General features: G+C 66.4%; 113 protein-coding genes, 1 tRNA gene and 1 pseudogene (2 of these 115 cut by a window edge). 48 read left to right on the top strand and 67 right to left on the bottom strand.

Annotated elements, in window-relative coordinates; genetic code table 11:
- The 3 genes from SBP01_RS02130 to SBP01_RS02120 form a co-directional block, all read left to right on the top strand.
- Window positions 1-321, top strand: the final stretch of a protein-coding gene (locus SBP01_RS02130) for a tripartite tricarboxylate transporter permease (RefSeq protein WP_320537332.1). It extends 1,278 nt beyond the left edge of the window; 321 of the gene's 1,599 nt are visible here — the last part of the coding sequence; its start codon lies off the left edge, out of view; its stop codon occupies window positions 319-321.
- Complete coding sequence (locus SBP01_RS02125; RefSeq protein ID WP_275214000.1) at window positions 318-719, top strand: universal stress protein; 402 nt, start codon at window positions 318-320, stop codon at window positions 717-719. The genes SBP01_RS02130 and SBP01_RS02125 overlap by 4 nt, the downstream gene beginning before the upstream one ends.
- 162 nt (window positions 720-881) lie before the next feature.
- Window positions 882-1,139, top strand: coding sequence for a hypothetical protein (locus tag SBP01_RS02120; RefSeq protein WP_275213999.1), 258 nt, complete (start codon window positions 882-884; stop codon window positions 1,137-1,139).
- Window positions 1,140-1,211: 72 nt separating this feature from the next.
- Here SBP01_RS02120 and SBP01_RS02115 read toward each other — a convergent pair whose 3' ends face one another.
- From SBP01_RS02115 to SBP01_RS02100, 4 genes are all read right to left on the bottom strand, one after another.
- Complete coding sequence (locus SBP01_RS02115; protein ID WP_275213998.1) at window positions 1,212-1,448, bottom strand: hypothetical protein; 237 nt, start codon at window positions 1,446-1,448, stop codon at window positions 1,212-1,214.
- A 160-nt stretch (window positions 1,449-1,608) separates the two neighbouring features.
- The gene (gene hutH, locus SBP01_RS02110; RefSeq protein ID WP_320537331.1) at window positions 1,609-3,201 is read right to left on the bottom strand and encodes a histidine ammonia-lyase; all 1,593 of its coding nucleotides are present in this window, start codon (window positions 3,199-3,201) and stop codon (window positions 1,609-1,611) included.
- 5 nt (window positions 3,202-3,206) lie between these two features.
- Window positions 3,207-4,907 carry a urocanate hydratase gene (locus SBP01_RS02105; protein WP_320537330.1) on the bottom strand — a complete coding sequence of 567 codons (1,701 nt, stop codon included), beginning with the start codon at window positions 4,905-4,907 and terminating at the stop codon, window positions 3,207-3,209.
- Window positions 4,908-5,074: 167 nt separating this feature from the next.
- The gene (locus SBP01_RS02100) at window positions 5,075-5,872 is read right to left on the bottom strand and encodes an IclR family transcriptional regulator (RefSeq protein ID WP_320537329.1); all 798 of its coding nucleotides are present in this window, start codon (window positions 5,870-5,872) and stop codon (window positions 5,075-5,077) included.
- Between the two features lie 203 nt (window positions 5,873-6,075).
- On the opposite strand from SBP01_RS02100, the gene SBP01_RS02095 reads away from it, so the two are divergent.
- Window positions 6,076-6,648, top strand: coding sequence for a DinB family protein (locus SBP01_RS02095; RefSeq protein ID WP_320537328.1), 573 nt, complete (start codon window positions 6,076-6,078; stop codon window positions 6,646-6,648).
- A 49-nt stretch (window positions 6,649-6,697) separates the two neighbouring features.
- Here the strand turns inward: SBP01_RS02095 and SBP01_RS02090 are convergent, their stop codons facing one another.
- The 4 genes from SBP01_RS02090 to SBP01_RS02075 form a co-directional block, all read right to left on the bottom strand.
- Complete coding sequence (locus SBP01_RS02090; RefSeq protein ID WP_320537327.1) at window positions 6,698-7,102, bottom strand: hypothetical protein; 405 nt, start codon at window positions 7,100-7,102, stop codon at window positions 6,698-6,700.
- Between the two features lie 89 nt (window positions 7,103-7,191).
- Window positions 7,192-8,163, bottom strand: coding sequence for an NAD(P)-dependent alcohol dehydrogenase (locus SBP01_RS02085; protein WP_320537326.1), 972 nt, complete (start codon window positions 8,161-8,163; stop codon window positions 7,192-7,194).
- Window positions 8,160-8,393: a helix-turn-helix transcriptional regulator gene (locus tag SBP01_RS02080; RefSeq protein WP_320537325.1), complete on the bottom strand. Its 234-nt coding sequence runs from the start codon at window positions 8,391-8,393 to the stop codon at window positions 8,160-8,162. Before SBP01_RS02080 ends, SBP01_RS02085 begins: the two co-directional genes overlap by 4 nt.
- Window positions 8,387-8,815 carry a hypothetical protein gene (locus tag SBP01_RS02075; RefSeq protein ID WP_320537324.1) on the bottom strand — a complete coding sequence of 143 codons (429 nt, stop codon included), beginning with the start codon at window positions 8,813-8,815 and terminating at the stop codon, window positions 8,387-8,389. Before SBP01_RS02075 ends, SBP01_RS02080 begins: the two co-directional genes overlap by 7 nt.
- Before the next feature lie 239 nt (window positions 8,816-9,054).
- Here SBP01_RS02075 and SBP01_RS02070 point away from each other — a divergent pair, with 239 nt between their 5' ends.
- Window positions 9,055-10,575 (top strand): amino acid permease, encoded by a 1,521-nt coding sequence (locus tag SBP01_RS02070; RefSeq protein WP_320537323.1) that lies wholly within the window; start codon window positions 9,055-9,057, stop codon window positions 10,573-10,575.
- 151 nt (window positions 10,576-10,726) lie between these two features.
- On the opposite strand, the gene SBP01_RS02065 is transcribed toward SBP01_RS02070, so the two are convergent.
- On the bottom strand, window positions 10,727-11,590 hold the full coding sequence (locus SBP01_RS02065; protein WP_320537322.1) for an SDR family oxidoreductase: 864 nt from the start codon (window positions 11,588-11,590) through the stop codon (window positions 10,727-10,729).
- Between the two features lie 122 nt (window positions 11,591-11,712).
- On the opposite strand from SBP01_RS02065, the gene SBP01_RS02060 reads away from it, so the two are divergent.
- Window positions 11,713-12,084 carry a helix-turn-helix domain-containing protein gene (locus SBP01_RS02060; protein WP_320537321.1) on the top strand — a complete coding sequence of 124 codons (372 nt, stop codon included), beginning with the start codon at window positions 11,713-11,715 and terminating at the stop codon, window positions 12,082-12,084.
- Window positions 12,085-12,254: 170 nt separating this feature from the next.
- Complete coding sequence (locus tag SBP01_RS02055; protein WP_320537319.1) at window positions 12,255-12,518, top strand: hypothetical protein; 264 nt, start codon at window positions 12,255-12,257, stop codon at window positions 12,516-12,518.
- A 39-nt stretch (window positions 12,519-12,557) separates the two neighbouring features.
- Here SBP01_RS02055 and SBP01_RS02050 read toward each other — a convergent pair whose 3' ends face one another.
- Both SBP01_RS02050 and SBP01_RS02045 read right to left on the bottom strand, forming a co-directional pair.
- Window positions 12,558-13,307, bottom strand: coding sequence for a 3-hydroxybutyrate dehydrogenase (locus SBP01_RS02050; protein ID WP_275213985.1), 750 nt, complete (start codon window positions 13,305-13,307; stop codon window positions 12,558-12,560).
- Between the two features lie 64 nt (window positions 13,308-13,371).
- Window positions 13,372-14,754, bottom strand: coding sequence for an MFS transporter (locus SBP01_RS02045; RefSeq protein WP_320537318.1), 1,383 nt, complete (start codon window positions 14,752-14,754; stop codon window positions 13,372-13,374).
- A 129-nt stretch (window positions 14,755-14,883) separates the two neighbouring features.
- On the opposite strand from SBP01_RS02045, the gene SBP01_RS02040 reads away from it, so the two are divergent.
- Window positions 14,884-15,786 carry a LysR family transcriptional regulator gene (locus SBP01_RS02040; protein ID WP_320537316.1) on the top strand — a complete coding sequence of 301 codons (903 nt, stop codon included), beginning with the start codon at window positions 14,884-14,886 and terminating at the stop codon, window positions 15,784-15,786.
- Here the strand turns inward: SBP01_RS02040 and SBP01_RS02035 are convergent.
- The 3 genes from SBP01_RS02035 to SBP01_RS02025 are packed head-to-tail and all read right to left on the bottom strand — an operon-like array spanning window position 15,783 to window position 19,823.
- Window positions 15,783-16,682 (bottom strand): fused MFS/spermidine synthase, encoded by a 900-nt coding sequence (locus tag SBP01_RS02035; RefSeq protein WP_320537314.1) that lies wholly within the window; start codon window positions 16,680-16,682, stop codon window positions 15,783-15,785. The genes SBP01_RS02040 and SBP01_RS02035 overlap by 4 nt on opposite strands.
- 40 nt (window positions 16,683-16,722) lie before the next feature.
- Window positions 16,723-18,330: a D-glycero-beta-D-manno-heptose 1-phosphate adenylyltransferase gene (rfaE2, locus tag SBP01_RS02030; protein ID WP_320537313.1), complete on the bottom strand. Its 1,608-nt coding sequence runs from the start codon at window positions 18,328-18,330 to the stop codon at window positions 16,723-16,725.
- Entirely contained in the window at window positions 18,327-19,823 is a 1,497-nt protein-coding gene (locus SBP01_RS02025; protein WP_320537312.1) for an aldehyde dehydrogenase family protein, read from the bottom strand. The genes rfaE2 (SBP01_RS02030) and SBP01_RS02025 overlap by 4 nt, the downstream gene beginning before the upstream one ends.
- 201 nt (window positions 19,824-20,024) lie before the next feature.
- On the opposite strand from SBP01_RS02025, the gene SBP01_RS02020 reads away from it, so the two are divergent.
- Window positions 20,025-21,176, top strand: a complete 1,152-nt coding sequence (locus SBP01_RS02020; protein WP_320537311.1) for a glycosyltransferase family 9 protein — start codon at window positions 20,025-20,027, stop codon at window positions 21,174-21,176.
- A gap of 30 nt (window positions 21,177-21,206) precedes the next feature.
- On the opposite strand, the gene SBP01_RS02015 is transcribed toward SBP01_RS02020, so the two are convergent.
- The 7 genes from SBP01_RS02015 to SBP01_RS01985 all read right to left on the bottom strand — a co-directional run bounded on the left by SBP01_RS02015 (window position 21,207) and on the right by SBP01_RS01985 (window position 27,973).
- Window positions 21,207-21,908, bottom strand: a complete 702-nt coding sequence (locus SBP01_RS02015) for an SDR family oxidoreductase (RefSeq protein WP_275213978.1) — start codon at window positions 21,906-21,908, stop codon at window positions 21,207-21,209.
- Between the two features lie 61 nt (window positions 21,909-21,969).
- Complete coding sequence (gene rfaE2 / locus SBP01_RS02010; RefSeq protein WP_275213977.1) at window positions 21,970-23,352, bottom strand: D-glycero-beta-D-manno-heptose 1-phosphate adenylyltransferase; 1,383 nt, start codon at window positions 23,350-23,352, stop codon at window positions 21,970-21,972.
- On the bottom strand, window positions 23,349-24,038 hold the full coding sequence (locus tag SBP01_RS02005) for an SIS domain-containing protein (RefSeq protein WP_275213976.1): 690 nt from the start codon (window positions 24,036-24,038) through the stop codon (window positions 23,349-23,351). Before SBP01_RS02005 ends, rfaE2 (SBP01_RS02010) begins: the two co-directional genes overlap by 4 nt.
- Window positions 24,035-25,285 (bottom strand): glycosyltransferase, encoded by a 1,251-nt coding sequence (locus SBP01_RS02000; protein ID WP_320537310.1) that lies wholly within the window; start codon window positions 25,283-25,285, stop codon window positions 24,035-24,037. The genes SBP01_RS02005 and SBP01_RS02000 overlap by 4 nt, the downstream gene beginning before the upstream one ends.
- Entirely contained in the window at window positions 25,282-26,340 is a 1,059-nt protein-coding gene (locus SBP01_RS01995; RefSeq protein ID WP_320537309.1) for a glycosyltransferase, read from the bottom strand. The genes SBP01_RS02000 and SBP01_RS01995 overlap by 4 nt, the downstream gene beginning before the upstream one ends.
- Window positions 26,337-27,437, bottom strand: coding sequence for a glycosyltransferase family 9 protein (locus SBP01_RS01990; RefSeq protein WP_320537308.1), 1,101 nt, complete (start codon window positions 27,435-27,437; stop codon window positions 26,337-26,339). The genes SBP01_RS01995 and SBP01_RS01990 overlap by 4 nt, the downstream gene beginning before the upstream one ends.
- Window positions 27,437-27,973: an HAD family hydrolase gene (locus SBP01_RS01985; RefSeq protein WP_320537307.1), complete on the bottom strand. Its 537-nt coding sequence runs from the start codon at window positions 27,971-27,973 to the stop codon at window positions 27,437-27,439. The genes SBP01_RS01990 and SBP01_RS01985 overlap by 1 nt, the downstream gene beginning before the upstream one ends.
- Window positions 27,974-28,094: 121 nt before the next feature.
- Here SBP01_RS01985 and SBP01_RS01980 point away from each other — a divergent pair, with 121 nt between their 5' ends.
- Window positions 28,095-29,066 (top strand): glycosyltransferase family 9 protein, encoded by a 972-nt coding sequence (locus SBP01_RS01980; protein WP_414004316.1) that lies wholly within the window; start codon window positions 28,095-28,097, stop codon window positions 29,064-29,066.
- 89 nt (window positions 29,067-29,155) lie between these two features.
- Here the strand turns inward: SBP01_RS01980 and SBP01_RS01975 are convergent.
- Window positions 29,156-29,977 (bottom strand): annotated as a pseudogene (locus SBP01_RS01975) (sigma-70 family RNA polymerase sigma factor); the annotation flags it as partial.
- A gap of 160 nt (window positions 29,978-30,137) precedes the next feature.
- Window positions 30,138-30,893: a hypothetical protein gene (locus SBP01_RS01970; protein WP_320537305.1), complete on the bottom strand. Its 756-nt coding sequence runs from the start codon at window positions 30,891-30,893 to the stop codon at window positions 30,138-30,140.
- 199 nt (window positions 30,894-31,092) lie between these two features.
- Here SBP01_RS01970 and SBP01_RS01965 point away from each other — a divergent pair, with 199 nt between their 5' ends.
- The 4 genes from SBP01_RS01965 (at window position 31,093) to SBP01_RS01950 (ending at window position 34,412) form a co-directional block, all read left to right on the top strand.
- Window positions 31,093-32,130, top strand: a complete 1,038-nt coding sequence (locus SBP01_RS01965; protein WP_320537304.1) for a hypothetical protein — start codon at window positions 31,093-31,095, stop codon at window positions 32,128-32,130.
- Complete coding sequence (locus SBP01_RS01960; protein WP_320537303.1) at window positions 32,130-32,561, top strand: phage holin family protein; 432 nt, start codon at window positions 32,130-32,132, stop codon at window positions 32,559-32,561. The genes SBP01_RS01965 and SBP01_RS01960 overlap by 1 nt, the downstream gene beginning before the upstream one ends.
- Entirely contained in the window at window positions 32,558-33,214 is a 657-nt protein-coding gene (locus SBP01_RS01955) for a DUF3618 domain-containing protein (protein ID WP_320537302.1), read from the top strand. The genes SBP01_RS01960 and SBP01_RS01955 overlap by 4 nt, the downstream gene beginning before the upstream one ends.
- Window positions 33,215-33,308: 94 nt before the next feature.
- Entirely contained in the window at window positions 33,309-34,412 is a 1,104-nt protein-coding gene (locus SBP01_RS01950) for a YihY/virulence factor BrkB family protein (RefSeq protein WP_275213960.1), read from the top strand.
- A 217-nt stretch (window positions 34,413-34,629) separates the two neighbouring features.
- Here SBP01_RS01950 and SBP01_RS01945 read toward each other — a convergent pair whose 3' ends face one another.
- From SBP01_RS01945 to SBP01_RS01920, 6 genes are all read right to left on the bottom strand, one after another.
- Window positions 34,630-35,385: a glycosyltransferase gene (locus SBP01_RS01945; RefSeq protein WP_320537301.1), complete on the bottom strand. Its 756-nt coding sequence runs from the start codon at window positions 35,383-35,385 to the stop codon at window positions 34,630-34,632.
- Complete coding sequence (locus SBP01_RS01940; protein WP_320537300.1) at window positions 35,378-36,808, bottom strand: PIG-L family deacetylase; 1,431 nt, start codon at window positions 36,806-36,808, stop codon at window positions 35,378-35,380. The genes SBP01_RS01945 and SBP01_RS01940 overlap by 8 nt, the downstream gene beginning before the upstream one ends.
- The gene (locus SBP01_RS01935) at window positions 36,802-37,839 is read right to left on the bottom strand and encodes a hypothetical protein (protein ID WP_414004315.1); all 1,038 of its coding nucleotides are present in this window, start codon (window positions 37,837-37,839) and stop codon (window positions 36,802-36,804) included. Before SBP01_RS01935 ends, SBP01_RS01940 begins: the two co-directional genes overlap by 7 nt.
- Before the next feature lie 59 nt (window positions 37,840-37,898).
- The gene (locus SBP01_RS01930) at window positions 37,899-38,378 is read right to left on the bottom strand and encodes a DNA starvation/stationary phase protection protein (RefSeq protein ID WP_320537299.1); all 480 of its coding nucleotides are present in this window, start codon (window positions 38,376-38,378) and stop codon (window positions 37,899-37,901) included.
- A gap of 80 nt (window positions 38,379-38,458) precedes the next feature.
- Window positions 38,459-39,136 carry an O-methyltransferase gene (locus SBP01_RS01925; protein ID WP_320537298.1) on the bottom strand — a complete coding sequence of 226 codons (678 nt, stop codon included), beginning with the start codon at window positions 39,134-39,136 and terminating at the stop codon, window positions 38,459-38,461.
- 32 nt (window positions 39,137-39,168) lie between these two features.
- The gene (locus SBP01_RS01920) at window positions 39,169-39,492 is read right to left on the bottom strand and encodes an MTH1187 family thiamine-binding protein (protein WP_275213955.1); all 324 of its coding nucleotides are present in this window, start codon (window positions 39,490-39,492) and stop codon (window positions 39,169-39,171) included.
- A 120-nt stretch (window positions 39,493-39,612) separates the two neighbouring features.
- On the opposite strand from SBP01_RS01920, the gene SBP01_RS01915 reads away from it, so the two are divergent.
- Window positions 39,613-40,248, top strand: coding sequence for a TetR/AcrR family transcriptional regulator (locus SBP01_RS01915; RefSeq protein WP_275213954.1), 636 nt, complete (start codon window positions 39,613-39,615; stop codon window positions 40,246-40,248).
- 169 nt (window positions 40,249-40,417) lie between these two features.
- A complete protein-coding gene (locus SBP01_RS01910) occupies window positions 40,418-40,636 on the top strand; it encodes a hypothetical protein (protein WP_320537297.1) in 219 nt (72 codons plus the stop codon).
- A gap of 379 nt (window positions 40,637-41,015) precedes the next feature.
- On the opposite strand, the gene SBP01_RS01905 is transcribed toward SBP01_RS01910, so the two are convergent.
- The 5 genes from SBP01_RS01905 to SBP01_RS01885 all read right to left on the bottom strand — a co-directional run bounded on the left by SBP01_RS01905 (window position 41,016) and on the right by SBP01_RS01885 (window position 43,970).
- Window positions 41,016-41,279 carry a hypothetical protein gene (locus SBP01_RS01905; RefSeq protein WP_320537296.1) on the bottom strand — a complete coding sequence of 88 codons (264 nt, stop codon included), beginning with the start codon at window positions 41,277-41,279 and terminating at the stop codon, window positions 41,016-41,018.
- Between the two features lie 110 nt (window positions 41,280-41,389).
- On the bottom strand, window positions 41,390-41,701 hold the full coding sequence (locus SBP01_RS01900; RefSeq protein WP_275213951.1) for an AzlD domain-containing protein: 312 nt from the start codon (window positions 41,699-41,701) through the stop codon (window positions 41,390-41,392).
- Window positions 41,698-42,477 carry an AzlC family ABC transporter permease gene (locus SBP01_RS01895; RefSeq protein ID WP_275213950.1) on the bottom strand — a complete coding sequence of 260 codons (780 nt, stop codon included), beginning with the start codon at window positions 42,475-42,477 and terminating at the stop codon, window positions 41,698-41,700. Before SBP01_RS01895 ends, SBP01_RS01900 begins: the two co-directional genes overlap by 4 nt.
- Entirely contained in the window at window positions 42,438-42,992 is a 555-nt protein-coding gene (locus SBP01_RS01890; protein ID WP_320537295.1) for a hypothetical protein, read from the bottom strand. Before SBP01_RS01890 ends, SBP01_RS01895 begins: the two co-directional genes overlap by 40 nt.
- A gap of 69 nt (window positions 42,993-43,061) precedes the next feature.
- Window positions 43,062-43,970 carry a glycerophosphodiester phosphodiesterase gene (locus SBP01_RS01885; RefSeq protein ID WP_275213948.1) on the bottom strand — a complete coding sequence of 303 codons (909 nt, stop codon included), beginning with the start codon at window positions 43,968-43,970 and terminating at the stop codon, window positions 43,062-43,064.
- A gap of 50 nt (window positions 43,971-44,020) precedes the next feature.
- Between SBP01_RS01885 and SBP01_RS01880 the strand changes: the two genes are divergently transcribed.
- A complete protein-coding gene (locus tag SBP01_RS01880) occupies window positions 44,021-45,370 on the top strand; it encodes a DUF445 domain-containing protein (protein ID WP_320537294.1) in 1,350 nt (449 codons plus the stop codon).
- On the opposite strand, the gene SBP01_RS01875 is transcribed toward SBP01_RS01880, so the two are convergent.
- The 5 genes from SBP01_RS01875 to SBP01_RS01855 all read right to left on the bottom strand — a co-directional run bounded on the left by SBP01_RS01875 (window position 45,367) and on the right by SBP01_RS01855 (window position 51,157).
- Window positions 45,367-46,116 (bottom strand): LamB/YcsF family protein, encoded by a 750-nt coding sequence (locus SBP01_RS01875; RefSeq protein WP_275213946.1) that lies wholly within the window; start codon window positions 46,114-46,116, stop codon window positions 45,367-45,369. The two genes, SBP01_RS01880 and SBP01_RS01875, sit on opposite strands and share 4 nt — an antisense overlap.
- Window positions 46,106-46,918, bottom strand: coding sequence for a hypothetical protein (locus tag SBP01_RS01870; protein WP_275213945.1), 813 nt, complete (start codon window positions 46,916-46,918; stop codon window positions 46,106-46,108). The genes SBP01_RS01875 and SBP01_RS01870 overlap by 11 nt, the downstream gene beginning before the upstream one ends.
- 145 nt (window positions 46,919-47,063) lie before the next feature.
- Window positions 47,064-49,406, bottom strand: a complete 2,343-nt coding sequence (locus SBP01_RS01865) for a glycoside hydrolase family 65 protein (protein ID WP_320537293.1) — start codon at window positions 49,404-49,406, stop codon at window positions 47,064-47,066.
- Between the two features lie 74 nt (window positions 49,407-49,480).
- Window positions 49,481-50,224 carry an HAD family hydrolase gene (locus SBP01_RS01860; protein WP_275213943.1) on the bottom strand — a complete coding sequence of 248 codons (744 nt, stop codon included), beginning with the start codon at window positions 50,222-50,224 and terminating at the stop codon, window positions 49,481-49,483.
- Window positions 50,225-50,539: 315 nt separating this feature from the next.
- Window positions 50,540-51,157, bottom strand: a complete 618-nt coding sequence (locus tag SBP01_RS01855) for an alpha/beta hydrolase (RefSeq protein ID WP_275213942.1) — start codon at window positions 51,155-51,157, stop codon at window positions 50,540-50,542.
- A 208-nt stretch (window positions 51,158-51,365) separates the two neighbouring features.
- On the opposite strand from SBP01_RS01855, the gene SBP01_RS01850 reads away from it, so the two are divergent.
- The 5 genes from SBP01_RS01850 to SBP01_RS01830 all read left to right on the top strand — a co-directional run bounded on the left by SBP01_RS01850 (window position 51,366) and on the right by SBP01_RS01830 (window position 56,144).
- Window positions 51,366-51,623, top strand: a complete 258-nt coding sequence (locus SBP01_RS01850) for a DUF6458 family protein (protein ID WP_275213941.1) — start codon at window positions 51,366-51,368, stop codon at window positions 51,621-51,623.
- 234 nt (window positions 51,624-51,857) lie between these two features.
- Entirely contained in the window at window positions 51,858-52,700 is an 843-nt protein-coding gene (locus tag SBP01_RS01845) for a DeoR/GlpR family DNA-binding transcription regulator (protein WP_320537292.1), read from the top strand.
- Window positions 52,697-53,716: a hexose kinase gene (locus SBP01_RS01840; protein ID WP_320537291.1), complete on the top strand. Its 1,020-nt coding sequence runs from the start codon at window positions 52,697-52,699 to the stop codon at window positions 53,714-53,716. Before SBP01_RS01845 ends, SBP01_RS01840 begins: the two co-directional genes overlap by 4 nt.
- A gap of 2 nt (window positions 53,717-53,718) precedes the next feature.
- On the top strand, window positions 53,719-55,797 hold the full coding sequence (locus SBP01_RS01835; RefSeq protein ID WP_275213938.1) for a fructose-specific PTS transporter subunit EIIC: 2,079 nt from the start codon (window positions 53,719-53,721) through the stop codon (window positions 55,795-55,797).
- A 68-nt stretch (window positions 55,798-55,865) separates the two neighbouring features.
- Entirely contained in the window at window positions 55,866-56,144 is a 279-nt protein-coding gene (locus tag SBP01_RS01830; protein WP_320537290.1) for an HPr family phosphocarrier protein, read from the top strand.
- A 167-nt stretch (window positions 56,145-56,311) separates the two neighbouring features.
- Here SBP01_RS01830 and SBP01_RS01825 read toward each other — a convergent pair whose 3' ends face one another.
- The 3 genes from SBP01_RS01825 to SBP01_RS01815 all read right to left on the bottom strand — a co-directional run bounded on the left by SBP01_RS01825 (window position 56,312) and on the right by SBP01_RS01815 (window position 59,104).
- A complete protein-coding gene (locus SBP01_RS01825) occupies window positions 56,312-56,740 on the bottom strand; it encodes an SRPBCC domain-containing protein (protein ID WP_275213936.1) in 429 nt (142 codons plus the stop codon).
- Window positions 56,737-57,585, bottom strand: coding sequence for a class I SAM-dependent methyltransferase (locus tag SBP01_RS01820; RefSeq protein ID WP_275213935.1), 849 nt, complete (start codon window positions 57,583-57,585; stop codon window positions 56,737-56,739). The genes SBP01_RS01825 and SBP01_RS01820 overlap by 4 nt, the downstream gene beginning before the upstream one ends.
- Window positions 57,586-58,021: 436 nt before the next feature.
- Window positions 58,022-59,104 (bottom strand): Ku protein, encoded by a 1,083-nt coding sequence (locus SBP01_RS01815; RefSeq protein ID WP_320537289.1) that lies wholly within the window; start codon window positions 59,102-59,104, stop codon window positions 58,022-58,024.
- A gap of 40 nt (window positions 59,105-59,144) precedes the next feature.
- Here SBP01_RS01815 and SBP01_RS01810 point away from each other — a divergent pair, with 40 nt between their 5' ends.
- Window positions 59,145-61,682, top strand: coding sequence for an ATP-dependent DNA ligase (locus SBP01_RS01810; RefSeq protein ID WP_320537288.1), 2,538 nt, complete (start codon window positions 59,145-59,147; stop codon window positions 61,680-61,682).
- Between the two features lie 123 nt (window positions 61,683-61,805).
- On the opposite strand, the gene SBP01_RS01805 is transcribed toward SBP01_RS01810, so the two are convergent.
- Window positions 61,806-62,066, bottom strand: coding sequence for a hypothetical protein (locus SBP01_RS01805; RefSeq protein WP_275213932.1), 261 nt, complete (start codon window positions 62,064-62,066; stop codon window positions 61,806-61,808).
- 66 nt (window positions 62,067-62,132) lie between these two features.
- On the bottom strand, window positions 62,133-62,345 hold the full coding sequence (locus tag SBP01_RS01800; RefSeq protein ID WP_275213931.1) for a hypothetical protein: 213 nt from the start codon (window positions 62,343-62,345) through the stop codon (window positions 62,133-62,135).
- A 501-nt stretch (window positions 62,346-62,846) separates the two neighbouring features.
- On the opposite strand from SBP01_RS01800, the gene SBP01_RS01795 reads away from it, so the two are divergent.
- A complete protein-coding gene (locus SBP01_RS01795; protein WP_275213930.1) occupies window positions 62,847-64,451 on the top strand; it encodes an MFS transporter in 1,605 nt (534 codons plus the stop codon).
- Window positions 64,452-64,590: 139 nt separating this feature from the next.
- Here the strand turns inward: SBP01_RS01795 and SBP01_RS01790 are convergent, their stop codons facing one another.
- Window positions 64,591-65,133, bottom strand: a complete 543-nt coding sequence (locus tag SBP01_RS01790; protein ID WP_275213929.1) for a GNAT family N-acetyltransferase — start codon at window positions 65,131-65,133, stop codon at window positions 64,591-64,593.
- 122 nt (window positions 65,134-65,255) lie between these two features.
- Between SBP01_RS01790 and SBP01_RS01785 the strand changes: the two genes are divergently transcribed.
- Complete coding sequence (locus SBP01_RS01785; RefSeq protein WP_275213928.1) at window positions 65,256-66,368, top strand: FUSC family protein; 1,113 nt, start codon at window positions 65,256-65,258, stop codon at window positions 66,366-66,368.
- Here the strand turns inward: SBP01_RS01785 and SBP01_RS01780 are convergent.
- The 8 genes from SBP01_RS01780 to SBP01_RS01745 form a co-directional block, all read right to left on the bottom strand.
- On the bottom strand, window positions 66,336-67,094 hold the full coding sequence (locus SBP01_RS01780) for an SDR family oxidoreductase (RefSeq protein ID WP_320537287.1): 759 nt from the start codon (window positions 67,092-67,094) through the stop codon (window positions 66,336-66,338). The two genes, SBP01_RS01785 and SBP01_RS01780, sit on opposite strands and share 33 nt — an antisense overlap.
- A 41-nt stretch (window positions 67,095-67,135) precedes the next feature.
- Window positions 67,136-67,465: a GNAT family N-acetyltransferase gene (locus tag SBP01_RS01775; protein ID WP_275213926.1), complete on the bottom strand. Its 330-nt coding sequence runs from the start codon at window positions 67,463-67,465 to the stop codon at window positions 67,136-67,138.
- A 44-nt stretch (window positions 67,466-67,509) separates the two neighbouring features.
- The gene (locus SBP01_RS01770) at window positions 67,510-68,829 is read right to left on the bottom strand and encodes an acyltransferase (RefSeq protein WP_320537286.1); all 1,320 of its coding nucleotides are present in this window, start codon (window positions 68,827-68,829) and stop codon (window positions 67,510-67,512) included.
- Window positions 68,830-68,976: 147 nt separating this feature from the next.
- The gene (locus SBP01_RS01765) at window positions 68,977-69,384 is read right to left on the bottom strand and encodes a DUF1304 domain-containing protein (RefSeq protein ID WP_320537285.1); all 408 of its coding nucleotides are present in this window, start codon (window positions 69,382-69,384) and stop codon (window positions 68,977-68,979) included.
- A gap of 36 nt (window positions 69,385-69,420) precedes the next feature.
- On the bottom strand, window positions 69,421-70,272 hold the full coding sequence (locus SBP01_RS01760; RefSeq protein WP_320537284.1) for a class II fructose-bisphosphate aldolase: 852 nt from the start codon (window positions 70,270-70,272) through the stop codon (window positions 69,421-69,423).
- Window positions 70,272-71,738 (bottom strand): GntP family transporter, encoded by a 1,467-nt coding sequence (locus tag SBP01_RS01755; protein WP_320537283.1) that lies wholly within the window; start codon window positions 71,736-71,738, stop codon window positions 70,272-70,274. The genes SBP01_RS01760 and SBP01_RS01755 overlap by 1 nt, the downstream gene beginning before the upstream one ends.
- Window positions 71,739-71,887: 149 nt before the next feature.
- Window positions 71,888-72,787 (bottom strand): NAD(P)-dependent oxidoreductase, encoded by a 900-nt coding sequence (locus tag SBP01_RS01750; RefSeq protein ID WP_320537282.1) that lies wholly within the window; start codon window positions 72,785-72,787, stop codon window positions 71,888-71,890.
- 82 nt (window positions 72,788-72,869) lie between these two features.
- Window positions 72,870-74,390 carry a four-carbon acid sugar kinase family protein gene (locus tag SBP01_RS01745; protein WP_320537281.1) on the bottom strand — a complete coding sequence of 507 codons (1,521 nt, stop codon included), beginning with the start codon at window positions 74,388-74,390 and terminating at the stop codon, window positions 72,870-72,872.
- Between the two features lie 141 nt (window positions 74,391-74,531).
- On the opposite strand from SBP01_RS01745, the gene SBP01_RS01740 reads away from it, so the two are divergent.
- The 10 genes from SBP01_RS01740 (at window position 74,532) to SBP01_RS01695 (ending at window position 83,443) form a co-directional block, all read left to right on the top strand.
- Window positions 74,532-75,236 carry a FadR/GntR family transcriptional regulator gene (locus SBP01_RS01740; RefSeq protein WP_320537280.1) on the top strand — a complete coding sequence of 235 codons (705 nt, stop codon included), beginning with the start codon at window positions 74,532-74,534 and terminating at the stop codon, window positions 75,234-75,236.
- A gap of 115 nt (window positions 75,237-75,351) precedes the next feature.
- Complete coding sequence (locus tag SBP01_RS01735; RefSeq protein ID WP_275213918.1) at window positions 75,352-75,561, top strand: dodecin; 210 nt, start codon at window positions 75,352-75,354, stop codon at window positions 75,559-75,561.
- Window positions 75,562-75,830: 269 nt separating this feature from the next.
- Window positions 75,831-76,652 (top strand): aldo/keto reductase, encoded by an 822-nt coding sequence (locus tag SBP01_RS01730; protein ID WP_275213917.1) that lies wholly within the window; start codon window positions 75,831-75,833, stop codon window positions 76,650-76,652.
- Between the two features lie 84 nt (window positions 76,653-76,736).
- Window positions 76,737-77,708 (top strand): aldo/keto reductase, encoded by a 972-nt coding sequence (locus SBP01_RS01725; RefSeq protein WP_320537279.1) that lies wholly within the window; start codon window positions 76,737-76,739, stop codon window positions 77,706-77,708.
- Window positions 77,702-78,742, top strand: coding sequence for an SDR family oxidoreductase (locus tag SBP01_RS01720; RefSeq protein WP_320537278.1), 1,041 nt, complete (start codon window positions 77,702-77,704; stop codon window positions 78,740-78,742). Before SBP01_RS01725 ends, SBP01_RS01720 begins: the two co-directional genes overlap by 7 nt.
- Window positions 78,743-78,812: 70 nt before the next feature.
- A complete protein-coding gene (locus SBP01_RS01715; protein WP_275213915.1) occupies window positions 78,813-79,646 on the top strand; it encodes an aldo/keto reductase in 834 nt (277 codons plus the stop codon).
- A gap of 134 nt (window positions 79,647-79,780) precedes the next feature.
- Entirely contained in the window at window positions 79,781-80,047 is a 267-nt protein-coding gene (locus SBP01_RS01710; protein ID WP_275213914.1) for a GlsB/YeaQ/YmgE family stress response membrane protein, read from the top strand.
- A gap of 110 nt (window positions 80,048-80,157) precedes the next feature.
- Complete coding sequence (locus SBP01_RS01705) at window positions 80,158-80,658, top strand: hypothetical protein (protein WP_320537277.1); 501 nt, start codon at window positions 80,158-80,160, stop codon at window positions 80,656-80,658.
- Window positions 80,659-80,847: 189 nt separating this feature from the next.
- Window positions 80,848-81,546 carry a DUF2510 domain-containing protein gene (locus SBP01_RS01700; protein ID WP_320537276.1) on the top strand — a complete coding sequence of 233 codons (699 nt, stop codon included), beginning with the start codon at window positions 80,848-80,850 and terminating at the stop codon, window positions 81,544-81,546.
- Between the two features lie 148 nt (window positions 81,547-81,694).
- On the top strand, window positions 81,695-83,443 hold the full coding sequence (locus tag SBP01_RS01695) for an HNH endonuclease signature motif containing protein (protein WP_320537275.1): 1,749 nt from the start codon (window positions 81,695-81,697) through the stop codon (window positions 83,441-83,443).
- A gap of 119 nt (window positions 83,444-83,562) precedes the next feature.
- Here the strand turns inward: SBP01_RS01695 and SBP01_RS01690 are convergent, their stop codons facing one another.
- The 5 genes from SBP01_RS01690 to SBP01_RS01670 form a co-directional block, all read right to left on the bottom strand.
- Entirely contained in the window at window positions 83,563-84,426 is an 864-nt protein-coding gene (locus SBP01_RS01690) for a putative protein N(5)-glutamine methyltransferase (protein WP_320537274.1), read from the bottom strand.
- 16 nt (window positions 84,427-84,442) lie between these two features.
- A complete protein-coding gene (locus tag SBP01_RS01685; RefSeq protein WP_320537273.1) occupies window positions 84,443-85,351 on the bottom strand; it encodes an SDR family oxidoreductase in 909 nt (302 codons plus the stop codon).
- 98 nt (window positions 85,352-85,449) lie between these two features.
- Window positions 85,450-87,675 (bottom strand): 4-alpha-glucanotransferase, encoded by a 2,226-nt coding sequence (malQ, locus tag SBP01_RS01680; RefSeq protein WP_320537272.1) that lies wholly within the window; start codon window positions 87,673-87,675, stop codon window positions 85,450-85,452.
- A gap of 204 nt (window positions 87,676-87,879) precedes the next feature.
- Complete coding sequence (locus tag SBP01_RS01675; protein ID WP_320537271.1) at window positions 87,880-88,944, bottom strand: FAD-dependent oxidoreductase; 1,065 nt, start codon at window positions 88,942-88,944, stop codon at window positions 87,880-87,882.
- Window positions 88,945-89,025: 81 nt separating this feature from the next.
- Window positions 89,026-89,601: an HhH-GPD-type base excision DNA repair protein gene (locus SBP01_RS01670; RefSeq protein WP_320537270.1), complete on the bottom strand. Its 576-nt coding sequence runs from the start codon at window positions 89,599-89,601 to the stop codon at window positions 89,026-89,028.
- Between the two features lie 452 nt (window positions 89,602-90,053).
- On the opposite strand from SBP01_RS01670, the gene SBP01_RS01665 reads away from it, so the two are divergent.
- Both SBP01_RS01665 and SBP01_RS01660 read left to right on the top strand, forming a co-directional pair.
- Complete coding sequence (locus tag SBP01_RS01665; RefSeq protein WP_320537269.1) at window positions 90,054-90,932, top strand: GAF and ANTAR domain-containing protein; 879 nt, start codon at window positions 90,054-90,056, stop codon at window positions 90,930-90,932.
- Between the two features lie 29 nt (window positions 90,933-90,961).
- Window positions 90,962-91,192: a hypothetical protein gene (locus tag SBP01_RS01660; RefSeq protein ID WP_275213904.1), complete on the top strand. Its 231-nt coding sequence runs from the start codon at window positions 90,962-90,964 to the stop codon at window positions 91,190-91,192.
- 71 nt (window positions 91,193-91,263) lie between these two features.
- Here the strand turns inward: SBP01_RS01660 and SBP01_RS01655 are convergent.
- Window positions 91,264-91,336 (bottom strand) — tRNA-Lys (locus SBP01_RS01655).
- A 201-nt stretch (window positions 91,337-91,537) separates the two neighbouring features.
- Here SBP01_RS01655 and SBP01_RS01650 point away from each other — a divergent pair.
- The 3 genes from SBP01_RS01650 (at window position 91,538) to SBP01_RS01640 (ending at window position 94,100) form a co-directional block, all read left to right on the top strand.
- Window positions 91,538-92,197 (top strand): hypothetical protein, encoded by a 660-nt coding sequence (locus tag SBP01_RS01650; protein WP_275213903.1) that lies wholly within the window; start codon window positions 91,538-91,540, stop codon window positions 92,195-92,197.
- Window positions 92,198-92,464: 267 nt separating this feature from the next.
- The gene (locus SBP01_RS01645; RefSeq protein ID WP_275213902.1) at window positions 92,465-93,082 is read left to right on the top strand and encodes a DUF47 domain-containing protein; all 618 of its coding nucleotides are present in this window, start codon (window positions 92,465-92,467) and stop codon (window positions 93,080-93,082) included.
- Between the two features lies 1 nt (window position 93,083).
- Window positions 93,084-94,100 carry an inorganic phosphate transporter gene (locus SBP01_RS01640; RefSeq protein WP_320537268.1) on the top strand — a complete coding sequence of 339 codons (1,017 nt, stop codon included), beginning with the start codon at window positions 93,084-93,086 and terminating at the stop codon, window positions 94,098-94,100.
- Window positions 94,101-94,255: 155 nt separating this feature from the next.
- On the opposite strand, the gene pstB is transcribed toward SBP01_RS01640, so the two are convergent.
- The 4 genes from pstB to pstS form a co-directional block, all read right to left on the bottom strand.
- Window positions 94,256-95,035: a phosphate ABC transporter ATP-binding protein PstB gene (gene pstB, locus SBP01_RS01635; protein WP_275213900.1), complete on the bottom strand. Its 780-nt coding sequence runs from the start codon at window positions 95,033-95,035 to the stop codon at window positions 94,256-94,258.
- An 80-nt stretch (window positions 95,036-95,115) separates the two neighbouring features.
- The gene (gene pstA / locus SBP01_RS01630) at window positions 95,116-96,228 is read right to left on the bottom strand and encodes a phosphate ABC transporter permease PstA (protein WP_275213899.1); all 1,113 of its coding nucleotides are present in this window, start codon (window positions 96,226-96,228) and stop codon (window positions 95,116-95,118) included.
- Window positions 96,229-97,161 (bottom strand): phosphate ABC transporter permease subunit PstC, encoded by a 933-nt coding sequence (pstC, locus tag SBP01_RS01625; RefSeq protein WP_275213898.1) that lies wholly within the window; start codon window positions 97,159-97,161, stop codon window positions 96,229-96,231.
- 103 nt (window positions 97,162-97,264) lie between these two features.
- Window positions 97,265-98,386, bottom strand: a complete 1,122-nt coding sequence (gene pstS, locus SBP01_RS01620; RefSeq protein ID WP_275213897.1) for a phosphate ABC transporter substrate-binding protein PstS — start codon at window positions 98,384-98,386, stop codon at window positions 97,265-97,267.
- A gap of 235 nt (window positions 98,387-98,621) precedes the next feature.
- Between pstS and SBP01_RS01615 the strand changes: the two genes are divergently transcribed.
- Both SBP01_RS01615 and radA read left to right on the top strand, forming a co-directional pair.
- Window positions 98,622-99,749 carry an FUSC family protein gene (locus SBP01_RS01615; RefSeq protein ID WP_275213896.1) on the top strand — a complete coding sequence of 376 codons (1,128 nt, stop codon included), beginning with the start codon at window positions 98,622-98,624 and terminating at the stop codon, window positions 99,747-99,749.
- Between the two features lie 57 nt (window positions 99,750-99,806).
- Window positions 99,807-101,180 carry a DNA repair protein RadA gene (radA, locus tag SBP01_RS01610; RefSeq protein ID WP_320537267.1) on the top strand — a complete coding sequence of 458 codons (1,374 nt, stop codon included), beginning with the start codon at window positions 99,807-99,809 and terminating at the stop codon, window positions 101,178-101,180.
- A gap of 16 nt (window positions 101,181-101,196) precedes the next feature.
- Here the strand turns inward: radA and SBP01_RS01605 are convergent, their stop codons facing one another.
- Together SBP01_RS01605 and SBP01_RS01600 are read right to left on the bottom strand one after the other, a co-directional pair.
- Window positions 101,197-102,432, bottom strand: coding sequence for a beta-ketoacyl-[acyl-carrier-protein] synthase family protein (locus SBP01_RS01605; protein ID WP_320537266.1), 1,236 nt, complete (start codon window positions 102,430-102,432; stop codon window positions 101,197-101,199).
- 6 nt (window positions 102,433-102,438) lie between these two features.
- A complete protein-coding gene (locus SBP01_RS01600; RefSeq protein WP_275213892.1) occupies window positions 102,439-104,052 on the bottom strand; it encodes a peptide chain release factor 3 in 1,614 nt (537 codons plus the stop codon).
- 430 nt (window positions 104,053-104,482) lie between these two features.
- Here SBP01_RS01600 and disA point away from each other — a divergent pair, with 430 nt between their 5' ends.
- On the top strand, window positions 104,483-105,559 hold the full coding sequence (disA, locus tag SBP01_RS01595; protein ID WP_190990159.1) for a DNA integrity scanning diadenylate cyclase DisA: 1,077 nt from the start codon (window positions 104,483-104,485) through the stop codon (window positions 105,557-105,559).
- Window positions 105,560-105,584: 25 nt separating this feature from the next.
- On the opposite strand, the gene SBP01_RS01590 is transcribed toward disA, so the two are convergent.
- The gene (locus SBP01_RS01590; RefSeq protein WP_320537265.1) at window positions 105,585-106,307 is read right to left on the bottom strand and encodes a hypothetical protein; all 723 of its coding nucleotides are present in this window, start codon (window positions 106,305-106,307) and stop codon (window positions 105,585-105,587) included.
- A 323-nt stretch (window positions 106,308-106,630) separates the two neighbouring features.
- Here SBP01_RS01590 and SBP01_RS01585 point away from each other — a divergent pair, with 323 nt between their 5' ends.
- From SBP01_RS01585 to SBP01_RS19720, 5 genes are all read left to right on the top strand, one after another.
- The gene (locus SBP01_RS01585) at window positions 106,631-107,449 is read left to right on the top strand and encodes an A/G-specific adenine glycosylase (RefSeq protein WP_414004314.1); all 819 of its coding nucleotides are present in this window, start codon (window positions 106,631-106,633) and stop codon (window positions 107,447-107,449) included.
- A 63-nt stretch (window positions 107,450-107,512) separates the two neighbouring features.
- Complete coding sequence (locus tag SBP01_RS01580; RefSeq protein WP_275213890.1) at window positions 107,513-107,944, top strand: DUF3592 domain-containing protein; 432 nt, start codon at window positions 107,513-107,515, stop codon at window positions 107,942-107,944.
- A 3-nt stretch (window positions 107,945-107,947) separates the two neighbouring features.
- Window positions 107,948-108,379, top strand: coding sequence for a DUF3592 domain-containing protein (locus SBP01_RS01575; protein ID WP_275213889.1), 432 nt, complete (start codon window positions 107,948-107,950; stop codon window positions 108,377-108,379).
- A 36-nt stretch (window positions 108,380-108,415) separates the two neighbouring features.
- Window positions 108,416-108,910, top strand: a complete 495-nt coding sequence (locus tag SBP01_RS01570; RefSeq protein WP_320537264.1) for a hypothetical protein — start codon at window positions 108,416-108,418, stop codon at window positions 108,908-108,910.
- Between the two features lie 138 nt (window positions 108,911-109,048).
- On the top strand, window positions 109,049-109,360 hold the full coding sequence (locus SBP01_RS19720; RefSeq protein ID WP_414004253.1) for a DUF3040 domain-containing protein: 312 nt from the start codon (window positions 109,049-109,051) through the stop codon (window positions 109,358-109,360).
- Between the two features lie 95 nt (window positions 109,361-109,455).
- Here the strand turns inward: SBP01_RS19720 and dhaM are convergent, their stop codons facing one another.
- On the bottom strand, window positions 109,456-109,533 hold the final stretch of the coding sequence (gene dhaM / locus SBP01_RS01565; RefSeq protein WP_275213886.1) for a dihydroxyacetone kinase phosphoryl donor subunit DhaM. 615 nt of this gene lie beyond the right edge of the window; only the last 78 of its 693 coding nucleotides appear in the window; the start codon falls outside the window, past its right edge — the gene reads right to left on this strand; it ends in the stop codon at window positions 109,456-109,458.

Below are 109,533 nucleotides of genomic sequence, written 5' to 3'. Positions count from 1 at the left end.
CGTCGCTACGGGCTCCCGGTTCTGCCGCTCATCCTGGGCGTCATCCTGGGCCCGCGGCTCGAAAAGCAGCTGCGGCAGACCTTGCAGCTCAGCGCCGGCGACCCCGCCGGGCTCTTCGGTGAGCCGATCGCAGTCGGGATCTACGTCATTGTGGCGGTCATCCTGCTGTGGCCGCTGCTGTTCAAGCTGATCCGGCGGAACCGCCCGGCAGTCCTGCCTGCGGTGCCTCCGGCAACCCCGGACACCGCCGGACAACCCGAGGCCGGGCACCTCTCCCACTTCGGCACCAGAGACCACACAGAGAACAAGGAGCAATCATGACAATCGTGGTGGGATATGTCCCTACCCCCGAAGGCGAAGCGGCGCTGACCCAGGCCATCGAAGAGGCCAGGAAGTTAAACGCCACCCTGCTGGTCATCAACTCCTCCAAAGGCGAGGCCCTGGTGGATAACCGGTATGCGCAGGAAAACCAAATGCAGGGCATCGAGGAACGCCTGGCGGCGCACGGAATCGACCATGTCATTAAGCAGCCCGTCCGCGGTCACGACGCCGCAACGGAGGTGCTTGATGCCGCGGAGGAGCACAACGCGGACCTGATCGTGATCGGCCTGCGCCGGCGCACCCCGGTGGGCAAGCTGATCATGGGAAGCACCTCACAGCGGATCCTGCTTGAGGCCGATTGCCCCGTCCTGGCGGTGAAGGCGAAGGCCGCCGGCTAGGACTCGGGCCAGCGACTCCGGCTGGCCGTTCCGGCCGAAGCTTGTTCGCGAATCCCGGCCTTTGGGGCGGGGTGCGGCGAACAAGCTTCGGTCTTTTGCGGCCTCACTGCCCCAAAGGGCAGTCATCTGACATCTTAGGCATGGGAAGGTATAGTTGAAGGTATGACTACAGCTACATTGGAACGCCCCCTGACCGCCGTTGCGGCCAACGAGGCCTCAAGCGCCCGGTCCCTCGACCTGCAGTTTGCCACTGCCGAGGAGATGCACGAAGGACTGGACAACGCTGTTGCCACCCTGATCGAAACTGCCAAGGACGCGGCCTGCGGCATCCTTGTGACCCGGCTGCACCCCGGACGCTTTACTGTTGCCCTGGACGAATCAGTCCCCTTCGGCGAGACCTACGAAGCCATCGCCGCCTAACCCCTCTGACGCTTACAAAAAAGTCCCCGCCTCCCGGTTGATCCGGGCGGCAGGGACTTTTTTGCGTTCAGGTCAGCTTCGCCGCACCTGCACGCCATCGGACTTCAGGAACAGGTGCTCCTCGGACGGCCCGGCGGGTGCGAGCCACAAGACATTCCCGCTCTGTGATACTTCCTCAACCTCGCCCGCCGCAATGACGTGGGCGTGTTTGATGATTTCAACCCGCTCCCCGGCCTTGAGCGTGCCCCACTCGGAGATGATGTTGGAATGTGCGTTGCGTCTCGAAAGGACAGCCCCACGTGCTTTCATTTGAACTTCTACCCCTTTGTATACGTCCCGCCACAGCCTCGTTGATGTGACTTCTACTACATCTTCAGTTCTACTACAGTTCGCGGACCGGAAATGTGCGTGTTGCACCATATTTCAGTATTTGACCCAATGGTCCGCTGAGACCGAAGAATATTCCCGCCTAGGCAAGAATCCCGACGGCGGATTCGGCCGCAGCGACAACGTCCCCGGATGCCACCAAACCGTCTACAACTTCGAGTTCCGGGGAGAGGAACCGGTCCGCGCCCGGCCCGTCAACGTGTTCGCGCAGCACACCGATGACGGCCTTACCCGCCGGGCCCGGCAGCAGCTCCCCGCCGGACAACCGGGTGCGGAAATCGATGGCGCGTGCGCTGGTGACCAGTTCGATCGCCAGGACGCGGCGCAGGTTCTCCACGGCCTTGCGCAGCTTGCGTGCGGCGTGCCAGCCCATGGAAACATGGTCCTCCTGCATCGCTGAACTCGGAATTGAGTCCACTGACGCCGGGACGGCCAGCCGTTTGTTGTCCGAGACCAGTCCCGCCTGGGTGTACTGGGCGATCATCAGGCCCGAATCAACGCCCGGATCCTCCGCCAGGAAGGCCGGGAGCCCGTGGGACCGGGCCGGGTCCAGCATCCGGTCCGTCCGGCGCTCGGCGATGGAGCTCAGGTCCGCCACGGCAATGGCGAGGAAGTCGAGGACGTAGGCCACCGGGGCGCCGTGGAAGTTGCCGTTGGAACTGACCCGCCCGTCCGGCAGGACCACCGGGTTATCAATGGCGGCAGCCAGCTCGCGGGAGGCCACCAGCGCGGCGTGGTCCACCGTGTCCCGGACGGCGCCGGCCACCTGGGGTGCGCAGCGCAGCGAGTAGGCGTCCTGGACTTTCGAATCCCCAATCCGGTGCGAGGCCACGATCGGAGAATCGGACAGCACCCGCAGCATGTTGTCCGCACTGGCGGCCTGACCCGGGTGCGGGCGCAGGGCTGCGTGCAGCTCCGGCAGGAACACCTGATCCGTGCCCAGCAGCGCCTCGACGCTCATCGCTGCGGTGATATCCGCCGTCGTCAGCAGTTTACGGATGTCCGCGATGGCCATCAGCAACATGCCCAGCATGCCTTCGGTGCCGTTGACCAGCGCCAGGCCTTCCTTTTCGGCGAGCGTGACCGGCTCGATGCCGTGCTCGGCGAGCAGCACGGCGACCGGCTGCTCGCCGCGCCCGCCGTAGGTCACGCCGTCGGGTCCTGTTGCTTCCCCTTCACCCATCAGCACCAGGGCGCAGTGGGACAGCGGGGCGAGGTCGCCGGAGCAGCCCAGCGAACCGAACTCGCGGACCACCGGTGTGATGCCGGCGTTGAGGACGTCCACCATGGTCTGCAGGACCACGGGGCGGACGCCGGTGCGGCCGGAGGCGAGGGTTTTGGCGCGCAGGAACATGATGGCGCGCACCACCTCGCGCTCCACGGCGGGGCCCATGCCGGCGGCGTGGCTGCGGATCAGGGACTTCTGCAGCTGGGTGCGGAGCTCACCGGGGATGTGCCGGTTGGCCAGCGCACCGAAGCCGGTGGAGATGCCGTAGGCGGGAGTCTCGCTGTTGGCCAGGCCGTCGATGTGGGCGCGGACCTTGGCGACGTTGTCGAGGGCGTCCCGGGCGATGGTCACCGTGGCGTTGTGGCGGGCGACGGCGACGACGTCCTCGGGCGTGACGCCGCTGGAGCCGAGGGTGACGGTGAGCGGTTCGTGGGTAATGGCGGTCATGATTCCTACTTCGTGTTTTCGTTCATGGGGATGCGGACGCCGCGTTCGTTGGCGACCTCGACGGCGCGGTCGTAGCCGGCATCGGCGTGGCGGATGATGCCCATTCCGGGGTCGTTGGTGAGCAGGCGCTCGAGCTTCTGCGCTGCGAGGTCGGAGCCGTCCGCGACCGAGACCTGGCCGGCGTGGATGGAGCGGCCGATGCCCACGCCGCCGCCATGGTGGATGGACACCCAGGTGGCGCCGGAGGCGGTGTTGAGCAGCGCGTTGAGCAGGGGCCAGTCGGCGATCGCATCGGAGCCGTCCGCCATCGATTCCGTTTCCCGGTACGGGGAGGCGACGGAGCCGGAGTCCAGGTGGTCGCGGCCGATCACGATGGGCGCCTTGACCTTGCCTTCCTTGACCAGGCGGTTGAACAGCAGCCCGGCCTTGGCGCGGTCGCCGTAGCCCAGCCAGCAGATCCTTGCCGGGAGGCCTTCGAACTCCACGCGTTCCTGGGCGGCGTCAATCCAGCGGTGCAGGTGCTTGTTCCCGGGGAAGAGCTCCTTGATGGCTTCGTCCGTAACGCGGATGTCTTCCGGGTCCCCGGAGAGTGCGACCCAGCGGAAGGGGCCCAGGCCCTCGCAGAACAGCGGCCGGATGTAGGCCGGGACGAAGCCGGGGAATTCGAAAGCACGGGCGTAGCCGCCCTTGCGGGCCTCGTCGCGGATGGAGTTGCCGTAGTCGAACACCTCGGCGCCGGCGTCCTGGAATTCCACCATGGCCTGGACGTGCCTGGCCATCGAAGCCTGGGCCTTCTTGGTGAAGCCCTCGGGATCGGCTTCGGCTTCGCGGTGCCATTCGGCCACCGGGATGCCCTCGGGAAGGTAGCTCAGCGGATCGTGCGCGGAGGTCTGGTCCGTGACGATGTCCACGGTGAGTTCGCCGGCGTTGTGGCGGCGCAGGACCTCGGGGAAGATTTCGGCGGCGTTGCCGACGTAACCCACGGACCAGCCGCGGCGCTCCTGCTTGGCCTTGAGCACCTTGCCGATGGCGGCGTCGAGATCGGTTTCGACCTCGTCGAGGTAACGCTTTCCGGCACGGCGGCGCAGGCGCGTTTCGTCGACGTCGACAATCAGGCAGGCGCCTTCGTTCAGGGTGACGGCGAGCGGCTGGGCGCCGCCCATGCCGCCGCAGCCGCCGGTCAGGGTGAGGGTGCCGGCGAGTGTGCCGTTTTCGTCCCCGGTGAGCTTGCGGGCGATCGCGGCGAAAGTCTCGAAGGTGCCCTGCAGGATGCCCTGGGTGCCGATGTAGATCCAGGACCCTGCCGTCATTTGGCCGTACATCATCAGGCCCTCGGCTTCGAGGCGGCGGAACTCGGGCCAGTTCGCCCAGTCGCCCACCAGGTTGGAATTGGCCAGCAGCACGCGGGGCGCCCATTCGTTGGTGCGGAAGACGCCCACCGGCTTGCCGGACTGGACCAGGAGGGTCTCGTCCTTTTCCATGGTTTCCAGGGTGCGGGTGATCGCGTCGAATGCGGCCCAGGACCGAACGGCGCGGCCGGTGCCACCATAGACCACCAGGTCGTCCGGGCGTTCGGCGACCTCGGGGTCCAGGTTGTTCATCAGCATCCGGAGGGGGGCTTCGGTCTGCCAGCTTTTGGCGGTGAGCTCGGTGCCGCGGGCTGCTTTGACCGGGCGGGCACCGGTGGTGAAATCGGCGGGTGCCATGAGGGCTCCTTCTCGTGTTGGTGCTTTGGGTAAGAGGTTCTGTATCCACTAAAGCCCGTTGGTGGCGGTGCTAACAGGGCTTTGCAGGGGGTGGTGTCCGGGATTCCAGACGAACCGGATGCGTCCAGGCTGGGCCCCTCGTGCCCGGTTCGGCCGGGCCGGCTGGTTTATTTGCCGGGCCGTCCGTGAATTCGGGCCGAGAGCTCGTCCGCCACCTTTTGTACCCGGGCGGCGAGCGCGGGCCACTGGTCCGCCGGCAGCTTGTCCTCCAGAAAAGTGACGGCCACCGCTGCCGTAGGCCACCCCACGTGGTCGGTGACGGCGGCCGCTATGGAGCCAAATCCGGGCGTAACTTCACCATGTTCTGTGGCGTAGCCGCGCTGCCGGACCTGATCCAAGTGCGACGACAGGGCTGAGTACTTCATAATGGCGCCCTCCACTTCATGCCGGGCGGTAAAGGCCGCGGCGTTCGGGTACAGCGCCCGGACCTGCGACTTTGGCAGAGCCGCGAGGATGGCACGCCCGCTGGCAGTGAGGTGGCTGGGAAGGCGGACACCGACGTCGGTCACCAGCGACGGGCGGTTCTTGGCCCGCTCCTCCACGATGTACAGAACGTCCCGGCCGTGGAGCACCGCCAGGTGGGCACTCTCCCCGATCACGTCCACCAGCGAAGCCAGCAGCGGCCGGCCCAGGCGGGACAGCGGCTCCTGCCGCGAATACGCCGAGCTCAGTTCGAATGCGCTGATGCCGAGCCCGTATCGCTGCTCCTCATGCAGGTGGAGCACAAATCCGTTCGCCTCCATCACGCCCAGGAGGTGGTACACGCTGGAACGGGGCAGGTCGAGCGCCGTGGCAATGCTCGACGCCGCCATTGGCCCTCGCTTCGAGGCCAACAGTTTGAGGATACGAAGGGTGTTCTCGGCGGCGGGGACTTTGGACGTCGCCTTCGCTGTTGTGACTGCCATTGTGTTCTCCGATGTGTCGCCGTCGTCTTCGCCGGTGTCCGGGATACCGTATTTAAGCTTGCGTGCCGCGCCAACGGTCCCAGAACCATCCTCTTGCTTCTTTGTCTGGGATACCAGACGGATGGGTGTGGGATTGATCTGGGCGGCGCAGCCTTGGGGACGAGGGGCTGGCACACTCGAAACATTTGGGTAGAGTGCCCGCTATGGACGAGAAAGAGACGCTGCATCATTACCTGCGCGTCCGGCGGGACAACCTCCTCGGCAAGTTGGACGGGCTGAGTGAGTACGATGTCCGCCGGCCGCTCACTCCCACCGGCACCAACCTGCTGGGTCTCGTCAAGCATGCGGCGAGCACCGAGCTTGGCTATTTCGGCGAGGTCTTCGGCCGTCCCAGCGGGCGACACCTCCCGTGGCTGGACGAGGATGCCAGCCCGGATGCGGATCTGTGGGTACCCGCCGACGAAAGCCGGGACAACATTGTGGAGCTTCACCATTTCGCCGCAGCCCACAGCGACACCACGGTCAAGGCACTCCCATTGGATTCGCCCGGCTTGGTGCCATGGTGGCCTGAGGAGCGTCGACAGGTCACGCTGCACCAGATCCTGGTCCACATGGTTGCTGAGCGGGCCCACCATCTGGGTCATGCGGACATCCTTCGTGAACTCATCGACGGCAGCGCTGGACAGCGGCCAGGGGACCCCAACCTGACACCGCGCAGCCCTGAAGAGTGGTCCGCGCATCGTGCCGCCATCGAAGCTGCGGCGAGGCAGGCATGACTGAAGTGGCTTTGCCGGGCCGTAGGGAATTACTTGCCATGCACGGCGTTCAGCCGTAGTGCACGGTCTCGGCCGGATCGACTGCCGTCCCACGCAGCACATCGGCCAGCTCCAGGGTGGCGGCTGCCATGCTCTCCAGAATCTCCGCAGCTGCCTTGTTGTCCATATTCGTCAGCTTGCGAGGCGCTGAGAATAACCTGGCAGCGGATGATGATTCTGGATATCCGGCGGCAATTTTGGCCGCCAAGGCGGCGGACTTAGCCCTCACCTGCGCGATGTCGGCGAGAACGTCCAGGAATAAGCCCTTCCGGGCCACTGCATCTATGTATGGCCCATAGGGCGACGGCTGGTCGGGCGCGGCCGCAAGTATTCTCCGTGCGATTGTGTAGGCCCTCTGCCGAACCGTCTCCAAAGCTTTTCTATTTTCGGCGTCCCAGGCTGCTCGGCTTTCCATACCTCCAGCTTCCCGCGGGGGTCCGGCTAAAGCACCGCCCTTTCTCGCCTATGTGGATAACTTCGCCCAGCCCACAGTCGGGCAACCACTCAGACCCGGACCACGACCTTGCCTCGCACGCGTCCTTCGTGCAGATGGGCGATGGCAGCCGGGGCTTCCGCGAGAGGGTAGACCTTCTCCACGGCAGGCTTCACGCGGCCCGCCTCGAACAGTGCCGTCAGCGCTTCGAGATCCTGATGGTTTTCCTTGGCGACGAGGCCCTTGAATTTCTGGCCGGAGAATAGGGATGCCAGCGGCGCAGCCATGGATCGCTCAAAGCCGCCCGTCACTTTCCCGCCGCCTTCGCCGCCGACGATCACCAGCGTTCCCTGCGGGGCGAGCGCGCGCTTCAGGACGGACAGCGGCCGGTTGCCTGCGGTATCGATGATGACGTCGTAGAGGGCACCGGCGCGGGCAAAGTCGTCACGCGTGTAGTCCACCACGTGATCAGCACCGAGCGTCCGGACCAGATCCACTTTGCCTGTGCTGCAAACACCCGTGACCTCTGCGCCGAGGTCCTTGGCGATCTGCACGGCGAACGATCCAACTCCCCCGCCCGCGCCAATGACAAGGACCTTCTGACCGGCGGTGACCTGCCCGGCGTCGCGCACGGCCTGAAGGGCCGTGACAGCAGAAATGGGGGCAGCCGCCGTTTCCTCGAACGCCAGGTTTGCGGGCTTACGGGCCAGCAGCGTCTCCTTCGCGCAAACGTACTCGGCGAACGACCCTTCGCACGTGCCAAACACTTCATCACCGGGCTGAAAGCGGGTCACTCCGGCGCCAACGGACTCGACGACGCCGGCCACTTCCCGCCCGCGGACCGGCACCTTGGGCTTCATCAGCCCGAATCCGAAGAGCCGGACCAGGTATGGCCGCCCGGTCATCAGGTGCCACACGCCCTGGTCCACGCCGGCCGCACGGACTTTCACGAGCACCTCACCATTGCCCGGCACGGGCTTGGGAATGTCCCGCAGCCCCAGCACGTCGGAATCTCCATAAACGTCCTGAACGATAGCCTTCACGATGCTTCTCCTTCGTGCTGCGGGTGGTGGAACGCGTCCTCGAGCCGAACGCCGAGGACATGGGCGATCTGGAAGGCCATCTCCAGGGAGGGCGAATACCGGCCCTGCTCGATGGCAATAATGGTCTGGCGGGTGACACCCACGCGCTCGGCGAGCTCCGCCTGCGTCATTTCGCCTCGTTCGAAGCGGAGGCGGCGGATGGAGTTGGTGACGCGGGTTGGCTTCACCATGGCTGGAATCCCCGGCGGTAGGCGACGATCTTGGCCACGGAGCCCAGGATCGCGGACAGCACAAACGTCAGGTAGATGACATTGGCAATCCAAAAGTGGTCCCATTCGGCCATGGCCATCAGCAGGGCGGCCACTCCGCCGATAACCACGAAGGACTGCCCGATATACTCGCCAAAGCGGTAGATTTCCCTGTCCCGCTGGTCCTTCTTCCCGGCGTCGCGGGGCCGGAAGATACCGATCACCGCGTGCGCCGCGATGGACGCCGCAATGGAAGCCCCAATGGTCCACAGCAGGGTTGCCACATAGGACACCTGGGCGAGGGGCATGGTGCCGGCGGCACCAAGTATGAGCGCCACATAGACGCCATAGGAAACCACAGCCACTGCTCCCATGATCCAGGCGCTCTTCTCTTCGAAGGACATTTCCGCTCCTGCCACGATGGACCGGACCCGAGGGGCCGATGTAAAGCAAAGCTGACATGATCAATGTAAAGAAAGCATTACATGATGTCAATGGTTTTGTACCTGACGTCGGGCAATGCCCGGGCGGCCCCGTCGAGTCTGAGATTGAAGACACCAGCCCGCCGTGAGGCTCATCACGTCCGGCGCGAAAATGGTCTGCTGGTTAGCGATCCCCCTCCCAATGACGAGAAGGTATTCGTATGCAGCAAGCAGCCGCCACGCAAGACACAGCCAGCCACGACGCAAGCCCAGCCGAACACGCCACGGAGGGCACCGCCGTCGGGCGCGTCCTGCAGGGCACCCTGAACCGCGGACTTAACGTCCGGCATATCCGCTTCATGGCACTCGGCTCGGCCATTGGTACGGGGCTGTTCTACGGCTCCGCCTCAGCGATCCAAAAGGCGGGGCCGGCCGTTTTGCTCGCCTACATTATTGGCGGCGCGGCCGTTTTTATGGTGATGCGGGCCCTCGGCGAGATGGCCGTGCGGCATCCTGTTTCCGGCTCGTTCGGCCAGTACGCCAGCCGATATCTCGGGCCGCTGGCGGGATTCGTGACCGGCTGGACGTACGTCTTTGAGATGGCCATCGTGGCGATCGCCGACGTGACAGCGTTCAGTATCTACATGGGGTTCTGGTTCCCCGAGGTGGACCGCTGGATCTGGATCCTGGCCATCATCTTCTTCCTGGCGGCCCTGAACCTGCTCAGCGTGAAAGTCTTCGGCGAACTGGAGTTCTGGTTCTCGCTGATCAAGGTGGCAGCCATCGTCGCGATGATCGCGGGCGGCGCGGCCATCATCACCTTCGGCTTCCAGGCCGGCGGTTCCACGGTGGCACCGGGGCTGGGAAACCTCGTGGAACACGGCGGAATCTTCCCCAACGGCTTCGAAGGCCTCCTGGCCTCGTTCGCCGTGGTGATGTTCGCGTTCGGCGGCATCGAAACCCTCGGCATCACCGCCGGCGAGGCCGCGGACCCCAAGAAGGTCATCCCCAAGGCCGTGAACACGGTGCCGGTCCGGGTCCTGCTGTTCTACGTCCTCACCCTTGGCGTCCTGATGAGCCTCTTCCCATGGAACGAGATCGGCACCAACGGCAGCCCCTTTGTGCAGATCTTCAGCGGCCTGGGCATCCCGGCGGCACCGCACATCCTCAACGCGGTGGTGATCACCGCCGCCCTGTCCGCCATCAACAGTGACATCTTCGGCGCCGGCCGCATCCTGTTCGGACTCTCCGGCCAGGGCCACGCGCCGGCGGTGTTCGGCAAGGTGTCCCGCCACGGCGTTCCGTGGATGACGGTGGTGATGATGGCCGGCATCCTGCTGGTGGGCGTTGTGCTGAACGCCGTCATTCCCGAGGGCGTGTTCATCCTGATCGCGTCGATCGCCACGTTCGCCACCGTCTGGGTGTGGGTCATGATCCTCGCGTCCCACGTGGCCATGAAACGGGAGATCGCGCGGAAGGGCCTGCCGGCGTCGGAATTCCCGTCCCCATGGTGGCCGGCAGCTTCCGTCGTCACCATCGCGTTTATGGCGCTGGTCATCGGCGTCCTGGGCGCCTTCGAGGACACCCGCGTGGCGCTGTACGTCGGCGCGGTCTGGCTGGGTCTGCTGTTGCTCGCGTACCGGCTTTGGGTCAAGGGGAACGGACGACGGCGGGCCGAGCTGGTGGACGAAACCTCACCGCTGCCGGTGGTCACCTCACGAGCCCAACGCTCTCTCACTTAATGCGGGTTAAAGCCGAACCCTCTATCACTCTCTTCAAGAAAGTGATAGAGGGTTCCCGGATATGCCCCATTAAGTGAGAGAGCGTCGGCCCAAAAGGCGCATTAGGTGAGAGAGCGTCCGGGGTGGGGTGGGCGGGGCGGCGGCGTTGCGGTTAGACGGCGGCGAGCGCGGAACGCACGGCAGCTGGCATCGGCGTCGTGGGCCGGCCGATCAGTTCGCGAAGGTCCGAACCGCTCACCAGAAGGTCGCCGCGGGCAATGCCGAGGTCCGAATCGGCGAGGATATCGGCGAAGGCCTGCGGCACGCCGAAGCCGGCAAGGAGGCCGGCGTAGTCGCTCGCCGGAAGGTCCTGGTAAGCCACCGGCTGGTTGGCGGCGGTGCTGATTTCCTGAGCCAGTTCCGCGAGCGTGAAGGCGTGGTCACCGCCGAGCTCGTAAACCTTGCCGGCCTGGTCCCCGGCGACGAGGACGGCGGCGGCAGCCTCGGCGTAGTCCAGCCGGGAGGCGGCACTGACCCTGCCTTCGCCTGCACTGCCGGCAAGCGCGCCCTGGGCCAGGGCTCCCTGCAGCTGCTCCGTGTAATTTTCGAGATACCAGCCGTTGCGCAGGAGGACGAACGGAACGCCGGAATCCTTGAGGATGCCCTCGGTGACCTGGTGCTCCGCGGCCAGCTTCATCCCGGTGGTATCAGCATTGGCGATGCTCGTATAGGCAATGAGCTCCACCCCCGCAGCCTTGGCGGCCTCGATGACAGTGCGGTGCTGCTCAACCCGCTGGCCCACCTCGCTGCCTGAGATCAGCAGGACTTTGGTGGCACCTTCGAGGGCCGACGCCACGGAGGCGGGGTCCGTGTAGTCCATCGCCCTGACCTGCACGCCCCGCGCTTCAAGGTCGGCCAGCTTTCCAACAGAACGGCCCGCGGCCACGATCTGCGCGGCGGGAACGTCATGCCGCAGAAGGGCTTCGACAACGTGGCGGCCAAGCTGGCCGGTTGCTCCGGTAATAACGATGCTCATGGGTGGTTCCTTTCACCATCTGCAAGGGGGTCACCCTGCACAACCAGCACTTTCCCCGAATGCTTCCCGGGGGAGGGTACGCACTTTGAAGTAAGGTACTCACCTCTTGGTAAGTTGGGTGCATGGAAGCACAGACATTTCCGGCCCGCCTGCCCGCGGGCTTTGCCGACGGCGTGTTCCCCGCAGGGTGCCCCAGCCGGACGGTGCTGGACCACATCACCAGCAAGTGGGGTGTGCTGCTTCTGGTGGCACTCTCCGAAGGTGAACAGCGCTGGAGCGAACTCCGGCGCCGCGCCGAAGGCGTCAGCGAGAAGATGCTGGCACAGACCCTGAAGACGCTGGAGAACGACGGCCTGGTGCTGCGCCGCGCCCAGCCGGTCATTCCACCCCGCGTCGACTACAGCCTCACGGAGCGCGGCTACGAACTGACGGCCCTGCTGGTTCCCCTCGTGGCCTGGGCCTACAACAACGCCGAGCAAATCCTGAAGGCCTAGGTACCGGCCCCGCCAAAAATCGAGTACATGTTACTGGTGTGACTGGTGTGAATAGCGCTTAGCGTTTTCCTAAGGTGTCAGCCCGGACTAGGAGGACCATCCTCTGCTGGGAGCTGTCCGGCTACCGCACCGCAGCAGGCGGCTCCGCGCCGCTTCAAGGAGTGGTTCGCATGGTGAAAACACATGTCCAGGACTTGGCGAATATGGGCAGGCCCGTCAGACTTTCCTCACTTGTTGCCCGTCTCTGGCGCCGCACACGTGCGGCGACACGCCCCAAATCCCCCTACCGGGTGGGCGATGCCGTGGTGGGCGATGACCCGTTCAACGGGCGGCAGGAAGGGATCGTGATGTCCCACTGCGGAACGTCGGTGGAACTGAGCACCGCGGCGGGGGTGTTCTACTACGACCACCGCCACCTGAGGCCGCAGGATTAGCTGCCTCAGGTGGCGGTGGTGTGCTGCAGGGACCGGGAACTAGCGCGCGGACCAGCCGCCGTCCATGGTGTAGCTGGCCCCGGTGACCATGCCGGCGTGATCGGATGCCAGCCAGGCCACCAGGGAAGCCACCTCGGCCGGTTCCACCAGCCGCTTGATGGCGGACTCGGTGAGCATGACCTTGGCCAGTACCTCTGACTCGGGTATTCCGTGCACTTTGGCCTGGTCAGTGATTTGTTTCTCTACCAGCGCTGTCCGGACATAGCCCGGGTTCACGCAGTTGGAGGTGACGCCGTGCTCCCCGCCTTCAAGCGCCGTCACCTTGCTCAGCCCTTCCAGGCCGTGCTTGGCGGATACGTACGCGCTCTTGAACGGGGAGGCACGGATCCCGTGCACCGAGGACAGGTTGATGATGCGACCGAACCCGTTGGTGTACATGTGCGGCAGGGCGGCCCGGATCAGCAGGAACGGCGCCTCCAGCATGAGGGCGATGATCCGGCGGAATTCGGCCGGATCAAACTCCTCGATGGGGCTGATCCGCTGGATCCCGGCGTTGTTCACCAGGATGTCGCAGTCCAGGCTCAGGGTGCCGAGCCTGTCCACGTCCAGCAGGTCAACAGCCCAGGAGGTGCCGCCCACTTCGTCGGCGAGTGCGGCGGCGCCGGCGGCGTCGACGTCGGCTACCACCACCTTCGCCCCGCGGGCAGCGAGCTCCCGGACACACGCGGCGCCGATTCCGCTGGCGCCGCCGGTGACAAGTGCCTTGCGGCCGTTCAGTGTGTTTTCCATTGCAGGTCCGGTTCCCATCGTGTGCAGTTCCTTCAGGCGTCGCGGTTAGGGCTGTTCAGGCGGCTCAGCGTGAGCTTGCCGGAAGCAATCCTTCGCGTGCGGCGTCAGCCTTGTCCACATCCTCCAGGGCGATGCCCTTGGTTTCCTCGAGGCTCAGTACGGCGACAACGGTGATGGCGCAGGCAATCACCAGGTAAATGGCCGTCGGCACCCATGAGCCGGTGTCTTTCAGCCACTGGGTTGCCAGCAGCGGCGCAAGTGAGCCGGCGAAGATGGAGGTGACCTGCGAGCCCAGCGAAACACCCGAGTAGCGCATCCGGGTGGGGAACAGTTCAGCCATGATGGCGGGCTGGCCGGCGTACATAAACGCATGCAGGCACAGGCCGATGGTCACGGCGAGGACGATCATCACGGCGTTGCGGGTATCGAACATGGGGAAGGCGAAGAACGGCCAGGCCGCACCGGTGATGGCACCGATGAGGTAGACGGGCTTGCGTCCTATGTTGTCCGCCAGCCGGCCAATCTGCGGGATGATCAGGAAATGGATCACGTGCGCGATCAGCAGTGCGAGCAGGAGCGAGGAGGTGTCGTACTTGTGCACGCTCTTGAGGTAGACGATGGCGAAGCTGACCACCAGGTAGTACATGATGTTCTCCGCGAACCGGAGCCCCATGGCCTGCAGGATGCCCTTGGGGTACTTGCGCACCACTTCGAAGACGCCATAGCTGACAGCCTGCTCCTTCTCCACGAGGGCCTTGGCTTCGAGGAAAATGGGGGCTTCGGTGACGTGGGTGCGGATGTAGTAGCCAACAAACACGATCACGGCGGAGAGCCAGAAGGCCACACGCCAGCCCCAGCCGAGGAACGCTTCCGGGCTCAGCGTGGTTGACATGATGAAGAGCACGAGCGTGGCGAGCAGGTTACCCACGGGGACGGCGGCCTGGGGCCAGCTGGACCAGAAGGCGCGCTTGCTGTTGGGGCTGTGTTCGGCAACCAGCAGCACGGCGCCGCCCCATTCGCCGCCCAGTGCAAAGCCCTGGATGAAGCGCAGGGCAACCAGCAGGGCGGGGGCCGCGTAGCCGATGTCGGCGAAGCCCGGGAGGCAACCCATCAGGAACGTGGCGACGCCGACGATCACGATGGTCAGCTGCAGGGTGGGTTTGCGGCCGAGCTTGTCGCCGATCTGCCCGAAGACGATGCCACCGAGCGGGCGGGCCACAAAGCCCACCGCGTAGGTGATGAAGGCCTGGATGATGCCGTCGAGTTCGTTGCCCGTGGCGGGGAAGAAGTACTTCCCGAACACGAGGGTTGCAGCGGTGGCGTAGAGGAAGAATTCGTACCATTCCACCACCGTGCCCACCATTGAGGCGGCGACGATTTTTTTGAGGCCGGATCCCTTGGATGCGGATCCGGGGGCATTGTCTGCCGAGCGCTGCTCTACGCTCATGAGTTTCTCCTTAGTGTCCACTTTGACACGCGCTGTGATCCACAGCACTAATGGCTTCATCGAGTATTGCTGCACAAACTTGCGCATTCAATGGCCAATCCGGCACCAACCATGTGCACAATTGCAGATATGAATGCCAACCCCGATGATCTGCTGGTCCTCCTCGAAGTGTCCCGTTCGGGGAAATTTACGACGGCGGCGCAGGCTTTGGGCCTGAACCACACCACCGTTTCACGCCGGATCTCCGCGCTGGAAAAAGCATTGGGTGGCCGGGTGCTGGCCCGCGCCGCGGGCGGCTGGGAACTGACGGAGCTGGGCACCGAGGCGGTGCGAGTGGCCGAACGGGTGGAGGAGGCGGTGAGTGCGCTGGGGCCGGCCGGAACGGCACCCGACCCGGTTGCCGGCGTCGTACGCATGACGGCGACGGACGGCTTCAGCGCGTATATCGCGGCACCGGCCGTGGCCCGGCTGCGCCGCGCCCATCCGGGCCTCGCCGTGGAAGTGGTGACCATGACCCGGCGGGCGCTGCAGCAGCGCTCCGGCCTGGACATTGAAGTGGTGGTGGGCGAACCCCAGGTCCACCGGGCCGAGGCCGTCCGGCTGGGCGAATACATGCTGGGCATGTACGCCTCGCGCGCATACCTGGCCGAAAACGGAACCCCGGCCAGCGTGGCGGAACTGACCGAGCACCCGCTGGTCTACTTTGTGGATTCGATGCTGCAGGTGGACGATCTTGACGCTCCGCGCCGGCTGGTCCCGGCCATGCGGGACGGCCTGACGTCAACGAACGTTTTTGTCCATGTGGAGGCCACCCGCGCCGGGGCCGGCATCGGCTTCCTGCCGTGCTTTATGGGGGACCTGCATGCCGACCTGGTCCGGCTGCTCCCCGACGACTTTGCCGAGCTCCTCCCCTACTGGATGGTCCTGCGGCCGGATTCGATGCGCCGCCCGGCCGTGGCCGCCGTCGTCCAGGCCCTTCGGGAGCAGACGGCTGTGCACCGGGAGTTTCTGCTGGGGAGGGGAAGGGCCTAATCACTTCCCGGGTCGTGGCGGACAGGTGAGTTGGCGGCGAAGGCCCGCACCTGCGTGTCGTTCCAGATATGGGCAGGGACCGCGCCGCCCAGGAGCCTGCGGGCCAGCTGCGGATCCCCGTCCAGCGGCGTGTCGCTGCCGGCCATCACCATGTTGCCGTAGCGGCGGCCCTTGAGCATGGCGGGATCGGCGATGATGAGGGTGTGTTCGAAGGCGGCCGCGATGGTGGCGGCGTCCTCGCGGGCATTCTTGAGGTCCGGGGCGTCGCCCGAGTTGACCACGTAGATGCCGCCGGGCGCGAGCACCCGTTTGATGTGCTCCGTGAATTCGGCCGTGGTGAGCGGCCGCGGTGTCAGGGAGCCGGCGAAGACGTCCCGGATGATGAAATCGCGGGTGTCCGCCGTCAGCGTTTCGGTGACCTCCCGCGCCTCCCCTACCCGCAGCCGGAGCAGCGGCGCCTTGGGAAGGTCGAACCAGCCGCGGACGTACTCGGCCAGCTTGCCGTCCACCTCCACCACCACCTGGCGGGCGTCCGGGTAGGCCGTGTGGAAGTAGCGGGCCAGGGAACAGGCGCCGCCGCCCAGGTGCAGGCCGCGCAGCTTTTCGCCGGCCTTCGGTGGCCAGCGGGATTCGATGAGCGCGGCCATCCAGCGCATGTACTCGAAGTCCAGGAACAGGGGATCTGCGAGATCGATGTGGGAGCTCATCACCCCGTTGATCTTCAGCAGCCAGCCGTTCGAGTTGTCCTGGTCCGCGATCAGCTCACAGTCGCCGGTATCAATGTAGTAGACGCCCTCCATGGGACCGTCCGGGCGGGTCCCCTTGGGCACGTCGACGACGCCCGCCGTCGAACGCTGTCCGCTGGTCCTGCCGCCTGACTTGCCGCGCTTCGCCATTATCCGTGTGCCGCCTCAGTCATGCTTCAACCCTAGTTGCTCACCCTGGATCCGCGGCTTCGGAGACCTCTCCCCCCACGCCGGCGCGGATCCGGTGGACGACGGCGGTGGTGGAGCGGTCCGCCACATAGTCCAGGATGGCCACGCGTCCGCCGTAGTCCTCCACGGCGCCGGTCTCCGCCAGCATTTCCGGCGTGTAGTCACCGCCTTTGGCGTAGATGTCCGGTTTGATCTGCGTGATCAGCGGGCTGGCCGTGGGGGTGTCGAAAATGGTCACGTAGTCCACGCAGCTGAGGGCGGCGATCACCGCTGCCCTGTCAGCCCCGGGGTTGATGGGCCGTCCCGGGCCCTTGAGCCTGCGGACTGAGGCGTCGCTGTTCAGCGCGACCACCAGCACGTCGCCCAGCTGTTTGGCCTGGTTCAGGTAACGGGTATGGCCGCTGTGCAGCACGTCGAAGCACCCGTTGGTCAGCACGATCCGCTGGCCCCGGGCCCGGTGCGCGGCCAGCTGCAGCGCAAGTTCGTCCGCGCCGAGGACGGTGTCGGCGAAGCTCTCCAGGTGCCGGCCAAGCTGGGCCGTACTGCAGACGGAGGTTCCGGGCTGGTGCACCACCACGTCCGCAGCCGCCTGGGCAAGATCAAGGCTGGTGGTCAGCGGGAGGCCCACCGACCTGGCCAGGGTCAGGGCGGCCACAAACGTGTCACCCGCGCCGGACGCCTGCTTCTCCGCTGCCGGCCGCGCCCACGTGCGGTGAGTCCCGCCGTCGGCCGTGAACAGCGCAGTCCCGTCCTTGTCCAGCGTCACCACCACCGCCTCCGCCCCCGTTGCCGTCAACAGGGCCTCCCGGTGCCCGGCCAGGGCATCCACCCGGCCGGGGCCCTCCGGCAGGCGCAGACCCAGCAACCGGGCAGCCTCCAGGGCGTTGGGTGTGGCCAGGTCCGGCTGCAGCCCGGCCCAGGGATGGGGATCGTGCGCATCCACCACTGTCAGGGGGCGGCCGACGGCGGCACCCCCGGCTGTGTACGCCCCGTCCCCCGCCAGCGCCTCCTCAAGGGCAATCCGGACGGGATCGGCCAGGACGCCGGTACCGTAGTCGCACACCACGACGGCGTCCTGGTCGCCGACGGCGGAGCGCACCGAGGCCGCCAGCCCGGCCAGCGCGTCGGCCGGGACAGCCCTGGCGGAGTCGTCGATCCGCAGCATCACCTGACCGCCGCTGCTGATCCTGATCTTGGTGGTGGTGACCATGTCCGGATGGGAGTGCAGGTGCGTCACGTCGATGCCGGCTGATTCGAGTTGCCGGCGTAGGGTGGCCCCGGCGTCGTCTGCCCCGATGATGCCGGCCACCGATACCCGGGCTCCGAGGGCGGCCAGGTTCATCGCCGTGTTTGCGGCACCGCCCGGGGCGAATGCGCGCGTGGCAATGTCCACCACCGGAGCGGGTGCCTCGCGGCAGAGCCGTTCGATGGTGCCGCTCCACCAGCCGTCCAACATCACATCCCCCACCACCAGGATGGCGGGCCGTTCGGCCGCAAGCCGGCGCGGCAGGCCGCCGGAGAGGGCGCGCTCGTCGGAGAGGGCGCGCTCGCCGGAGAGGCCGCGCTCGCTGAAAAGATCGCCGGCCCCGGTTGCGTGCGCCCGGGTCATTGCGGGCTCCCGTTCGGGTCCTGCACCTGTTCCGCCATCTGTTCGGCCGGCACCGGTTCCGGCGCCGGCTCGTCCGGCAGGTGCAGGGCAAAAGACGGCGGCGCGGCCACATGCACCACCTTCACCCGGGTGAATTCATCCAGCAGTTCCGGGCCGTAGCCGAACCCCTCGCCGCTGGCTCCCCGGGGCTGAGCCGATCCGCCCGGCGCACCGCCAAACACCTCGTTGATTTTCACAGTGCCCACCGGGAGGGCCGCAATGGCTTTCTGAACGTGGGCGATACTGCCTGTCAGGACGGTGGCGGCCAGGCCGTAGCGCCCACTGCCCGCCAGCCGCAGCGCGTCCTCGAACGTGGGAACAACCCGCACCGCAGCCACCGGACCGAAGGTCTCTTCCGTCATGACCTGCATGGCGTCGGTGCACTCGAGCAGGACCGTGGCCGGGTAGAAGGCGCCCGGCCCCTCGGGAACAACACCGCCCTCCACCGCCCGCGCACCCTGTTCGAGGGCCTCCGACACCTGGGCATGGACACTGTTCCGGAGCCTGGTGTCCACCAGCGGGGCCACGCTGCCGTTGTGGTTGCGGAGCGCCGCTTCGGCCTCCAAGGCTGAACAGAAACGGGCCGCGATGGCTTCGTGGACGTAGATCCGCTCCACCGCGGTGCAGATCTGCCCGCTGTTGCTGAAGGCACCGATGGCAGCCTGCTCGGCCGCCCAGACCGGGTCCACATCCCGGTCGACCACCAAGGGATCGTTCCCGCCGTTTTCGCGGATCACGTGGGCCCCCGTTTGAGCCCCGGCGCCGGCGATCAGGGTGCCCGAGGCGCTGGATCCCACGTGCGCAATAACGTCGACGCCGGCCCGGGTCAGGAGGGTGCCCACACCGGCCCCGCCGGACACAGTCTGCAGGACCCCGGGCGGAAATGCCGTCGTCAGCACCGCCCCCAGGACCTCACCGAGCCGGGGGCAGCGTTCACTCGGTTTGTGCAGCACGGTGTTGCCGGTGACCGCGGCCGCGCCGATGAGGCCGCAGGCCACGGCAACAGGATCGTTCCAGGGAGTGAGGAGCACCGCCGCACCCCGGGGTTCGGCAACGGTGTAGTCAGAGGCGGACCTGCTGCCGAGCAGGCTGTGTCCCCGGTGCAACGGGCCGATCTCGGCGTACTGCTCCAGCGTGGACACCCCGGCAGCGATTCCGGCGAGCGCCTCCTGAAACGGGCGTCCGGTTTCGCGGCTGTTGAGGCCCGCCAGTTCCTCCGCCGCTGCGTCAAGGGCCCGTGCCGCCTTCCGGAGCGCGGCACCCCGCTCCGCCGGCGCCACCGCGGCCCAGCCGGCGGCCGCGCTCCGGGCAATCCGGATGGCGTCATTCGCCTCGTCCGGTCCGGCCTCGGGGATGGACCACAGATACTCCCCGGTGCGGGGATCGGTGATGGTCAGTCCGGGGCCGTCAACCTGCCGGGCGGCGGGCGGCGTGGGTGTGGCGGTGGTATGCATGGATCTCCTCCGTACGTACTTCTCCTTGCGGTCCCGTACCCCGGGAGAGGATGTTTACACGCCGGATTCGGGCACAGAATCCATGTGTAGCCAGCGGTGCCCGGCATCCGTAGGGTGGCACCACAGGCTGGAGAACAAGCGTGGGCGCATGGCCAGGCGCAGGCGTGAGCCAGGTGGCCGGCAGCACGGGAGGGGCAGCGCATGGAACGAACCGTTGGCGGCGTGGGACCGGTGCTGGAGAGGTTTGCCGGGGTTTCGCGGATCGCGCTGCTGCGCGGCGGCGGACTCGGCGACCTGATGTTTGCCCTTCCTGCCGTGTCCGCCTTGAAGGCGGCCTATCCCGGCAGTGCAGTGACCCTGCTGGGCACGCCCGCCCATGAAGCCCTCCTGGCCGCCACCCACACGCCCCTGGACGATGTGATGGTGCTGCCCGCTGCCGAAGGGGTCCGGCCCGGCCCCGAGGATCCGGCCGCCCTGGCCACCTTCTTCGGCGCGGCCCGGGCACGGCAGTTCGACCTCGCCGTGCAGCTTCACGGCGGCGGACGGTTCTCCAACCCGTTCCTGCTGCAGGTCCGGGCGCGGCACACGGTGGGCTCCGCGACCCCGGACGCCGAGCCCCTGGAACGCACCCTGCCGTACACGTATTACCAGCACGAACCCACCCGTGCCCTGGAAGTTGCCGGGCTGGCCGGGGCCCCGCCGGTCCTGCTGGAGGCGCGGTTGAACCCGCGGGCGGAGTTCGTGGCCGGGCTCCCGGCCGTGCTGGGCGCCGCGCTGCCGCGGACGGACCGGCCGCTCCTGGTGCTTCATCCCGGCGCCACGGACCCCCGCCGGCACTGGCCGGCGGAGAGTTTCGGGGCAGTCGCCAAGGCAGCAGCCGACGACGGCGCCACGGTGGTGGTGATCGGTGACCACACCGAAACGGAACTGGCGGCCGCCGTGGTGAGTGCCGCCGTCGGGCGTTCCACGGGAGGTCCTTCCACGGGCGGCCGTTCCGCCGGCGGAAGCCGGGTGTCCTCCGTGGCCGGCAGGCTGGGGCTCGGCGAACTGGCCGCACTGCTGGCGCGCGCGGATGCGGTGCTGGCCAATGACAGCGGTCCCCGTCACCTGGCGCAGGCACTCGGTGCCCCTACCGTAGGCATCTATTGGGCCGGAAACGCCCTGACCTCCGGGCCCCTGGGGCGCGGGCGGCACCGGGTCCACCTTTCCTGGGTGACACATTGCCCCGTGTGCGGCGCGGACGTCACACAGGTTGGCTGGACGGCTCCGCGCTGCCCCCACAACGATTCGCTGGTGGCCGGAATCCGGTGGGAGGACGTGTACGTGGACGTCCGCAGCCTGTTGGGGCTGTGAACCGCACAGCGGGCCGTGAAGACGGGCGCGTTACGGCCAGGATCCTTCCTCCGCGTGGCAGATCAGCATCTCCCGGACCTCGCAGCCCTGCGGCTGGGCCAGCACAAACAAAATGGCCTGGGCCACGTTGCCGGGGCTGTTCAGGCGGGAATCGTCCTGTGGCCGGTACTGCTCGGTCCGGTCATCGAAGAAGTGGGTCTTCATGCCGCCCGGGATCATGGCCGTCACACCGATCTCCCCGGCCGTCTCCGCCGCCAGGGCATGGGTGAAGCCGAGTACGCCGAACTTGGACGCACAGTAGGCCGTGGCATCAGCCACCGCCCGCTTAGCCAGCGTGGATGCCACCGTCACCACCCGGCCGTGCGAGCTCTTGAGATAAGGCAGCGCCGCCCGGACCACCGAGACGGTGCCCAGCAGGTTGACGCCGACCACCTTCTCCCATTCCTCCGCCGCGACATCGGCCAGTTTGCCGCAGCGGTCGATGCCCGCCGCCGTGACCACGGCATCCAGCCCGCCCAGGGACTCCGCCGCTTCCCGGACGGTCTGCTCCACCGCGGCCCGGTCCGCAACGTCCACCTCAAAGGCCTTGACGCCGGACACCGTGCTGATATCGCGGTCAAGGACCACCGGTGTCCCGCCGGCTTTGAGCACGGCATCAACGACGGCGGCGCCAAGCCCGGAGCCGCCTCCCGTGACCAGGACCCGGCCGGGCCAGGATGAGTCAGTGTTCATGGTGTTCCTTCCAATGGGGTTGGCTCCGGGGGTGGAGCTGTTGAGGAATCGGCGTGAGAGGTCAGCTGACTTTCGCGAGGGCCTCTGCAAGGAGGGTTGAGGAGCGGGCCGGATAGTAGGGGACGGTGACGCAGCGCCCGCCCCAGCTCTCCACCAGCTCCGCTTCGGGCAGATGTTCACCGTTGTAGTCGCCGCCCTTGACCCAGATGTCGGGGCGCAGCCTCTGCAGGGCGGCTTCCGGGGTGTCCTCGTCGAAGATCATGACCGCATCCACGCATTCCAGGGCCAGCAGCAGCTCCGCCCGGTCCTGCTCGGCCATGATGGGACGCTGCTCGCCCTTCAGCCTGCGTACGGATGCGTCCGAGTTCAGGCACACCACCAGGCAGTCACCCAGTTCCCGGGCAGCGGCCAGGGACCTGACGTGGCCGGCGTGGAGCAGGTCGAAGCAGCCGCCCGTGGCCACCACTTTGCCGCCGTTGTCCCGGACCCGGCGAACCAGCAGCAGCGGCTCCGCGGGCCGCCGCCGGAACTTTCCGTTGCCGTGCCGGTCCGGCAGCGAGGCCACTCCGCCGGCGGCCAGGAATTCGGCTGCCTCGTGGACGGCCAGCACGGCAGCGTCCTCAAGGTCCCGCCCCTGCAGCAGGTGGGCGGCGATGCTCGCGGCCAGCCTGTCCCCGGCTCCGCAGGGATCGGCGGCCACTACCCGCGGCGCCAGGATGGGGCGGGGTGTGCGGTCCCGTTCGAGCAGCAGCGTGGCGCCCTTCTCTCCGGTGGTGACCAGGACCGCGCGGCTGTGCCAATCGTCCAGCAGGATGGCGGCGACACCGCCGGCGCCGTCCGCACGCGGCGGTCCGAAGGGGCCACCGGTCCGGGTGCCCGCGGCCTGATGAGCTTCCGCGAGGTTGGGCGTCACCACTGCCACGCCGGGGACGGGGCGGGCGCCGGAGGGGTGCGGGTCCCAGACGATGGGCACGTCGTCGGCCATCCGCTCCAGCAGTTCCCGGAGTTGCGGGTTGCCCGCCAGGCCGCGACCGTAATCGGCCACAATGATGGCACCGGCCTTGGCCACAGCCCGGAGCATGGCAGGGGTGGTTTCCGGCGCCTCCGGCGGTCCGCAGCCCTCATCAAAACGGACCACTGCCTGGTGCCCTGCCCGCACGCGGGTCTTGACAGGCGTCGGGGTGGCGCTTGGACCTGCCACCACCTTCACCCCGGCGAGCGCGGATTCCACATGCCGCCCGGCGTCGTCGTCCGCCAGCACGGTGACCAAGGTGACCGGCCAGCCGTCCTCTGCCAGCATCCGGGCGACAAGTCCGGCGCCCCCGGCGCGCCGCCTGACGGTGGAGACATCCACCACGGGGACGGGCGCGTCGGGGCTGAGCCGGGTGGCTTCACCGCAGAGGTCTACGTCCAGGATCGCGTCACCCACCACAACGATCCTCATGGCAGCCCCATCCCCGAGGCCCGGCGACGGACCTCCAAGTCAAAGGCCCGGCAGAGTGCATGCAACGCGATCAGATGGCCTTCCTGGGCGTTGGCGTTGACCGCATCGATCAGGACCGCCTCGTCGCAGGCAGCGGCGAGCGGATTGGGCCCGGAACCGGTGAGCGCCCAGGTGGTGATGCCCACGCGTCCGGCCGCTTCCACCGCGCGGAGCAGGTTGGGGCTGTTGCCGCTGGTGGACAGCAGGACCAGCACGTCGCCGATGCGGCCGTGGGCCTGGACCTGCCGGGCGAACACCTCCTCGTAGCCGTAGTCGTTGGAGATGGCGGTCACGGCGGAACTTTCCGCGTGCAGCGCGATGGCGGAAAACGGGAGGCGTTCACCATCGAACCGGCCCACGAGTTCCGCGGTGAAATGTTGTGCCTCAGCGGCGGATCCGCCGTTCCCTGCGGCCAGGAGCCGCTGACCGCTGAGCAGCCGGTTCGCCAGTTCCACGCCCCAGGCGGCGAGCCGGCCGGCCTGGCTGCGGAGCGAATCCAGCGCGGGAAGGACGTTGTCCAGGTGGACGTGGACGGCGTCCATTGCCGCGGCGTTGTCCGCCGCCAGTCCGGGCAGTGTGGCAGGAAACGCCGGGTCCGCGGTCAGCGTCTGCAGGTCCTGCTCCCGGATGGACCATTCGGCAGTCACAGCGCAACTCCTTCCATCCGGACCTGCCCGGCGGGCATTGCCGCCACCGCCAGTTCGTATGCCTTTTCGGTTTCGGCGGCCACCCGCTGCCATGAATAGCGTGAGCGGGCGCGCCGCTGCCCGGCCGCGCCCAGTTCTGCGCGCAGTGCGGGCTCGCCGAGCAGGCGTGTCAGCGCGGAGGCGATGGCCTGCGGATCCCGCGGCGGGACGTGGATCCCCGTGCCGCCGTCCACAACGGTGTCGCGGAGGCCACCGACGGCGGCAGCCACCACGGGGACCCCGCACGCCATTGCTTCCAACGGGACAATCCCGAAAGGCTCGTACCAGGGGGCACACACCACGGCGTCAGCGCTGCGGAAAATCGCCGGCATCTCAGCCCGGGGCACGTGGCCCAGCAGGGTCACTTTGTCCCTGACACCGAGTTCCGCGGCCAACGCCAGGAGGCGGCGCACCTCCGGATCGGACTCCAGCAGCCCCGCCTCGGCACCGCCGCCCACGATCAGGAGTTCGACGTCGTCATAGCCCGCCGCGGCGAGCTGCGGAAGCGCACGGATCACCAGGTCAACGCCCTTGCGGGGCACCAGGCGCCCCACCGAGAGGATGCGGTGGCTGCGCGGCCGCGGGGCGACCGGCCCGTCGGCCGTGAAAAGTCCAAGGTCCACGCCGCACGGCGCAACGGATACCTTGGCCGTGTCGATGCCCATGGCCCGGAGTTCGAAAACTTCATCCGGGCAGGTGGCGATGATCCGGTCAGCGGAACGTCCCACGCCCGGTTCCAGCCAGCGGCGCTCCCGCGGGCTGGTGTCATCGGCGCCCTGGTGCCGGCGTTTGACGGTGCCCAGCGCATGGAACGTCTGGACCACCGGGACCCGGAAGCCCGCATACCGGCCGGCAGCGTCCAGCGCCGCGAGACCCGACATCCAGAAATGGCCGTGGACCACGTCCGGCGGCTGCTGGCCCCAGTCCGTGGCGATGCCGTCCGCGAGAGCCCCCATAAACGGGAGCAGCTCATCCTTGGGGATGTGGCGGGCAGGCCCGGCGTCCACGTTGACCACCTCGAGCCGTGGGCCCACCGGCACCCGCCGGGGCAGTTGCGGTGCGTCGCGCCGGGTGTAGACGGTGACGCTGTGGCCCCGGGCGGCGAGGGCCTCCGACAATGCTGCAACGTGGACGTTTTGGCCACCGGCGTCCACTCCGCCCAGCGCGGCCAGCGGGCTGGCATGTTCTGAAACCATGGAGATTCTCATGGGGACTTCCTCTCTCGCGCCGGAACAAGGATCTGCTCTTCCTGACGTTCACTGGACGGTTCGCCGTCACCCGGGCTTCTGCTGGCCAGACGCCGGGGCCGCAGCTCCGCAAGGACCGCGTCCCAGTCAGCCAGGAACCTGCCCAGGCTGTAGCGTGCGAGGGCCGCTTCACGCGCCGCAGTACCCCGCCGCCGGGCCTCCTCCGGATTGGCGAGGAGGCGCCGGGCGGTGTGGAGGAGCTCCCCGACGTCGGCGGATACCGTGCCTGCCTCCGCCGGGACCGCCCGGGGTGCTTCCGTGGTGGCGAGGGCCAGGACCGGCATGCCCAGGTGCATGGCTTCCAGGAGGGACAGCCCCAGCGACGTCCAGCGCATGGGGTGGACATAGACCCGGCAGCGGGCCAGTTCGCGGTGGAGCTCGCGGGGTTTGAGGTCACCGCGGAGACGGAGCCGGGAGGTTTCGAACCCGGCCGCGGCGGCCAGGCCTTCGGTCTTCATCCCGAACACATGGACCGGGGCCACGGCAGCGAACGCCGGCAGCAGGTCCGTTCCGGTCACCCGACCCCGGCGCACGGGCTCGTTCACCACCACGCCCAGCTCCGGCAGTTCGCCCGTGTACAGGTGGCCCGGGTCCGGGATGCCGTGTTCCACCACCAGCGACGGGGCCCGCCCGGTGTCCCAGGCGAGCTTGTTGAAGTGCGTCACGTGCACCACCGGAATGCTGTCCTGGTCAGCCAGCGGGTGCCGGCTGAACGGGAAATTCACCTTTGGCGTGTTGTGTTCCACGAACACCGCAGGAAGGTCACCGCCGGGACGGCGGCCGAGCCGTTCTGCCACCTCCCCGATTTCCTCCGGCCGCTGAAGCACGACGGCGTCTATCGTGTCCGCGTCGAGGTGCGCCAGCGCCACCTCCCGGACGGAGTCCGGCCAGTCCCTGTCCGCCCGGCCCAAGCCCCAGGGGCCGCCCCCGGGGAGCACCGGGAGGAGGTACTCATGGCTGCCGCGGACAAACGCGTCGGTCCATGATCCGTGGACGTGCCACAACAGGATCCTCATGGGCTGCGGTCCTTTCTGCGCGTGCCGAGCCGGGTGCTCGCGTGCGTGCTGAGGGAAGCCACGCCGCCGATCAGGCGTTCCACCGCCTGCATCACGTCTTCCGGAGACACCGAATCCAGGCACGGGTGCCCGGGGACCGGGCAGATCCTCGCCCGGGTCAGGCGGCAGGCAGCATTCTGGTCTCCCAGCAGCTCCAGCGGGACGCCGTACGGGGCCCAGCGGACGGCGGGGACCACGGGGGAAAACAGGCACACCACCGGTGTTCCCACAGCTGCGGCCAGGTGGGCCGGCCCGGTGTTTCCCGTCACCACCGCGTCAGCGCCGGCCAGGACGCCGGCAAGGGTGCGCAGGTCCGTGCGGCCGCCAAGGTCTTGTGCCGACGGTCCTGCCACGGTGGCGGTCAGGGACATCTCGGCCGGCCCGCCGGTCACCACCACGCGATGTCCTGCTCCGGCCAGGAGTTCCACGGCGGCGGCGTGATGCAGCGGCGGCCAGGCCCTGGCGGGAACAGCTGCGCCGGGATGAACCACCACGTAAGGTCCCTCCCCCACCAGGTCCATGACGTCCGGAACGGAATGCACCCGGAGTTTCCCGTCGTCCCCGCGGGGCAGCTGGAAGCCGGCTGCCCGCGCGATCCCCAGGGCCCGCTCAGCTTCGGGCTGGTCCTCCGGAATGTCCTCGCCGGGCCTGAGCCTGACGTCCAGCAGGGAGCCCGCATAGTCGGTGGAGGCGCCGCTGATCCGCTCCACGCCCGCCAGCCGCAGCAGCAGTGCCAGCGGCAGCGGCGACTGATGGAAGGAGGTCAGGATGACGGCCTCGGTGATCCGGGAGTTGCGCACATAATCGATCAGCCGGTCGGCATGGGAGCCGGTCATCTGCGGCGCGGGGTTCATGATCCAGGGGCTGTCCCAGCTGTAGACCTCCCCCACGCCGGGCAGCATCGCCGCCGCCGCTTCGCCCTGCCGGCCGCAAAGCATTGCCACATAATTGGACTGGCTCCCGTCGGGCTGCCGACCGTTGGCCACGGCGCGCACGGCCGGGCCCGCCAGCAGTACATCGCCCAGGCTGTCCAGCCGGGCCACCAGAACCCGGCCCATCAGGCACCCCCCAGCAGCAGGTCCACTGCCCCGGCCAGATCCCGTGCCACCAGCTTTGCTGCGGTGATTTCCTCGGACCGCGTGACCGGGGTGGGCACCAGGACTCCCGTGGCCCCAGCAGCTTCGGCCGCCCCGACGTCGCTGCCGATGTCGCCGACCAGCCCTGCCTCAGAGGGGTGGATTCCCAGGCGCCGGCAGGCGCTGTGCACCATGCCGGGCGCCGGTTTGCGGCATGGACAGCCATCTGTTGGCCCGTGGAAGCACACCTCCCACACGTCAAAGGGACCCAGGAGTTCCTCCACCCTGGCGTTGACACCGGCCACGTCCGCCTCGGTAAGGATGCCTCTCGCGACGCCGGACTGATTACTGATGACTCCAACTGCCAGGCCCCGGGCACGGAGGGAATCCAACACGCTTTTGGCCCCGGGCATGGCACGGACCATGCCCGGGTCGCTGTTGTAGGGGACGTCGACCACCAAGGTGCCGTCCCGGTCGAACAGGACAGCCCTGAGCTGCGATGTTACGGAGCTTCCCATATGGACGTAGTTCCCCGGCGGGGCAGTTCCTAAACAAGCCACCGGGCATTTCCCCGGAATAGACTCCTCGGAACGAGCCTCATCGCAGGGGCATCGTGGCGTTCCCAGGGAGGGCAGTGTGATGTTGCCGCGCGCAGGGATGTCGCCACAGACCGCGGAAGACGGCGGTGCCCGTCCCCGCCTGGTAGTGCTCCGTGCCCTGGGTCTGGGCGATCTCCTCGTCGCTGTTCCCGCCTTGCATGCCCTGCGCAGGGCCTTCCCGCACCATCACCTGCTCTACGCGTCCCCTGAATGGCTGGCCGATGCCGTTGAGCTGGTGGGCGGTTATGGACTGCTGCCTGTCCGCGGCCTGGATGAGCCCCTCCCCCTTCCGCGCGGATCAGTGGATATCGCCGTTAATCTCCATGGCAAGGGCCCGCAAAGCACAGCCTTGCTCCAGGAGGTCAGACCCAGGCTGGTCGTGGCGCACCATGGCAGGGGCGTGGACGGGCCGGGCTGGGTGGAAGACCTCAACGAGCGCGCCAGATGGACCCGCCTCCTGCAATGGCACGGGATCGCCGCCGACCCCCACGACGTGAGCCTGGACGTCCCCCCGATAGCGGCACGGGTTGCCGGTGCAACCGTGATCCATGTGGGCGCGGCCTTTGCCAGCCGGCTTTGGCCGGCAGACCGGTTTGCCAAGGTGGCCAGGCGCCTGTCTGACAACGGCCACCGCGTCGTTTTTACCGGAAGCAGCCAGGAGCGCAGGCGCGCACTGGAAATCTGTGACCAGGCCGGATTAGCGGGCAGCGCCGTGCTGGCGGGCAGCCTGCAGCTGCGGGAGTTCGCCGCCTGCGTTGCTGCCGCGAGGCTGGTCATCTCTGCCGACACCGGGGCGGCACATCTGGCCTCTGCCTACGGCCGCCCCTCGATTGTGCTTTTCGGCCCGGTTGGCCCCGGACGCTGGGGGCCGCCTCCTGGCCCTCATGTGGTTTTGACGCGGGACGACCTGCGCCGCGGTGACCCTTTCGCGGACAGCCCGGATCCGGCGTTGCTGGGCGTGACGGTGGAGGATGTGTTGCTGGCGGCGGCCGGGCTGCCGCCCGAACCCTGATCGTTCTCCACGGGCCGGCTGCTGTCCAGGAGCCGGCGCTGCAGGTCCACGAGGACACGTGCCAAGCGCCGCGAAACCTGCATCTGGGTCATGCCGAGCCGCTTGCCGAGTTCCACCTGCGTCTCCTCGCAGAAGTACCGGCGGTACAGCAGCTCCCGGTCTGCGGCGTTCAGTTCCCCCATGGCCACGCGCAGGCAGGAGAGTTCCTCCAAGCGTTCAAGGGGCGTGTCGGCGCAGGCAAGGACCTCGGAAGCCGGCAGTGCCCCGCCATGGGGAGGGACGGCGTCGAGCGAGTCAGGGTGGAGGCTGCTGGCAGCGCTGATGGCCTCCAGCACCTCGCCGGATTCCACCTCCAGGTGTTGGGCAAGTTCGGAAACCTTGGGAGTCCGCCCGAGCGCCTGGGTGAGTTCCGGCTCTGCCCGGAAGAGCCGGGAGCGTAAATCCTGGATGTGCCGCGGCGGCCGGACCATCCAGCTGCGGTCCCGCAGATACCGTTTGAGTTCGCCGGTGATGGTGGGAGCGGCGTAGGCGGGGAAACTGTCCCCTTTGCTGCGATCGAAGCCCTTCGCGGCCTTCACCAGGCCGAGGTAGGCCACCTGGTTCAGATCCGCCCGTTCGCGGCCGCGGGCTTCGAAGCGTGCGGCCAGCGCTTCAGCGAGATCCAAGTAATCCAGGACCAGCCCGTTTTCAAAGGCTTCCCGGAGCTTTCCCCCTTTGGAGATTGGCGCTTGGGTGGTGGCGGGCGCTCCGGTGGGGGCGGGCGTTTCCGGCGCCGGCTCGGGAGGTTGTTGCGGCGGCTGCCCGGCCGGCCGCTGCGGGCACTGAGCAGGCGGCAGAGCGGGGTGAAGAACCGGGGGCAGCGCGCGGGAAGGAGCGGTATTTCGGGCAAGGACAGCGAGGAGTTCGGGCATTGTCAGCGTCCTCCGGGTGATGATCCGAAAGCCTGTGGCAAGACTTAGAAGTAGGAAATCATAAGCCTGCTTATAAAACAATGCTTGCGGGGCAGTTGACCGATTCGCCGGCCAACCACCCCGCAGGAACTGCTATAAAGATCTTTGGGTATCCACGCGCCTAGATCGCGGAGCCCGGCGTGTCACCCTCGGTCCGTTCGCGGCGCCGCCGAAGCTCCTCAGCCTGGACACGCTCGGAACCTTCCACCTGCTGGGTCTCCGCCAAATTTTCCGCCCGGGGCTCGGCCTGCCTGGTACCGCCGACGGCGCCCTCGGCCGCTTCCCTGCGGCCATCCGGGTAGGACTCCCGACGGAGATCGCCATGCGTATCCCGGTCCACAGCGTCCCGCCTCGTGGCGTCCTGGCCCATGGCACCCTCCCGGTTAACAGCGTCGCGGCTCATGCCATCGTCCCGGCCGACAGCCTCCCGGCCGAGGTCGGCGCTGTGACCCATGCGGGTGTCGGCATGCCCATCCCGCCCCATGGCGTCCCGGTCCACATTGCCCCGGCCGCGGCCCGCGTCCCCGTCCGCACGAACATCCGGATCAATGGAGTTGGCCTTTTCGGTATGCCTCGCCACATCCTCGCGGAGGGAGCGCGCATCATTGGACTTCTGCTCGGCTTCCTGCTTGAGCCGCGCGGCCTGAACCTGGGCCTGTTCCGCGTCCGCGCGGGCCCGGCTCGCGCGGGCTTCCTTCTCACGCGCATCAAGCTCAACCTCTTCGGCCTTCCGGCGTATTTCAGCGGCTTTTTGGCGGTTGGCCTCGTCCCGCTTCTGCTGCATTGCCCGGCGCCGACGGCCCGTCACCAGGAAAACAACGATAAGGACCACCACAACAATGCCAATAACAACCCAAACCCAGGGTGCAATGTCCAAGCTACCCACCTCTTTCCATTCGCTTCGACCGGGCCATAACGCCGAAAATACCGACAGCTCGGACCCGCTGATTGGTTACTCGTTTGAAATTAACCAGCAAGGGTACTTATGTTCTATTAGTAACCATGCTTACTATTTTACGGCCAGCATGGCTGGTTCTTGATCAACAACCGGCCTTCTTTGGAAAGAGAGAGCGAAGATGACAGAGAACCAACGGCCAGAGGACCCGGCATTTACGGCTTCTCCAGGCCTTTCCGGCTCCACAGAAGAATCCAGCTTCACCACGGAACGCAGCCCCAGCACCTTCCCGCCTGCCGCCACAACGGGCTCCGTGGCACCCCCGCCGGCGGCCCCTGCCCCCACCGGCGCCGGAGCGGGCGGGTCCCGCACCGATGCGGCCAAGGACGAGGCAGCAGACGTCGCCCGGACCGCAGCAGATTCAGCCCAGAACGTGGCCGAGGCCGCCAAGACCGAAGCAGCAAATGTCGCATCGGAGGCGAAAGCAAACGCGAAGGACCTCCTCCACCAGGCACGCAGTGACCTCACTGATCAGGCCGGCGCGCAGCAGCAGAAAGTTGCCAGTGGCCTGCGCTCAATTTCGGAAGAGTTGCATTCCATGGCCCGCGCATCAGACCAGCCAGGTGTTGCCTCAGACCTGGTCCGCCAGGCCGCGGAGCGGTCCAGTTCCGTGGCGGCATGGCTTGACGGCCGCGATCCCGGCTCGCTTCTGAACGAGGTCAAGAGCTTCGCCCGGCAGCGCCCCGGAACCTTCCTGCTCCTTGCCGCCGGAGCCGGCGTGCTGGCCGGCCGGCTCACACGCAGCCTCAGCGCCGGCGCCCCGGAGTCAGCAAAGGGCTCCACGGGTGCGCGTTACGCCGAAACCGGCGGCCAGCACGTGGCAGGCCCCGGCGGCTACGCACCGTCCGGCGATGCGTACACGGGAACCGGCGGTGCCTACACACCTGCGGCCGGCGGTACCGTCCAGCCTCCGCCCGTTCAACTCCCCGGTCCGGCCACCACCACAGCAGGGTTCGACGGCGGCGCGCCGGGAAGCAGCTTTGGTGAGCCTGCCCGTCCCGCCAGCCCCTTGGACAGCCCCCAGCTTGCGGAAGAGCCGTGGTCCGATAACCGCCTCGCGGACGATCCCCTGCGGGAGCGGGAGCTCGCTGACGATCCCATGGCCAATGACCCGCTGACGCGGGACCGCTCCGCGGACGGCCAGAACGGCAGGTTGTGATGAGCAGCCAGATTCCGGAGCCGCCTCCCTCGGAGGCGCATGTGAAGGCGGACAACACCTCGCTCGGTGACCTGCTCGGAGAGGTCACCCGCGACCTGTCCACCCTGATGCGCCAGGAAGTCGAGCTCGCCAAGGCCGAACTCAAAGAGTCCGCCACCAAAACCGGCAAAGGCGGCGGCATGCTCGCCGGCGCCGGCGTCGCCGGACACTTCGTCCTGCTCTTCCTCTCGATCGCCCTCTGGTACGCCCTTGGCGAGCTGATGGGACTGGGCTGGTCCGCCGTCGTCGTCGCCGTGATCTGGGCCATCATCGCCGCGATCCTGGCCTCCGTGGGCCGCAAGGAACTCAAAGCGGTCAAGGGCCTGCCCCAAACCAGCCAGACCCTCTCAGAAATCCCCCCAACCCTGAAACCCGGTGAGGTAAAACGATGAGCGAGAACCCGGACGCAATCCGTGCAGACATAGAAGCAACCCGCGCCCGCCTGGGCACCAACGTTGACGCCGTCGCGGACAAAGTCACCCCGTCCAACATCGTCCACCGCCAAACCGACAAAGTCAGGGAAGCGGTGTTCGGAGTGAAGGAGAAGGTCATGGGAACCAACGACACCACCCCCGCTTACACCAACGCCTACACCGGCCAGCGCGTGGGCCAGGGAACCGGGCACGGCGCCGGGGACACCCTTCACAACGCCACCGACGCCGTCTCGGCAAAGTTCAGCGACGCGGGCGAGGCCATCGGCGACGCCCCGCACCAGGTCAAAGCCAAAACCCAGGGCAACCCCCTGGCCGCCGGCCTGATCGCGTTCGGCGCCGGGATGCTGCTCTCCTCCCTGATCCCCGCCAGCGAGAAAGAACGCGAAGCTGCCGACGCCCTGAAGACCGCCGCCGAGCCCATGACCACCGAGCTGACCGAGGCCGCCAAAGACATGGCCCAAGGACTCAAGGAACCAGCCCGCGAAGCCATGGAAAACGTCAAGGCCACCGCCACCGACGCCACCCAGAACGTCAAAGCCGAAAGCCAACTCGCCGCAGCCGACGTCAAAGACCGCGCCGCCGACGCCAAGGACACCGTCCAAAACACGTGACCGGTACAGATACCCCCATGCAGCATCACAGTCAGGCCGGTCCCCCCGTTCCGGGAGGGCCGGCCTGGTCATTAACAACCTGAGAGGACACCTCATGGCCGCTCATGATTCATCCGAAACCAGCACCGCCAAGGCGGGCCAGGCCCCGGCACCTGACGATGCCCGGAAGCCCGGCAGCCCCACCGATGTCACCAAACCGTCCTGGAAATACATCGCCAAAAAGACCCTGCGGGAATTCTCGAAGGACCAATGCCCCGACCTCGCAGCGGCACTTACGTACTACTCAGTGCTGTCGATCTTCCCCGCCCTGTTGGCGCTGGTATCCCTCCTCGGGATCTTCGGGGATCCGCAAAAGACCACGTCCGCCCTGCTCGACATCGTCCAGGGTGTCGCCCCCGGCCAGACCGTCGACACAATCCGCCCGGTGGTCCAGGACCTCGCCAGCTCCTCCGCCGCCGGCCTGACCTTTATCCTGGGCCTCCTCACCGCCGTCTGGTCCGCCTCCGGCTACGTCGGGGCATTTGGCCGGGCGATGAACAGGGTCTACGAGATCGATGAAGGCCGGCCGTTCGTGAAGCTGCGCGGCACCATGCTGGGCGTCACCGTCGTGAACCTGCTGATCGTCGTCGTGATTGCGGCGATGCTCGTGCTAAGCGGCCCGGTGGCAGAATCCGTGGGGAACCTGATCGGGCTCGGGGGCGCCTTCCTGACCGTCTGGAACATCGTCAAATGGCCGGTGATGCTCGTCCTGATCATTGTGGCGATCGCCATTCTCTACTACGCCACCCCCAACGTAAAGCAGCCGAAGTTCCGTTGGATGAGCATGGGCTCCGCCATTGCGCTGGTGGTGTTTCTGCTGGCTTCGCTGGCCTTCGGTTTCTACGTCTCCTACTCGAACAGCTATAACAAGACCTACGGCGCAATCGGCGGTGTGATCGTCGCCCTGCTGTGGCTCTGGATCCTGAACATGTCCCTGCTGTTCGGAGCCGAGTTCGACGCCGAGACGGAGCGGGGAAGGCAGCTACAGGCCGGGATCGAGGCTGAGGAGACCATCCAGCTGCCGCCGCGGGATACCAAGAGAAGCGACAAGCTGCAGAAACAGGAAGAGGAAGACGTCCGGCTCGGCCGTGAACTGCGCGAGAAGCACAACGCCGAGAACGGACAGGATGCGCAAAGTCCGGCGCGGGAACGGGACTAGGCAGGACCCCCGGGATGGGAGAAAATTGTTTTGTAGATCCTGTGGGTTTCCCGGGCGGTCAGTGACCAGCAATCAGAGGCCGGCAGTCCGGGGTGAAGCGGGGTCGGCGGCGAGGTGGCCTCTTCTGAGACCGAGGCCAGTCCCCCCAGTCGTCGTCGGCCCCCCAAGGCTTTATTTGTGTCCCGTGTCGAACTCGGGTCAGCCTGCCATGGCCGGGTCAGCCTTCCATGGCCGGCGCGGGCTCCTGGGTGAGAGAGCGCAGATAGGCCGCGAATCCTTGGGGTGCGCGGGCATCGGTCCGTCCTGAGGTCCGTACCCGGAGGGTGTCCGTGGACCACACCGCGGCACCATGCTGGCGGAGCCGCTCCACCAATGCCCGGTCCTCGTGAGAGCGAAGACGCGGAAACCCGCCGGCCATCACATAGGCGGAGGCCCGCACGCCCAAATTCGCGCCGTGCACGTGCGCATGGTTCTCGCCCAAGTGGTGCCGGGCATGCCAGCGCCTCAGGAGTTCGCTTTCGGTGCCTTCCGGGTCCGGTTCCACGGTGCCGAGCACGGCATCCGCACCGCCGTCGGCCAGCTCCAGCTGGCGCAGCAGCCAGCCCTGCGGGACACAGGAATCGGCGTCCGTGTTGGCCAGCCAGAGCTGCGGCGACGCATAGGGCAGGCCCTGCCGGGTGCTTGCCAGCAGGGCGGCGCGGTTGCCGGCCCGCCGGCTTCCCCCCACATTGCGGAACGTAATCTGCAAGAGACTGATGCGGCTGTCTTCCGCAGCCAGGTCTGCCGCGACTGCCGCGGAACCGTCGGTGCAGCTATCCAGCGCCACAAGGACGGAGACAGCGGTGTCCGGCCGGTTCACCCGCAGGGCGTCGGACGCTGAGAGCACCGCAGCGAGGGCCCGCGGGAGGAGCTGCTCCTCGTTGTGGACCGGAATGACCACGGCCACCTGCGTTATTCGCCCCACATCAGCCATCGGTCGAACCGGAATCGCCGGGAGCAACGAAAGTCTCGAGCACAAAATCCCGTTCCTGGTACAGCGCTGCCGTCCCCCAGCGCAGGGCGCTCCGGGCAGCCGCGTGCACCGAATCGCCGTCGAGCTCCCACCCTGAGATCGGGTGCCGCCAATGGCACAGCAGCAGCGTGCCACCCGGGGCCATGGACGATTTGATCCGTCCCAGCACCTGATCCAGTTCCGACGGCGCAAGGTAGTAGCCCACTTCGGAGACCACCACCAGGTCGAAGCTGCCCTCGGGCCACTCACCGGGCAGGGTGAGCTGACGGGTGGTGACGCCGGGAAAGGGTGCAAGACGCTCGGCGGCGAGTTTCAGGGCGGTGCTGCTGGCGTCAACAGCCACGAGCCTGGCACACCTGCCAGCCAGCTCCTCGGTCAGGGTTCCGATGGAACAGCCAATTTCCAGGCCCGACTCATACCCTTCCCGGGGCAAGGCGGCGAGGGTCAGGCTGCGCTTGCGGCGCTCATACCAGCTGGTGGTGTAGTGCCACGGGTCCCCGGAATTCGCGTGCACCGCATCAAAGATCCGCTGCGCATCCACGCTCGTGTGCGGCGCAACGGCACCGCCGGATTCGCTGCCCGCAGTCTTTGCCGGGGCTGCACGGTGCCAGGCAAAGGTTTCAAAAGGCCGCTCGAAGTGTTTCAGGAAGCCCTCTCCAAGCAGCGCCTCGTCGCCCGCCAAGGCAGACAAGGGACGCGTCTGGCTGCCGTGGGCACCCATGGCGGCTGCCTTGCTTGCCTGCTGTTCAGCGGCGAGGGGAAGCCGCGCCCACGAGCGCCAGACGGAGTCTTCCGGGGAGGCCCACAACCAGTACCAGATGGGATATTCCAGCAGGGCGTGCCCGTCTTCCAGCGCAACCTGCGCGGCAGCGAGGCCGGCGGCCTCATGGTCGGGATGGCCGTCAGCACGGTACGGAGCCACGATCACCAGCTGCTGCGGCGTCCTCGACGGCGCGTCCTGGCCAGGCCGCCGGCTGATGGTTTCCCTCAGCCTCGCGGCGATCTCCGCTGTCCGTTCCTTCAGGCCGCCATCCGGCAGCCCCAGGAACCGCCAGTGCGCGGCCAGCCCCAGGACCTCCATCGCGGCGCCGAATTCCTCAATCCGCGTGGCGGCAAGCTGTTCAGGGGTCACGGTGGTGGAGTCGGGGTGCGAGCCCTCGCCGGCGGTGCAGAGCAGGACGTCCACATCGGCGCCCAGGGAATGCAGCAGCGACAAGAGGCCGCCCGCGCCGAGGGTTTCGTCATCCGGATGGGCCGCGAGCACCACAAAGCTCATGGCACCCAGCTCCTGCGGCCCGAGGGGCAACTCCGCCAATGCCGGCAGCCCGCTCGCAGCCCAGTCCTGTTCGTCCGTGCCCCGGTCCGAATGCGTGAACGTCACCACGGCTGATCCCCGCCAAGCGTCAGTCTTCCCAGCTGGGCATCGTCCCGCATGCCGTGGTGCTGGCGCACATACAGCGCCAGGTCGGCCATGCGCTTGGCATAGGGCTCGTCGAAGGCCAGGGGTCCCGGCCCGCGGTTGGTGCTGACCAGCGAGAGTACACGCTCGACGACGGCGGCTACCGTCCCGCGCACCCGCAACGCTTCGCTCCACGCACTGCGTCCCGCCTCCCGGGTGCCTCCCCCGCCGTCGATCCACTCAGCCGTGCGTCCCAGGTACTGGAGGGTGGAGGTCAGGGTCCGGTCCGCCTCCCCCAGGGCAGCGAGGGCGATCTGGTCAGGTTCCCGTCCGTTCCCGGCCGCGGCCTGCAAGGATTCACGGTAGTCCCTGGCCACGGCCACGGCTCCGCCGAGCCAGCAGGCGGCGACTCCCATGCCGCCCCACGCAAAGCCGGGACGGCTGAAGTACCAGTCATCCCCGCCCACGGGAACAGCCGGCACCCGGCTGAAGTGGACTGTGCCGCTGGGAATTTCCCGCAGGCCGCGCGCCACCCACCCGGGCACCTCGCAGGTCACGCCGTGGTGCCGCAGATCCACGGCGAAGGCGGCCCGGGCCCCCGTTTCGGTATGGGCCGTAATGATGGCACGGTCCAGCAGCGGGGCCAGCGAGCACCACGGCTTGGCGCCGCTCAGCAGGATGCCGTCGCCGTCGGCCTGTGCTTCCAGACGGGTTCCCGGACCTTCGGCCGCAAAAACCCCCCACGCACCGCCGCGTTCGTCCACCGGCCGGCCGGACTGGGCCAGGATGGCCTGCGCATCCAGGTGCGGCTCGAAGATGCGGCCGGCTCCCACGTCAACGCTGGCGACCGAGGCCAGCAACTCCCACAGCAGGCCGGTCTGGCCCTGCCCGGGCTTCGGCCAGCTGGTCCCCGCCTCCCGCGCAAGGGCCAGCAGCGCCGGGGCATCCCCGGCCGCGGAGGAGACGGCGTCGAGCAGGCCATTGTATTGGGCGAGCTCGGATTCGGCTGAGACCAGCCGGACAGGCCGGGGAAGGCTGCGCTCCGCGTTCGCTTCCCGAGCGTGGCCGCCCAGGACTACTTCTCCGCCGGTTCGGTGACCGCCACGGAGGGGGCCATGGTTTCTGCGATGACCATCCACGCCAGCTGTTCCAGCCGCTCGATGGCCGCATGAAGCAGGTCCGCACTGGTGGGATCCTCTTCATCCACCTCGTCGTGGACATCCCGCATGGTCTTGACCGTCCGTTCCAACCTGGCCGTCATCAGCTTGACCGCGTCCTTGGTTGATATCAGCCCGCCGGGAAGTTCCTCCAGCCGGGTGCCTGCTGCTACGGTCTTGCTGCGGCCGTCAGGGAGGGCATGCAAAGCCCGCATGCGTTCGGCCGCCTGGTCGGCGAAAAGGCGTGCACTGGCGATGATCTCGTCGAGTTGCAGGTGGAGGTCCCGGAAGTTGGTGCCCACAACGTTCCAGTGAGCCTGTTTGCCCTGCACGTGGAGCTCCACGAGGTCGGTCAGGACCAGCTGAAGGTTACCGGCGAGGGTGGGTGACGCTTTCATTAAATTCCTCCAGGGCGGGTGTCCGTTCCGGACCGGACTTCGGCCGGACAGTAATTCTAAGCATACTTAGGAAATGCCGGTCACCGGACCCGGGCCAGGGCGAACCCGTCCCACCCTTTGGAGCCGACAGTCTGGATGACGGTGGCATCAAGCTGCGGGTGGTTTCCCATCACCTGCAGTGCGTTGATGATCCCAGGTGCGTTGGCCTCGTCGATGGACGGCTCAAGGACCGCGCCCTCCCACACGGCGTTGTCCAGCACCACCACCGTTCCGGGGCGGCCCAGCCGCACAGCCCAGTCGAGGTAGTCGGTGTTGTGTTCCTTATCCGCGTCAATGAACACAAAGTCAAAGGGCTCGTGTCCCTCTGCGTGCAGCGCCGCCAAGGTGTCCAGTGCTGCGCCCACCCGGATCTCAACCTTGTGGCCGAGCCCGGCCGCTGCCACGTTGGCCCGGGCAATGTCCGCGTGTTTCGGGAGGTATTCGCACGTCACCAGCTTGCCGCCATCGGGCAGTCCCCGCGCCATCCAGATGCTGCTAAAGGCCGCCAGCGTCCCGATCTCCAGCACCCGCCGGGCGCCCGAGATCTGCACCAGGAGCTTGAGGAACTTGCCGGCGTTGGGCGTCACCTCGATGGGAGGCATCCCGGCCTCGACGGCGGAGCTGACGGCCCGCTGCAAAGCCTCGTCGGGGTGAACCACCGTTGCCGTGAGGAATTCTTCGACCGCCACCCAGTCCGGCCGGGTCTTGTGCTCAAACATGGCCACAGTCTGGCACGCGGCTACGAAAGGGTCTAGGAACCGTCCGAAAGGGCCTTTTCGAGGCGTTCCACCTTGGCTTTGAGCTCACCGGTGTAACCGGGGCGGATATCGGCCTTGATGACCAGCGAAACCCGGCTGCCGAACTGCCCCACGGCCTCGGTGGCGCGCTTGACGACGTCGAACACTTCGTCCCACTCGCCCTCGATGGTGGTGAACATCGAGTCGGTCTGATGCGGCAGGCCCGAGTCCCTGACAATTTTCACCGCAGCCGCGACCGCGTCATGGACTGACGCGTCACCGGGGCGGGTTCCGTCGGCCGGCGTACCGGACGGGGCAACAGAAAATGCAAGCAACATAGGCCAAGTCTGCCATGCGGCAGGACAGGGCAAACCAGCCGCCCGCCCCGGTGAACGTCACATAACCGCCTACCCTCCGGTAACCACGTTCGCGGCCTGCCGCGTTGCTAACCTGAACGAATGAGCATTGCTGTCGTCCGCAAGCCACTACGCGCAGACGCTGCCCGGAACGTGGACAAGATCATCCTGGCCGCCCGCCAGTGCTTCCGCGAGCACGGCCCGGACGTCCCCCTCCAGACCATCGCCGCGACGGCCGGAGTCGGGCCCGCCACCCTGTTCCGGAACTTCGCCGATAAGGAAGAACTTGTCCTGGCGGCCCTCAACCGGCAACTCCGGGAGACAGTGGACCCCGTCATTGAGGAGGCTGTGGCGGGCATGGACGCCGCCGCGGGACTGCTCCGGGTCATCGAGGCGATCATGGCCGCTGCCAGCGCAGACGCGAACCTCCTCGGTGCCGTGGCGGGGCGCCGCGAACTCCTTACCGGGATTTCCGGGTCGCTGATGGAATCCATTGGCGTCCTCCTGGTCCGCGGCCAGGGACAGGGCACGCTCCGCCCGGACATTTCGCTGACAGACATGTTCCGCCTGCTCGCCATGCTGATCGGGGTGGTGGACACCATGGAACCGGGGTCAGATGCCTGGCGCCGGCCCGTGGCGCTCATCGAGGATGCCATCCGCACCGAACGGACCGGGCGTCCGCTGCCCGCCTTCGTCCCGCTGCCCGTTTCGCAGCTCCAAGGCCCGCAGTTCCACTGACCGTTCCACCCGGACGTTGGGGCCGCGAATTTCGGGCGAACAGTGCATTGAGAGTCCTGAGCAGTTGCCTTAGACTCGAACTGGGTTACGCAGCCAGCCTCTGAAACCACCAGAGGAGACGAAAAATGCACCACTCTCTTGGCACTCCCCCGGAAATCGTGAGGCGGCCATGAATCACTCGAAGCTCTCCCAGGTCATCAACGATCCGCGCGGACCGGAAGAAGTCCTTCCCACGTTGCCGGCGGAAGAGCTCGCGAATCTGCTGGACGCTTTGTACCAGAACCTCGACACACCTGCCCCTGATCTCGGCGCGCAGGTTTGGTACGAGCTGGCCGTTGAAGAAAGCGCCCGCCGCACCGCCCCTCCCGAGGATGAACAGTCCGCCTAGCCGACTGTGCCCAGGTCCGCGACTGACCCGGACCCAACCGTAAACCTCCACTGTTCGGACCCGAAGGCCCGCCGGCTACGCGTGAGAATCGCGTTCAGCCGCCGGCGCCTCCGGGTCCCTTTGATGCGGGACATGCTCTTTGGCGTCCCTCAGATGCTGCTGCAGCTTCTCCTCCGCGTCACGACGGCGCCGGGAAGTATCCCGCATTTCCCGCGTGGCTTCTGACGCGCTCGTGTCATAAATGGGCCGTGACTTCGGTTCCAGACCCTTGTGATCGGCTGCGCCTTGGGCCTCCGGTCGCTGGTGCTGCGCCTGTTCGTTCATAACCTGGCTCCTCTCCGGCCGCGACCCTGGAGTCACAGCCGAACCTCGTCGGGGGTCAGTCGTTGGACGATGACGCTTCCCTGTTGTTGAGCTCGGCCCGGACCGCCGCATGCAAGGCGGCCATGCCTGGCTCCTGAGTGACATCCAAGGCCAGTCTTATGTGTTCCGAGAGGATGTCAAGGTCCTCCGGCGGTAAGTCGGCCATGGACCTGAACCGGGTGAAGAAACGCTTGACCGGCAGGCCAGCGCGCCATCCGCCTGCCGTGGGGTGGCGGGGTTTGCCTGGTCTGGTACGGGCTACATGCAGCTTTATTTCCATGGTCGGTGCTCTCGGGAGAATCCATGGCCAACTGCATAGCCAGAATCATGCTACAGCGATTGTGCGCCGCACCACTAGGTTTTGCGCTCAGTTCCAGCCAGTTAAACCGCTCAGTTCCATCCGACTAAACGCAGCAGGCCGGCGGCTGCAGCGCCCACAACCACCACCAGCAGGAACGGCGCCCGGAAGGCCAGCGCAATGGCGGCCGCGGCGAGCGCTCCCAACCGCGCATCAGCTGCCAGGGCCTGCCCGGAGGCCACCGTATTGACCACCGTAAGGGAGGCAAGGAGGCCGATGGTCATGGTTCCGGCCACCCGGGACATCCGCGGGTCTTCCAGGAGCTTTGCGGGGACCAGGTAGCCCATCAGTTTCCAGGCATAGGCCAGGATGCACGCCAGCAGCAGCCAGAACCAGAGGTTCATGCGTCTGCCTCCCTCGTGGTGCCGTGCCTATGGGTCTCCTGGTAGGGATCCACATCCGGTTCCAAGCCTTCATCGCTGCGGCCATGGCTGAACCAGCCGATCACCGCGGCCACCAGCGCCGCAACGAGGATGGGTACGCCGGCTGGAACGAACGGCACGGCGAGGACGGTGGCCAGTGCACAGGCCACCGCGATCGCCGCAGGTTCGAACCCCTTGAGCCGGGGCCACAACAGGGCGAGGAAGGCGGCCACCGCTGCCCCGTCAAGGCCCCACTGCTTCGGGTCTCCCAGGCCGCTGCCGGCGAAGGCACCGATCGCGGTGAAGAGGTTCCAGAGCACGTAGATGCCAATGCCCGCGGTCCAGAACCCGCGTCGCTGCTCGGCAGGATCGGTCTGACCCGTGCTGGTGGCCGTTGACTCGTCAATGGTGACCTGTGCTGCGACGTACCGCCGCCACCCTGCCGGACGCAGGAGCGCATTCAACTGCATGCCGTAGATGCCGTTGCGCATGCCAAGGAGGGTGGCCGCACTCATCGCCGCGATGCCGGAACCGCCACCCGCCACCACGCCGATGAACGCGAACTGGGAACCTCCGCTGAACAGCAGGAGACTCAGCGCCATGGTCTGCCAGAAATCCAGGCCGGACGTGACGGACAGGGCGCCGAAGGAAATGCCGTACAGACCGGTGGCGATGCTGATGGACAGACCCACCCGAACGGCAGGCGAGGCGAGAAGCTTCACTGCCGCGTCCGGGCCGGGACGCCCCGCAGGCTCCATGCCCACAGGATGAGCGGGACCTGCAGGGGAAGCCTGGCGGTATGCGCCCGGCGCTCCGTGGGCGTGCCCGTGGGGCCATAGGCGCGGCGGAGGGCTGCCACGTGGCCGGCCAGGAACACCGTGAACATGCCGCTGACGGCGGTGGCCGCCGCCCGCCGCGTGGCCGGGATCAGGAGTACGACGGCGGCACCCGCCTCCAGCAGTCCGCTCACCGCAATCCATTCCAGCCGGGTCATAACAGCCAAAGGCCGCCCGCCGCCGTCGTGCGGTGCGTCAGTGGAACCCGCACTGCTTGGGCCCGCACTGCCCGGGTCCGCGCCTGGATCCGCGCTGCCGGGGCCAAGGCGGGGCGCCTCGGGGTCATTGCCCGGAGCGTCGCGGCAGAGGTAGTCCGGGACAACCTGCGCGAAGAAGCGCGGTTCGCGGAAGTGCTTCATGGCACTGGTCAGCAGCAGTGCGCTCAGTGCTCCTGTGGAGATGGTTTGGACGGCCCGGCCGGACCAGCGAAATGGCATGGCTCCACTCAATCACAGCGGAACGTCCGCTGCTAAAAGCCGCCATTCAGCCGGTGGCGGAGGCCCGGGTCAGGACGGCAGCGGGGCCTGTTGGCTGCCCGACCGGAGCTGGGCCAGCACCCTGGCTGGTTTGTTGGTGGTGATCTCGTGGACGCCCAGTCCCTGGCACAGGGCCACATCGCGTTCCGTGTCCACAGTCCAGACACGGAAGCGGCGGCCGGATTCGAGCCAGCGCTGGACGGTCCGGGCGTGCTCGCGGATGTACATGATCCCCGGGCCGGCGAGCCCTACCTCGCAGTCGTCAAGAATTCTTTCGCCTTCAAGCTGGGCCGACTTCATCACGTTGGCGACGGCGGCGCCCGCCAGCGTTCCCAGGCTCAGTTCGTCCCGGATTTCATCGACGTCGATGTCGTCCACCAGTTGGCAGATATGCGCGGCCGTGACCTTCTTCAGCAAATGCTTGACCGAGTCCGGGCTGAAGCTCATAAACGAGACACTGATGTTGTCCACGGTGGAGGTCGCGGGGTCCCAGCCTTCATTGTGGAGCACCTCAAGCACCCGGTCCTCCAGCTTCAGCTGATAGGGACTGGGGTGTTTGAGTTCGATGGCCAGCCCGATGGGCCGGCCGGCGCCGCGGAGGATGTCCAGGAGTTCCGGCAGGGTCAGCAGCTGCTCCGAGCGGGCGCCGTACTTTTCCGGAATCCGGACGCCTTTCCACGACGAAAAGTCCAACAGCCGCAACTCTGCCAGCGTTCGGTCCGCCACCGGGCCGGTCCCGTCCGAGGTGCGGTCCAGGTTGGCGTCATGGAGCAGCACCGCGTGCTGATCGCGTGTGAGGTGGATATCGCACTCAACCCCGTCGGCGCCGTCGGCAATGGCCTGGAGGTACGCAGCGCGGGTGTGTTCGGCAAAGGCGGCACTGGAGCCCCGGTGGGCGTACACCAGGGGCCGGTCCGGAACAGACTCGTCGAATGTCATGAGGACACGCTAGCGGAACAGGCCCTGACGTACGCGACTAGGCTGGGCTCATGCAGGTGAACTCTGAGCCAACTACCCGTCAGTCTCCATCCCGGCCCCCGCGTGCGGACCCGCTGAGGGCGAAGAACGGGGCCGCCGTCGTCGGTCAGCACCTCAGTGCCGGCGACGCTGAAAAGGCGGCGGCGCTGCGGAAGATGAAGCTGGTGGCGCTGGGCCTGCTCATTGGCATGGCCGTCATTTTTGTCTTCGCGTTCGCGCTGCAGAAGGAGTACCCGTGGCTGCAGTATGTCCGCGCCGCGGCTGAGGGCGGCATGGTGGGCGCGCTGGCCGACTGGTTCGCCGTGACCGCACTGTTCAAGTACCCCATGGGCATCAAGATCCCGCACACCGCCATTATCCCGCGCCGCAAGGACCAGATCGGGGCGTCACTGGGCGAGTTTGTTGAGACCAATTTTCTGTCCGAGCAGGTGGTCCAGGAGAAGCTCGCGTCGGTGGACGTAGCCCGGAAGGCCGGCGCGTGGCTGTCCGGTCCCGGCGGCGCCGAGCGCGTGGCCAAGGAAGGGGCCGCGGTCATCCGCGGCGCCTTCAAGGTACTCAACGACGACGACGTGCAGGCCGTGATCGAGTCGATGGTCCGCAAGCATCTGCTCACTCCGCCGTGGGGGCCTCCGGTGGGACGCCTCGCTGAGCGGATCTTCGCTGACGGACACCACCACACCCTGGTGGACCTGCTCGTGGACCGGACGGTGGACTGGGTCCGGGACAACCACGAAACGGTGAGCCGGCTGGTGTCTGACCGGTCCCCGCAGTGGGTCCCGCAGTTCGTGGACGGGCTCGTGGGCGACAAGGTGTATGTCGAAATCCTCAAGTTCACCAAGGCCGTCCAGGCCGATCCGCAGCACCAGGTCCGGCAGTCCATCGACACCTACCTGACGTCGCTCGCGCAGGACCTGCAGCACGACCCCGTGATGATCGCCCGGGCCGAAGGCATTAAGGCGCAGGTCCTGGGCGATCCCGAGGTCCGGGAGCTGGCGTCCCGCACGTGGGGCACCATCAAGGCTGCGCTGCTCAGCGCCGTAGACGATCCGCACAGCGAACTGACCGTCAAGTTCAAGGCCGCCGTGCACGATTTCGGCACCCGCCTGGTGGTTGATCCCGACCTGGCCGGCAAGGTGAACGCCTGGATCGGCGACGCCGCCGGCTACCTGGTCCGCACCTACCGCTCGGACATCGCCGGGGTCATCACGGACACCGTGGCGCGGTGGGACGCCGAGGAAACCTCACAGAAGATCGAGCTCCAGGTGGGCAAGGACCTGCAGTTCATCCGGATCAACGGCACGGTGGTGGGCTCCCTCGCCGGGCTGGCCATCTTCAGCGCGGCCCACCTGGTGTTCGGCTAGGCGAAGGACTCCAACTCGACACCGGCGGCTTCGAGCCCGGCCCGGACCGCGGTGGCCATCTCTACAGCACCCGGGGTATCGCCGTGGATGCACAGCGAATCCGGCCGGACCTGGACGACGGTTCCGTCCACGGCCACGACCTCCCCCTTGGTTGCGAGCCGAACTGCGCGCTCCACGATGGGGCCGACCTCATGCAGGACGGCGCCCTCATGCGAGCGGGGCACCAGCGTGCCATCCGCCTGGTAAGCCCGGTCCACAAAAGCCTCCACAAAAACCGGGTGTCCGGCTTCCCTGGCCTGGACCAGGAGCTGCGAACCGGGCAGGCCAAGGATGGGGAGCCCTGGGTCGTACGCTTGTATGGCTGCCACCACGGCTGATGCCTGCTCTTCATCGTGCACCAGACGGTTGTAGAGCGCGCCGTGCGGCTTGACGTAGTCAACGGAGGCACCCACGGCATGCGCCACGCCGTCGAGCGCGCCCAGCTGGTACAGCACGTCCCCGAAAAGCTCGTCGAAGGACATGTCCAGGGACCGGCGGCCAAAGCCGGCCAGGTCCCGGTAGCCCACGTGCGCACCCACGGTCACATCGAGCTCGAAGGCGGCGCGGCAGCTGTCGAGCATCGTCACGGGGTCCCCCGCGTGAAAGCCGCAGGCCACGTTGGCGCTGGTCACCAGGGGGAACATCGCGGCGTCATCGCCCATGGTCCACGAGCCGAACGATTCGCCGAGGTCAGCGTTAAGATCCAAGGTTTGTACCCTCCAGGGTGTTGTGGGCCATGCTGGCGTTGTCCGCCGCTGGGGCTTTGAGCTCTCCCGGAATCGTATCGGGCATCGGGCCGAACGCCTCCTTGGCGTTCGCCGCCACCGCCCGGCCCATGATGAGGTTGCCGCCCCCGCCCACCACCGCGCCGATGCCGAACGGCAATGCCCGGCCAATCAGTGCTGAGCCCTGGCGTTTGAGCAGGTTCTTCAGGAAGGCCTTCTGGATCTTGCTCCGGATGGCACCGAAACCCGTGGGCATGGACTTGGACAGCGCGTTTCCCCATACCTTGGTGGGGCTGTTGCCCTTTCCCATGGCCTGCCCGCTCAGCGTTCCAAGCAGGGCGGTCCCTTCCTCACCCAGCATGATGGCCATCACCATGGTGCTGGCCTTGTCCGGGTTGGTCAGGCGGATGCCGTGCAGTTCCGCCAGCGAGGTGGCGTAGAGCGCCGTGGCCTCGAGGAAACCGACGGTGGCCGCGGCCGAGAGCCCCAGCGAGGCCACCGTTCCGACGCCGGGCACAACGGCAGTTGCCCCGACGATCGCGCCGCCGCCGGTCACGGCCCGCAGGTAGTCCCGCTCCAGGATTTCCGCGAGTTTTGCGGCGCTGGCGCGGGGGTGTTTGCGCTGCAGCCGCCGGACATAGGCAAGCACCAATGGCCGCTGGATTTCGACTGCCCTCAGGAGCACGTTGTGGACACCGGGTTTCGGCTTGCCCTCGGCGTCGAACACCGCGTTGTGGGCGGTCTCCTGGGCGATGCGTACTGCGGGATTGCTGCGCTTGGCCATGGTCACCTCTGCTTCTGTAGTACGTCTGGCCGCCGGCTGTTTGGCTGCGGTCCTCCCTTAACACTAAGGGTGCTTTGCACTAAGTAGCGTTCCTGCCGGCCAATCCCCGCCCAGGGGGGCGGAGAAGCGCCAACGCCCGGGCGCGTCAGCCGAGCGCGTGGACGACGGGAAGACTTGCCGTGGGCGGTCCGCCGGGGAAGACCGTGGGCTCGGGGCACTCGAAAGGTTCCAGCACCACGCGGAGCGGCTCCGGGCCGACCCGGAGAATCCGGCCGCGGACATCCACATCCAGCGGGCCGCCGCTGCGGACGCTGAGGGTGAGGGCACCGGCGTCGAGCTCCACCCGCAGCAGGCGGCCGCGGACCTTCAGGTGGAAGGTCAGCGAATCCCATTCAGCCGGAAGCCGCGGATCGAAGAACGGCATGTGGCCCTGGTCCCGAAGGCCGGCAAAACCGCACACCAGCGAACTCCACACGCCGCCGGTGGAGGCAATGTGCACGCCGTCGATGGTGTTGCCGTGGGTGTCATCCAGGTCGATGAACGCCGCGTTGGTGAAGTGGTCCAACGCCGCTTCGGGATGACCCACTTCAGCGGCCATGATCCCCTGCACGCATGCTGAAAGGGTGGAATCGCCGGTGGTGATGGGATCGTAGAAATCGAAGGCGCGGCGTTTTTCCTCCGCGGTGAAGTCCTGCCACTGCAGGAACATGGCCAGCACGGTGTCCGCCTGCTTCAGCACCTGGTGCCGGTAGATCACCAACGGGTGGAAATGCAGCAGCAGCGGGTACTTTGACCTGGGTGTGGTCCAGTCCCAGGGCTCCAGCGTCATGAAGTCGTTATCCTGCGAGTAGACCTCCAGGTCCTCATCGAAAGGCAGCTGCATGCGGTTGGCAGCCTGCACCCAGAGCTGGCGTTCGGCGTCATCGATGGCCGGGTGTTCCACGGCCGCGGCGGCGCTCAGATTAAAGCGGGCCATAACGTTGGTGTACAGGTTGTCGTTGACAACCGCCGTGTATTCGTCCGGGCCCGTGACGCCGTGAATGTGGAAGAGCCCGTCCTTGCCGAAGAAGCCCAGCGACGCCCACATGCGCGCGGTTTCGATTAGCAGCTCGGCGCCCATGCCTTCGCGGAACGCTTCGTCCCCGGTGGCCCACATGTAGCGGCTGGTGGCAAACGCGATGGCCGCGGCGATATGGAACTGTGCCGTGCCGGCGGCGTAGTAGGCGCTGGCTTCCAGGCCGTTGATGGTGCGCCACGGGAAGAGGGCACCGTCCACGCTGAGTTCTTTGGCCCGGATCTTGGCTGCCGGCAGCATGTCGTGGCGGAATTCCAGAACCTGGCGGGCGGCGTCGGGATTGGTGTAGGTGAGGTACGGCAGGAGGTAGACCTCCTGGTCCCAGAAATAGTGTCCCTCGTAGCCTGAGCCGGTCACGCCTTTCGCCGGGATGCCCGCGACGTCAGCCCGGGCAGTCGCCTGTGCCAGCTGGAACAGATTCCAGCGGATGGCCTGCTGGAGCTGGGGCTGGCCGCCCACCACGATGTCGGACGTGGCCCAGTACGCGCGGTAGTGCTCCCGGCTCTCGGTGAAGATGTCCTCCACGGGCCGGAGCCCGGCTTCGGCGGTTTCCGCGGCGTCATGCTCCGAGTCCTGGACGCCCCGGCCGGCGGCGTAGCTGACGCTCTTCTCGAGCCGGAACGGCTCCCCGGCACGCACCGCCAGGACGTACCGGACGCTGCTGTCGTCTTCGCCGGCCACCGTTTCAAAACACTGCTGGCCGGTGGACGTCCAGTGATCCACTGCCATCCCCACGCGCTGCCCGGATTCCGCGGCCTGCCATGAGAGCCGGAGTGAGCCGTCGCCGCCGTCGGTCCTGACGGGAAGCAGGACCCGTCCCGCGTGCCGGCCGGCGCGGCGCGGGTCATGCGCGGAGTGGTCCTCCACCGGCTGGTCCTGGCGGTTGATCACCGATGACGTCACGTCGGCGGAAATCTCGCGGTCCGAGGCGACTTCCAAGGAAATGCCCAGGCTGCCGCGCGAGGCGAAGCCCACCGCCCGGCGCTCGGTGGTGGTCACGGTGGCGCCGGAGCGGCAGTGCCAGGTGACGCGGCATTCGTAGATGCCCGTGGCGAAGTCGACTGCGCGGCGGTAGTCCAGCACGTCTGACTCCGCGAGCGAGAGGGTCTCGCCGTCGATGATGACCGTGAAGTTGTTCGCGTCCGGGATGTAGATGATCCGCTGCCCGGTCCGGGCGAAACCGAACGCGTTCTCCGCATGCTTGATGTCCCAGATTTCGTGCAGGCCGTTGATGAAGCTGCCCGGAAGCTCGGCATCCGACGCGGCCCAGTGGGCACCGCGGATGCCAAGGTGCCCGTTGCCCAGGGCAAAGAGCGTTTCCAGGGTGCCCGCATTGCCCGGTTCGTGGTGTGTTTCCACAAGCTGCCAGGGGGTGTCGGGGAACCGTTCACGGTCAGCGGTGATGAGAGCCATGGTGTTGCGATCCTTTTGGCGTGGTGCTGGGTCTTGGAGGTCTGCGTCGGGCCGGCTGCGCGGCCGGAGGCTGGTTAGAGGAGTTCCTGGAGGTCGTTGACCACGCTGGTGGCTCCGGCTTCGAGCAGTGTCTGCCGGCCGGCGCCCCTGTCGACGCCGATCACGGAGTGGAAGCTGCCCGCGTGTCCGGCCTGGACACCGGAGACCGCGTCCTCAACCACCACGCATTCTTCGCTGGGAAGGCCCAGTAGCTGCGCCGCGTAGGTGTAGGTGGCGGGGCTTGGTTTGCCGGGCAGGCCCTTGGCTGCGGCCACCACCCCGTCAACCACGATTTCGAAGTGTCCGTCCAGGCCTGCTGCCTTCAGGACGGCCGGGGCGTTCCGGGATGAGGAGACGACGGCGACCTTCAGTCCGCGGGCCACTGCGGCTTCCAGGAAGCGCACCGACCCCTCAAACGGCTCGACGCCGGCGCTGACGATGTCATTGAAGACCTGGTTCTTGCGGTTGCCCAGTCCCTGCACGGTGGGCTCTGCGGACTCCGCGGTGGAGGAGTGTTCTTCCCCTTCCGGGAGTACGATCCCGCGGGACGCCAGGAAGTCCCGGACGCCGTCGAACCGCGGCTTGCCGTCGATATGGTCGAAATAGTCCTCCTCGCGGTAGCCAGGCACGTCGGGACGGGACGCCAGGTAGCCGTCGAAAAGTTCCTTCCACGCCCGTTCGTGGACCGTGGCCGTGGGCGTCAGCACGCCGTCGAGGTCGAAGAGGATCGCGGAAGCGCTGGTCCAGGCGGAGTTCCGGGTTTCTAGAACGTCAGTCATGCGCAATGTCCTTTCAGACGGCGGGCAGCCATAGGGGCGTAGCTCAGGAAGGCAGAAATCAACAAGCAGGTACACAAGCAGGAAAATGCGGGGCTGGCCTCCGCAGCTGGGCGCCGGTGCGCAAAAGCGGAGAGGAAATCGCGGGCCACGGTGTCCGCTGGATCGGCAGCAGCGGCTAGGGGCATGGCGTAAACCATGGCGGGCCGGTGGGCTGCTGAAAAATCGTCTTCTTCCATGATGAAGGCGATAATGCGGCGTGACAACCTGGCACGGACGGAACCGGCCTGGATTTGCCCGTCAGCGAGACCGGGAAGCTCAGCCGAGGACGTAGTGGCGGAGGAAGGCGCTGACATCCACCATCTCGGACTTGCTCATCGCGTGGCCCATGCCGGGATACGTCCGGGCGGTCAGCCGTGTGTTCTTTTCCAACCATTGAGCCGTGTACTCCGTGGCTTCCTCGTTGATCACCAAGTCTGCCTTGTCCCGGCCCCAGAAGAACGGCGGCGGGGACTCAAAGGAGTCGGTGAGGGAGAGGAGTTCATTGTCCAGCACAAACCCAGACAGCCCCACTGTCGCCTTATAGCTCCCGGGGTGCAGGCGCAGCAGGGTGCTGGCCATGGCCATGCCTTGGGAGTAGCCCATCAGGCTCACGCTGCTGTGCTTGCCCCTGACCGAGCCGATCCAGGTGTGGACGGCGTTGGTGGCGCTGATGACGTCAGCAAAGTCGTTGGCCAGAAAATAGTCCAGCAGGAACCAGCCGTAATGGTCCCCGATCACCATGGGGGCCCGGAGCGCCGCGCACGTGAAGTCGGGCGGGAGATAGTCGAACAGGCGCACCATGCGGGACTCATCCGTGCCGTAGCCGTGCATCAGCACCAGCAGCGGCGTACCTTCCCGCTCGGCTTCCGGCTTGGACCAAACAACTGTCTCCATCGGACCAGCCTAGCGATCCGAGGGAGCGGCGCGATTCATCAAACACTGCCAGGAACGCCGCTGAACAGTCACGATGCCGCCCGGGTGCGGTCACGGCACGGGCTCATGGTCATTGAATCGGGCTGAGCCGCGCTGTAGCGTGTGCGAGAGAGCACAGCATGCTTATCAATTCGGCACCACCATGTACTCGAACAACAAGGAGCAAGTCATGAGAATCGGTTCCGCAATCTTCCTTATTGCCCTCGGCGCCATTCTGGCCTGGGCCGTCGCTCCGGGCCTGATCCCTTTCGTGGACCAGGTTTTGATTGGGTACATCCTGATGGCGGTTGGCGTGATCGGGCTGATCGCCTCGCTCATCCTGGCCTCCCCCGGACGCAGCCGCAGGGTCAGCGAAACCCGCTCGGTGGTTGACCCCAACACCGGCGAGCGCATCACGCGCAACGAAAGCCGCGACGGCGGGCTGTAAGTCCCGGACGAAAGCGCCACCAAGGCCCGGACGGAAACGTCAACGGGTAACCCGAAAAGCCGGACCGGACCACCGTGGTCCGGCCCGGCTTTTGGTTTCCGCGGCCTACCGCCGCAATTCTGTGTTTTTTTGGTTTTCGTTGACAAACCCACACAGACAAAGATAAAGTCAAGTAATTCAACATCACGTGATGCCAGTCACAGGAATTTCAGCACTTTACGCAACGGAGGGTATGTGTTCGCCGAGGAGCGCCAGCAGAAGATCGCCGAGCTTGTGGCCGGCACCGGCAGGGTCAGCGTGACCGTGCTGGCCGAACGCTTCCGCATCACTACAGAAACCATCCGCCGCGACCTCGCCACCCTCGAAACAGCGGGCACCGTCCGCCGCGTCCATGGCGGGGCTGTGGCCGCGGACCGTTTCAGCACGTCGGAGGAAAGCATCAACGAACGGTCAATCCAGCGGCCAGACGAGAAGCTCCGCATCGCCCAGGCGGCCCTGGCCCTGATCCCGCAGGGTAAGTCCGGAAGCCTCCTGCTCGATGCCGGCTCCACCACCGAAGCGCTGGCGGACCTCCTCTCCCGGCGCCCCGCCGTCGGCAACTCCGGCAACGGAGCTTCGGGAGCGGCGTCCGGAATGCCGCACGGCAACTCGTCCGTACCCGAACTCGTCGTTATTACCCACGCCGTTCCCATTGCCGCCCGGCTGGCCAGCGCACCCGGAATCGCACTCCAAATCCTGGGCGGCCGGGTACGCGGCCTCACCCAGGCGGCCGTTGGCCAGGCCACCGTGGAGGCCGCTCAACGGCTGCGCCCGGACATCGCGTTCATCGGCACCAACGGCATCAACGCAAGCTTTGGCCTCAGCACCCCCGATCCTGAAGAAGCGGCCGTCAAGGCAGCCTTCGTCCATTCGGCGCGCCGCATCGTGGTGCTGGCCGATTCCTCCAAGCTGGACGCGGAAACCCTGGTCCAGTTCGCCTCCCTGAAAGATCTGGACACCTTGATTACAGACAGCGAGCCCGGCCCGGAACTCACAGCCGCTCTCACGGACGCCGGCGTTGACGTGGTGATCGCATGATTGTCACCTTCACGGCCAACCCCAGCCTGGACCGCACCGTGGCCCTCCCCGGCCCTCTGGAACGCGGCGAAGTCCAGCGCGCGGTTTCGGTCAGCCAGGAATCGGGCGGCAAGGGCGTCAACGTCTCGCGGGCGTTGTGCGCCTCCGGGGTGGAGACCCTCGCGGTCCTCCCGGGCGCGGACAGTGATCCCGTCCTCGCGGGGCTTCGCCACGACAAGGTGCCGTTTGCGGCCCTGGGCATCGACGAGCCGCTGCGCACGAACGTTGCCCTCACCGAGCCCGGCGGCGTGACCACCAAGATCAACGAACCCGGGCCCGTGCTCAGCGCGGACGAGCAGGAAGCCCTGATCGGCCTGCTGCTGGAGCGCGCCCGCGGTGCCAGCTGGGTCATCCTGGCCGGCTCCCTGCCCCCCGGTTTCCCGGCAGACTTTTACGCCACGGCGGCCCGGCGGCTGCGTCAGGGTGCCGCCGGCCCCGGTCCGGCGGCCGACGGCGGCGGCGCGCCGCTGATCGCCGTCGACTCCTCCGGCGCTCCGCTCGCCGCCGCCGTCGCTGACGCTTCGGGGGACACGATCTCCGGGAAACCGGACCTGTTAAAACCCAACGCCGAGGAACTGGCGGAACTGGCTGCAGCAGCCGGCTACGCCACGGCGTTCACCGCAGAGGAACTTGAAGCGGACCCGGAGGCCGCCGCAGCGGCCGCCGCCGCCGTCGTGCGTTCCGGTGTGGGTGCTGTACTGGCAACTCTCGGATCCAAGGGAGCTGTGCTGGTAACGGCCGACGGCGCGTGGCTGGCCACGCATCCGCCGGTCGCCGCGGTCAGTACTGTCGGCGCGGGCGATTCATCGCTGGCTGGCTATCTGCTCGCCCACGGCCTGGGCGCCGCCCCGGCCGATTGCCTCCGTCAGGCGGTGGCCCATGGTGCCGCCGCCGCCTCCCTGCCGGGCTCCACAGTCCCGGCAGTCCACCAAACCACCCCGGATGCCGTAACCATCACGGCCCTTCGAAAGGATTGACAGTGACTCAGCTCATCACCACCGAACTGGTCGAGCTCGACCAGAACCTGGGCACCTCGCCCGAGGATGTGATCCGGCACCTGGCCAGCAAAGTTGCTGCCACCGGCCGCGCATCAGAAGTTGAAGGCCTCTTTGCCGACGCCTTCGCCCGTGAGCAGAAGACCGCCACCGGCATTCCCGGCGGCATTGCCATCCCGCACTGCCGCTCGGCAGCCGTCGTGGAGCCCACCCTTGCGATGGCCCGGCTGAACCCCAAAGTGGACTTCGGCGCCAAGGACGGCCCCGCCGACCTGATCTTCTTCATCGCCGCCCCGGACGGAGCGGACCAGGAGCATCTTAAGCTGCTGTCCAAGCTGGCCCGGTCTCTGATCAAGAAGGACTTCACCGCTGCCCTCCGCAACGCTTCCTCGGAGGCGGAAATTGTGGAACTCGTGGACGGCGCACTGGCAGACAAGCCGGCCGCCCACGCGGCCACGGCACCCGCTGAGGCCGTACCTGCCGCTGCGGGTACTGCTTCCGGCGCCTCCGCCGCGGGTGCTGCGGCGGCTTCGACCGGCTCAGCCGACAGCGCCGCATCAGGGCCCAGGCGCCTGGTAGCCGTCACGGCATGCCCCACGGGCATCGCCCACACCTACATGGCCGCCGACTCACTGGTAGCCGCAGCCCAGGAAATGGGCGTGGACCTGCAGGTGGAAACCCAGGGCTCCTCCGGCGCCAAGCCGCTGGACCCCGCCGTCATTGCCGCTGCGGACGCCGTGATCTTCGCAGTGGACGTGGACGTTCGCGGCAAGGAGCGCTTTGCCGGCAAGCCCGTCATCAACGCCCCGGTCAAGCGCGGCATCGACGAGCCCGCCAAAATGGTCCGGGAAGCGCTTGCCGCTGCAACCGATCCGCACGCCCGCCGGGTGCCGCACTTCGGTGCGGAGGAGCAGGCCCAGCAGGCCGAAGCCGAAAAGGGCGAGCACATCGGCCAGAAGCTGAAGCGTGCACTGCTCACCGGTGTCAGCTACATGATCCCGTTTGTGGCCGGTGGCGGCCTCCTGATCGCTCTGGGCTTCCTGCTCGGCGGCTATAACATCACCAGCGTCGCGGACAAGGTGGTGGTGGCGAACAACTTCGGCAACCTCCCCGAAGGCGGCCTGGCGATCTACCTCGGCGCCGTCCTGTTCAAGATCGGCGCCCTGTCCATGGGCTTCCTGGTCCCCGCCTTGGCAGGCTACATCGCCTACGCCATCGCCGACCGGCCCGGCATTGCACCAGGTTTCGTCGCCGGTGCGGTATCCGGGTTCATGGGTGCCGGCTTCCTCGGCGGCATCGTCGGCGGCCTGCTGGCCGGCTACATGGCCCACCTGATCGGAACCTGGCAGGTGCCCCGCTGGCTGCGCGGCCTGATGCCCGTGGTGATCATCCCGCTCCTGGCCTCCATCTTTGCCTCCGGCCTGATGTTCCTGGTCCTCGGCGGCCCCATTGCCGGCATCACCACCGCCCTGAACTCCTGGCTCACCGGCATGACCGGCGTCTCCGCTGTGGTCCTCGGCATCATCCTTGGACTCATGATGTGCTTCGACCTCGGCGGCCCGGTCAACAAGGTGGCCTACGCGTTCGCTGTTGCCGGCCTGAGCGCCGGAAGTGCCACCAACCAGGCCCCGTGGCAGATCATGGCAACCGTGATGGCTGCCGGCATGGTGCCGCCGCTGGCAATGGCCCTGGCCACCACGCTGGACAAGAAGCTCTTCAGCCTCGCCGAGCGCGAAAACGGCAAGGCAGCCTGGCTGCTGGGTGCCTCCTTCATCTCCGAAGGCGCCATCCCGTTCGCCGCCGCCGATCCCCTGCGGGTCATCCCCGCCAGCATGGTGGGCGGCGCCCTTACGGGAGCCCTGTGCATGGCCACCGGCGTCACCTCACAGGCCCCCCACGGCGGAATCTTCGTGTTCTTCGCCATCGGCAACCTGGCGATGTTCGTCATCTCCATCGTGGCCGGAACCATTGTCAGTGCGCTGGCGGTCATCGCCCTCAAGCGCTGGGCCGTCCGCCAGCCGGAGCCGACTGCTAGCGTGGAGACCGTTCCCGCAACTGTCTGACCCGGCCGTACCACCAACGATTTTCCGGGCGCTGAACGAACAGGCGCCGAATGATAAAAGGAGCAACAATGCCAGAACGTACCGCAACCGTCGCCAGCCGCGTGGGCCTGCACGCCCGCCCTGCCGCTATCTTTGCCGAAGCAGCCGGCGAGTTCGACCTGGACATCACCATTGCCCGCGAAGGCGAGCCGGCCGATGAGGCCATGGACGCGGCCAGCATCCTGTCCCTGATGAGCCTGGGTGCATCCCACGGCGACGTTGTGGTGCTCCGCGCTGAAGGCACCGGCGCGGACGATGCCCTGGAGCGTCTGGTCCAGATCCTGGAAACGGATCACGACGCCGCGTAGCGGCTACCCCCGCTGAGGCACCAAAGCCGGGCGGCCGCCGTCGTACTTCTCTCCTGCGCGGGGAGACTACGACGGCGGCCGCCCGCTTTAATCCCCGCCCGCCCAAGTGAGTAGCGCTATGTGTCGTTTTGGGCGTCCAAAACGACACATAGCGCTACCTAGTTGGGTCAGGGGCGCTCGGCGATCTTCTTGACGTCCGCAACGAGCATGTCCCACATGCCTTTGGAGTGCTCGGCCGCCTCTTCGCTGGGGTTGTTGTCCTGGGCGAGCGTGAGCCTGGTTCTCCCATCCTTCTCATCAAGGGTCCAGGTCAGGGTGTGGTAGTTTTCCGGTTGGTCCTCACCCCCGCTGAGCGCGCTGAAATGCGTGTGGACCAGCTTCCTGCCTGGCTTTATCTCCAGAATGGTTCCCTTGTCTTCGTACGGCTTCCCTTCCCACTCGCCGCGCCACAGGATGGGCCCGCCAACGGTCCAGTCGGTGACCAGCCGGGCCCCGAACATGAACTCCTTCACGGCCGCCGGGTCCGTCATGACGTCCCAGACGCGGCTGGCAGGCGCGTCGATGGTAATGGCGGCCGTGGCCACGTGCCCCGTCATGCCCGGGCCTTTTTGGCGGTGAGCAGCAGGTATTCCCATTCCATCTGCCATGCGGCGTCGCCGTGGGCATCGCCGAACGAATCGGCAAGCTCCGTGAGGGCCGCGTCCAGGGCTTGGGATTTCTCCTGGTCCTCGCCGAGGAATTTGTAGACCGCGATGGTGGGGCCGTAGTGGGACTTGAAGTACCGCAGGAAATCCCCCGGTTGGTGGAAGCTGTGAACGGTAAGGGTCCGCTTCTCGGCGTGGATGTCCGTGATCCGATCGCCAAAGAGCTCCCGCACATGGTCTTCGCTGCCCCACAGCGGTGGCGGCTGCGCCCCGGGCTGAGGCGGCGGCGCGAAGGGCTTCATCGCTGCGAACATCTTGCCGATGAAACCTTCGGGCGTCCAATGGAGCAGGCCGATGGTGCCGCCGGGTTTGCAAACGCGAACAATTTCATCGGCGCCCGCCTGGTGGTGCGGCGCAAACATCACGCCCAGGCAGGACGTGACGACGTCGAATTCGTTGTCCGGGAACGGCAGGGCCTCCGCGTCCGCTTCCACCCATTCCAGCTCAACGCCACGATCGGCTGCCTGGTGCCTCCCGGCCTCGAACAGTTCCGGGGTCAGATCGCTGGCAATGACCGTTGCCCCCATCATGGCTGCGGGAATGGCCGCGTTGCCGGCGCCGGCAGCGACATCGAGTACTCGTTGTTTGGGTCTGATGCCGGCGGCCTCAACCAGGATAGCCCCAAGATCGTTGACGAGCTCGCTGGCCAGGGCGGGGTAATCCCCGGAGGCCCACATGGCGCGATGCTTTTGCTTCAGTTCCCGGTCGGCTTCGTCCACGGCCGTTTTGTCAGTCATTTTCGGTGCCCCTCTCCGTCTCCCTTGACAGGTTGTGAGTGACAGCACGCTGTTGGCACAGTGGAGGCTGCGATGCGACCCATTGTGGAGGCAGCACATCGCGAAAGCAAGCAAACTTAGCGCTTCCTTGTTTTTGCCCGCCGCCGGAATTAGCGTGGAAACCTCACCAGCAGAGGGGTAAACGGCTACAGGTTCAAGGCTCCCACGGCCCGCTCCCCTGCGGCTGAACCGGGCGGCCAAGCCTTCCGGCCTCCCGCAACTTTTGAAGGAGGATGACATGCCGCTCAAAGCCGACGCCAATGCAATTGGACTTCCCGGCTACTCGGCCAAGAAGAAGCGCGAACTCATCCCCACCCTGCGGAAATCCTAGGCGGCGGCCATCGTACCTGCCACCGTCCAGCCCGCGCTGTTACCGAATGCCCGTCCGGAAAGCGCCTCAGGCACCCTTTCTGGACCGCGTTGCGGCCGTCTTCGCCGCAGGTTTCGAAGCCGTGGACTTCGCCGCTGCCGGCTTAGCGGCGCCGGTCGACTTCGCGGTGGTGGATTTGGCGGTGGTGGATTTGGCGGCAGGAGCCTTGGCGGCCGCGCCAGTCTTGGCCCCGGCGGACTTTGCGGTGCGCCTGGCGGGAGCCTTCGCGGCGGAACCTTCGGCACTTTCTTCAGTATCGGCGTCGTCCGCCCCCGACTCATCAGACTCGGACCCATCAGACCCGGATGCCGCGGCGGACGCACCGCCACGCTTCCGGTCGAGGCTGCGCTTCAGCGCCTCCATCAGGTCGATGACCTCGCCCTTGCCGCCTTCGCCCGCTTCCGCACCGAAGGTTTCGTCGGTATTGAGCGCATCGCCCTTCTCCAGCTTGGCCTCGATGAGCTTCCGGAGCTGCACCTGATAGTCATCGGTGAACTGGTCCGGTTCGAAGTCAGCGGCCATGGACTCCACCAGCGCCGCGGACATTTCCCGCTCCTGGGCAGAGATCCGGACGGACTCATCCAAGGCAGGGAAGCTGGCCTCCCGGACTTCATCAGGCCACAGCAGGGACTGCAGCACCAGCACCTCGTCCTTGATGCGCAGCGCTCCAAGGCGGGTCTTCTCGCGCAGGGCGAACTGCACGATAGCCACCCGGTCCGTGTCCTCCAGGGCCCGGCGCAGCAAGACGTAGGCCTTCGGCGATTTGGAGTCCGGCTCCAGGTAGTAGCTCTTCTCGAACATCATGGGTTCCAGCTGCTCGGACGGCACGAACTGGACAACCTCGATCTCGTGACTGTTCTCCGCCGGAATGGACTTGAGCTCCTCCTTGGACAGCACCACGGTGCGGCCGTCCTCCTCATACGCCTTCTCGATGTCCGAGTAGTCGATGATCTTGCTGCAGACCTCACACCGGCGCTGGTATCGGATCCTGCCGCCGTCGGCATTGTGGACCTGGTGGAGACTGATGTCATGATCCTCGGTAGCGCTGTAGACCTTCACGGGCACGTTGACCAGGCCGAACGCGATGGCACCTTTCCAGATGGCTCTCATCCCTCAAGTGAACATCACCGCAGGCCGGAGGTGAAGACCCGTGGCCGGAGCTAAGGAACGTGTCCGGGTTGCCGGGCGGGAACTGACGCTCACCAACCTGGACAAAATCATCTACCCGGAGACGGGCACCACCAAGGCGGACGTCCTGGCGTACTACGCCGCGGTGGCCCATGTCCTGATCCCGGCTGCGGCCAACCGGCCCGCCACGCGCAAGCGCTGGGTCAACGGCGTGGGTACTGCGGCGGAGCCGGGCGAAGTGTTTTTTCAGAAGAACCTTGAGGATTCGGCCCCGGGCTGGCTCCCCCGTGCCGCCATCACGCACAAGGACCGGACCATCTACTATCCCCTGGTGAACGACCCGGCCACCCTCACGTGGTTTGGCCAGATCAACTCGCTGGAAATCCATGTGCCCCAATGGCAGGTGGATTCGCACGGCAACCAGCTGAACCCGGACCGGCTGGTGCTGGACCTGGACCCCGGCGAGGGCGCTGGCCTGGCCGAATGCGTGGAAGTGGCGCTCCTGGCCCGCCCCATCCTGCAGGACGTGGGGCTGGAGACGGTTCCCGTAACCAGCGGCAGCAAGGGCATCCATCTTTATGCCGGCCTGGACGGTTCCCAGACCTCGGACCAGATTTCCGCGTTCGCCCGCGAACTGGCCCGGGCCCTCGAAGCGGACCACCCCGATCTGGTCGTCAGCGACATGAAAAAAACCCTGCGCACGGGGAAGGTCCTGGTGGACTGGAGCCAGAACAATGCGGCCAAAACCACCATCGTGCCCTACTCGCTCCGCGGCAGGCCCACTCCCACGGTGGCCGCGCCGCGGACCTGGCGGGAAATCAGCTCCCCCCACGTCAGCCACCTCGACTACCAGGCCGTGATGCGCAGGGTGAAGGAAGGCAAGGACCCTTTCGCCGCCGTCGAGCATGGTGGCGGGCACCCGGGCGGCACCGAACAGGTAACGCACGACGGCGGCGCGCACCAGCGCCTGGAGCGTTACCGCTCAATGCGGGATCCTGATGCGACGCCCGAGCCCTTCTCCGGGGCGTCAGGAAGCGGGAACACGTTTGTGATTCAGGAGCACCACGCCAGCCGGCTGCACTTCGACTTCCGGCTCGAGCACGAGGGGGTGCTGGTCTCGTGGGCGCTGCCGAAAGGCGTCCCCGAATCGGGCGGCAAGAACCATTTGGCGGTGCAGACCGAGGACCATCCCCTGGACTATGCCACCTTCGAAGGCACCATCCCGAAGGGCCAGTACGGCGCCGGCCAAGTCACCATCTGGGATCACGGCACCTACGAGCTGGAGAAATGGATCAACGGCAGGGAAGTGATCGCCACGCTCACCGGTTCGGAGGGCGGCGGCCTGGGCGGGACCAAAAAGTTCGCCCTGATCCACACCGGCCGGGGCCGCGGACCGGATGCTGAGGGGCAGTGGCTGATCCACCTCATGGACAAAGACCATCACACCTTTCATCCACGAAGAACTCATGCCGGGGATGGGCCTGACGCGGACGCGCCTGACGGGGACGCGGCGGAGGGGGACGAGGTAGCAGCGGACGCCGCCGCGTCAGGAGGGAAGGCCGAGCAGGAACCGGCGGCCAAAACCCCGGCTCCTCCCCTGCGCGCCGAGGACTTCAGCCCCATGATGGCCACAGCCGGGACCGCTGCCGACCTGCAGGGCAGCGACTGGAAATTCGAGCTGAAATGGGACGGCGTACGTGCCCTGGTCGTTGCGGACGACGCGAGGGTCCGCATCATCAGCCGGAACGGGAACGACGTCACCGGAACCTACCCGGAGCTGACGGAACGGTCCTGCTGGCCGGAGGGTCCGTTCATCGCCGATGGTGAGATCTTCGCCGTCGGGCCTTCCGGAAAACCGGACTTTGGCGTCCTCCAGGGCCGCATGAAACTGACGCGGCCCGGTGACGTGGCCAAGGCACGCGCCGCCATTCCGGTCCGGCTCATGCTGTTTGACCTGCTGGCCGACGCCGGCCAGGACCTTCGCCGGCTCCCGTTCGCCAAGCGACGGGAACGTCTTGAGCAGTTCTACCGTCCGTCCGACTGCCCCGTGGAACTGTCGCCGGTCCTGGACGAAAAAATTGAGCACATCCTCGAAAGCGCGCGGGAACTGGGACTCGAAGGCGTGATGGCCAAGCGCACCGACAGCAGGTACGTCAGCGGACAGCGCACGCGGACCTGGATCAAGATCAAGCTCGAACAGACCCAGGAGGTGGTTGTGGGCGGCTGGCGGCCGGGCAAGGGCGGCCGCCAGGGTTCGGTGGGCTCGCTGCTGGTGGGCATTCCCGACGCCGGCAAACTGCGGTACGTAGGCCGTGTGGGCAGCGGATTCAGTACCCGGGAGCTGGCGGAGCTCCGGCAGAAAGTGGACAAGCTCGCCCGCAAGACCCCACCGTTCGAGGACGTGCCGCGGGAGGATGCCGCCGACGCCCGCTGGGTCACGCCCCGGCTGGTGGGGGAGGTGACGTTCGGCGAGTGGACGGGCAGTGGAAAGCTCCGGCACCCGGTATGGCGGGGGTGGCGGCTGGATAAAGATGCCGAGGACGTGGTGGCGGAAAGCTAGCCGCGCGGGCCTCCCGGGGACACGGCAACGGCCCGGCGAATCCCTTATGGGTAGTCGCCAGGCCGTGTTGTTCCAAGCGGTGCATGATCCGCCGGGCAGCCGCGTCTCAGGGTCAGCCGTCTGTCAGGAGGAGTGCGGCAGTTGCGGGCGTCCGGTGCGGTGCACAGCAGTGACGGCCGCTTCATTGCCCACCTGGCTGTGGCCTGCACCCCGTTCCTTGGGATGCCGGTGCTTGCCGTTTCCGTCCGGCCAATGCTGTTCGCCGGTCATGGCCTTGGTCACGGCAATGGTGGCCGGCCCGGGCATGGACTGCTGGTGCATGGCTGCGGCGAGGTGATCCGCCACCTCAGGTTCGATCCTTGCTCCTGGATTTTGCTTCGCCATTTTTCCTTCCTTTCCACACAGATGAAGCGCGTTTCCACACAGATGACGCGCCAGCAACCTGAAGTGCTACCAGCGGACCTTCTTCTCGGCCGGGCCCTGCTTGCCGCTGGCATGCGTAGGTTTATGACTCTTGCCCACACTCTGCAAACCGGAATCACCGCCGCGGGACTTGCTGGCGAGCATTGCCCGCTGGGCCTCGGTCAGCCCGGCACGTATCCCCTTGGCATCGGGGTTCTCAGGCGAATCCTGGGACGGGTCGGAGGTTTTTTTGTCGGTCATTGGTTGGAACCTTTCTGAGGAGGGTCTGCGTGTCTCTGACGAGATCAGCGGGGACGGGGCCGGGCGCACCAGGCCGCACGCGTCCGCCTACTCAAAAATCAGTGTTCCCATGGCACAACAATAGGCAGTCCGAGCCGTGGTTGTGAACCCCCGAAGCCGGCGCCGGGACCGCTGAATTTGACCTCGCGGCCGCGCCCGGACACTTCGCAGCAAGCCGTGGCGGCCATCACTTTCGGCGCCGGATCGGGACGAAATAACCGTGAAAACGAGGGCTGAGAGAAAAAGATTCGGTAACGGCTGTCCCTATCCCCCGGGATCCCAATGATGGCGCGGCAAAACGGAGGAAAAGAAACCTTCCAACGGCCACTCAAAACGGCCTGAAACCTGCGATCATACGGGATCAAACTCTGGAACGCATCAAGATTCGCGTAAAATTGAAGGCCTGCCCAGAGCGGGGCAGCTACAAGTCGCAAGCAAATGACCTCCACGGGAGAAGCCCAAATGCCCACAGACCGAAGCACGACCGACTCTTCAGCAGGCGAAAACATCGCCGGCGGAACCAACACTGCAGTACCTGTAAATGCACCATCCGCGAGTCCTGCGGGGACACGCAAACCGAAGATTCTTGCACGTCGCCGGCTCAAGGAGTCCGACGTGAATGTAGTAGATCAGCCCATGCTGAAAAAGGCACTCGGCGGCACCATCGTGGGTAACACCATGGAGTGGTACGACGTCGGCGTGTTCGGTTACCTGATCACCACCATGGGACCCGTCTTCCTGCCGGAGTCAGATCCGACAACCCAGACGCTGTTCCTGCTGGGAACCTTCGCGGCCACCTTCATTGCCCGCCCCCTGGGTGGCGTGATCTTCGGCTGGCTCGGAGACAAGATAGGCCGCCAGAAGATCCTGGCCACCACCCTCATGATCATGGCCGCGAGCACGTTCGCGGTCGGCCTGCTGCCGGGTTACGCACAGATCGGCCTCTGGGCCGCTGCGCTCCTGGTACTCCTTAAAGTGGTCCAGGGATTCTCCACCGGCGGCGAGTATGCCGGCGCAACCACGTTTGTCAGCGAATATGCCCCTGACAAGCGCCGGGGCTTCTTTGCGAGCTTCCTGGACCTGGGCAGCTACCTGGGCTTCGCCATCGGCGCCGCCCTGGTATCGGTACTCCAGTTGACCCTGGGCCAGACGGCAATGGAGGAATGGGGCTGGCGCATTCCGTTCCTGATCGCCGGACCCCTTGGCCTGATTGCCGTCTACTTCCGGAGCAAGATCGAGGAATCTCCGCAGTTCCAGGCCACCCTGGACGCCCAGGAAGACCTCGCCAAGAACGCTGCCTCCTCGGACGAGGCCGCAGCCAAGGGCCCGGTCGGCATCGTCAAGGCCTACTGGCGCTCCATCATTGTGGCGATGGTACTGGTGGCCGCGGCCAACACGGCCGGCTACGCCCTCACTTCCTACATGCCTACCTACCTCACGGAGTCCAAGGGCTACGACGAGGTCCACGGCACGCTCCTGACCATCCCGGTGCTGGTCATTATGGCGCTGTGCATCCCGCTGACGGGCAAGCTGTCCGACCGGATTGGCCGCAGGCCGGTCCTGTGGATCGGCGCAGTGAGCACGGTGGTCCTGGCGACGCCGGCCTTCATGCTCATCGGTGTCGGTGAGATCTGGTCCACCCTGGCCGGCCTCGCCCTGATCGCCTTCCCCGTGACGTTCTACGTGGCCAACCTTGCCTCGGCGCTGCCGGCGCAGTTCCCCACATCCAGCCGTTACGGCGCCATGGGCATTGCGTACAACTTCGCCGTAGCGATCTTCGGCGGCACCACACCGTTCATCGTGGCTGCGCTGATCAATGCGACCGGCAACGACATGATGCCGGCCTACTACCTGATGGCCACTTCGGCTGTGGGTGCCGTGGCCATCTACTTCCTTAAGGAATCGGCCCAGCGTCCGCTCCCGGGCTCCATGCCCAGCGTGGACACGCAGGCGGAGGCGCGTGAACTCGTGGCCACCCAGGATGAGAACCCGCTGATTGACCTGGACGACATGCCATTTGAAACCCAGGACATCACCGACGCCGCCAAGGCGCCGGCCGGAGTCTAAGCAACACCCCGAACAACAATCCGGCCTGTTTCGGCCGTCTTGTAGCCCGCGCTCAGAGGCCCGTGCTGTGTGCTTTCCTTGGGGGAAGCACACAGGGCGGGCCTTAGCCGTGCACGGGCGCCATGCACGGCCCGGCACCTCAGGCGTGCAGGAGCACCTGGTAAAGGTTGTGATCCTGCCACTTTCCGGCGATCTGCAGATACTGCGGCGCCATGCCAATCTGTTGGAATCCGGCCTTTTGGAGGACCCGTTGCGAGCCGATGTTGTGCAGCAGCGTGCTGGCCTCAAGGCGGTGGAGCCCCAGTTCGTCGCGGGCCACCGCAACGATGCGCCGCACCGCAGCGGACGCTACGCCCCGGCCAGCGTACTCGCTATCGACCCAGTACCCGAGCCCCGCACTCTGAAACGGCCCCCGCACGATGCCGGCCACGTTGAACCGGCCCACAAGTCGCTTGCCGGCAAACAGGCCGAAGGGGCATCCCTCCCCTGCCTCATGCGCCGCGAGACGGCCGGCGATGTCGGCAGCCTGCCAGTCCTCCGTGAAGTACTCCCCGGGCCGAACCGGCTCCCACGGGGAAAGGTAGTCACGGTTGCGTAGGTAAGCGGCGCAAAGCGCCGCCGCATCGCCCGGACGCAATAGACGCATTGTGACGCTCTCGGTCAGCTGGTGCGGCTCAATCATCGGTCAACATTAGTCCAGGCTCCCGGCTCCATTCATGCCCGGCCGCCAGCCGGTGGGTCCCCGGGGGATAATCGTGTGGCAGGCCCCGGCACCGGGGCGGTAATCAATGACAGGTGGCCCGCGTGAAGTCCGTGATGCGCCAGGTACACGCCCTGCACCGGCTGGAACCTGCAAATCAAGACCATCTGGCAGCGCTTCGGGTGGCCACCAGCGTGGCTGTCCCTTCACTTCTCCTGCTGCTTCTGGGCCGGGCCGACCTGATTGTTTATGCGGTGTTCGGTGCCCTGACTGGCATGTATGGGCGGTCCGAACCGCATCAGCTGCGGCTCCGGCACCAGTCCCAGGCAGCCGTGGTGCTGGTCGGCGGGGTGGCGGTGGGCGTCTTTCTCTCCGTCAACCATCTCCACTCCTGGTGGCTGGTGGCCGTCGAGGCGGTGCTGGCCGGCGTCGGGTCGGTCTATTCGGACCGGGTGAAGCTCAAACCGAACGGCCCGTTCTTCGGCATCCTGGCCCTGGGTGCCTGCGCCTCGGTGCCCACCGCCGTCCCTTGGTACATTGCTCTTTTGATCGCGGCGGGGGCTGCCGCGTTTTCCCTGGCGGTGGGCTTCGGCGGCTGGTTCCGGGACCGTTCGTGGCAGCCTGGAGCCAGCCGTGAGGTGGTGCTCCTGCGTGGTGCGGCAGGCCGGTCTGCCGCCGTTCACGCGGCCCGCTACGTGTCGGCGGTCGGGCTTGCCGGCTCCATCGGTGTGCTTAGCGGCAGCGGCCATCCACACTGGGCCATGGCAGCTGCCGCGGTGCCCCTGGCGGGAGCGGACTTCCCCAGCCGGGTGCGGCGGGGGATCCACCGCATCGTGGGGACCTTCCTCGGGTTGGCGGTCACCGCCGTCGTCCTGGTGCCCGCACCGTGGGCCCTCGCACCGTTATTCGCCGCCCATCAGGTGGTGGTCCTGGGCGTCCTGGTCATCATTTTCCAGTTCACCACCGAGCTGTTCATGACCCGTCATTACGGGCTGGCCATGGTGTCATTCACCCCGGTCATCCTGTTGATGACGCAGCTCGCGGCGCCGATCGATCCCACGGTGCTGATCCTGGAGCGTGGCGTGGAAACCTTCGTTGGTGCCGTGGTGGGGATCCTGGTGGCGGTGGCCGTCCGGCAACGAATCCGCCAGCGGACGGTACGGCAGCCGCCTGCCCGGTTCCCGCTACTTCGGTCTGCGCGCCGGCCCGGTGAGTAGCCTGTCCGGCAGCACCCGCGCCGCCACGGCCACCGCCTTGTAGCGCTTGGACGGGATGGACACAGACTTTCCGCGGAGGTTGTCGGCCAGGCCTTCACGCACCACCCGCTCCGCCGTCAGCCACGCCCAGGCCGGTGCCACCGCCTTGTCCATGCCCATCCGCTCATGGAACTCGGTGTGCGTCAGGCCCGGGCAGACAGCTGTGACCGTCACGCCGCGCGCCCCGTAGGCAAGGTTGGCCCAGCGGCTGAAGGTCAGCAGCCAGGCCTTCGCCGCCGCATAGGTCCCCCGGGGCAGGAACGCCGCCACGCTGGACACATTGATTATCCGGCCCGCACCGCATTCCAGCATCCCGGGCAGTACAGCGTGGGTCAGTTCCAGGGCGGCCCCACAGTGCAGTTTGAGGTGCTGCTTCTCTTCGGCGATGGTGTTCTGCTCAAAGTCGTGGAGCAGGCCGATGCCCGCGTTGTTCACCAGGATCCCCACCGGCCGGGCGGCGTCGGTGAGGCGGGCGACGACGGCGGCCACCCCGGCGTCGTCCGTCAGGTCTGCGGGGAGCACCTCCGCCGTTGTTCCGTAACGCTGTTTCAGGTCCGCCGCTGTTTTTTCCAGGCGGTCCCGGTTCCTGGCCACGAGAACCACGGTATGGCCCTGGGCGGCGAGCTGCCGGGCGAACTTGGCTCCAAGCCCGGCGCTGGCCCCGGTGACGAGTGCTGTTGTTGTCATGCGCCCAGACTAGCTTGGGCCGCCTGCCATGGCGCCGGGCGTCAGTCCTCCGGCCAGTCGATGTGCTGCTCGTAGCCCTCGTGCTGGCGGAGGTAGCCGGCGATGAACGGGCAATGCGGGATGATGCGTTTTCCCGATGCCACAACGTCGTCCAGGGCGAAGTGGGCCAGCACCTTTCCCAGGCCTTGGCCCTTGAATTCCTCGGCGGTCTCGGTGTGGCTGAAATCCACGTGTCCGGGCCGGTCCTGGAAGAAGGACTGGACGGCAATCTTCCCGCCGACCTTCAGCTCGTAACGGTGATGCTCATCATCCCGGGTCAGTGAAACGGCGGGGCTGAATTCATCCTCAGTGGAAATCATGTTCTCTGTCATGGTTCGACATTGGCACTAGTTGGCTGCGGTGGCAATGGCCGCCCCTACCCGCCCTGCGCGCTGACGGGGCGCCCCGCGGCCACATCATGAGGGGCCCGTTCCGGCATTCTGCCCAGCAGCAGGACGGCCAGCGCAAAGCATGCGGCGCCGCCTCCCAGCAGTCCCGGCGTCAACCCGTTGAAGGCGGCGTCCGCCACCGGAATGAAGACCACAACGGCGGCCGTGACCACCGCGGCGGCGGGCCTGCCGCGGGAGTGGAGGGAGGCCGCAGGGCGTTCTTCGAGGCGGCCCAATGCCGCGACCACGGGCAGCAGCAGGATGAGTACCCCGAGGAGGACCAGCGGCCGCGCCCACCACCACTCCGCGGTCCCGGCCGCGGGTTTGGGGAAGTCGGTGAGCAGCAGCAGGCCGGACATTCCGGCCAGCAGCGGCAGGTGCCAGAGGTAGACCGTCATGGCGCGGCGCCCCGAGACCATGACCATCGCGCACACCCAGCCAAACTGCCATGTCCAGGCAAGCCACGGCCGGACGAGCTGCAGCGCGGCAGCCTGGGATACCCCAAGCAGGAACAGGCAGAGGTTGGGCGGGTTGAGGTTGACCAGCATGTTTCCGGTGTAGAGGCCCAGGCCGGTGACAGCGCCGAGCAGCAGGTTTGCCGCCACGATGAGTCCCGCCAGATGCGACCGGGTGAGCCGGGTCAGGTGGCCGTCAGCCATCAGGAAACCCACCTGCTGCACGGCGCACCACAGAAAAACCAGGTTCGCGTAGGCGAGCATCGGCAGGGCTCCGCGCAAGCAGTCAACAGCAACCACCAGGGCAACCAGTACGCCCATGGTCAGCCATGGGGCGCGCGCGTGAAAGCGGGCCAGCAACGGTATGTTCAGCTGCGCGGCAAGGTACGCCGCGAGGAACCACAGCGGCATGCCGGCGCCCGTAGCTATCAGCTGGAGCACCTGCGGATCCACGCCCGTCAGGCGTGCGGCCCATAGCCCGAGGAACATGACCGCCAGCAGCGCTGCCGCCGGCCGGACCAGCCTCAGCAGCCGCGCCTGGGCGAACTCGAAGCCATTGCCGCCGCTGGCCTTGAGCCGTCGCCAGGACTGCAGTCCGGTGGTTCCGCCCGTGACGAAAAACAGCGGCATCACCATAAAGATCCAGATGACCGGCTCAAACCAGCGCTGATCCCCCAGCGTGTTTTCCGACGTCACGGTGCCGTCGGGGTGCAGGACCGGGCTGACCATCATGCAGTGGCTCACCACAACCAGGGCGAGGCAGACAAACCGGACCAGATCAATGGCAGGGTCGCGCTCCCGCTCCGCCCCGCGGCGCTGCGCGGATGCTCCCTGTTCACTGACATTGCCCACGTGCAATCCCCTACAAACGCCGTTGCTGTTCTTGCCTCAATTGTCCGCCCGCAGTGCGCTCCCAGCCAGAAATTCGGCGAGAGGGCACTTGACGGCAGTTCCGCCGCCCGGGACTGCCGCCAAGTGCCCTCTCGCCGGCGCGCCGGCTCAGCCTGCCGCCACTGCCAGCAACCCGAGCACGACGGCGAGCAGCGGCGTCGTGCCCTGCAGAACCGCGGCGCGGAGGTACTTCCGCCCCGTAAGGGCAAGCACGGCGGCGGCGAGGAACATGGAGCCGCAGCAGCTGAAGATCAGGGTCCAGCCCACAATGGCCTGGGCGGATCCGTCCGCTCCGAACGCCAAGCAGCCCACGCCAATGAAGGCGCCGACGGCCAGGAACAGGTTGTAGAAGCCCTGGTTGTACGCAAGCGGCCTGGTGGTTTCGGCGTCGGCCTGGGAGTTGAGGCCAAAACGCTTCCAAGTGGCCGGCCTGGTCCAGGTGAGGGATTCCATGCTGAAGATGTAGACGTGCAGGGCTGCGGCAATGAAGGCAAAAAGGAGGGAGGCCAGGATCATGTGCCGATCCTAGCCTCCCTGTCCCCCGCGATCCGTTCAGCGGGTGAGCATGCCCAACGCCGCGCCCGCGAAATCCGCGGCAGAGGTGTTCCAGTGGGCCAGGAGGCCCTGAAGGTTCTCGCCGTCGGCCCGGTGTGGCGGCAGCTGCTCCTGGAGCGTGGACAGCACGCCCGTGCGGAGCTCGGTGTTGAAGTTCACCTTGCCCACATTCATGGCCGCCGCCTTCACCAGCTCGTCCGCGGGAATGCCGGACGCGCCGTGGAGCACCAGCGGAATGTGGGTCCGCACTGCAATGTCCTGGAGGACGTCCCAGCGCAGCTGCGGCTCGCCTTTGTATTTGCCGTGTACGTTTCCGACCGCAACGGCCAGCAGCTGCGCGCCGGTCCGGGCCACGAAGTCCTCCACCTGGGCGGAGTCCGTCAGCCCGGCCACGTCCGCGCCGGCGGAGTCGGCGCCGAAGGCCCGGTCCTCGTCCCCGGCCAGGCCACCAAGTTCGGCTTCAAGCACCACCTCGGCACCCAGCAGGGCACGGGCCGCCCGGACCAGCGCGATGTTGTCCTCATACGGGAGGGCCGAACCGTCCGCGAGGACGGAATCCGCCCCTGCCGCGACGGCGTCGGCCATGACGTTCAGGTCCGCAGCGTGGTCCAGCTGGACGGCTACCGGGACGGAGGCGGCATCGGCCAGGCCGCGGAGGGCGGCGATCAGCCGGGGGCCGTTGCTCGTGGCGGCCGTTTTCGGGGCCACCAGCAGGATGGCGCCCCGTCCGGCGTCCTCTGCGGCGCCCACCACGGCCAGGGCAGTAGTGAAGTCGTAGCAGGTGAACGCGGGGACGGCCGAACCCTCCTGCAGGGCTGTGATGACCAGGTGGTCGAGCCGGGTGCGCATCAGACGCCCAGCCCGCCCACGAGGATCCAGGCAACGTAGGTCAGCAGGAAGCCTGCAACGCCCAGGATGGTGGTGAGGACGGTCCAGGTCCTGAGTCCGTCCGAAACGGTGAGGCCGTAGTAGCGCACCACCACCCAGAACCCTGCATCCGTCACGTGGGAGAGACCTAAGGCACCGAAACCGATGGCAATGACGATGACCGCGATCTGCGCCGGGGTGTAGCCGCCGCTGCTGACCGCAGCGCTCAGCAGGCCTGTGGTGGTGACGATCGCGACCGTTGCCGAACCCTGTGCGGCGCGCAGGGCCAGCGAGATGATGAAACCAAGCAGCAGCAGGGGTACTCCCAGCGTGTCCAGGGTCTTGGACAGCGCGCCGCCGATGCCGGAGACCTGCAGCACGTTGCCGAAGACACCGCCGGCAGCTACCACCATCAGGATGGAGGCGATGGGCGGAAGGGCGCCCTCGAAGATTTCACCCGTTTCCCTCAGAGACCAGTGGCGCCGGACGGCGAGGAGGAAGAAGGACAACGCCACAGCCACCAGGAGTGCGAGGAACGGGTTACCGATGAACGCGGCCACGCCGTACCAGGGGCTGGCTTTGGGGAGGATGAGGGTACCCAGGGTTCCGAGCAGGATCTGCACGATGGGCGCTGCAATCAGGAAAATGATCAACGCTGGACGCGGCGGGGCGATGCCGGCGGCACCGGGTCCGTCGTGACCCACCTTCACGAGCGACTTGGTCCCGAACTCTTCCACCTGGGTCTTCACGGCGGGCAGCAGTTCGTAGTCCTTGCGGTTCATGATGGAGGCCACCCAGTAGGACAGGAAACCGAGCGGCACGCAGATCACCAGCGAGATCAGGGCGATCAGTCCGATGTCGGCACCAAGCACGCCGGCACCGGCAACAATTCCGGGGTGCGGCGGGACGGCGACGTGGATGGAGAGCATGATGCCGGCCATGGGTAGGCCGAACTTGACCGGATGCACCTTGGCGATCTTGGCAAAGGCGTAGACGATGGGCACCAGCACAATGATGCCCACCTCGAAGAAGACCGGGATGGCCACCAGGAACCCGACGGCGGTCAGTGCCACGGCAACCCGCTTGGCGCCAAGCTTGCGGGTGAAGTGGTCGGCGAGGGACTGGACGCCACCGGACACTTCAATCATCCGGCCCAGCACAGCGCCGAGGGCAATCAGGATTGCCACTTTGCCCATCGTGCTCCCCACGCCGCTGGAGACTACGGTGAAGACGTCCTGCAGCGGAATGGTCGCAGCCACGGCGACCAGGATGCTGACCGTCAGCAGAGCCACGAAGGCCTGAATCTTGAAGCGGATGATCATCACCAGCAGGAGGGCAACACCCACGGCAGCGATGGTGAGGAGCAGCGGGGTACCCAGCTCCACTGCGGGTTTGATGGCTGGGGCGTCGGCAGCCCCCACCATCAGCGAATTGATCAGGGGGTTCATTGCGGGTGTCTCCTTTGACAAGCCAGTCTTCCAGAAGACGGGCTGACGGGTCTCTAAATATTTCTGCCGGGGCTAGGGCGTTGGAACTACAGTGCGTACGACGACGACGGAAGGGGGAACGCCGTCGTCGTACGTCTTTCAGGAGGTACTTAGGCGGTGCGCCTGGTGGGAGCGACCACTTTGATGACGGCGGAGTCGTCTGCGGCGGCGAGGCCCTGGGCCTGGCCGAGGAGGTAGAGCTGTTCGGCGGCGGCAGCAACGGGGGCTGCCAGGCCGGCGGCGCGGGTGGCCTTGCCGACGATGCCCATGTCCTTGACGAAGATGTCCAGGCGGGAGAGGACCTCGGCGCCGTCTTCGGTGTAGGCCTCGAGGATGCGCGGGCCGCGGTTGGAGAGCATAAAGGAACCTGCGGCACCGGCTTCGAGGGCGGCAAGGGTTTTGGCCTGGTCCAGGCCGAGGGCGTCGGCGAGGGCCATGGCCTCGGCGGCAGCGGCGATGTGAACGCCGCAGAGGAGCTGGTTGACGGTCTTCAGGGCCTGGCCGTCGCCGGGCTTGTCGCCCACCACGGTGAGGGTGGAGGCGAGGAGTTCCAGGGCCGGGTTCGCCTTTTCGCGTGCTTCGGGGGACGCGCCGACGACGATCAGCAGGTCGCCTTCACCGGCGCGCTTGGGGCCGCCTGAGAGCGGGGCGTCCACGAGTTCGACGCCGTATTCGGCCAGCTTGGCCACGGTGGCAGGGATGGCTTCGGTGCCTACAGTACTGCCGAGGATCACGACGGCGCCCGGCTCCAGCACGGAGGCCACGCCGTTCGCACCGAAGAGGACATCGTTGAGCTGTTCGCCGTTGCGGACCGCGAGGAGCAGGGCGTCGGCGCCCTTGGCGGCGTCGCGGGCGGTGCTGAAGGTGGCGATGCCGGCTTCTTCGGCGAGCTTCAGGCGCGGCTCGGCGATGTCGAAGCCGTGGACGGTCAGCTGGGATGCCAGGCGGGTGGCCATGGGCAGGCCCATGGCGCCGAGGCCCAGGACGGTGACGGTGTAGTTGCTGGTCATGGTGTTCTCCATTGAATTTTGGGTGGGCCCACTCTGGCGAGGGACCCGGCCCGAGCTTGCGAGGGTTGGGAGCCGGTGGGGACTAAAAAGTGTTGCTGAGCTTGCGGGTGACGTCGGCGAGGGACTGGTCATCGCCCACGTTGCCGGCGAAGACGATGTACGGGATGCCCTTGGCGGGGCCGTCCACCGGTTCCCAGAGCGAGACGATGCCCGGCAGCATGGGGCCGCGGACAATGGCGTGCCGGATTTCCAGGCCGTGCGCGGCGACGTCCGAAGATGTGATGCCACCCTTGGCGATGACGAACCGGGGCGGGAAGGTCTTGAGGGTCCGGTTGACCACGGCCACGACGGCGGCGGATACGGTGCGGGCGATCCGGAGGCTTTCGGCGGCGTCGTCAGTTTTGATGAGCAGGCGGCTGGTGTGGACGATGACGTCTCCGCTGTGGAGTGCGTCCACCACGGTGTTGACGGTCTGGTCAAGGTAGGAGTCTGCAGCCGCTTCGGTTTCGGCGGCAAGCAGCTTTTCGACGTCGATCTCAACGGTCCGCGCGGCACTGTGCTGTTCAGTGAGGGCCTTGAGCTGGCGGGTAGTGACACCCACATGCGAGCCCACAACAATGAGGCCGCCTGCCTCCGAAGGGGTGTTGCCGGCGTAGGCTTCGGCGCCGCTCAGCTCCGTGCGGATGTCCTGGCCGATCCTGGCCCGGCCGAACGGGGGGCCTACCCGGTACAGCAGCTTCTTGCCGCGCCGTTCGGCCTCTTCCAGGCCCAGCGACAGCACGCGGAGGTCATCTTCGGTGACGATGTCAGCCACGATGGGCGTGGAGTTGGTGGCGGGAGCGACGGCGTCAGCGATGGCGTGGGCGCTGATGCCGGCACTGACGGCAGGGTCGCCGTCGGGGTTTGCTGCGGTGCCTGCGCTGGCCGCGCCGGCACGGATGATGTTCAGGTCCAGGACGATCACCGACTCCGCCGCGAAGCGGCCCTTCGACTTTTCCTCGACGTACTTGGCCAGCTCGGAGTTTTTGTACCCAAAGCTGGCGTCCTTGGCGAATTCGGTCTCCGCGGCCGGGGTGAGTGTTCCGGTCTCGGCGCCCGTTCCGCGGGTGTAGTGCACGCCGCCGATGGTCACGCGTCCGGCGTCGGGGAACGCGGGAACCAGGACGACGCCGTCAGTCGCTTCGCCGCTGACCTCAGCCACCGTTGCGGCGATGACGTCCGGTTCAAGGGGGTAGTGGCCTCGGAGGGTGGAATCGCTGCGGCTCACGAAGCCCAGCCGCAGGCCGGAACCGGCGGCCGCCAGGGCGTTGCGGACCACCTCCTCGTTGCGGGCGGCAGCCTCGGCGGGGTCCAGGCTCCGGGTGTTGGTCAGCACGTAGACGGCGGGCTTGGACTGGCCAAAGGCCCAGATGAAGTCCTCAACGTCCCAGCGGGTGAGCACCGGCAGATCCGCAACGGACTGCGTGCCGGTGGGGTCGTCGTCGAGCACTACCAGCATGCGGGGCGTTTCGGCGCTGGAGGCGGCCACGGCATCTGCCACGAGGCGGGCGGGAATCCGGACTTCGGCCGGGAAGGCGGCCAGGAGGTCTGCTTCTAGCGTCACTGTGCACTCCGTTGTGATGTTTGGGGTATTAAGCTAACTGTAAGATGTCTGACATCTAACATTTGAAATAGTGTGGCACAGCACATCCAAACCCGCAAGTACACTTGTCAGACGTCCGGCAACGGAGGCAAAGGGGGATCAATGGCACGGAAATCACTGGTTGGCGTGGTGGCTGACGAACTGCTGGACCGCATCATTGCCGGGGAATTTCCGCCCGGTTCCAGCGTGCCCGGCGAGCTGGAACTGAGCGCAAAGCACGAGGTCAGCCGCATGACCGTGCGCGAGGCGATGAAAACCCTCGAGGCGCAGCGGATCCTGAGTGTGGAACGCGGCCGCGGCACGTTTGTGAACCCCCTGAACCGCTGGGCGTCCCTGGAGGCCGTACTGCGTGCCGCCTCCGAGGGCCAGAACGAGGCCGTGGCCTCCGTGCAGCTCATCGAGCTCCGAAGGATGCTGGAGACCGGGGCATGCGAACTCGCCGCCACCCGCATCGGCGAAGCCGACATCCAGGCGCTCTTCAGCAATGTCGCAGCCATGCGGGCAGCCCACCAGGTCAACGACGTCGGCGCCTTTGTGGAGGCCGACCTCGCCTTCCACGACCTCATTCTCCGTGCCTCGGAAAATGTCTTTGTTGCCGTCCTCTTCGAGCCCCTGCAGCGCGTGCTCGAAAAACGCCGTGCGGAAACCTCAGCCGTGCGGACCATCCAGGAACACGCCATCGGCCACCACCAGCGCATCGCCGAAGCGCTGGAAGCGCGTAACCCCGCCAAAGCGCGCGAGGCCATGGATTCCCACATGCAGCAAACCTTGGACGACCTCAAGAACCTGGTCCTTCAAGCGCCGTAAAGTCCTCCCGCCCGCAACAACTCCACGCCCCGGGCTATGGCCACGCCCGGAAATCGCCACTAGGGTTCAAGGACGGCCCGCAACCGGGAATCGACGGCGATCACGAGGAGCGAAGTTGTCCAATCACACGTACAGCATTACCGAAATTGTTGGCACCTCCGAAGAAGGCGTTGACGCAGCAGTCCGCAACGGCATCGCTGAAGCCAGCAAAACCCTGCGCAACCTTGACTGGTTCGAAGTCAAGGAAATCCGCGGCCATCTCACCGACGGCAAAATCGCCGATTGGCAGGTGCGGGTCAAACTGGGCTTCCGCCACGAAGGCTGAGTCCGCCCTGAGCTGATGTGCACACCTGATGGCCGCGCCCCCGGCGCGGCCATCAGTGTTTAACGGCCCTCGGTGTGTAACTCGCCGGCGCGTCCGCCGCGTGCGGTGGGTGAGACACGTGTGGCGCCTGTGGCGGACTGCCCGCGGGCGGCGTTGTGGCAGACGCGGACCGGAAAAGTGCATAGGCTCGTACGTGGAACATTTCCGAAAGCGGCTTCCAGTGCGGCCATGCCCCAGGAAGCAGCCTTGCAGCAACAGAGGAGTCATCCATGACTGACATTTCGCTGAATAATGGCGTCAACATTCCCCAGCTCGGCTTCGGCGTTTTCCAGGTGCCCCCGGAAGACACCCAGCGAATCGTCGAGGACGCCCTCGAAGCCGGCTACCGCCACATCGACACCGCCGCCGCCTACCGCAACGAGGCCGGCGTCGGTGCAGCAATCGCAGCTTCCGGAATTCCGCGCGAGGAACTCTTCATCACCACCAAGCTCCGCAACGGCGATCAGGGCCGGGTTCAGGACGCGTTCCAGGACAGCCTCAAGGCGCTGGGGCTGGACTTCCTGGACCTCTACCTCATCCACTGGCCCGTTCCGTCACAGGGACTCTTCGTCCAGGCGTGGAAGGAGATGGAGCACCTGTACGCAGGTGAGCAGCTCCGGGCGATCGGTGTCTCCAACTTCCTGGCTGAGCACCTGGACACGCTGCTAGAATCCAGCGACGTGGTTCCGGCCGTGAACCAGATCGAGCTCCACCCCAGCTTCCAGCAGGCGGACCTGGCCGCCAAGAGCCGCGCCCTCGGGATCGCCGTGGAGGCCTACAGCCCCCTCGGCCAGGGTGGGGACCTGAACGGAAATGCCGTCACGGCGGCTGCTCAGGCCCACCATGCCACCACGGCCCAGGTGGTCCTGGCCTGGCACCTTGCGGCCGGCACCATCGTCATTCCCAAGTCAGCTGACTCGGCACGCATGCGCGAGAACTTCGCAGCCACGTCCCTGGGACTGACCGACGACGAAATCGCCTCAATCACCGCCCTCGAGCGGGGTGCGCGCATCGGTGCGGATCCCGCCGTCGCAGCTTTCACGCAGTTCTAGAACACCGGCCCGGGCCTGCCGGATCAGTCCGGCAGGCCCCGGTGCCTGCACCTTGTGAAACCCTCTCCGGACAGTGAGGACCCCATGGAGTACACCCATCTTGGACGTTCCGGCCTGAAAGTGTCCCGGCTCTGCCTCGGCACCATGAACTTTGGCCCGCACACTGACGAACCCGACGCTCACAGGATCATGGATTCCGCACTGGACGCCGGCATCAATTTCCTTGACACCGCCAACGTGTACGGCGGCGCCGGTCACCGTGGCTGGACGGAGGAGATCCTCGGCCGCTGGTTCGCCGCAGGTGTTGAGCGACGGGAACGCACCGTTCTGGCCACGAAGCTGTACGGCACCATGACGGACCGCCCCAACGAGTCCAGGTTGTCCGCGCTCAACATCCGGCGAGCATTGGATGCCAGCCTCAAGCGTCTGCAGACGGATTACGTGGACGTCTACCAGTTCCACCACATCGACCGGGACACCCCGTGGGACGAGATCTGGCAGGCCATCGAGGTCGCCGTCCAGCAAGGCAAAATCCTGTACTCGGGCAGCAGCAACTTCGCCGGCTGGCACATCGCCCAGGCACAGGAAGCGGCACGACGCCGGAACTACACCGGGCTGGTCAGCGAGCAGTCCATCTACAACCTGATCCGCCGCGAAGTTGAACTTGAGGTCCTTCCGGCAGCACAGCAGTACGGGCTGGGCCTGATCCCCTGGTCCCCGCTTCAGGGCGGCCTCCTCGGCGGGGTGCTGAAGAAGGAACGCGCCGGCGTCCGGCGCATGGAGGGGCGGGCCCTGGAGACGCTGAAGAGCCATCGGGAACAGATCCAGCAGTTCGAAGACTTCGCGGACGAGCTGGGACACGAACCCGGGGACGTCGCCCTTGCCTGGCTGCTCCACCAGCCCGGCGTAACCGCACCGATCGTGGGTCCGCGGACGCAGGAACAGCTCGACGCCGCCATCCGTGCTTTGGATGTCAGGCTCGATGACGCAGCACTCAAGAAACTCGATGTGATCTTCCCGGGCCACCGACCCGCTCCGGAGGATTACGCGTGGTGACGGCATTTGGCCCTAACGCCGGTACTGCGGCACCACGGAACCTCCTCTTCCTCGGCGGCACCGGGGTAATCAGCGCGGCAGCGGCCCAACACGCCGTCGTGCTCGGCCACCGCGTGACAATCCTCAACCGCGGACAGTCCGGCAAACCGGTGCCCGACGGCGCGGAAGTGCTGCAGGCAGACATCCGCGACCCGGAGGCTGTACGGGGCGCACTTGCCGGACGGACGTTCGACTCCGTCGCCGACTTCATCACCTTCACCCCGGACCAGGCGCGGGCCAGCGTGGAGCTCTTCCGCGGCCGGACCGGCCAATACGTCTTCATCAGCACAGCATCGGCATACCAAAAGCCGCCCGCCCGGCTGCCGATCCTGGAATCCACGCCGTTGAAGAACCCGTTCTGGCAGTATTCACGGGACAAAATCGCCTGCGAGGACGTGCTGTTCGAGGCGTACCGTTCCGCTGACTTTCCGGTCACTGTGGTGCGCCCCTCCCATACGTATGACCGCACCCGGGTTGGCCTGATCGGCGGCTGGACAGACATCCACCGCATGCGCGCCGGCCGGCCGGTCGTGGTGCACGGCGATGGCACCTCCCTTTGGACATTGACGCACGCGCGGGACTTCGCGAAGGCTTTCGTGGGGCTGCTGGGGAGGCCGGAGGCGGTGGGTGACAGCTACACCATCACCTCCGACGAATACCTGCCCTGGGACCGGATCTACGGCCTGTTTGCCCGTGCGGCCGGGGTTTCCGAGCCGGAACTCGTCCACATCGCTTCAGAAACCATTGCCGCGCAGAGCACCGCATACAGTCCTCACCTTGGGCCGAGCCTGCTCGGGGACCGGGCCCACTCGGTGGTGTTCGACAACAGCAAGATCAAGGCCCTGGTTCCGGGCTACACGGCCACCATCCCCTTTGCGGACGGCGCCCGGGAGATCGTCAATTGGTACGACACCCATCCTGAACTTCAGGTGGTGGACCACAAATTCATGGAGTTGAGTGACCGCCTGGTCCGGTGGTCGCGGAGCGCGGGCTAGGCCTTTTCCACCCGCGCTCCGGGCCCGTTCGGGCGCTGCGCAACTGCCTGTTTGCGGGCAGACTGGGGTGATGACAATTTCACCGCTCATCACGCTCAATGACGGCCACTCCATCCCGCAATTGGGGCTCGGCACCTGGCCGCTGGACGACCGCCAGGTGGCGACCGCCGTCGTGCATGCCCTGGAGGCCGGGTACCGGCACATCGACACCGCCGTGAAATACGGCAACGAGGAGGGCGTGGGGAACGGCATCCGCGCCAGCGGAATCGACCGTGGCGAACTGTTCATTACCACCAAGCTGGACGGGGAGTTCCAGGGCCAGGACCGGGCTGTGGCGGGGCTTGAGGGGTCACTGAGCCGCTTGGGGTTGGACTATGTGGACCTGCTGCTTATCCACTGGCCGCTCCCCGGACGCGACGAATTTGTCTCCACCTGGAAGACGTTTGAACGGCTGCAGGCCGAGGGGAAAGCCCGGTCCATCGGCGTCTCCAACTTCAAGCCAGCCCACTTGGAACGGCTTCTGGCCGAGACGGACGTTGTGCCGGCCGTAAACCAGATTCAGCTGAGCCCGGCCGTCACCCGCACAGCTGATCGCGAATTCGATTCGCGGCACGGGATCGTCACCGAGTCCTATAGCCCGCTGGGAGGTTCCGGAGCAAGCCTCTTACAGGCGCCCATTTTGACTCAACTGGGTGAGAAGTATGGCAAAACACCTGCCCAGGTGGTGTTGCGGTGGCATATTGAGCAAGGACTTGTAGTTATTCCAAAATCGGCTAATTCCGAGCGCATGCGGCAGAACCTGGAGGTCTTTGACTTCGCCCTGAGCCCGCAGGATCTAGCGGAACTTGCGGACCTGGACGAAGGTCCGGGAGCCGGGAATGATTCAGACCGGACAGGGCACTAAACGGCCCTGAACGGGCCCTCCACCGGGATCCGGAGTGGCGAAAAGAAACTAAGCATGATTAGTATTGAGGCAGAGGGATGAAGCGTACCCGGGATCCGGGCACCTCCCTGACTTAGGAAGAGGGAACGACAAAAATGGGCTTCTTTGGATTTCTGATTCTTGGCCTTATTGCCGGTGCTATCGCTAAGGCGATCCTTCCCGGCCGGCAGGGTGGCGGCATTTTCATCACCTTGCTGCTCGGTGTAGTCGGAGCGTTCCTCGGCGGCTGGCTTGGTGGCCTGCTCTTCAATGCGCCGCTGCAGGATTTCTTCTCGATCCAGACCTGGCTGCTCGCGATCGTCGGTTCGATCATCGTGCTGCTGATCTACGGCCTGGTCACGAAGCGCAGCGCTCGCAGCTAACTTCGTTACCGGCCTGAAAACCGGCCCCGGGACACCTCCCTGGGCCGGTTTTCTTTCCCCCGGCTATTCAAGCCGGAGCGTGACACCTTCTTATCGGGCAGGAGTTCATCATGAAATCGAAACTTCTTTTGGGCATTGGCATTGCAGCAGGCTACGTCTTGGGATCCCGGTCCGGACGGGCAGCTTACGACAAACTCAAGTCAAGGGCGGCGGGCATCTGGGACAGTAAGCCCGTCCAGGACAAGGTCAGCGCCGCCACGGAGGCCATCAAGGAAAAGGCTCCCGGGGTTGCCGACCAACTTGGCGAGGCGGCCCGCCGTGCGGGCACCATGATCGGGTCCGCGGCTCACCATGATGCGTCCGGCAACGGCAAGGCAAAGACGTCCGACGCCGGCGCCCCACAGAGTGCGTCCGGCATCGCCGGGGACCAGACCGGCGCCGCCGGGGACCACATCCCCGCCCACAGCACGCACCCGGAAACGGTGAACCTGGGCACCTCTGATGTTGAATCGGACCCGGCCCTCAACGACAACCAGGGCCAGGACTGGTCCGATGAGGGTGGCGCCACTCCTGCCGGCGCAGCCACGAACGTTGACCACCGGCGGGAGTGACCCTGTGTCTTCCTGACGGGTACGGAACGGCTCCGCCGCCGCAGGGGAACAATGCCCTGCGGGAACTGTGCTAAAACTAATTGACCTTGCTGGCCGTCGCGATCCTTGGGGGACGCGGCGGCCGGTGGCGTCTCAGGTGATGGCAACCACCGGGGCCTAACGGGCCGGCCGGGATATTCGGGGGTACGCATGAGCACTTCAGGCAACATTCCGGCTGCCCCCCCGGGGTGGTACACGGATCCTGCCGGCACTGGACGGCTCCGCTGGTGGGACGGTTTCGCGTGGACCGACCAGTTCAGCACACCCGCCCAGCCGGTCCTTCAGGGATGGCCGGCCGGTACCAGCCCCTACGCGGGGACCAACCCCTACACCCAGGCTGGTTATCCCGGCGGTCCTCATGCGAACGTCGGTTTTACCTCTGAGCGTCCGCTCCTCAGGCGCGACGCCCCCGTCTACAACCCGCTGATTTGGGTCATCACCCTGCTGCCCCTGCTGTCCACGGTTCTTCTGCTGCTCTGGACCCCGGAATTCAGATTCATCCGAGTGGGTCGGCAGCAGACGCTGGACCCTTGGTCGCTTTTCACTCCGGCCTATTTCCTGCTCCTTTTCTCGGGCTTTGCCGCCTACGCGGCTTCAATTGTGCTTGCGTGGTTCGACTCGCAACGGCTCACCAGGGACGGCGTTGTCAGGCCGTTCCATTGGGCATGGAGCTTCCTCAGCAGCGGCGTGTATGTCATCGGACGCTCCGTCATCATGGCGAAGGTAGCCCGGGGACGGGGACTGGTGCCCATCTGGGTCCTGATCGCCGTTTTCGTCCTCAATATCGTGGTGACGAACATCAAGATGTCCGCCCTGATGTCGTCGATGATCGAAACCATTCCGGCCTGAGCCTTCAGCCGTGGCCTCCGGACAGCTCCAACCGGCGAAGGCTCTGGATCACTGAATCAGGGCCGGTACAAATCAGCGGACCCTCGGGAGCTGCGCCGGAAGGTTCCACGCCGGCAATAATGTCAGACCCCTACGGCAGAGTATTCCTATGGAGGCTTTGACGGAGCGGCTCATGGGGAATGGCGGCAGCGCCGCCGTTCCGGCGCCCGTGAGCTTGGCGACCGCCATCGCCGTAGTCAGTGCCGCGCTGGCTGCGGTTCCGGAGCAACTGGCCATGGCGGACTACGCCGAGGCCGCCGAATTCGCCGCCCAGGCCGAGGAGCTCTCACGGTCCGTGGACTACCTCCAGATTCTCGCCGCCGGAACTGTGGACCGCACTCGCACCCAGGCCATCATTTCCGCCGCAACAACCCGGGCTGCCAGGACCTGGGTCACAGGCTGGGATAACGGCACCGAAACCCTGAATGAAACCGACGCAGCGTGGCCCGCCATCGGCCCCGCCCTGCCTGCTGCCGCCATACCGGTCCCCACATCGCCTGCCGATGACGGTTGCAAAACTACCGCCGAGTTCCTGCGAGTCCGGCTGCGGATCGGGCTCGGCGAAGCCAAACGGCGGCTCCACCTCGCCCATGCCATCCTGCCCGAAACCACGCTCACCGGGGACCGGATTGGGCCGGCACACGAACACCTCGCCGCAGCTTTTGCACCCGCCGGCACCGCAGAAGCCAGCACCGAAGACGTCAACCAGCTCGCCGCACCGGCAAGCCCCGGGCCGGTATTGTCCTCGCGGACCGGAACCATCATCAGCGCCACCCTGGACCGCCTTAAGCACCACACCACCGCCGAGACCCTCCACCGGATCGAACACGACCTAACCCGGACAGCCGCTAATGCCGACCCGGATTTCGTCGCCCGAGTCGCCCGGCGCTGGGCCGATACCCTCGATGCCGATGGCACCGAACCCACCGAAGAAGCACTTCGCCACACCCAGGGCGCATTCATCCGCCGGCCCCGCCACGGCCTTCATCACCTCGAAATCTTCGCCACCACTGACCAATACGAATATTTCGCCACCATCATGAACGCAGCCACCAACCCCCGCACCCGCCAATCTGCGCCCGACCACGCGGCCAGCGGCAATGATGCAGCTAACGTTGGAGGCGGCCAGGAAGATGCCGGGGCACGGGCAGGCGGCAGCGCGTGGGAGGGCAGCGGCCCGGACCTTGACCGGCGCACCCGCTCCCAGAAACAACTCGACGGGATCGTCACCGCCTTCAAGGCAGCGCTCACCACGGACAAATTGCCCACAGCCGGCGGAAACCGACCCCAGATCCTCGCCACCATCAACTACCAGGACCTGCTGCCCCACATCCCGTCCGCCGCTGGCCCTGGCGCCGGAGCCAGCCCCGCATCCGGCCCGGGCATCACCCCGGGCGCCGGCCAAGGCACCGGTCAAGGCACCGGGAGTTATGTCTTCACCGGGCCTGTGGCAGCGGCCACCATCAGAAAACTTGCCTGCGACGCCGATGTCATCCCCGTACTCCTCGGCACCCACGGGGAAATCCTGGACCTTGGCCGCAGGAACCGGCTCTTTACAGCCGCGCAACGCCTCGCCCTCACCGCTCGCGACCAAGGCTGTGCCTTCCCCAACTGCACCATCCCCGCCCCATGGTGCGAAGCCCACCACATCACCTACTGGTCACAAGACGGACCAACCAATGTCAGCAACGGCGTACTCCTGTGTTCCCATCACCACCACCTCATCCACAAAGAACAGTGGACCATCCAAGCCGGCCACGGCACCCCCTGGTTCACACCGCCACGCCACATCGACCCCACTCAAAGACCCCGACAAAACCAGTACTTCAAACCGCCCCCGCCCCCACAACGCGAATAGGCAGGGTCGAGCAGGGGTAACTCGGTTGCCGCGCCGGCATGGGCCCCTGCCGACGCAAGCCTGCAAACGGTTAAACGCAAACTGTTAAACGCGAACTGAGTAAACGGCGGGGGAAGAGGTTAGCCTATTCGGCCAACCGCTACGGTGCCGTCGAGTTCTTCTGACCTGACAATGCGGACGGCGAGTCCGGCAGCGGACATGATGGATGCTGTGTCTCCGGCCTGGCGATCACTTGTTTCAATGATGAGATGCCCTCCGGCCCGCAGCCACTCCGAGGCCCCCTCTGCCACCCGGCGATGCAGATCGAGGCCGTCCGCGCCGCCGTCGAGCGATAGCAGAGGCTCGTAGTCCCGTGCCTCGCGGGGCATGGTCGCGATCTCAGCCGTCGGAACATACGGGGCATTCGCTGTCAGTACGGAAATTTTGCCCCTGAGGGAAGCGGGAAGGGCGTCGTAGAGATCACCCTGGTGAACTGCCCCACCCACTTTCGCAACGTTGCGGGCCGCACACGCTACGGCAGCCGGGTCAACATCCGCACCATGCAGTTCGAGCCGTTCAAGCCTGGACGCGATGGCAGCGCCTGCCGCACCGGACCCGCAGCACAGATCAACAACAACAACAGCGGCTCGTGCGGGAATCTGCTGCCTCGTCACCCGAGCAGGGGACCCGTGAACCGCATCCTTGGACAAGAGCGCCACGGCTTCGTTGACCATGAGTTCGGTGCGGCGCCGTGGAACGAAAACGCCGGCGTCGAGTTCAATCCTCAGGCCAGCAAATTCTGCCCACCCCACAATGTACTCGAGCGGATAGCCGGACACCCGACGCTCCACGAGAGCGGCAACGTCAGCGGGAGACCCCCCGGCGGCCACCAGGAGCCGGGCCTCATCCTCGGCAAATACACAGCCGGCCGTCCGCAGCCGGTCCTCGATGGCCGCAACGGACACTGCACTGGAAGCGGATTCACAGCCCACAGAGCCTACCATGGCAACCCTTCTCAACTCAGGACTCAGGACGATGCCCAAGATCGGAAATGAGTCGGCGGACGGCATCCTCGGCGGTGGGAGGCGTCCCGAAGAACTGCTGTTGCAGGGTGGTGTCGGCAACATAGCGCCCGGTCTGGAACCAGTCGATCATGGCTTCCATGTCTTTGGCCATCGGGTTGACCGGGGCCAGCACTGTCCCTGCGGCCCGCAGCAAACCGGCGGGCACCGAACGGACGCGAATGGTCTTGCCAGTGAGCCGGCCCGCAATGTCTGCAATTTCCTGCATGCTTACCGCGCGGTCCCAGCCGATATCGACGCGCCGGCCTTCCATCCCGGGAATATCGACGGCGGCGGCGAGATAATCTGCCAAATGCGCAGTGTGCACAAACGTCAACGGGATCCGGGCCGAACCGAACCAGATGAGCCGCCGCTTGTCGATGGGGTCCCCGCCGAAGCGGGTGACCTGGTCCAGGAAAGCACCCGGACGAAGCGCCACGAACGGAACACCGAGGTGCTCCAGCCGGTCCTCCGCGAGTTTCTTGTGCCAGAAGTGCGGCACCTGAGGAGTCTGATCGCAGGTGAGGATGCTGGTGAGGACGAACCGCCGTATCCCCGAGCGGCTAGCCGCCTCCACAAGGTTGGTGTTGCCTTCACTGTCGGTGGCACTGGTATCACCCTTGCGGTGCCGGGTGTACCCGGCCGCCGTGGTGATGACGGCGTCGGCGCCCTCCATGGCCCGCGACAGCGACGCCGGATCCATCATGTCGCCGCGGGCAACCTGTGCGCCGGCTGCTTCCACCCGGGAGGCGTCTGACCCCGGCCGCACCAGAGCCCGGACTTTTTTACCGCGGCCGAGGAGCTCTTTGACAACCTGGCTCCCCAGCATGCCGGTACCGCCCACCACCAGGACTGGTCCGTCGCCCATGCGCTTCCTCCCGTGCAGCCGCCGAAGGACTTTCCGGCCGGTTGCTCACATTCTCGCCCCGGCCCGGGGCTGGCCGCCAGCCCCCACGGTACCGGGCCCTACCTGCCCAATGACTCCGACACTGCGGCGAGGAGCGAGTTGAACCTGGCGTTGCCTGGGAGGTCATCGATGAACACGGGCTTGCCGGCCGGGTCACCCAGCGGAACCTGCCAGTTCGGATAGAGCGCTTCGGTGGTGCCGGGCTGGTTCTGCACGCGCCGCTCCCCCACCGCGTCAACCAACGCGACGCCGAGCAGTATCGACGGCGTCTGGGCAAGGAGGCGGTGCAGCGCCTCGATGGTGCGCTCCTCGCTCCCGTGGTCGTCGCCAACGCCGCCGTCAGGCAGCAGCCCGCGTTCGCGCAGCAACCCCATCATCTTCTCGAGGGTGGCATCATGGTCCGCCCGTTCCTCGGCTTCGGACCGTTCCAGCAGTCCCAGCCTGCTCCGGAGCGCCACATGGTCCCCCGCAAGATAGCCGGCCGTGGGCGGCAGGTCGTGGGTGTTGACGCTGGCGAGCGCCTGCGTACGGTACCGCTCCGGCGGCAGCGGAGAGTCGCCGTCGTTCTCGAACCAGAGAATGGACGTGCCCAGGATGCCGCGGTCAGCGAGGTAGTCGCGCACCCACGGTTCGAACGTCCCGAGGTCCTCCCCGATCACCACGGCCCCGGCGCGCTGGGCCTCCAAGGCCAGGATGCCGATCAGGGCGTTGTGGTCGTACGTGACGTAGGCGCCATCCCGCGGTGAGTTTCCGGCGGGCACCCACCAGAGGCGGAAGAGGCCCAGGATGTGGTCCACACGGATGCCGCCGGCATGCCGGAGCACGGTGGAGAGCATGTTGCGGAACGGTGCGTAGCCAGCCTCCGCGAGGCGTGCAGGGTGCCAGGGCGGCTGGTTCCAGTCCTGGCCCTGCTGGTTGTACATGTCCGGCGGCGCACCAACACTGACCCCGGGCGCCAGGACACCACGGAGCGTCCACGCGTCGGCACTGCTCAGGTCAACACCCACGGCCAGATCGTGCACCACGCCCAGTCGCATGCCTGCCCGGCGCGCGGTCTGCTGCGCGTATTCGAGCTGCTCGTCGCAGATCCACTGCAGCCAGCGGTGGAATCCGATCCGGTGGGCTAGCTTTTCCCTGAGCGCCTCGGCCGCCGGTGACCCCACAGCGCAGTCAGGGTCCATCCACAGCGGGTCCTCCGGCGCAAGGTCTTCCCGAATGGCCGACCAGAGAGCAAAATCGTCCAGGCCCGGCCCGGAACTCCTGCAGAATTCTTCAAACGCTGCCTGCCGGGCCGGCGAGCGCCGGGCGTGGTAGAGCAGTTCCAGGGTCTGGAGCTTCGCCGCGAACACGGCGTTCCGGTCAAGCCGTTCGGCGTCGGCGTTCAGGCCCTGGACCTGCTCCTGGAGCCTGTCGATCGTGGCGCGTTTGCGCGGCTTCAGGTAGGCGAGTTCGGGTATGGCTTCCACCCGGATGTACAGCGGGTTGAAGAAGCGGCGTGTTGATGGTGAATACGGCGAGGGCTGGACCGGCGGGACGGGCTCCGCCGCGTGCAGGGGATTGACCAGGACGTAATCCGCGCCGCGTTCACCACTGAGGGCCGCCAGGTCCGCCAAGTCAGCGAAGTCACCGATGCCCCAGGAACGTTTCGACCGGACCGAGTACAGCTGCGTGGACAGGCCCCAGCCGCGTCGCTCCACCAAGGAATCGGCAGTGTTCAGCCGCGCCGGGACGACCACCAGCGCGCACTCGGCTGTTATGCCGTCGGACTCGGCGTGCAGCGTGTGCCAGCCCAGCGGCAGTCCCTCCGGTACGGCGAACGTCGCCCGGCCGGTGGGCACACCGTCCACATCGCGCGGCGGGACCCACACATCCTGCTGGACCGCCTCCACGGGCTCGCCCGCGCCCGATTCGGGCAGCACGGTCACCTTCGCGGTGGCACCGTCCGGGACGTGGACGGGGACCAGCGGAGTTTCGCCGTGTTGAAGTACGACGGCGGGGGGCAGCATCCGGCGCCACGGCGCCAGTTCGGCCTCGGCCAGGGCAGCTTTGATCAGTTCGTTCGTGTCCGCCCTGACGCCCAGCGCGGCGAGGACTTTGACCAGGGTGCCGGGGGCGACACTGTGCGGCAGTCCGTCCCAGCCGTGGAAGGACGTGCCGACACCATGGGCATCCGCCAGCCGCCGGAGGAGGTCCCGGTCCACAGACGCAGGCTCGGCCGTATCACCGGCGCCCGGGGGACGCTGGGTTCCGGAGAACTGAGCGTACTGCTGGTCTGGAGCCTTCATGGATGTCCGCCTCGTCTGGTGGGATGGGCCTGAACTTACATTGCGTCCTGTTTGACCGGGGGCTTCCTCGGCCCCGGGCAACTATCGGTTCCGATTATTGCAGGAGGACGCGGCTTACCCCGGGCAGCGTCCTTGCCGAGCCCGGAACCCGAACGGCTTCCCGGCGTCGGGAACCCTGCGTTGGTGGCCCGTCCGCGCCAAAAATCACGGGCGGCTTGGCGGCTTGGGTGTGATGATCCGGGCGATGGAACCGGCGGCGGCCATCACCGCGTTGCGCGATGCTGCGCCCGTATCCAGCATGGCGAATTGACCCATAAACCGCGAGGACAGCACCAGCCGTTGTGTCCGTTTCCTGCGGGCTTTGTTGTACGCGGCGAGGCCCGCCTCGACAGACGGTGCCAGCGCCACGCATTGTCCCAGCGTTGCCCCGTCAACTATGGCTTCGCAGGCACCCCGGCCGAGGAAAGGCGCCATGGCGTGGGCAGCATCCCCGACCAGTACTGTCCGGCCCCTGAAGAGAGAGGCCAGCTTTGGGGTCTCGAAAAGTCCGTGATGCAAAATCGTGTCCTCGTCGATCTTGTCCAGTAAATGGCGCACACCCTGGTGCCAGGAACCGAAGTACCTCTGAAGGTGCGGAAGGTGGGGTCCTGCAAATGTCTGGCCGGAGCGGAGGCTGGCATACCAGTTGGTGCTTTGGGGGCCTGCCGGCGTGATGCCAAACAGTGCGCCCGGGGCCCACGTCTCACCGTATTCCGGGACCGATGCCTGAACTGTTCCGCGCCAGGCAACGGCCCCGAGCGGACGGGCAGCGAACCGGGCACCAAAAATTTCCTGCCGGGTGCGGCTGAAGGTACCGTCCGCGCCGACGACGAGGTCGGCGTCACTGATCTGTCCGGATTCAAGCACGTGGGTATTGAAGGTGATGTCCACGTCCTGGGCGAGGGCGGCGAGCAAGGCCGGCCGGGAGACCAGATGCAGTTCAGCTCCGCCGGGGACTGTGAGGAGCGTGCGTCCGGACGGCGTCCACAGCCGGGTGGAGGTATTTGCAGCAGCAATGTGCGCCCAGCCATCGGTCCGGCGTGGTGCTTCCATGACCCCGAGGCGCCCCAGTGCCTCCAGCGCCGCTGGCCACATTCCCAGCATGGTGCCCGCGGCGGGCAGTGCGGGGCTCTGTTCGAGGACCACCACCGACCAGCCATGGCGTTTGAGCGCCCGCGCTGCGCTGAGGCCACCGATGCCCGCGCCGATAATGACGGCTGCCTGCTTCACCCCCTCAGACTACAGAACAGGCGGCACCGCTCGGCTCGGCCAGCATGTACGGACCAAGCCCGGCCAAAACACGCCCGCCAGTCAGCCCTTGGCAGCTTTTGCCGCTGCCTTCGCTGCCTGCTTGCTGGCCCGCACTTTTACAAGGGAGTCCGGGTCCACGATGTCTGCGACCGAAAAGAACGAATCCTGCTCGCCGTAATGCCCGGCCGCCTCGCGCCAGCCCGGCGCCTTCAGGCCGCATTGCTTGCCAAGGAGGGCGAGAAAGATCTTTGCCTTCTGCTCCCCGAAACCGGGCAAGGCCTGCAGGCGGCGCAACACTTCCTTGCCGTCGGGATCGCCCTTGGTCCAAATCTGCGTGGCGTCACCGCTCCAGTCGTGCTGGACAGCCTCAGCGAGGGCCTGGACCCGGGCCGCCATGGAACCGGGGAACCGGTGTACCGCCGGCCGTTCCTTGAAAACCTCGACGAAAGCTTGCGGCTCGTAGGCGGCAACGGCCGCCGGCTCGATCGAGCCGATGCGTGAGCGGATCTTTTCAGGGCCCGCGAAGGCGGATTCCATTGTCACCTGCTGGTCCAGCAGCATCCCGGTCAGCAGGGCGAACGCGTCGTCCGTGAGCAATTGGTCAGAAGCAGGGTCACCGGTGATGTGCAGTTCCATGGGCTTTATCTTTCCACCTCCTGCTGTCTGCGTCATGGACGGGCCGTTCTGCGGTAATTGGGCGCCGCTGGTGTTGCAGGGCCAAGTACTACCTAATCTCAAATTCGAGTACCGATTACCCGTTTGCCTACGCCCATGCGCCAACTACCTTCGATCTAGAGCCAAAGACTCGCTACCGCACGGGGTTGGATGTCTCACTAGGGGGTGTGAGAAGGAATGAATACAGGACTTTGCAGCCACGTTTTCCCGGACCTTCAGGGCCGGGAAGTAAGCGGGGCCGGCGACGAGGAGGTCTTCGAGACCAAGGCCTCTCCCCCAGCCGTCGCCGGCCCTCTGACCGCCGGGTTCCGGCCGTCCTTACCCGGGTTCACCACACTCCACATGCACGGATGGCCCGCTGACCCCTTCCAGGGGAGCGGTGCACCCGCACGACGGCAACGCAGGAGCCGGCCGTGAAGTATTCAACAACATCCCAGGTTTCCGCCTCCCACGCCCCGGCGGGCAGGCGCCCCGCACAGCCCCACCAGATCCAGCAGCACACGGCCGGACATGCTGCCCCGGTTCCCACCCAGTCGCCGCCACCAACCGGACAAACCAACGCCGCCCCGGCGCACGCGGGCACCGAGGGATTCATCCCGGATTTGGCCACCGGGGCCAAGACGCTGTCCGACTCGCTCGAAATCCTGGCCAGGACGGCGTCCGCCACCCTGAGCGGGCTCATGGATTCGCCGGTGGAAAGCGCCGCGCTCCTCAACAGGGCCAAGAGCGCCACAACCACCGCCGGCACCAGCGAGCTGACTGCCAGGTTGGCCAGGCTGGAGCAGGAAGTGCGTGAAGGGCCGCTGACGGAAGCCATCACGGGTAACGGCACCGTGGCCATGAACCACGTCGCGTCCGATTTCCGGTGGTCGCGCTACCGGCCGCAGCTTCAGGACGCCGGCTTCAACAGTGTTCTTGGGGTGCGGCTCCGGCTGGACGAGGGTGCCACAGCGGCCCTCGCCTTTTTTTCCCCCACCGCCCAGGCGTTCCCGCTCCAGATCATCACCGAGGCCCATGCCTTCGCGGACCTCGCTGCACGTGGGCTCAGGCTTGTCCTGGAACTGCACTCCACCAGTATCAGGGCATCGGACCTGCAATCAGCGCTTGAAAGCCGGACCTCCATCGACATCGCCTGCGGAGTGATCATGGCCCAGAACCGGTGCTCCTACGACGACGCGATTGCAATCATCGCCAAGGCGTCAAGCCACCGGAACGTCAAGCTGCGTAAGGTGGCAGAGGGGATTCTGGAGAAGCTGCCCGGCGGAGCGCCGCGCACCCACTTCGAACACTAGGTCAGCGCTCGGTGCATTGGGGGACAACGTTGCTTCGGATTTGTGCGCTTGCGGCCGCGGCAGTACTCGCCGTCCTGGCCACCTTCCAGTTGACACTCATTGCGGGCGCCCCCTTTGGCCAACTGGCCTGGGGCGGCCAACACAAGGTCCTACCGCCCAAACTACGGCTGGGCAGCGCAGCCTCCATCGCCCTCTATGGATTCTTCGCCTACATCGCGCTGGCCCTCGCACTGCTCTACCTCGGGCTGTCGATCGGCTGAACCACTTAGCCCTACGACGGGTTAAAAATGAAGCAGGCCAGGGGCTTGATGCCTCTGGCCTGCTACGTGGGTGGGCCCTGTGGGGATCGAACCCACGACCCACGGATTAAAAGTCCGATGCTCTACCAACTGAGCTAAAGGCCCCAGCCGACCGTCAAGTAACCGATCAGCCCAGTCCATTTCTGGACGATAAATACTCTACCCCACCCACGGAGCCGGTTTGACCCGAAAGGTGCGTGCCGCCGTCGTGCGTTCCTTTTTTGGCCGGATCAGGCAGTCCCGGCCGTGGGCAGCCGCGTCGACGGGCTCTCGATTTCCGCGGCGGCACAGGAGTAGCGTTGGGGCATGAGCGAGCAAGCAGGACCCAGTCAGTACGGCGGCGCCAACCGGCATCACAAGCCCAAGCCGTTCGCGCCCATCGACTTCGAGCCGTTCGCCGGAGGGCCGGACCCCGCCCGCGTCTCCGAGGCCGCCCACCTTGCCGCCCAGGCACTGGTGCGCCACGGACGCGACAGCGACGACCCCGTCATCACCGAGCGGCTGGTGAAGCTGACGGACGAACAGGGCCTGGAGGCCATCGCGGAGATGTGGGCCGAAAGCCCGGCGCGCTCTTTGCCGGGCGCGTTGTGGCGGCTTTACGCGCTGCGGGCAGCCACCGTGCAGGACCCGGAGCGTATCTCCGTTTACTTCCGCGCGGGCAAGGACACGGCACAGGTCTCGCACGTGGTGGCGGGGGCTGCCGAACCGCCCGGTGCCGACGAAATGCGGACCATGGCGGACGCGATTCTTTCCGGCGCGTTCGACGGCGAGTTCGACGTCGCGCTGGAGCGTTCCGCCGCATTCTGCCGCGTGGTTGCGCTCGGCCAGGCCACCCTCGCCGACGGCGCGGAGCACGGGAACGAGGCCCATGCCAGCAAGCTCACGCGCAACTCGCACCAGCTCGTCAAGACCGCCGAGGATCTCGAGCACGCAGCGAATGCGTGGCGGCTGGGCGAACTCGACTGAACCAGCGGCCCCGATCTGTCAATGTTGACTTGGGCCGGGCAACGTAGAACACTGAAACTGGTGCCGAGCCGCGAAACCCCCGGGCTTCAACATTTAGCCGCCTAGAGCGGCCTACCGCCGAGAGGCGTATCCGGTTCGGCACCATTTTCTTGCGCGTTTACAGGCCGCAGGCAGCAGCCCGGTAGACTCGAGACCAGTTGCAGGCCTGCGTCAAGTCACAGTGGGCGGCCCCAGTCCCAGTACAACGCCCGGAGACCGAAACTCAACGTGAAGCTGCGCCTTTTCCCCCAGGAGCCCGCCGGGCTGGTCCTGCTGTCCCAAATGGCCCAGCAGATAGTGCACGCCAGCGCCACCATGGCAGAGATCCTGGGAGTGCCGGCCTCCGAGCACGCCAACCTCGTGGACGACATGCACAACCACGAGGCGAAATCGGCCGAGCTGCACTTCGCCCTCCTGACCCACATGCGCACAAGTTTCGTGAACCCGCTCCCCCGTGAGGACATGTACGCGCTGTCCCGCTACCTGAACGAGGCCCTCGAAAAGTTGGACGGCGCCGCCGAACTCGTGTCCCTCTACAAGCTGGACCGGTTGCCCAAACGTGCCGCGGACCAGCTGGAGGTCATCAGCAGGCAGGCCGAGCTCACCGTGGACGCCATGCGCCGGCTGAACAACCTTGATGACCTCGAAGACTACTGGATCGAGATCCTCAGGCTGGCCAAACGGGCAGAGCGGACCCACCGGGTCTGGGTGGCGGACATGATCAAGGACATGAAGTGGGCGCAGTACTCCCGCAACCGGGATGTCGCCAACCAGCTCGTTGAAGTCACCAAGGACATGCGCCGGATCGCCACCCAGGTAGGCAGCATCATCGTCAAGGAATCCTGACGTGACAGCAGTGATCTTCGGCGCCGTGGTCCTGCTGACCGCAGCGTTCGCCTTCCTCAATGGCTTCAGGGACGTCTCCACATCGGTAGCGCTTGCCGTCCGGACCCGCGCCCTCACCCCCACGGTTGCGGTCCTCCTGGCCGCCCTTTTCAACCTGATAGGTGCTCTGCTCAGCGCCAGCGTTGTGGTGGCCATCAGCCACACCTGGATTCATCTGCCGGCAGGGACCAGTGGCCTGAGCATCCTCCTGGCGGGCGTAGGGAGCGCCTGCGCGTGGGGTCTGCTGATGTGGTGGCGGGGTATCCCGGCGTCTTCCACGCATGCCCTGGTCGGCGGGCTGGGCGGGGCAGGTCTCGCAAGCCTCGCCGTGGGGGGAATGGGCGTAGGTGGCGTTGACCGGTCCCTGCTGTTCCAGGTGGTCCTTCCGCTGCTGCTCTCCCCCGTCGTCGCCTACGTGGGCGCGTACCTGGCCGTATTCCCCGCAACCTGGGCCGCCCGCTACGCCCAGCCCAACGTCATCAACCAGCGCTTCCGCCGCAGCCAGGCCATCGCCGCCGGAGCCGTCGCGTTCGGCCACGGGCTGCAGGACGGCCAGCGGGTGGGCGCGGTCCTCCTGCTGGCCCTTGCGGCCGCCGGTTATGCCGACGGCGACACCATTCCGCTGTGGGTGGCGCTGCTGTCCGCGATCATGATGGCAGCCGGAACCCTCTTTGGCGGCTGGCGGATCTCGTACACCCTGGGTTACAGGATCACCCGGATCGACCCACTGCGGGGTTCGGTGTCCCAGACCTTCAGCGCCATCATGCTGCTTGTCGGAGCCATCGCGTTGCAGTGGCCCCTTTCCACGACCCACACGGTGACGGCATCCGCCCTGGGTGCAGGGGAAAACCAGCACTTCGCGGTGACCAACCGGAAACTGGTCCTGGAGATCCTCGGCCTGTGGGTGCTGACGCCGGTGGCGGCCGCCGCCGTGGCGTTTGTCTTCGCCCTGGCCCTGTCACCGCTGAACGGCGTTTGAAGCCGGCCCCGGGTTAAACCACAATCGACTGCCCCAACAGGGCCCTTCTGAGCGGTCAGGAGGGCTGGATGGAGCAGTCGATGGAGCGCCGGTGGGTGGGCCCACAGCCGTAGGGGTCCCCTAGCGAGCTTGCGAGCTTGGGGAACGGCTGAGGATTATCCGAAGCGGCCGGAAACGTAGTCTTCGGTCGCCTTGACCGTGGGATTGCTGAAGATGTTCTGGGTGTTCCCGTATTCGATCAGCTTGCCCGGCTTCCCGGTGCCGGCGATGTTGAAGAACGCCGTCTTGTCCGAGACGCGGGCGGCCTGCTGCATGTTGTGGGTCACGATAACCACGGTGTACTGGTCCTTGAGCTCATTGATGAGGTCCTCAATGGCCAGTGTGGAGATGGGGTCCAGTGCCGAACACGGCTCGTCCATCAGGATCACCTGTGGCTGGACGGCGATGGCGCGGGCAATGCAGAGACGCTGCTGCTGGCCGCCGGACAGGCCGGAACCTGGCTTTTCCAGCCGGTCCTTGACCTCGTTCCACAGGTTGGCACCCCGCAAGGAGCTTTCAACCAGCGCGTCGGCCTCACCCTTGGAGATCTTCTTGTTGTTCAGCTTCACGCCCGCCAGCACGTTGTCCCGGATGGACATGGTGGGGAACGGGTTGGGCCGCTGGAACACCATGCCGATCTGTGACCGCACGGTGACGGGGTCAACACCGGGGCCGTAGAGGTTGTCCCCGTCCAGCAGGACTTCACCTTCAACGCGGGCGCCGGGAAGCACCTCATGCATACGGTTCAGGGTGCGCAGGAACGTGGACTTGCCACAGCCTGAAGGGCCGATGAAGGCCGTCACGGATTTCGCCTCGATGGCGATGCTGACATCCTCCACGGCGAGGAAATCGCCGTAGTACACGTTCAGGTCTTTGACGTCGATGCGCTTAGACATGGTGTTCCTTCACTTACTGGGGGTACGGATTGAAGTCTAGGGTTTGGTCGCGTGGACCGGAACGGCCTGCCGAAACTTTTTCAGCGGCCCGTCTTGGGAGCAAAGATCCTGGCGATCAGGCGGGCACCCAGGTTCAGGATCATCACCAGGATGATCAGCACCAGGGCGGCGCCCCAGGCCCGCTGCGAGGACGGGCCGGGGTTCGCAGGTGACGTGGGGTTCAGGATCTGCGTGTAAATAAACGTGGGCAGCGAAGCCATCCAGCCGCCGAAAACGTTGTTGTTGATGCTGGTGGCGAACCCGGCGGTGACCAGGATGGGAGCCGTCTCACCAATGACCCGGGCGATCGCGAGGGTGACGCCGGACGCGATGCCGGAGATCGCCGTCGGAATAACCACCTTTACGATGGTGCGCCACTTCCGCACACCCAGCGCGTACGCCGCTTCGCGCAGTTCGTTGGGAACGATCTTCAGCATTTCCTCGCTGGAGCGCACCACCACGGGGATCATCAGCACGGAAAGCGCGACGGCGGCGACCGCACCTGTCTTGGTTCCCGGCCCCACCACCGCGAAGAAGAAGGCAGCAGCGAACAGGCCGGCAACGATGGACGGGATGCCGGTCATAACGTCCACAAAGAACGTGATGGCGCGGGCCAGGCGGCCGTCGTTGCCGTACTCCACCAGATAGACAGCGGTCAGCAGACCCACTGGTACGGAGATGAGGGTTGCGACGAGGGTGATCTGAACGGTGCCCACCAACGCGTGGTAGATGCCGCCGATGACAGGCGCGCCGTCTTCCACGGCTTTGTTGTCATAGACGCCGGTAACGCCGTTCATTGAACTGGTAAGGAAGCCGGGGGAGATCAGGCCGGGGATGCCGTTGACCAGGACCGTCCAGATGACGGAGATCAGCGGGAGCATGGCAATCAGGAAGGATCCCACCACCAGGCAGGTGGCCAGCTTGTCCTTGGCCTTGCGGGACCCTTCGACAATGGCACTCCAGCTCACCAGGCCGACAGCGAAGAGTATGGCCGAGACGACGCCCCAGCCGAAGGCATTGAAACCGATCAGTGCCAGGATTGCGGCGCCGATGATGAGCGCGGCCGCGAGGACCGCGTACGGGGCGAAGGAAGGCAGCTGGCCCTTGGTGAGGGCTGAGCGTTTGCTGCGCACCGGGGTGAGGGTGGAGGTCATTTAGTTGGCTCCCGAGAATTCTTTGTGCCGGCTGATGATCCAGCGGGCGATCATGTTCACGGCGAGGGTGATGAGGAACAGGACCAGGCCCGCCGCGATCAGGGTGCTTACCTTCAGGCCGCTCGCTTCAGGGAAGTTCAGCGCGATTTCGGCAGCAATGGTCTGGTTTCCGGACGTGATGAGGCTGGCAGTGAGTGCGCCCGAGGAGAGGACCAGAGCCACGGCCATGGTCTCGCCGAGTGCCCGGCCGAGGCCAAGCATGACGGCGCTGATGATGCCCGGACGGGCGAAAGGCAGGACCGCCATCTTGATCATCTCCCACCGCGTGGCGCCCAGTGCAAGGGCGGCTTCCTCGTGCAGCTTGGGGGTCTGCAGGAAGATTTCACGGGTCAGGGACGTGATGATGGGCAGCACCATCACGGAGAGCACAATGCCCGCGGTGAGGATGGTCTTGCCGGTGGCCGAGGCGGGGCCTTCGAAGATGGGCAGCCAGCCCATGTTCTCGGCAAGCCAGTTGTAGGCCGGGGAGATTTCCTTGGCGAGGAAGGCTGCGCCCCACGCACCGTAGATCACGGAAGGAATGGCCGCCAGGAGGTCAACGACGTAACCCAGGCCGGTGGCGAGTCCGCGGGGCGCGAAGTGGGAGATAAAGAGGGCCACGCCGATCGCAACGGGCGTTGCGATGACCAGCGCGATGACCGCCGCGATGAGCGTGCCAATCACAATCGGCCAGATGTAGGCGAAGAAGCCCGCTCCGCCTTGAATTTCAGCGGCCGGGGCGGTCAATGCCGGGATGGCCTGCACAACAAGGAACAAGGCCACACCGAACAGGACGGCGAGGATGAGGCAGCCGGCTGCGAGGGCGGCGCCGGAAAAGATCTTATCCCCGGCGCGGCCTGCGCCCTGGGAACTGCTCAGGGGGGTGGCGGTCATTCCAGACCCTTCGGTTTGTGGGTGGTGCCAACATCTAGCTTACAAAGCCAAGTTCCCCGCCCGCCTTTCGGCGTGGCGGGGAACGTGGTTGCAGGGACAGGTACTAGGACTTGACCTTGACGGATTCGATGGCCTTGGTGGCCTTCTGGGCGAGAGCCGCGGAGAGCGGTGCGGACTTCGCGGAGTCGGCAGCGGCCTTCTGGCCGGCGTCCGAAACTACGTAGCTTTCGAAGGCCTTGACCAGGTCAACGGTTTCCTGCTTGTCGTAGGTGGAGCAGACAATGTGGTAGGAAACCAGGACAACCGGGTAGGCGCCCTTTGCCGTGGTGGTGCGGTCAAGCTTGATGGCGACATCGTTGGCGGAGCGGCCTTCGACCGGCTTGCCCGCTTCGACAGCCTTGGCGGCGGCGTCGGCGGAGATCTTGACGAATTCTTCGCCAACCTTGATCGAAGCAGTGCCGAGCTTGCCGCCAACGGCGGAGTCATCAGCGTAGGTCACGGCGCCCGGGGTGTCGGTGACCGTCTTGACAACACCGGAGGTGCCCTTGGCGTTCTCGCCCTGCAGGGATGCGGGCCATACGCCCGAAGCCTTGTCGGTCCAGACGTCGGCAGCAGCGGCGGCCAGGTACTCGGTGAAGTTGGTGGTGGTACCGGAATCGTCAGAGCGGTTGACCGGGGTGACCTTGGTGTCCGGGAGGGTGACGCCCGGGTTCAGCGCGGCGATGGCCGGATCGTTCCAGGTGGCAACCTGGCCGCGGAAGATCTTGGCCACGGTTTTGGCGTCAAGCTTCAGATCGGTGACGCCCGGGAGGTTGAAGGCGACGGCGATCGGGGAGATGTAGACCGGGATGTTGATGGCGCCTTCGGGGCCGCACTTGGCCTTGGAGCTGGCCAGCTCTTCATCCTTGAGGTAAGCGTCGGAGCCGGCGAACTGGGCCGAACCGTCAATGATGGCCTTGCGGCCTGCACCGGAGCCGTCCGGGGAGTACTGCACGGTGGCGCCGGAGTTGGCGGCGGCGAAGCCGGCCTTCCAGGCGTCCATGGCTGCACCGGTCGAAGAAGCGCCGATGCCGGTCAGCGTGCCGGTGACCTTGGGTCCGCTGGCGGACTGGCTGCCAGCAGGAGTGTTGCCGGTGGCGTTGTCTGAACCGCAGGCGGTGAGCGCGAGAGCGCCGGCAGCGATTACAGCAATAGCCGCGTGGCGGCCGAAACGGAGTGCCTTCACTAGATGTGTACCCCTTCCAGGGATATTCAATAGCGGACAGGGCCGGAGACGCCCTGCAGCGCGATGCGTACGTTTTGTACCTTCATCGAATTTAGGGGCGTCAGGTAAAGGGATTGGCTGCCGAAAGTGAACAGAACATTAACGGCAGTAACATTTTCCCTTACAACTGCAGCGTCAGCATTGCGCAGGTCACACTTGCGGCCGTAGAGGGCGGCCGGCAAATAGACTGAAAGGCATGGCCGCAGCAGGAGGACTCTTAGCAAGCAGGCGATTCCTGCGCGGTCGCATCCGCACGGGCCTGATCCGGAGCCGGAATTCACTGCTCCCCGCAGTCCAGATGACGGCGTGCGCGGTGGGTGCCTACGCCTTCGCCGAGTACGTGCTGGGGCATTCCGGCCCCCTTTTCGCCGCCACCTCGTCACTGATCGCCTTGGGCTTCTCGAGGGATCCCCGCCTGCGCCGCGTCATGGAGGTGGGCCTGGGCTGCACCATCGGCATTGCGGTGGGGGATCTGCTCCTGCACTGGCTGGGCAGCGGAATCTGGCAGGCCGCCGTCGTCCTTCTTTTCTCCATCCTGTTGGCCCGCTTCCTGGACAGCGGCACCATCTTCACCACCCAGCTGGGGCTGCAGTCCTTGCTGGTGGTGCTGCTGCCGGCGCCCGCGGGTGGCCCTTTCACCCGGAGCCTGGACGCCGTGGTGGGCGGCCTGTGCGCCCTGCTGGTGACCGTGCTGATCCCGAAGGATCCCCGCCGCGAGCCCCGCGAGGATGTCCGGAAGATCCTGCACGAGCTCGCCGAGGTGCTCCGCGAGTGCGCCTCCGCACTGCGGGAAAGCGATTCCACCCAGGCCTGGCACGCGCTGATCCGGGGCCGCAACTGCCAGCCCTTGGTGGATCGTATGCGGCAGTCGCTGCGCGCCTCGAACGAGGTGGCCACCCTCGCGCCGGCCTACCGACGGCACCGGGACGAGTTGGACCGGCTGGACAGCTCCCTGGACTTCATTGACCTGGCGCTCCGTAACAGCCGGGTGTTCGCGCGGCGGTTGACCAGTGCCATCAACCATGCGGCGCTGTCCGACGAGGCCACGGAGAACATTTCCGACGTCCTTGAGGAAACCGCGGCTGCCATCGATGAGCTTTCGCTTGGCCTTGCCGAAACGCACGACGGCGTCCGGCGCGCCCACCTGCGCACCGCCCGCCACGAACTCAGTGAGGTAGCCCTGCGGCTGCATCCCAAGCTGCTTGAGGTCCAGCGGCTGGAGGGTGAGACCGTGGTGATGCTGTTCCGGCCCCTGATGGTGGACCTCCTGGAAGCCACCGGAATGGACGCACGCGAGGCCCGGGACATACTGCCGGGCCTGTAGCGCGGCCCGACGGGCGGGTGGGGAGGATTGTCGGTGCCCGCCGATAGGGTGGAACCCATGGCAACAAAGACTTCCCGCGCTTCCAAAGCGCCTGCATACAAGTGCGCAGAATGCGGCTGGACCACGGTCAAGTGGGTGGGGCGCTGCGGTGAGTGCCAGGCGTGGGGCAGCGTTGAGGAAACCGGAGCGGCCGTGGCGCGTACGACGGCGGCCACAACAGTTCTGGAACCGGCGCGGCGGATTGCCGAGGTGGACGCCACCACCGCGGCGTTCCTGCCCACCGGCGTGGATGAACTGGACCGTGTCCTGGGCGGCGGCCTGGTCCCCGGCGCCGTGATTCTGCTGGCCGGCGAGCCCGGCGTGGGCAAGTCCACGCTGCTCCTGGACGTCGCCGCGAAATTCGCCCGGACTGCCCAGGACGTGCTCTACGTGACCGGGGAGGAGTCCGCCGCCCAGGTGAAGCTGCGCGCGGAGCGGATCGACGCCGTCGCGGATTCCCTGTACCTATCAGCGGAAACGGACCTCGGCCAGGCACTGGGGCAGGTCGAAAAGATTGAGCCGCGGCTGCTGATTGTGGACTCGGTCCAGACCCTGAGCAGCGCGGACGTGGACGGCAGCGCAGGCGGGGTGTCGCAGGTGCGTGAGGTGGCGGCCTCCATCATCGCGGCGGCCAAGAGGCGCAACATGACCACCCTGCTGGTAGGCCATGTGACCAAGGACGGATCCATCGCCGGGCCGCGGCTGCTCGAGCACCTGGTGGATGTGGTGTGCCAGTTCGAGGGCGAACGCCATTCCCGGCTGCGCATGCTGCGCGCGGTAAAGAACCGCTACGGGCCCACGGACGATGTTGGCTGTTTTGACCTTAACGAGAAGGGCATCGAGGGCCTCACGGACCCCAGCGGACTGTTCGTCAGCCGGACCAAGGAGCCCGTTTCCGGCACCTGCATCACGGTGACCATGGAGGGGCGGCGGCCGCTGCTGGCCGAAGTGCAGTCGCTGCTGGCCGAGAGCCCCAACTCCCAGCCCCGCCGCGCCACCAGCGGTTTGGACAGCTCGCGGGTTTCCATGCTCCTCGCCGTCCTGCAGCAGCGCGCCGGCTTGCTGTTGCACAAGGACGATTCCTATGTGGCCACGGTGGGCGGGGTGAAACTCAGCGAACCTGCCACGGACCTTGCCGTTGCGCTGGCGGTGGCGTCAGCCAAGGCGCGGAAGCCACTGCCCATCCGGCTGATCGCTTTTGGTGAAGTTGGCCTGGCCGGCGAGGTCCGCCCGGTGCCCGGCATCAACCAGCGCATCCAGGAAGCCCACCGTCTGGGTTTCACCCACGCCGTGGTTCCGGCCAGCCACAACGGTCCCGGGCCTGTTCCCGCGGGATTTTCGGTCCGCGAGGTGGAGCACCTTACCGAGGCGCTGAGCCTGCTCATCGGCTAGCTGCCCGGGACGGGGGTCAGGCCCCCGTAATCACCAGCGCAACACTGTGGCCGCCGAAGCCGAAGGCGTTGACCAGGCCGGCGGGTGCGGTGCCCGGCGCCAGGGCGTGGGCGTTCTCCGTGACGACGTTCAGGTTCACTTCAGGATCCAGCGCTTCGATGTTGACCGTTCCCGGCAGCTGCCCGGTCTGCAATGCCTCGACCACCACCACGGCGGCCAGCGCGCCCGCGCCGCCCAGTAGGTGGCCGGTGTGGCCCTTGGTCGACGTCACCGGGACGTCCGCGCCGAAGATCGCGCTGATGGCCTGCGCCTCCAGCCGGTCCCCTACCGGAGTGGACGTGGCGTGGGCATGGACGAAGCCGATCTCGGCGGCCGTCATGCCTGCTGATGCCAGGGCCTTCTGCATGACCCGCTGCTGCATGGCCGGATCGGCTGCGACGATGTCGTTGGCGTCGGAGGTGACTGCCCCGCCGGCCACGGCGCCAAGGACGGCAGCACCGCGCGCACGGGCGTGCGCTTCACTTTCCAGCACCACAATCCCGGCGCCTTCAGCAAGCACAAAGCCGTCGCGGGCGCCGTCGAACGGGCGCGATGCCCGCTGCGGATCCTCGTTGCGCGTGGAAAGCGCGCGGATCTGCGAAAAACCGGTGATCACCAAATCGTTCACCGAGGCGTCCACACCGCCGGCAATGACGACGTCGGCCGCTCCGGACCTGATCATTTCGGCGGCCTGGACAATGGCTTCGGCACCGGACGCGCAGGCGCTGACCGGGGTGCGGGCACCGCCGCGGGCACCAAGGTCGATGGAAACCCACGCGGCCGGGCCGTTGACCATCAGCCGGGTGAGCGTGTGCGGGGACACCCGGCGGGGACCGCCGCTGGCCAGGGCCCGGTCCTGCTCCAGGGTGGAGCCGAGGCCGCCGTAGGCAGAGCCGATCACCACGGCAAACCGCTCGGGATCGACCTCCGGGGCGCCGGCCTGCTTCCACGCCTCCCGGGCAGCAACCAGTGCCAGTTGTCCGCACCGGTCCATCCGCTTCAGCTCGCGTGTGCTGAGATGCTCGGACAGGTCGGCGGTGACCTGCCCGGCCATCCGTACGGGCAGTTGCTCCGCCCATTCCTCATCCAACGCCGCGATTCCGGACTTCCCCGACAACAGGCCGGACCATGTCTCGGCCACGGCTGAGCCGAGCGGGTTGATGGTGCCAATTCCGGTGATCAGCGCACGGGGCTGGTTCTGAACTGCGTTCATGTGTCGCTACTTCGCGGGGTTGTGGGTGCCAATCGGCACCAGGGTCAGATCGGGGTGGTTCTTCTCGATCCGGCGCAGGGCCCAGACGTCGTTGAACAACGCGAGGTATTCGCCGTCGGACCTCAACAGCACCTCGGCGCCGGGTACGTTCGCCAGCGTGGGCATGGCGTCCGCCGTCGAAATCCTGGCAATGGAATAGGGCAGGCGTTCCAGCCGCATGGGTGCGCTGAAGTCGTGCGCCATGCGGTCCTCCACCACTTCAAACTGCATGGGGCCGACGGCGGCAAGCACCGGCGCCTGGTCGCCGCGGACGTCGGAGCGGAGCACCTGGATGACGCCTTCGTGCTCGAGCTGCTCGATGCCGCGGCGGAACTGCTTGAACTTGCTGGGGTCCTTGGACCGGGCAACCTGGAAGTGTTCCGGGGCGAAGAGCGGGATGGCGGGGTACTCCACTGCCTCTTCGAGGAAGAGGCTGTCGCCCACACGCAGGGAGGAGGCGTTGACCAGGCCCACGACGTCGCCGGGGTATGCCTCGTCGATCACCTCGCGTTCGCGGCCGAAGACCTGCTGGGCGTACTTGGTGGCGAAGGACTTTCCGGTCCGGGTCTGGGTGACCACCATGCCGCGTTCAAACACGCCGGAACAGACGCGGATGAAGGCCACATGGTCCCGGTGTGCTTTGTTCATGCCGGCCTGGACTTTGAAGACGAAGCCGGAGAACGGCGACTCCACGGCGCGGGGACTGCCGTCAACATCCGGGCGGGGTGCTGCCGGCGGCGCGAAATCAACCAGCGCGTCCAGGATTTCCTTCACGCCGAAGTTCAGGGCGGCGGAGCTGAACAGGATGGGCGTGGCAGTGCCCGCATGGAAGGCCTCAACGTCGAACTCGAGGTTGGATTCGATCACCAGGCCCGCTTCGTCCACGGCGTCGGACCAGTTGTTGCCTTGGCTTTCTGCAGCTTCCTCCGGAGTGAAGTACTCGGTCAGGGCGATGTTGGCGCCGGCGTTGTTGCGCTGGAACCGGGCAAAGCGGTCATTGCGCAGGTCCCAGACGCCGCGGAAATCGCCGGAGATGCCCACGGCCCAGGTCAGCGGCATGGGCTGCAGGCCGGTGCGCTCGGTGATCTCGTCCATCAGGGCCAGCGCATCCAGGCCGGGACGGTCCCACTTGTTGATGACCGTGATGATGGGTAAGTTGCGCGCCTTGCAGACCTCGAACAGCTTCATGGTCTGCGTTTCCAGGCCTTTGGCCGCGTCAACCAGCATCACTGCGCAGTCGACGGCGGCCAGGACGCGGTACGTGTCTTCGGAGAAGTCCGCGTGCCCGGGGGTGTCCAGCAGGTTGATGACCGTGTCCCGGTAAGAGAACTGGAGCGCGGCCGAACTGATGGAAATACCGCGGTCCTTCTCCATCTGCATCCAGTCCGAGACCGTTTCCTTGCGGTTGGCCTTTCCGCTGGAAGCACCGGCGGTGCCGATCACTTTCGCGTGCAGCGCCAGGGCTTCGGTGAGGGTGGACTTTCCGGCATCGGGGTGCGAAATAACAGCAAAGGTCCGACGCCGGGCCGCCTGTTTGTGAATCTCGTTGACCCGGGCGGGGCTAAGGACATCTTGGGACACGGTGCTACTTTCGCTGCGATGGGGACGACTCCGGCCGGGACAACCCTGGCGCGTGAAGGAATAGGACTGGCTGAACGCCAAGTTCCAAGTTTATCGCAGTGCCGGGCCGGCACCGAAGAGTAGGCGGCCCTGCTACGTGCCGCCTACTCCGACGCGCCTTAGTCTCCGGCATCTTCGGCGTCACCCAAGTACACAGGCACCCAGGCCTCAAGGTGGGCAAAAGGCTTTCCGGACAGCCGCCGTCGGACGCGTTCCCGATGCACTTTTCCGCAACCCCCTATGGGGCACTTTAGGGCTTATCCGTGCGGTTGTTGCCGATTCTTACCTCTATCATTGAGCTTGCAGGAAACTGAGTACTTTTCATCCTGCCGGCGGAGGCGAAATCCGCCGCTCCTGCGGGCGCCAGTCCGCACCTTTGAAGGGAACACCTATGGCGCGGAGCCCCGAAGAATCGCTCAAGGCGACTCTGGGCAGAGTGGCTCCGGGAACGCCGTTGCGGGACGGACTCGAACGGATCCTCCGGGGACGCACCGGCGCACTGATTGTTCTGGGGATCGACCGCACCATCGAATCCATCTGCTCCGGCGGCTTCGACATCGGAATCGACTTCTCCCCCACCAGGCTGCGGGAGCTCGCCAAGATGGACGGCGCCATCATCTGCGACAAGGACGCCGGAAACATTCTCCGGGCCGCGGTCCAGCTCGTCCCGGATTCCAGCATCGAGACCCAGGAATCCGGCACCCGGCACCGCACGGCCGAACGTGTGGCCATCCAGACCGGCGTGCCCGTGATTTCAGTCAGCCAATCCATGCAGATCATCGCCCTGTACGTCAACGGGCTCCGGCACGTCCTGGAGGGATCCGAAAAAGTACTGGCCCGCGCCAACCAGGCCCTCGCCACCCTGGAGCGGTACCGGTCCCGGCTCGACCAGGTCACCAGTTCACTTTCGGCCCTCGAGATCGAGGCCATGGTGACCGTCCGGGACGTCGCCGTGACCCTGCAGCGGCAGGAAATGGTCCGCCGTATCTCCGAGGAAATCTCGCAATATGTCCTCGAACTGGGCGAGGACGGCCGGTTGCTGTCACTTCAGCTGGATGAACTGACGGTGGGCCGCGGCCCGGGCAGCGACGTCATCATCCGCGACTACGCCGGCCCCGATGCGTCCGCGGCAGACATTGAGAAAGCCGTAAGCGCCCTGGTGAACCTGGGCCCCACCGAGCTGATCGACCTCGGCAAGATCTCCGGAATCGTCGGTTTTGCAGGCGGCGAAGCCAACCTCGACGCCGTGGTGCAGCCCAGGGGTTACCGGCTGCTGTCCGGTCTTAAGGCAGTCCCCAAAGCAGTGGCCGACCGCCTGGTGGACCATTTCGGCGGACTGCAATTCCTGATGGCCGCCACCATCGATGACCTGATGACTGTTGACGGCATTGGCGATCAACGTGCCCGCACCGTCCGTGAGGGCCTGAGCCGCATGGCCGAAGCCAGCCTTCTGGACCGCTTCCTCTAATCCCCCATCGATTGCTCCAAGGGCGTCAGTTGAGCTGGAAGACAGCCTTCGGGCTCGCTTTCGACCCCAGCTTGGCCGTGAAAATGTAGTAGGCTCCGCCGCCGCCGGGCTTCGTGGTGATGACCTGGCATCCTTCGAGCGTGCGGTTCCGGGCCCATTGGAAGTTTGCCGTCTCGCTGGCGCCCGGTGCCAGCGTCTTTATCAGGTCTTCACTCTTGGCCTGGCAGTCCTTGGACGAGAAAATCCGGTCCGCGCCGCTGGTGACCACGAATTCCATCTGGGACGTGCCGATGTTCACTTCACAGGGCATGGTGCCGCCGTTGGTCACCTTCAGGCTGAGCAGCGGCTTCTCATCAGGGCCGTAGGCCGGTTTATCCGTAGACGCCGAAACGGTCACCAGGTTCTGGCTGCAGGTGGGGGTCGGGGTGGGCGTCGGGGTGGGTGTGGCGCTGGGCATTACCGACGCCGGATCGCTGGGCGCAGGCGCTGATTCGCCAGTGGCCGGTCCCGGTCCGGCGGCGTCCGTGGTGCCGTTGCCGGTGGAGGACGCCTGTTCAGTGCCGTTGAAAGCACCGGCAAGGGCGAAGCTGCCGAACGCCAGGCACACCGCGATAAGCAGCGCTATTCCCACAAACAGACGGCGGCGGCGGTAAACGGCGGGGCTCGGCCTGCGGGGCGCCCCGGAGCCGGCCCGGGAACCGGATGCGGATGCCGTAGTGCGCTGTGATGAATTGCCTTGCCTGCCCATCCTCCTAGGCTAGAGAACACGCCGGATTATGCCTGGCCACCACGCCGCAGCCCGGCCAACGCCCAGGTCACAGTTTGCCGTCAGGTGGCACTTGGCATGCGCGCCGAACCATCCACTACAGTGTGGGGATCGACGCTACAACCCTTTCCCCAGCCCCACCCGCGGGCCGTGCGCCTGCGCCCTCCCCCGGCCCGGCCCACGGCACCGGGCGGGAACTCCAGCGCCTGCACCACCGGATCACGGGCTGGTTCGCGGCGACGGCGAGGGAGCTTCCCTGGCGCGAACCGGACTGTTCGGCCTGGGGTGTCCTGGTCAGCGAGGTCATGCTGCAGCAGACCCCGGTGGTGCGGGTACTCCCGGTCTGGCAGGAGTGGCTGGAGCGCTGGCCCACCCCGGCAGGGCTGGCAGGTGAACCCGCCGGCGAGGCAGTGCGATCGTGGGGCCGGCTTGGCTACCCGCGCCGGGCACTCCGCCTCCATGCCGCCGCTGCAGCCATCGTCCGCGATCACGGCGGCACTGTCCCCGGAACGTTTGCTGAGCTGCTGGCACTGCCGGGCGTGGGCAGTTACACAGCCGCCGCCGTCGCCGCCTTTGCCTACGGACGTCGGGAAACGGTGGTGGACACCAATATCCGGCGGGTTCACGCGCGCCTCTTTTCCGGCGTCGCGCTCCCCTCCCCTTCCCTTAGCGCAACGGAGATGCGCCTCGCGGCGGAACTGCTGCCGGACGACGCCGGAACCTCCGTGCGCTGGAATGCCGCGGTTATGGAGCTGGGCGCGCTGGTGTGCACGGCGCGGGCGCCGAAGTGCACGGACTGCCCTGTCCGGGACTCCTGCGCGTGGCTGGCAGCCGGCGAGCCGCCGCCGTCGTACGTCCCCAAAGGTCAGGCGTGGCACGGCACCGACCGCCAGGTCCGCGGCGCCGTGCTGGCCGTTCTCCGGCTGGCAGACAGCCCGGTGCCGCCGGAAATGTTCCAGCGGGAACCTGCGGACCTGGGCTTTGCGGCGGAGGGAATCGGGGTCCCGCTCGCGGCCCTGCACCGGCTGAATTCCGCCCCTGAGCAGCTCGAACGCGCACTGGCCGGGCTTCTCGGCGACGGTCTGGCCGAGCTCCACGAGGGCGGCTACCAACTGCCGGCGTGAGTCGTTTAGGGGAGGTGCGCCCCCGGTGGCATACTTTCTGATGACTCGAACCGGGGGAAATTTATGAGAATCGTGCTGTACCTTATAGCCGCGTTGTTCGTGACAGGCGTGATTTTCGCGCTGCTCCACACGTTGCGGAAGACCAAGCGTCACGAGAAACTCATCGCGGGCTGGCCCAAGGTCCAGGCGACCGTGACGGGAAACGTCGGGGGCTGGAGCAATGGCGGCGGCGGATCAACCAGGAGCCGCCGCTTCTACCCCACGTACCAATTCACAGGCCCCAACGGGATTCTGTACGCCGGAGAATCAGAGGTTTCGTACCGCAACCAGCAGGTCCCGGGAACGCTGGTGCAGGTGGCCTACAACCCCGCGAATCCCAACCAGTCCTTCCAGATGTCGTCCGATTCCAAGACAATGCTCGGGTGTCTGGTGCCGTTCTTCGCGCTGTTTTCGTTGCTGCTGTTCTGGGTAGCCGGCAACTTCCCTCTGGGCTGACGCGTGGACCCGCTCAAGCTGATCTTTGTCCTGCTGCCCGCACTCTTCCTCGTTTTGGGCTTGACCCTGGTTGGCCTGTCCCTGGCGAAATCCCTCCGCCGGAGCCGCGCCATGACGGGCTGGCCGCAGACCGCCGCCGTGGTGACCGGGAACCTGCACGGCAAGGACGGGACAGGAAGTAACGGCAGGGACCGGTTCGCTGCCTCGTACGAATTCGAGGACGCCGGCGGCAAACGTTGGCTTGGCCAGTCCGATATCTACAGCCAGGACCAGGCCATCATCGGGCAACCCATCGGCGTCCGGTACAACCCGGACAATCCGGCTGAATCAACCCTCCCCGTGTTCTTCGTGTCCAGAGGACGGTTGGCCACAGGTCTCGTTCTGATGCTCTTTGGCGCGGGAGGCATAACAATGTTCGGCACACTTCTCCGGTAGTCAGTCCGCGGGCGGGGCACCGTCCTAGGCTGGAGTATGCGCAAGTCCGGGCTGCTTTTGGCACTGCTGACGACCACCGTCCTCACGTCCGGTTGCTTCCCCTACCCGCCGGGTACCCAATGCCCCGCAATTGCGCAGGCGTCCGTGGTCTCGGTGACGGTCCCAGCCTCCTATGTGCCGCACGTGCGGACGCTGCGGCTGCGGGCATGCCAGGACGGGGTATGCAAGGAAGACGCCGTGGAACTCCGCCCGGGCTCTGTGTCAGTGGATCAAGGCTGCAGCCCTGACGGGGTTTGCTCCGCCACGGCATCGCCCGACGGAACGCTGATCGGCATGCTGTTCCTGGGCTCACTCACCGAAACTCCCATGGCCGTGACAGCCACCGGAACAGGTGCGGACGGGCTGGCACTGCCGGTCCGCACGGTCGAGTTCCGGCCCCGCGGCGCTTTCCCTTATGGCGAACAGTGCGGACGGTTTGTCACCGCTTCGGTGGTGCTCGATGCCGAGGCTTTGCGGGAGAAACCGGCGTAAGCCGGCCCATTCATGGGGGCTCGCAGGGGCCTTCCGAGGCTGGTATTCCGGGCTTCAACGGGTCCTTTGGCCATCGCTAACGCGGGCTCTTGACTTCCTCTGACAAGACTCTTAGCGTCAGCTTTACTAACAAAGTGAATGTTAGATTTTGAGTTCACAGGACGCCAGACGGGGGTTCCGATGCCACTATCAGATCGGGAGCGCAAACAGCTGGAAGAGTTGGAGGCGGATCTGGCGGCCAATGATCCGCAGCTCGCGCAAAGACTCTCGTCCGGGTCCGTGAGGCTTCGTGGAAAGGCCTATGTCGGTTTGGTCCTGTGCCTGCTTGGGCTGATTTTGCTCATTACGGGGGTGAGCACGCAACTCATCGTCGTCGGAGTAGGCGGCTTCCTCGCGATGGGAACAGGCGCCTATCTAGCATTGGGCTCCCGCCCAACAGGGCTCCGCTGAGCTCCCGGCGCCCACGCCTTACGCAACGGCCACCGGCTGGCCTTCCCGTTCATCCAGGTCTGGGGCGCGTCCGGCTCAACGGTTCTTTCTTGCCTCTAGGGTTCGCCGAAGCCCGCCTGCACGAGGCCGCCGACGTAATTCAAGGCACGCTCCGCATCCGGTCCCCACGCCTC

This window comes from Pseudarthrobacter sp. IC2-21, from assembly GCF_034048115.1.
In the GTDB taxonomy this organism is placed as follows: Bacteria; Actinomycetota; Actinomycetes; order Actinomycetales; family Micrococcaceae; genus Arthrobacter; species Arthrobacter naphthalenicus.
This window is presented reverse-complemented; position numbering and strand designations above follow the sequence as displayed.

Excerpts from the sequence above, each read along its gene's own strand:
- SBP01_RS02125 (WP_275214000.1), top strand. The coding sequence starts at position 318 with ATGACAATCGTGGTGGGATATGTCCCTACCCCCGAAGGCGAAGCGGCG.
- SBP01_RS02120 (WP_275213999.1), top strand. The coding sequence starts at position 882 with ATGACTACAGCTACATTGGAACGCCCCCTGACCGCCGTTGCGGCCAAC.
- SBP01_RS02115 (WP_275213998.1), bottom strand. The coding sequence starts at position 1,448 with ATGAAAGCACGTGGGGCTGTCCTTTCGAGACGCAACGCACATTCCAAC.
- hutH (WP_320537331.1), bottom strand. The coding sequence starts at position 3,201 with ATGACCGCCATTACCCACGAACCGCTCACCGTCACCCTCGGCTCCAGC.
- SBP01_RS02105 (WP_320537330.1), bottom strand. The coding sequence starts at position 4,907 with ATGGCACCCGCCGATTTCACCACCGGTGCCCGCCCGGTCAAAGCAGCC.
- SBP01_RS02100 (WP_320537329.1), bottom strand. The coding sequence starts at position 5,872 with ATGGCAGTCACAACAGCGAAGGCGACGTCCAAAGTCCCCGCCGCCGAG.
- SBP01_RS02095 (WP_320537328.1), top strand. The coding sequence starts at position 6,076 with ATGGACGAGAAAGAGACGCTGCATCATTACCTGCGCGTCCGGCGGGAC.
- SBP01_RS02090 (WP_320537327.1), bottom strand. The coding sequence starts at position 7,102 with ATGGAAAGCCGAGCAGCCTGGGACGCCGAAAATAGAAAAGCTTTGGAG.
- SBP01_RS02080 (WP_320537325.1), bottom strand. The coding sequence starts at position 8,393 with ATGGTGAAGCCAACCCGCGTCACCAACTCCATCCGCCGCCTCCGCTTC.
- SBP01_RS02075 (WP_320537324.1), bottom strand. The coding sequence starts at position 8,815 with ATGTCCTTCGAAGAGAAGAGCGCCTGGATCATGGGAGCAGTGGCTGTG.
- SBP01_RS02070 (WP_320537323.1), top strand. The coding sequence starts at position 9,055 with ATGCAGCAAGCAGCCGCCACGCAAGACACAGCCAGCCACGACGCAAGC.
- SBP01_RS02065 (WP_320537322.1), bottom strand. The coding sequence starts at position 11,590 with ATGAGCATCGTTATTACCGGAGCAACCGGCCAGCTTGGCCGCCACGTT.
- SBP01_RS02060 (WP_320537321.1), top strand. The coding sequence starts at position 11,713 with ATGGAAGCACAGACATTTCCGGCCCGCCTGCCCGCGGGCTTTGCCGAC.
- SBP01_RS02055 (WP_320537319.1), top strand. The coding sequence starts at position 12,255 with ATGGTGAAAACACATGTCCAGGACTTGGCGAATATGGGCAGGCCCGTC.
- SBP01_RS02050 (WP_275213985.1), bottom strand. The coding sequence starts at position 13,307 with ATGGAAAACACACTGAACGGCCGCAAGGCACTTGTCACCGGCGGCGCC.
- SBP01_RS02045 (WP_320537318.1), bottom strand. The coding sequence starts at position 14,754 with ATGAGCGTAGAGCAGCGCTCGGCAGACAATGCCCCCGGATCCGCATCC.
- SBP01_RS02040 (WP_320537316.1), top strand. The coding sequence starts at position 14,884 with ATGAATGCCAACCCCGATGATCTGCTGGTCCTCCTCGAAGTGTCCCGT.
- SBP01_RS02035 (WP_320537314.1), bottom strand. The coding sequence starts at position 16,682 with ATGGCGAAGCGCGGCAAGTCAGGCGGCAGGACCAGCGGACAGCGTTCG.
- rfaE2 (WP_320537313.1), bottom strand. The coding sequence starts at position 18,330 with ATGACCCGGGCGCACGCAACCGGGGCCGGCGATCTTTTCAGCGAGCGC.
- SBP01_RS02025 (WP_320537312.1), bottom strand. The coding sequence starts at position 19,823 with ATGCATACCACCGCCACACCCACGCCGCCCGCCGCCCGGCAGGTTGAC.
- SBP01_RS02020 (WP_320537311.1), top strand. The coding sequence starts at position 20,025 with ATGGAACGAACCGTTGGCGGCGTGGGACCGGTGCTGGAGAGGTTTGCC.
- SBP01_RS02015 (WP_275213978.1), bottom strand. The coding sequence starts at position 21,908 with ATGAACACTGACTCATCCTGGCCCGGCCGGGTCCTGGTCACGGGAGGC.
- rfaE2 (WP_275213977.1), bottom strand. The coding sequence starts at position 23,352 with ATGAGGATCGTTGTGGTGGGTGACGCGATCCTGGACGTAGACCTCTGC.
- SBP01_RS02000 (WP_320537310.1), bottom strand. The coding sequence starts at position 25,285 with ATGAGAATCTCCATGGTTTCAGAACATGCCAGCCCGCTGGCCGCGCTG.
- SBP01_RS01995 (WP_320537309.1), bottom strand. The coding sequence starts at position 26,340 with ATGAGGATCCTGTTGTGGCACGTCCACGGATCATGGACCGACGCGTTT.
- SBP01_RS01990 (WP_320537308.1), bottom strand. The coding sequence starts at position 27,437 with ATGGGCCGGGTTCTGGTGGCCCGGCTGGACAGCCTGGGCGATGTACTG.
- SBP01_RS01985 (WP_320537307.1), bottom strand. The coding sequence starts at position 27,973 with ATGGGAAGCTCCGTAACATCGCAGCTCAGGGCTGTCCTGTTCGACCGG.
- SBP01_RS01980 (WP_414004316.1), top strand. The coding sequence starts at position 28,095 with ATGTTGCCGCGCGCAGGGATGTCGCCACAGACCGCGGAAGACGGCGGT.
- SBP01_RS01965 (WP_320537304.1), top strand. The coding sequence starts at position 31,093 with ATGACAGAGAACCAACGGCCAGAGGACCCGGCATTTACGGCTTCTCCA.
- SBP01_RS01960 (WP_320537303.1), top strand. The coding sequence starts at position 32,130 with ATGAGCAGCCAGATTCCGGAGCCGCCTCCCTCGGAGGCGCATGTGAAG.
- SBP01_RS01955 (WP_320537302.1), top strand. The coding sequence starts at position 32,558 with ATGAGCGAGAACCCGGACGCAATCCGTGCAGACATAGAAGCAACCCGC.
- SBP01_RS01950 (WP_275213960.1), top strand. The coding sequence starts at position 33,309 with ATGGCCGCTCATGATTCATCCGAAACCAGCACCGCCAAGGCGGGCCAG.
- SBP01_RS01945 (WP_320537301.1), bottom strand. The coding sequence starts at position 35,385 with ATGGCTGATGTGGGGCGAATAACGCAGGTGGCCGTGGTCATTCCGGTC.
- SBP01_RS01930 (WP_320537299.1), bottom strand. The coding sequence starts at position 38,378 with ATGAAAGCGTCACCCACCCTCGCCGGTAACCTTCAGCTGGTCCTGACC.
- SBP01_RS01925 (WP_320537298.1), bottom strand. The coding sequence starts at position 39,136 with ATGTTTGAGCACAAGACCCGGCCGGACTGGGTGGCGGTCGAAGAATTC.
- SBP01_RS01920 (WP_275213955.1), bottom strand. The coding sequence starts at position 39,492 with ATGTTGCTTGCATTTTCTGTTGCCCCGTCCGGTACGCCGGCCGACGGA.
- SBP01_RS01915 (WP_275213954.1), top strand. The coding sequence starts at position 39,613 with ATGAGCATTGCTGTCGTCCGCAAGCCACTACGCGCAGACGCTGCCCGG.
- SBP01_RS01910 (WP_320537297.1), top strand. The coding sequence starts at position 40,418 with ATGAATCACTCGAAGCTCTCCCAGGTCATCAACGATCCGCGCGGACCG.
- SBP01_RS01905 (WP_320537296.1), bottom strand. The coding sequence starts at position 41,279 with ATGGAAATAAAGCTGCATGTAGCCCGTACCAGACCAGGCAAACCCCGC.
- SBP01_RS01900 (WP_275213951.1), bottom strand. The coding sequence starts at position 41,701 with ATGAACCTCTGGTTCTGGCTGCTGCTGGCGTGCATCCTGGCCTATGCC.
- SBP01_RS01895 (WP_275213950.1), bottom strand. The coding sequence starts at position 42,477 with ATGGAGCCTGCGGGGCGTCCCGGCCCGGACGCGGCAGTGAAGCTTCTC.
- SBP01_RS01890 (WP_320537295.1), bottom strand. The coding sequence starts at position 42,992 with ATGCCATTTCGCTGGTCCGGCCGGGCCGTCCAAACCATCTCCACAGGA.
- SBP01_RS01885 (WP_275213948.1), bottom strand. The coding sequence starts at position 43,970 with ATGACATTCGACGAGTCTGTTCCGGACCGGCCCCTGGTGTACGCCCAC.
- SBP01_RS01880 (WP_320537294.1), top strand. The coding sequence starts at position 44,021 with ATGCAGGTGAACTCTGAGCCAACTACCCGTCAGTCTCCATCCCGGCCC.
- SBP01_RS01870 (WP_275213945.1), bottom strand. The coding sequence starts at position 46,918 with ATGGCCAAGCGCAGCAATCCCGCAGTACGCATCGCCCAGGAGACCGCC.
- SBP01_RS01865 (WP_320537293.1), bottom strand. The coding sequence starts at position 49,406 with ATGGCTCTCATCACCGCTGACCGTGAACGGTTCCCCGACACCCCCTGG.
- SBP01_RS01860 (WP_275213943.1), bottom strand. The coding sequence starts at position 50,224 with ATGACTGACGTTCTAGAAACCCGGAACTCCGCCTGGACCAGCGCTTCC.
- SBP01_RS01855 (WP_275213942.1), bottom strand. The coding sequence starts at position 51,157 with ATGGAGACAGTTGTTTGGTCCAAGCCGGAAGCCGAGCGGGAAGGTACG.
- SBP01_RS01850 (WP_275213941.1), top strand. The coding sequence starts at position 51,366 with ATGAGAATCGGTTCCGCAATCTTCCTTATTGCCCTCGGCGCCATTCTG.
- SBP01_RS01840 (WP_320537291.1), top strand. The coding sequence starts at position 52,697 with ATGATTGTCACCTTCACGGCCAACCCCAGCCTGGACCGCACCGTGGCC.
- SBP01_RS01830 (WP_320537290.1), top strand. The coding sequence starts at position 55,866 with ATGCCAGAACGTACCGCAACCGTCGCCAGCCGCGTGGGCCTGCACGCC.
- SBP01_RS01825 (WP_275213936.1), bottom strand. The coding sequence starts at position 56,740 with ATGACGGGGCACGTGGCCACGGCCGCCATTACCATCGACGCGCCTGCC.
- SBP01_RS01820 (WP_275213935.1), bottom strand. The coding sequence starts at position 57,585 with ATGACTGACAAAACGGCCGTGGACGAAGCCGACCGGGAACTGAAGCAA.
- SBP01_RS01815 (WP_320537289.1), bottom strand. The coding sequence starts at position 59,104 with ATGAGAGCCATCTGGAAAGGTGCCATCGCGTTCGGCCTGGTCAACGTG.
- SBP01_RS01805 (WP_275213932.1), bottom strand. The coding sequence starts at position 62,066 with ATGGCGAAGCAAAATCCAGGAGCAAGGATCGAACCTGAGGTGGCGGAT.
- SBP01_RS01800 (WP_275213931.1), bottom strand. The coding sequence starts at position 62,345 with ATGACCGACAAAAAAACCTCCGACCCGTCCCAGGATTCGCCTGAGAAC.
- SBP01_RS01795 (WP_275213930.1), top strand. The coding sequence starts at position 62,847 with ATGCCCACAGACCGAAGCACGACCGACTCTTCAGCAGGCGAAAACATC.
- SBP01_RS01790 (WP_275213929.1), bottom strand. The coding sequence starts at position 65,133 with ATGATTGAGCCGCACCAGCTGACCGAGAGCGTCACAATGCGTCTATTG.
- SBP01_RS01780 (WP_320537287.1), bottom strand. The coding sequence starts at position 67,094 with ATGACAACAACAGCACTCGTCACCGGGGCCAGCGCCGGGCTTGGAGCC.
- SBP01_RS01775 (WP_275213926.1), bottom strand. The coding sequence starts at position 67,465 with ATGACAGAGAACATGATTTCCACTGAGGATGAATTCAGCCCCGCCGTT.
- SBP01_RS01765 (WP_320537285.1), bottom strand. The coding sequence starts at position 69,384 with ATGATCCTGGCCTCCCTCCTTTTTGCCTTCATTGCCGCAGCCCTGCAC.
- SBP01_RS01760 (WP_320537284.1), bottom strand. The coding sequence starts at position 70,272 with ATGCGCACCCGGCTCGACCACCTGGTCATCACAGCCCTGCAGGAGGGT.
- SBP01_RS01755 (WP_320537283.1), bottom strand. The coding sequence starts at position 71,738 with ATGAACCCCCTGATCAATTCGCTGATGGTGGGGGCTGCCGACGCCCCA.
- SBP01_RS01750 (WP_320537282.1), bottom strand. The coding sequence starts at position 72,787 with ATGACCAGCAACTACACCGTCACCGTCCTGGGCCTCGGCGCCATGGGC.
- SBP01_RS01740 (WP_320537280.1), top strand. The coding sequence starts at position 74,532 with ATGGCACGGAAATCACTGGTTGGCGTGGTGGCTGACGAACTGCTGGAC.
- SBP01_RS01730 (WP_275213917.1), top strand. The coding sequence starts at position 75,831 with ATGACTGACATTTCGCTGAATAATGGCGTCAACATTCCCCAGCTCGGC.
- SBP01_RS01725 (WP_320537279.1), top strand. The coding sequence starts at position 76,737 with ATGGAGTACACCCATCTTGGACGTTCCGGCCTGAAAGTGTCCCGGCTC.
- SBP01_RS01715 (WP_275213915.1), top strand. The coding sequence starts at position 78,813 with ATGACAATTTCACCGCTCATCACGCTCAATGACGGCCACTCCATCCCG.
- SBP01_RS01710 (WP_275213914.1), top strand. The coding sequence starts at position 79,781 with ATGGGCTTCTTTGGATTTCTGATTCTTGGCCTTATTGCCGGTGCTATC.
- SBP01_RS01705 (WP_320537277.1), top strand. The coding sequence starts at position 80,158 with ATGAAATCGAAACTTCTTTTGGGCATTGGCATTGCAGCAGGCTACGTC.
- SBP01_RS01700 (WP_320537276.1), top strand. The coding sequence starts at position 80,848 with ATGAGCACTTCAGGCAACATTCCGGCTGCCCCCCCGGGGTGGTACACG.
- SBP01_RS01695 (WP_320537275.1), top strand. The coding sequence starts at position 81,695 with ATGGAGGCTTTGACGGAGCGGCTCATGGGGAATGGCGGCAGCGCCGCC.
- SBP01_RS01690 (WP_320537274.1), bottom strand. The coding sequence starts at position 84,426 with ATGGTAGGCTCTGTGGGCTGTGAATCCGCTTCCAGTGCAGTGTCCGTT.
- SBP01_RS01685 (WP_320537273.1), bottom strand. The coding sequence starts at position 85,351 with ATGGGCGACGGACCAGTCCTGGTGGTGGGCGGTACCGGCATGCTGGGG.
- malQ (WP_320537272.1), bottom strand. The coding sequence starts at position 87,675 with ATGAAGGCTCCAGACCAGCAGTACGCTCAGTTCTCCGGAACCCAGCGT.
- SBP01_RS01670 (WP_320537270.1), bottom strand. The coding sequence starts at position 89,601 with ATGGAACTGCACATCACCGGTGACCCTGCTTCTGACCAATTGCTCACG.
- SBP01_RS01650 (WP_275213903.1), top strand. The coding sequence starts at position 91,538 with ATGAGCGAGCAAGCAGGACCCAGTCAGTACGGCGGCGCCAACCGGCAT.
- pstB (WP_275213900.1), bottom strand. The coding sequence starts at position 95,035 with ATGTCTAAGCGCATCGACGTCAAAGACCTGAACGTGTACTACGGCGAT.
- pstA (WP_275213899.1), bottom strand. The coding sequence starts at position 96,228 with ATGACCTCCACCCTCACCCCGGTGCGCAGCAAACGCTCAGCCCTCACC.
- pstC (WP_275213898.1), bottom strand. The coding sequence starts at position 97,161 with ATGACCGCCACCCCCCTGAGCAGTTCCCAGGGCGCAGGCCGCGCCGGG.
- SBP01_RS01615 (WP_275213896.1), top strand. The coding sequence starts at position 98,622 with ATGGCCGCAGCAGGAGGACTCTTAGCAAGCAGGCGATTCCTGCGCGGT.
- radA (WP_320537267.1), top strand. The coding sequence starts at position 99,807 with ATGGCAACAAAGACTTCCCGCGCTTCCAAAGCGCCTGCATACAAGTGC.
- SBP01_RS01605 (WP_320537266.1), bottom strand. The coding sequence starts at position 102,432 with ATGAACGCAGTTCAGAACCAGCCCCGTGCGCTGATCACCGGAATTGGC.
- disA (WP_190990159.1), top strand. The coding sequence starts at position 104,483 with ATGGCGCGGAGCCCCGAAGAATCGCTCAAGGCGACTCTGGGCAGAGTG.
- SBP01_RS01590 (WP_320537265.1), bottom strand. The coding sequence starts at position 106,307 with ATGGGCAGGCAAGGCAATTCATCACAGCGCACTACGGCATCCGCATCC.
- SBP01_RS01585 (WP_414004314.1), top strand. The coding sequence starts at position 106,631 with ATGCTGCAGCAGACCCCGGTGGTGCGGGTACTCCCGGTCTGGCAGGAG.
- SBP01_RS01580 (WP_275213890.1), top strand. The coding sequence starts at position 107,513 with ATGAGAATCGTGCTGTACCTTATAGCCGCGTTGTTCGTGACAGGCGTG.
- SBP01_RS01570 (WP_320537264.1), top strand. The coding sequence starts at position 108,416 with ATGCGCAAGTCCGGGCTGCTTTTGGCACTGCTGACGACCACCGTCCTC.
- SBP01_RS19720 (WP_414004253.1), top strand. The coding sequence starts at position 109,049 with ATGTTAGATTTTGAGTTCACAGGACGCCAGACGGGGGTTCCGATGCCA.